Below are 115,343 nucleotides of genomic sequence, written 5' to 3' on the forward strand. Positions count from 1 at the left end.
CACTACCAAACCCATGGGAAGCGGAACCGGTCTCGGACTTGCCATGGTATACAGCATCGTCACGCAGCACGGTGGACTCATCGACGTCCGGTCGGAACCGGGAAGTGGAACGGAAATAAAAGTTTACTTCCCTCTTCTCGAAGATGAAGCACATCCACAGATTTTTGAACCGGGGACACCTCCCGCCGACATACCCAGGGGCAACGGTCTGATCATGGTCGTCGATGATGAAGAAGCCCTCCGGTCCATTGCCGTGGAAATACTGGAGGGGATCGGGTATCGGGTCATTACGGCCGAAAACGGCCTAAAGGCCATGGAAATATTCCAGGTTCGACACACCGAAATCGACGCCCTCGTGCTGGACATGTCCATGCCGGGCATGTCGGGCCTTGAACTCTATAAAAACATCCGTCTCATCAATCCCTCCATCAGGGTGATTCTCACTTCGGGATACATGCACGATGAACGGGTGCGCAAAGCCATGGATCTGGGTGCCCTGGGATTTATCGCCAAGCCGTACTCTATACGACACTTCGCTGAAAAAGTACGCGAGCTTCTCTTCCTGTCAGGAAAATAATTATTCATTATGTAATTGACAAACATAGTGCCGGCGGCATATCCAGTCCCTGTCTCATTATGAGTAAGACTGTTATCACAATAAAACCCATCCTGGAGAACGCGATGTCAAAATTTGAGTCTGTAACTATAATAAAAAAGGCAAATATCTATTTTGACGGCAACGTAACGAGCCGCTCTGTTGAATTTAGCGACGGTTCAAAAATAACCCTGGGCATCATGCTGAAGGGAGAATACACTTTCAATACCGGAGTACCGGAGTTAATGGAAATCCAGTCGGGAAGCGCCCGGTATAAGCTGAAAGACGACAAGGCATGGACTTCCGTCACGGAGGGCGGTTCCTTTTCCGTGCCGGAGAATTCATCCTTTACCATTATTGCCGACACCGTTGTAGATTACTGCTGCTATTTTCTGGAAAAATAATTACACGACCCGGTAAAGAGTCCCAATTACAATAATTAATGAAACGCCGATGAAAATCGTAACTAAAATTATTGAGAAACTCGAGAAAAAGGCCATGCCCGGCATAGGAGCCGCCTTCCCGTCAGTCATTCAAACGAGAAAATCATCCGATTCCACGGTAAAACTGCTCCTTGAACTGGCCGACGGCTGCCGGATCGAGGCGGTTATCATAACCTTTCATCGCCGGCACACGGTCTGCCTTTCAACCCAGGTTGGCTGCGCCATGGGCTGCCGGTTCTGCCGGACGGGGAGACTGGGCCTCACGAGAAGCCTCACCGCCGCGGAGATTGTCGCCCAGTACCTGACCTGCTACCAGTGGATCATCAACGACAAACAAATCCGGCATATCCCCAAGCCCAACATTGTCCTCATGGGTGAAGGTGAGCCCCTGCATAATTTTGACAATATCAGGAAATCCCTGGAAATTTTTCTCTCCCGTGACGGTATATGCCTGGGGCCCCGCCAGATCACCCTGTCCACCGTGGGGTACCTGCCCGGTCTCACAAGAATAGCTGAGCTGCCATCGATAAATATCGCCCTCTCTCTTCATTCGGCCATACCGTCGAAACGGGAAGAACTAATACCCCTGGAGAAGACCAGCGGGCTCGGAGACATCATCCCGATCCTGCAGGCAATCCCCCTGAAAAATAATCAGTATATTAATTTTGAATACCTCCTCATCGCCGGCTTCAACAACTTCACCGAAGATGCCGAGGCCCTCCATGAACTTACCGGCCGGTTCAAAGCCATAGTGAATATCATCCCCTATAATACCATCGACGGACTCGACTGGCGTTCTCCCCTTGATGAGGAGATAAACGCCTTCAGGGACATGCTGGTGGACCGGGACATCCGGACCATGGTGAGAGTTTCAAAAGGACGCGACATTGAGGCTGCCTGCGGTCAGCTTAAAGGATCGATTATATAAGGGCACCTCCATGAATTATGTTTTATAGGCGCCCGTAAGGCCATTTAAAACGAAAGAAACAATTGTATCTCTCCCGGAACAGCTGTTATTCTATATCGGCACAGATCAGGCAGACGTCATCATCAAAGTTTTCCCCGCCGGTATGGATCACCAGCTTTTCATATAGGCCCTGGATGAAGGCATCGCACTTCAGGTGCCTGAGATCCAGTATAATGTCATGCGAAACATTACTGAACATACGAGAGCGGTCCCTGTCCGGCGAAGCTTCCATAAGCCCATCGGTGTACAAAAGCAGCTTGGATCCCGGCGGCAGAAACTCGCGGGCATTACGGTAGGAATTCTTCATTTCCTGAATCTCTGTATCGGTGAAAATGGCCAGGGGGACGCTGCCGGCCCCGGAAAGATTTTTAATCTCTCCATCACAGATAAGAAGCGGATAGACATGCCCGGCATTTGAATAGCTGATTGTCCTTTCGCTCATGTTATAAACACAGTAAAAGGCCGTCACATAATTGCCGCCGGTCTGGTTTATGAGCGAATTATTCAGGCTGAGCAATAGCTGTGCCGGATCGTCCTTATGTTTGCCCGACTTGAGGATGATGCTCTTTATCATGGATGTAATGAGAGCAGCGGAAGCGCCATGCCCGGAAACATCACTGATAAAAATGCCCACCTTTTCATGTTCCCTGAACTGGATAAAATCAAAGAAATCCCCACCCACGGGCTCCATGGGCTTAAAAAGAGAAGCGATAAAATCGAAGGGAGCAGACCCCGGTATGAGCTCCTGCTGTATATTCCTGGCCATCTGCAGGTCATTTTCCATAATCTCATTACGCATAACAAGCTGTTGTCGTTCTCTCTGCAGTTCCTTCTGCTCCTCCATTATGAGAAGGCGCTGAAGAAAATCCCTCCTGGCATAGGTCTCAATATGATAACAGACGAACATGCCGATGATATTGGCCGAAATAAAGAAAAAGTTGTTATTGATAAAACCCTTGAGCAGATCATCCGAGGAAAGCATGTCCTGAAAAACAATGGCCGAAATCTCATACCCGGCGACAATAAACCAGCAGGAAAGTGTGGCAAAAACGAAACGGAGCCGCACAAAAGTATAGCTCCACATGATAACCAGCATGAGACCTGCATAATAATAAAGCCCGCTTTCAATATTCCGCGCGATTGCTATCATGGTTATGATACCGACTCCCATGACGATGGAAGAGGCGCTCAACGCGTACTGGATTGTCTTCTGGAATAAGGGAACATAGGTCATACTCAAAACAACGAGCAGAACGGGGATTACCACGACAAACCTGATGAACCAGATGGTGTTTTTAGTCTGCGGAGCTATAACCACATCGAGAATACCAAAGACGGCATAGAGTGCCAGGGCCAGGAGCAGGGCTATTCTCATGGTCTTGAGCGAGCCGAGATAATAATCCTGAAGAAAGGCTTCTTCAATGCCATGCGAGAAGCGAAGCCTGCTTCTTTCCAGGTTGAGTAAAATGATCTCCCTTGTTGATTTTGACATGGTCATCTTCCCGAGACGATAATAATTTTTACTATTGCCTGCAGTATACCATAAAGACCGGCCATATCAAGATTTTTTTTACAGACAGAAGCACTGCTTAAATTTGAAAAAACTGCCGTGAAAGCACTTGACACATTGCCTGTTAAGATGTCTTTACTGGTATATATTTCATTTTTTCAGCTTTCCGCAGCCTGAAAATCATCCATAGATGACCGGGGCTTTCTTAAGATCGGATCGGATGAGCATTTTATCAAAGCAACAAGGAGAGTGTCATGGCAAGAAGCACAAAACACGCAGCTCTTATCTGCTCCATAGCAACAGTATTAACACTTGCGGGCATAGCGGCCGGGATCTATTTTAAAATGCCTGTTATCGTCATAGCGGGTCTGCTCCCGGCAGTTGTCTATGAGGCATACCGCACCGAAGGCGTTTCAACCATATGGGCATCATGGGGAATGCTCATCGTTCTTGTCATCGAAGCGGTGTTTATAATTAAAAAGATAAACATAAATATAGCTGATCTTGCATCAAAATACATACCGGGTCTTCCCGCCCTGGACATTAAACTGGGTGCACCAGTAGTCATGGCCTGGTTTTGCTATATACTCATACGACGGACCGCAGGGATCTACACAAAATGGCTTGCCGTGGTAATCCTGATCGGCGCCCTGGGACTCTTCTATGCACTCGACCCGTCGCTCTTCAATAAATTCGCCGGGGAAGGATTGCGGGAAGGCCTAAACAGAATTCCCGTTAAATAAGGGCCAATAGTGCACTGCAGAGATCAGAGCACTCCACAAATGCCAAAACAGTGATTATCAATGCGGACCGGCGTTGCTCGCATGCGGCAACTTCGTCTTTCGCTCAAACAACTCCTTTCTGAAGGGGACTTTTCGTTTATTCAGCTTCAATTGGAAATTTTTCCAGGATAAACAGCAATTCAATTTGATCCAAATATTAGTTGAAAAAATATCCGTCTTTTTATTTAATGTATGCAAAGTGCATATCTGTTGCAAAAACTCTCATTCTTACTTTACCATACTGTTACCATTTTCCTGGAAGACAAAACGCCCTCCAGAAATAAAATCATGGGACATTCTAAAAGTTCGGCCCTTGATTTTTAATTAATTACATGCAGAAAAACATACTCTCTGCATCTGGTAATGAGAAAAGAGCCTAAATAAACAAAAAGAGAGGAACTTCACCTATGGAGAAAATCGTTCTAATTATTGACGGCAGGGAGGTAACCGGCACAAAGGGACAGACAATAATCGAAGTCGCCCGTGAAAACGGCATCACCATCCCTTCGCTATGTTATCATCCGAGAATAAGTAAAACCGGCGCCTGCCGGATATGCATGGTCAAGATCAATGACCAGATGCTGAAAACCGCCTGTACTGAACCGGCGGGAAACGGCATGAAAGTAGAGACCATGGACCCGGAAGTCATGGAAATCAGGAAGGGCATCCTGGAACTGCTCATGGCCGAGGGAGACCACAACTGCCTCTACTGCGAAGCAAACGGTGAATGCGAACTGCAGTCCCTCTGCTTCCAGTACGACGTTGAACAACCGGCGTATGCATTCCCTAAAAACGAGCGTGGAAAAGACTTTATTTCCAGCAAGGGGCTGAAACGAAATGAAGACCGCTGCGTCCTCTGTGGCCGCTGCGTAAAAGCCTGCTCCGAGATCCAGCTGAACAGAGTATGGGATTTCGCAGGCCGCGGCTCCGGCGCTCATCTCACCTCGGATCTCTTCGCCAAGCTGGGCGATTCGTCCTGCGTGCAGTGTGGCACCTGTGTACAGCTCTGCCCCACGGGAGCACTTTCCTTTCAGACCGTTCTGGGAAAAGGCCAGTCCTGGGAACTCAAAAAAGAATCGAGCATCTGCATCTACTGCGGCGTAGGCTGCAAGATAGATTTTTATACCAACAAAGAAGGCCAACTGGTCAAAGCAATGGGCAACATGGAAGGTCCCAACGAAGGACATCTGTGTGTGAAGGGCCGCTTCGGCTTCGACTTCGTCCAGAGCGATAAACGCCTTACAAAACCGCTCATCAGGAAAAACGGCAACCTGGAAGAGGCATCATGGGACGAGGCCCTGGATCTCGTTGCATCGAAGCTGGGACAAATCAAACAGTCTAACGGTCCCGATTCGATCATGTCCTTCTCTTCAGCCAAGTGTTCCAACGAAGAAAATTATCTCATGCAGAAATTCATGCGCGCGGTGATCGGCACCAACAATGTCGACCACTGCGCCCGACTCTGACACAGTTCAACTGTCGCCGGTCTGGCGGCAACACTGGGTTCAGGCGCAATGACCAACTCGATCAGGGAGATCCCTCTTTCCGGGGCATTTCTGGTCATAGGGTCAAACACGACGGAAAATCATCCCGTCATCGGATCAATGATAAAGCGTGAAGTTATAAATAAAGGGAAGAAACTCGTAGTGGCTGATCCCCGCAGGATTGAATTGGCGAAATATGCCGATGTATTCCTGCAGATAAAACCGGGGACTAACATCGCCGTTCTGAATGGACTTATGCATGTCATCCTCAGGGACGGTCTCGCAGACATGGAATATGTCAAGACACGCTGTGAGGGTTTCGATGAACTGGAAAAAACGCTTCAGAAATACACGCCGGAACACGTGGCGAAGATCTGCGGCATAGACGACCCTTTAAAAATAGTTCAAGCGGCACACATCCTGAGTGAAACCAAACCCATGGCCCTCTACTACTGCATGGGAGTAACGCAGTTTAAATCCGGCGTTAACGGGGTCAAGAGCTGCGCGAATCTGCAGATGCTTCTGGGCAACCTGGGAGTTGCCGGCGGCGGTGTGAATCCCCTGCGGGGACAGAACAACGTACAGGGAGCCTGCGATATGGGGGCCCTCAACGCCGTATATCCGGCCTATCAGCCAGTTGCAAGCGAAGACAACAAGGAAAAATTCAAGAAAGCATGGCAGACGGCCCTTGACCTTTCGGTCAAACCGGGCCTTACCATAGTGGAGTCCCTCAATGCGGCCATCGCAGGCACAGTGAAGGCTCTTTATGTCCTGGGAGAAAACCCCGTCATGTCCGACCCGAATCAGCACCATGTCATCGAGGCCCTGGAAAAACTGGATTTCCTGGTAGTGCAGGATATCGTCCTGACCGAAACGGCGAAGTATGCCCACGTGGTACTTCCCGGCCTGGCTTTCCTGGAAAAGGAAGGTACCGTTAGCAACACGGAGCGCCGCGTGCAGATAATGCACCGCGTGGTTAAGCCTGCCGGCGACAGCAGGGATGACTGGTGGATTCTCACCGAACTGGCGAACCGCATGGGTGCCTCATGGAAATACGACAAGGCCGAGGATATTTTCGGGGAAATAAAAAAAGTAACTCCCTCATATGCGGGATTGACCTACGCCCGGCTCGAAAAAGAACTTCTCCAGTGGCCCTGCCCCACGGAAGGTCATCCCGGGACCCAGTTTCTCCACAAGGACAAATTCTCCCGTGGACTCGGCCTCCTCTCGGCCATTGAGTACACAGCTCCGGCAGAGGAAGTTGATCCCGAGTATCCCGTCATCCTCACGACAGGACGTTTGCTCGAACATTTCCACACCGGAACCATGAGCCGCAACAGCCGCATCCTTCATGAACTGGTGAGTGAAAACTTTGTTGAGATGAACAAAAATGATGCCAGCAATTTCAACGTCAAAGACGGGGAAATCGTATCCGTATCGACGCGCCGGGGCAGCATCCGCATCAAGGCGAAGATAACGGAAAGGCCCATGCCCAACGTGGTGTTTATACCCTTCCACTTCTACGAAGCGGCGGCGAACAAGCTTACCATTGATGCTCTGGATCCCACATGCAAGATCCCCGAGTACAAGGTCTGTGCATGCAAGATTGAAAAGGTCAACGCGTAGGGGGAGATAAAAAAATGAAAATAGATACCATCAATAAAACAATAGAAAAGTACGGCAATGACCGTGAACACACCATGCTCATACTTCGCGAATTGGAAACAAAATCAGGGGCCAATGTCCTTGACACCCAGACGCTCCGCCACGTGGCCGAGGCCATGAACCTTCCGGAGAGCGCCATGGCAGGTTTCGTTGAATTCTATACCATGTTCAAGACAAAGCCCCGGGCCAAATTCGTCATCCGCGTATGCAAATCTGGTCCGTGCCATGTCATGGGAAGTAAGACAATTTTCGACGCCGTTACCAAAAAGCTGGGCATCGGTATCGGGGAAGCGACAAAGGACGGTCTCTTCTACCTGGAAAAATGCGAGTGTCTGGGCGTCTGTTCCGTGGCCCCTGCCATGATGATCAACTACGACATTCACGGCAATCTGACACCCAAGCGCATCGGTCAGATTCTCGATTCATACAAAAAGAAAAAGCCCTCCCTCAGTGAAGACTGCGGCCCCGAAGTTGAAGGCAAGGCCTGCGTCATCAACGAGAAAAAGCAGACGAAACGCCTGCTGGAAGGAGTGGGAGTCGTCGATCCCCTGAAGATCGACAGTTACATCAAGGAAGGCGGCTACAGTCCCCTGAAAAAAGCCCTGGGTATGTCCCGCGACGAAATAATCGCCGTGATGAAGGACTCGGGACTGCGGGGACGCGGCGGGGCCGGATTTCCCGCCGGTATGAAATGGTCCTTTGTCACTAAGGGTGCCATGCAGAAATATGTCATCTGTAACGCCGATGAAGGCGAACCGGGAACCTTCAAGGACCGCATTCTCATGGAGGAAAATCCCCAGCTTCTCATCGAGGGTATGGCAATCTGCGGATACGCCATCGACGCCTCAATAGGCTACATCTACATACGCGGTGAATACCGCCGCTCCATCGAACGACTGCAAAAGGCCATCGACCAGGCCCGCAACAAAGGCCTGCTGGGCAAAAACATTAACGGCTCCGGTTTTAACTATGATGTATTCATCAAGGAAGGCGGCGGGGCTTATGTATGCGGCGAGGAGACATCGCTCATCAACTCCATGGAGGGCTTGAGGGGATATCCCCGATTCAAACCTCCCTTCCCGGGCGGTGCCGGTTTCAACATGCTCCCCTCCAATGTCAACAACGTGGAAACACTCATGAGCGTGCCCATGATCATCGACAAGGGCGCGGCGTGGTACAAGTCCGTTGGCACCGTGAACTGCAGCGGCACCAAGCTTTACTGTCTCTCGGGTAAACTGAACCGTACGGGCCTCGTGGAACTTCCCATGGGCACAACCCTGAAGGAAATCATCGACGTGTACGGCAAGGGACTCAAGGGCGGCAAGAAGTTCAAGTTCGCCCAGTTGGGAGGCTCGGCCGCCGGCGTTCTGGGCAAAGACCTTTTGAACCTGCCCCTGGACATCGATCAGCCCATCAAGCAGGGCGTCACCCTGGGTTCCGGCGTGGTGCTGGTTTGCGACGAGGACACCTGCTCCGTAGATTTTCTTTTGCAGATACTAAGCTTCTTCGAGCATGAGTCCTGCGGCCAGTGCGTTCCCTGCCGCGTGGGCACGGCGCACCTGCATCACCTGGTGAAGAAGTTCGCATCACGCACAGCGGAACCGGCCGACATCGATCTGATGATCGAAAAAGCCACTCTTATGAAAAAGGCGTCGCTGTGCGCCCTGGGTCAGTCGCCCATTATGCCCATTGTAACGACGCTCAAGTACTTCAGGAAGGAATTCGAGAAGCACTGCGACCCGTCATACAAATGCAAGGCATGTGACGCATCGCTGAAGACCTACTATACCGGGTCTGCACATTAAGCGGCATAATCGTGGATACATATCCGGCTCTATGCCGGTTTATGATAGTTATTAAAAATGATTTCCATAAAACAAAAACTTTTCTGGAGGAAGTATGACTAATCAGAATTTAGAGTCAAAAAGATGGTTTATCGCCATCGCTGCTGTTGTAATACAGCTGTGTCTCGGGACCGTGTATGCATGGTCAGTTTTTAAAATTCCCCTGATGAACATGCATGGCTGGGACGGGAAAACTGTTCAGTTGACATTCATGATTCTCATGGGAATCATCGGTTGTGCAGCTGCTTTCGGCGGTACACTCGTTGATAAAAAGGGACCCCGTTTTGTAGCCTCCATCGGTGGTATACTCTTTGGTCTAGGCACCCTGGTAGCAGGATATGCCGACCAGACGGGAAGTATTGTTCTCTTGTATCTCGGTTTCGGCGTTATAGCCGCTCTCGGCAATGGTTTCGGTTATGTAACTCCTATTGCGACACTGATCCGCTGGTTCCCCGACAAAAGAGGCCTCGTTACCGGTCTTGCCGTTATGGGTTTCGGCGCCGGCGCTTTCTTTATGGGTAAAATAGCTCCTGCCATGATCGCCACTTATAAGCAGGTTGACGCTTCCGGCAAAGTTATCTCTTCCGGTGTTGCCATGACCTGGTACATTTGGGGTGTAATTTTCCTCATACTCGTTACCGGTGCTGCCCAGTTCTTCAAAAATCCTCCCCAGGGATGGCTGCCTGCCGGGTTTACACCGGCTGCAACTACCGTTTCCGCCGCTGATTCATTTATGTTCGGCGAAGCAGTGAAGAAGCCCCAGTGGTGGATGCTCTGGGCAATGCTCTGCCTCAATGTTTCCGCCGGTCTCGGCCTTATCTCCCAGCACTCACCGCTGGCCCAAAACATTTACAAAATTTCATTCCCGGACATTACTGATACTGCGGTAATTGCAGCTGCCGGTGGCGCCGTTGTTGCCTATGCCGCTATTTTCAACGGTCTTGGACGCCTTTTCTGGGCAAAAATTTCTGATAACATCGGACGTAAAATGGTCTTCTTGATCATGTTCGCCACCCAGGCTATAATGTATCTTCTCGTAGCCAAGGGTTTCGTGGCAAGTTACTGGCTCTTCATCGTGGTATCGTGCTATCTGCTGGCATGTTACGGCGGGGGCTTCGCAACGATGCCTGCTTTCGCGGCTGACTCCTTCGGTCCGGCTTATATCGGCAAGGTATATGGTTTCATGCTCACCGCATGGAGCGCAGCCGGTCTTATCGGCCCCTATGTTTTTGAGGTTTTCAAACCCCAGGCGCTGTTTATCGCAGCCGGCCTTCTTACGCTGGGCTTTTTTATCGCCCTGGCTTACAAACCGCCGAAGGGTAAAAACGCATAATTCATCCTTAAGCAGAAATACACAAACAAAAGAGGAAGGATCCGTCCTTCCTCTTTTTACCTGATGAAACTCCGAGTATCAGTTTTTAAAATATCATCAAGGTGGGGTAGAACCGCATGGAAAATAATAATCTGAAAAACATCATTGAAAATGCAATAAAAAGGGAAGAGGAAGCCTTCGCTTTTTACACAAAGCTCCAGGGCATCGTCACCGACACCACGGCAAAGGACGCGCTCAATTTTCTCGCCGAAGAGGAAAAAAAGCATAAGGAATTCCTTGTGGCCTACCGTGATGGAAAGACCTCGGGCAGCAGTCTGCGCATGAACGACGTGATCGATTACAAGATCGCCCAACACGTGGAAGCACCCGAGACAGGCGGCAAAATGGACACCAAGGATGTATATCTTGCAGCGGCACACCGGGAAATGAGCTCCTACACCTTTTACAAAGAACTGTCAGGTATGCAGCCCGCCGGCGAGGTAAAGGATATGCTGCTCCGTATGGCCAACGAGGAGATGAAACACAAGGAAAAAGTGGAATATCTCTACGCCAATACGGCTTTCCCACAGACTCAGGGAGGTTGAAAATTCATCGGGGTTGGCCCGGCTGCAATAACAGAGTATGCGGATTTCTTAAAATCTCTTAACGACCTGCATCCCCATTGCCAGCGTTTCGTCTTCACGCATGACAGCCAGGGGTTCCAGAGTGACGCCCTCTTCAACGACACTGCCGTTCCAGATCCGGTCGCGGAGAAGCACGGCATGTACAATCTCAACGGTTTTCACTACAGCAAGGGCACTGATAAATGCGGCAGCCCTCCCCTTGTTGATACTTCCCTTCACGTATCGCCCTGATCCGGTATCGTAACGTTCGGCAGGAGAGAATTCATACAGAACGCCGTACATGAGAAGGCTGTCGAGGTGAAAATAGAGATACCCCCAGGCCCGGTATCCCCGGTAGAAATGGCCACCGCCGCCCGTAACAAGGGCCAGGTATCCCGCCACAACGGGGCTCCCCATGAGAGAAACTGTCTCGCGGTACTCCGAAGCCAGCGAAAGATATCGCTGAGCGAAAGCATCAACGAAGAGCCCGCCGCCGCCGGCGACAAGCATGTACCAGGCAAAATGGTTCATGGTCATGACCGATCTGCTCACATCACGGTTATCCCGGTAATATTTTTCCGGCCGATTTATGAATCCCATGATTTCAAGAGATATATAGGGCGCCGCATTGAGGGCCCAGAGAGAAAGACCCGGCCAGTCGCCGTCCCAGTAATAACCCAGAATGGGCGCAGCCGCAGGCATAGAGGCGCTGCACAGTGGTGTTAAAAGCATAATAAACAGTTGTTCCTCCAGGGAGGGCGTGCGCAGAACAATCTCCTTTTTGCGTCCGTAATAATAGGTTTCGAGGAATTCTCCCTTGTGAGCCATCCTAGCCAAAATGAAATCGCCGGCCCGGGGTTCTGCATAATCCTTGGCCGTTATACTGCCCCGATCAAGAGTGACCGAGCCCGTCCTGATATAATGGCGAAGAAATGAATCTCCATCTATATATCGATAAACCTCGTATTTCCCATCATACCGCATTCCATCGGCCATGGCAGCAGTATTGCCGCTTATGCTCAACGATACGGGATATCGGTACCTTGAGAGTAAACCGGCAAGAAACCGTCCCACGTGCTCTTCGGTAATATAGCTGTACTCCCGCGTCCCCTGGGAGCTGTTCATGGGAATATCCGCCGTGTATGAATGGACCGCTCTTCCCTGGAAAGGAACGTCCATACCGTAGGCCGTGAGCGTCACAACAATCGATTCCCCCCTGTCATCGAGAGATCCCCGCACAATGCACTGTATTCCCGAATCAGCAGCGAAGCGGAGGATACAGGACTCTTCAAGACAGTTGAATTTTTTCAGCTCACTTTCCAGGAGAGGCGAATTCACCAGGGAAAATTCCTCAACGGAATTGAGGATATTGACCAGGTGGTTTTTCACCATAAGGCCCATTCCCAGGGACCGGGGGCTGTTGCTTTCGATCCCTGTAATTCCCGCCAGGGGCTTCTCTGCCCTGGCCTGCCAGGCAAAAAGAACGACAATACAACATGCTATAAATAATTTTTTCTTGCCCATATGCTTTTTTGCCGGAATTTTCCTTTTTAATCCATATGCCCGATGCCGTCACTGAAAACAGCAGGTTCAGGGCCAGCCCATAAGAAATATTTTCTATTCATTCATACGTCAAGTGTAATATGATGGATTATCCTTAATATTCCCCAAGTATAGACCTTAGAATAGTCTTATCTATTTTTACAATTTTTTTAAAATATTTTGATTTTGAATATAAATGACTGTAAATTACATATACATTTACAAAAAATCAGGTGAGGGGAGGGGTGGAACCATGAAGCATGCACCGAGGGAACATCAGAGGATATATCTCACCTTTTATCTTCGCGTCTTTGAAGACGATGAATTTATTGGATTTCTCATCGACATCTCCAAAGACGGTTTGATGATTATGTCTGAGGGCCCCCTGCAGACAAACAAATTTTATAAACTTAAAATGAAACTGCCCTCAACCCTGGACTGGAAAGATGGAAAGGACCGGGATCGGGTTATTGAATTCATAGCTCAGTGCCGCTGGACCAGACATGATGAAGTTGACAAGGAATTTTATCTTTCCGGATTTGAATTTACGGAACTTCATGAGGACGACAACAGGATCATTCATATACTCATAGAAGAATTTCGATTAAAGTAACTCGTTCCGGAGGAAAGGAGGCATATCATGAACAAAACCATGAAAATTCTTGTCGCTCTTCAATTCACCGAGAGCCCCGATGAAATCCTGGATCGGGCCCTTTCCGTGGCAAAAAAGTACGAGGCTGAAATCTATACCATCCATGTCATTGAGGAAATGCCCCGAATTTCTTTCTACTCCGATGCTTACAAGCTCTGGGAGGAATTCCGCGACCATGCCGTCAAGGAAACCCTGAAAGAGATGACATCCTACATCGGCAAATTATCAGACCAATTTAAAAAAATAGAGCCTATTATAGTAGTGGGAAGCGCTTGCGATAAAATACTGGAAACGGCTGAAAAAATCGGGGCCGATCTCATCATCATCGGTCATCATGTGAGAAAGGGTGTATTTACCCACATGATCCATAATAACATAGCGGAGAAAATAATCAGGAACGCCGAAATCCCCGTTCTAACCTTTAATATCAGAGAGTGAGAATCAGCGGCTTTTTCCCATAAGGAGAATAATCACTTTCCATGCAAGAAGGAATATTATAATATTCATAACAGCCAGGAACATCAGACCGATAAAATACATCCTTTGACGCCGTGTAAGCCTGCGGACAACCATACTCCTCATAAACGACGCTTTTCAATTAATTTTTTAACGAAAATTTCTTCCCTCTCCATTTCTTCGAGACGATCGCTGATGAATTTCTTTGTCTGTTCATACCGTGGGATAAAAACCTTTTCCAGGGCATTAACACGGCGCTGCACCTTCTTCAGTTCATTGGAAAGGATGTATATCGTTTTTGTCAGCATGGCATACTTAACCATGACCTTAACCACTCTTTCACCGGCAATTTTTATCATGTCATATGATGCAGCGGTCGCCAGAAGAGACTGAGGGAGGCCGGCCTCACCGGATTCAATGTTTAATCGCGGCAACCGCATTCCCATGAACCGCACTGTATCCATGGTGAGACTATACCTCTTTTTTTCCCACGGGGCTTCCAGGGCCAAAACGGGCGACCCCATGTCAACGGCAGCTGTCCTGTAAAGTTTATAAAATTCATCGAGAATCCTTTTAAATTCCTTTTCCGTCTCCTTTATCATCCTCACATATTTGATGATTTCAATGACGAGTATCTCTCTTTTCTGGTCCAGCAGTTCGAATCCCTCATATGCGAAGGACAGGTCAGCCTTAACCTTTCTGAGGTTTGTCTTGGTAGGGGGGATGTCCGCTCCGGCCATATATCAAACTTCCGTACTTTTTTTTCCTTCGGGGATATAATACTGCTGGATATCTTCGCGTGAAATTCTATAGAGTTCCTCCTCGGGAAGTTCCGACAGCATTTCCCATCCCAGGTTCAGTGTTTCTTCGATTGACCGGTTTTCATATGCACTCTGACTCAGAAAACGATCCTCAAATTCTTTACCGAACCTGAGATATATCTTGTCAAGTGACGATAGTTCCTCCTCACCCACTATGGATGCCAGGGACCTGATCCTCTTTACTTTCGCATAACAGGCAAACAACTGAGCAGCAACTCCCTTGTGGTCTTTCCTGGTCCTGCCCTCACCAATTCCGTCCTTCATAAGCCGCGAGAGGGACGGTAGTCCTGCAATAGGAGGATACACGCCACGATTGAACAGCTCCCGCTCAAGGACAATCTGTCCCTCGGTGATATATCCCGTCAGGTCGGGAACCGGATGGGATATATCATCGCTGGGCATGGTAAGGATAGGTATCTGCGTGATGGATCCCCGGCTTCCCTTTATCCTGCCCGCCCTTTCATAAATCGACGCCAGGTCGCTGTACAGGTATCCCGGGTATCCCTTCCGGGACGGAACCTCGCCGCGGGAACTGGAAAGCTCCCGAAGCGACTCGCAGTAATTGGTCATGTCCGTGAGAATCACCAGCACATGCATGTTATGCTCAAAGGCCAGGTATTCGGCAAGGGTAAGAGCCGCCCGTGGCGTAATCAGGCGTTCGATGGACGGCGAATTGGCCAGGCTGAGAAATATGGCCGAAGTGCCCAATACACCGCTCTCTTCAAGAGAGTCTATAAAGAAGCTCGCCACATCAAACTTCACTCCCATGGCTGCAAAAATGACGGTAAATTCCTGTTCCGCCGTCAGGATTTTCGACTGCCGGGCAATCTGTGCGGCGATATGGTTATGCGGCATGCCGCTTCCTGAGAAAATGGGAAGCTTCTGTCCCCTGATAAGAGTATTCATTCCATCTATTGCCGATATACCGGTCTGGATGAAGTCGCGCGGATATTCCCGACTGCACGGATTGATGGGGAGGCCGTTAATATCCATTGATGCGTCGGACACCACCTGCGGGGCACCGTCCATGGGCCGTCCCAGACCGTCGAAAACCCTTCCCAGCATGTCGCGATGGACCGGCATCTCCATGGGCTTTCCGAGAAAGGTCGTACGCGTTCCCTCCCTGCTGAGTCCCGTAGTCCCCTCGAAAACCTGGACAACAGCGCTTCTTTCACCGACTTCAACGGTCTGCCCTATCCTCATTTCACCGCCATGAGACCGTATCTCCACCAGATCGCCGAACCCGACACCGGTTACGCCTTCTACAACGACCAATGGTCCGCTGATTTCATTCAGGTTCATATATTCGCATTCGTTCATATCGAGCCCCTCTCCATGACTGCCCTACCTGACGCCTCGCAGTGAAACAAGCTGCGATTCAAGAAGTTTCTCAAATACTTCCAGCCTTTCCAGTTCATCATTGCCGATCTCCGACTTCAGCCTGCTGATCTCAGGCACTGAATCAAGGAACAGCAGGCTATGAAGATCGGTACCGCCGGCAAGCGCTTCCTTTCCTTCCCGGTAAAAGCGGACAATAATACCGAGAAGCCTGATCTGTTTTTCCGGACTGCAGTACATATCCTTGGGATCGAAGGAGTTCTGCTGCAGGAAACCGTTTTTGATGATCTCGGCGCAAAATAGAATGAAGCGATCTTCCAGGGGAAGGGCGTCGGGGCCTACGAGCTTGACTATTTGCTGAAGACGGTCTTCCTCCAGGAGAATATTCAACGCCTCCTTTCGCACATCAAGCCATTCTCCATGCTTCTCCCGCCACCATTTCTCTATTTCATCGATGTATTCGGTATAGCTGTCTGTCCAGCTTATTGACGGGTAGTGTCTTGCGTCGGCCAGGACCTTGTCCAGGGCCCAGAAGCACCGCACAAACCTCGTCGTGTGCTGCGTAACCGGTTCTGAAAAATCACCGCCCGGCGGAGAAACGGCACCTATGATACTGATACTGCCCTCACGGTTATTCAGTGTTTCCACATACCCGGCCCTCTCATAGAATTCGGCCAGCCTGGTGGCCAGGTAAGGCGGGAATCCTTCCTCGGCGGGCATATCACCCAGACGGCTGGCCAGCTCACGCAGAGCCTCGGCCCACCGCGATGTGGAATCGGCCATAACAGCCACACTGTAACCCATATCACGATAATATTCCGCTATAGTCACACCGGTATATATGCTCACCTCCCGGGCAGCTACAGGCATGTTGGACGTATTGGCAATCATGACCGTTCTTTCCATAAGGGGACGTCCGCTCCGTGGATCAACCAACCCCGGAAACTCGTTGAGCACATCGGTCATTTCATTGCCCCGCTCTCCGCATCCTATATAAACGATTACATCGGCATCACACCACTTTGCCAGGGCATGCTGTGTCATGGTTTTTCCTGTTCCGAAACCTCCCGGTATGGCCGCCGTGCCGCCCTTAGCTATGGGGAAAAAAGTATCGATGATACGCTGCCCCGTTATAAGGGGCATACCCGATCTTTTCTTTTCAAGAAACGGCCTCTGCTGCCGCACCGGCCAATAATGGGCCAGTTTACCCGCAACGGCTCCCTCTGACGTGGCGACACGGTATATCTCATCCTCGATGGTATATTCACCCGATGGAACAATTGTTTCAATTACTCCCGAGATTCCCGGCGGAACCATGACGCGATGCAGTATACACGGCGATTCCTGTATCTCACCCACTACGGTTCCCGGCTTTACCGCGTCTCCTTTCTTCGCCAGGACTTTGAGCGGCCATTTCTTTTCCGTGTCAAGAGGTGAAACTTTAATCCCCTTCCTGATATATGCGCCGCACCTTTCCTCTATACCTACCAGCGGCCTCTGTATGCCGTCATATATATTGGAAATAAGACCCGGTCCCAGAAGAACTGAAAGAGGACGTCCCGAGGATAGGACGGTATCTCCGGGCCGCAGACCCGTATTATCTTCATAGACCTGTACAATGGTAACTTCATCGTGAAGACGGATAACCTCTCCCACCAGTCTGGACGGACCCACCTCGGCTATATCCAGCATGCTGACACCGCGCATACCCACGGCCTTTACAATGGGGCCATTCACATTGGTAATTGTGCCTGATAATACCGGATCATTCATCGTTGCTTCCTCTCAGTTTTTCTCATCATGGCAGCTTTTTTTTAATTGTTTCCGAAGGGCGATAAGACCCCATATTCTTCAAGAACCGTATAGACGGCCCGTCTCAACCGATCCCTGTGCCGGTAAACAATACGGTCAATGCTCCCATTGTAAAGCATGCCTGATTCCTCGTGAAATATTTCGACACCCCCCATGGTTATACTCTCATCAACAGCGACTTCGCACTTTCCGGCCTTCGATCCCGCATATTTTTTAACCTTCTCTATCATGTCCCTGTCCGCGGGACCTATCTTTACGAGCAACATAGCGCTACCTGTCATCTCGATAGCCTCATCAATATGACGAAATATAAAATCCGGATATTCGGGATTAAGACGCAATTTCTTCGCGGCATCACGGATCATAGTTTCTATAAAGGATTCGATAATGGACAACCTGAGCTTTTTCTTTTCAATAACGGTCCTGTTTATAATTTTTGATTTTTCAAATTCTATTTCCCCGTCAGTCTGGTCATTCTCTTTCTTCCTGAATTCTTCCATTTCCCTTTCGTTATCGTTTTTGATTTTATCCATTTCCTCCGTGGTGAACCGATGTATCTCTTCAATTTTCCTGTTCACCTCCTGCTTCAATGAAGTCAGTATCCCCGCGGGGTCGCTTTGTGATGTTTCGTGTGCCTTTCTCTCATCATTCATGTCAGGTTATATCCTTGCTCCGAAAGCTCTCTGTTAAATAGCCACACCCAGGGCCTCGGTTATATATCCCAGCAGGGATTTCTCAAATCCCCGGGCATCGTCAATGCCGGGGATCTGTATAACAACGGGGCGGCTGCGGAGAAGATTCAACTCGCCGATAAAAGCCTCTATATCCTCAACGCAGTCCCGCGTTACCACGACCACTGCCGGATCCTCTGACTGCATCAAGGTCTCCAGTACATCCCGGGCCGTTTCCCGTGCTGCCACACGGCCGTCTATTCCGGCAATACGAAAGGCATTTACGGTGTGGACATCCCCCATAATATAAATACTTTCCATAGAATCCCTATATCTTGTTCAGGATCATGATGGCGATGATGAGCCCGTATATGGCTATCCCTTCGGCCATGCCCAGAAACACCAGGGCCCGGCCTCCCACTTCCGGCTTTTCACTCATGGCCCCCATGGCAGCCGAACCTATCTTTGCCAGCGCATAGGCGCTGGTCATGCACGACAGGCCGACGGCCCCCATGGCCGCAAAGGTCATGGCAGCCCGGTCATAACTTTGCGCCGTCTTCAAACCTTCGTTAACCGCATCGGCGGCATAAATGTTTCCCTGGATACAGATAATCATCACTAAAAAGGCCGCCATGAGAAACAAAAACCGGATCACTTTCCTTTTCATGCCCATCATCATCCCTCCCGTAACATACATAATGTTATTTCCTCAGGGAAAACGGCTCAAAGGGCGTTCCATCTCCCTGGAAAAACCTGCTGAAGAATTCATAGTATTCCAGCCTCATGGACTGTATGCCGCATACCAGGCCTTCAAGCAGGATGATAAAAATGTTGCCGAAGATAAGAACCAGGTACACACCCGGCCCCGACATCTCCGGGTTTATTATTCCCGCCAGCGTGTATATGGCGATGCTCAATCCCGCATGGCTCAGGGCAAAGGCCCCGGCCCTGACAAAGGAAATTGTATTGCTTAAAAAACCGGAGAACATTTCGATTAATTCCACTGCCGTCTCGACAATATATTCGAAGACCCCGTGGGGAAAAAGCCTGTCATGCACCTGAAACGGGTACAGTATGATATTTCTCATGATGAAAATTCCCACGGGGAAGCCAAGCCACAAAGCCAGCTCTTCCCGTGTCGGCAGTATTCCCTCGCGGACGAAACGAACGGCAATAAAAACCAGCATGAGGTAAACGATAAGCCCCGGGAGCCCCTTCGTATCCAGCAGGGACCGGTCCCACCTGCCGGCAATAATGCCGTTTATGATATTCATAAGCACCGCCACGGTGATCAGCAGGGCGCCCATGACAATTGTGGCGAGAAAGAGCTCCATCATGTGCTCCATGGGATGAAACCACAGAGCCTGGATGATATGCTCGTTACTGAAAAAACTCCCGTAGAGAAAACCGAAAATTGTCGCTGAAATGCCGCAGGCGATGAGAATTCCGCCTCCATCGACCAGTGCCGGACGCCGTTCCATTCTCTTTCCGCCGATATAGCGCAAAATAAATCCTGCAATTACAAGCACAAGTCCCTGGCCGGCATCGCCAAACATGACGCCGAACATAAGCACGAAAGAAAAGGCTGTCAGCGGCGTCGGATCCGCCTCGTCATTGCCGGGCATACCCAGGTTTTTCACAAGAAGCTCGAAAGGCCTGAACAAAAAATTATTTCTCAGGTTCACCGGTGCCTGGCGCCGGAATATCCATCTTTCTTTTTTTGATGAGACGTGGAGAAAATAACTATCTCCGCATATTTCATGCAGCACCTTTTCCAATCCCGGCACATCATCATGGTCAGCCCAGCCCGAGACGACAAGAACCTCTTCGGAAACGAGATGTTTTTCCCGGGCTCCCCTTATTTTCAATAGAACGGTATAACTCCCATAAATTTCCGTCATGGAGGGAATCCATGCCTCGAGGAAAAGCCGAAAACGTTCTTCCACCCGCGCACTCCTTTTATCCAGGTCCTCCCTTCTTTTATCAAGTCGCCGTATCTCATTCTGCAGTTTTTCACCGCCGGTCAGCATATCACTCCGGTCCCTGAATCCGTAGCGTGACAGTATGCCCATGACGTGCTCCCTGTATTTCTCCAAAGTCACACATACCGTGTAGGGACCGGCGCTCACCAGGTACGAACCAGCGCACTCACGCAGATCATCGGCATTCACCATCCTGTCCGTTTCACCCCAGATGACGGTACATAGTTTCATGGACTTTAGCCCTTCAATGTCAATATCCAACTTCAGTAATTTCAACAGATCATTTTTTTTCTCATCAATTTCACTTATGGCGCCGTCAATCCTTGATTTAAGGGATTCATACTTTTCTTTCTTTACCTGTACGTCATTGATAAACCGAACATCGTCATCGAGTCGGCGGGAAAAAAGTTTTTCCTCATTCTGAAGGAACAATTCATAATCAAATTCCTCCAGCGTTTCTGGATCATATTCTTCAAGAAATTTCCCGGCCGAAACAAATGCATACATACTATCCTTTTCGCCATCCGTATCCGGTTTTCTTTTTAGCACTGCACGTTCATCGTCGACTTCGCTGAAATGGACATACTCGCGATTTCCCAGTTCATATATCAGCCCGTTATAATGCTTCTTAGTTATAACAAGGCTTATTTTACGTATGTCCGATTTTACAAACATCACACCCCGCAAATTATCCTTTTCCGCAGTTCATCGCGGGGATAGTTGAATCGAATTCCCTCCATGACGGCGAAAATATTTTTGATCTGAAAATGCAGAAGGATGAGATAGCAGATAACGGGATTGACCGAATGATACTGGCGATAGAAAAATTTCCCGACCCTCGACCACAAAACATATTCCAGTTCACGCTCAAACAGGGAAAGATCGCTTCCCGCTTCACCATCAGCAGCCGGTAATGACCGTTTCAGAATACCCTCCATGATCTTTTCCCATTTCTTCACCTGTTCCTCAGCAATGCCGAACCCTCCAGCAGGCTCCAGAAATTTCCTCATATATTCACCACTAGCCCCATCATTCATGTCATAATACCTCTTCAGGCGTTCTCTCCATGTTATTCGTATATATGCCGCGGCACCGGCACAGATGGTGAAAATGTCTCCACGAAGCGTAGATGGAATTCGCCCCGGCACAAGAAAAATATATCTGAGAAGAAACCGGTCAGCATCCATCAGCGCATCTGCAGGGGAGAGATCATCACGGGAAGACACAATGGAAGCCAGGTAGGATGTATGCGTCAATGTACGCATCACTTCCATCGTTATTTCCTGGTTCAAAACATCCCTTTCAAGGCTCTGGTGCGGCGATATGTCATACCATTGCCGTATATGGACATCCTGACCGGCAGCCCCGGTCAGGGCAAGTTTCAGATTCCGTATTTCGTAGCATCTCAGGAAGGATAATAAGAGCTCCTGGTAAAAACGGCTGGCGCCATAGAGATCGACAACAACACGGATCTGCTGCCTGAATACATACTCCTTTGCTTTCAGAAAATCATCATGCAGCATCCCGGGAGGGATGCCCGGCGCCGCCCCCTGCACGTTTCCTGTCCCCAGCATCTCGGCGTAATCTTTTTCCGAGAGCAGGTATCCGTGCAGCGCGTATACTTTTGCATGAACATAATCCCTGTCAGCAAAGCATCCCATGGGGGCTCCTGTATTTAAATTTTAAGCAGTAAATCCACTATAACATCCTCAACCTTTCTGCATAATTCATGATTTCCGCCAAGTTTCTCCCCTTCAGCCCTTACGGCATCAAGCGAGTGAGCCGAACTTTCTTTTACTTCCCGTATCGCTCTGTTTTTTCTTGCTATATTTTCCTCCCTTATTTTTGCCTGGAGTGCATGTCGATTTCCCTGCTCTGCGAGTCTGAAATCATCAAGATTTTTCCTCGCCGCACCGCGGGCCTCATCAATAGCCATTGACGACTCCTGCTCCACATCAAGAATATGTTTGATAGTCTCATCCATGATGATTTACGCATTTATAGGTACACATGTCGTTCATCATTTACTTGTTATAAAATGAATTCTCAAAGAAAATCGTCTCCGCTTGTGCCGGATCAATGGTGCCAAATTCTTTCAGCTTTTCGTGCATGGCCTCGATATATCCCCTGATAGTATAGTATTCGGCCCTGTCGAAGAAGAGAATAATCCGGTCATTCAGCTCCCGCATCTGATGAAGCTGAAAGGCCGAATCAAAGGCGCTTTCATGTACGACAAAAACCCACAGTGTTCTCCGCAATACGACGGAGGCCCGGTGCACCTCGCAGAGCGGTATGCCCATCCTGAACAGCTCCTTGCCCTGGTCCGCGTAGCTCCTGCCTATTTCCTCCTTGGTAGTATCGTAGCTTATCCACTGGCCCATGTTCTTCAATATCATCTTGGCCTTGTTCTCCACAAACTTCGTGTTATGCTCCGTATACGATGATGTGGTAGGATCAGCCAGGAGGCCCTTTATCCATCGTTTAACTATGAGATCGGCATGCTTCTCAACCAGTTCAACCAGCTTGTCGGAAATCAAATGTAACATTGTGTACCTCCATGATATAAAATAGAAATTCACCCCGCAGATAATCGTCACGATACGAAGCAACGAATATTTACAGGCATGCACGTATATTTTTTTTATATAAAAAGTTACACGTGCATATTCAGTTTAACAAATCTACCGGCATCAGTCAAAATATTTGGAATATTTTATCAATTTTCCTAAAGTGACGGATACCTGCTGACACCGGGATAGGCCGATACCTGCGCACGGGGCGCCCTGACAATATCTTTGATCCGCATAAGCTGGGTCTTGGTGTTTCTTTCATTCTCTTCTAGTTTCATAGTGATATAGCGTATAGTCTCTTCAATATTTGGAATTAAAATATACTCCAGTGCATTTACCCGTCTCTTGGTCTTTTCAATTTCATTGGCCACCATCATTGCCTGCTTTTCCCTGCCGGCAAGTACCACCAGGCTCTGGGCTGCGTCCCTGAACAGGGAAAGCGAATAATCCAGGCCCTGGGAAGTCTGTACAAAGCCGTAGCCTCCCGTACTCTGCCGGTCAAGACCCAGGGTAAATTCTGGGACACGGAGATTGAGCCGCGGCACCAGGGTAATTTCAAGATCACTGCTGCCGCCCGATGACATCAAAGCAGAAGCCACAGCCTCGGGGAAAGTCACATACCCGGCAAAGGTCATAAAATTACCGGCCTGGGCAAGTTTTGCGTCCACAAGCGCCCTGGACTGCCACATTTCACGGGCAAGTTTCAGCACTATCCGAATAAGCTCATCCAGTTTGTCCTTTAGAAGTTTGTGACCCCTGCGGGCCAGCACCAGTTTTTTCCTGAGCTTCAGTAGCTCCATGCGCGTAGGGCTGACATCAAGAATCATTCTCCCTCCCGAGAAAGAGGTCCATGAGTTTCAGATTAATACGCTTCAGTTCCTGTCGCGGGAAAACCTTCAGGAGGGACCATCCAAGATCAAGTGTCTCTACAATGGACCGGTTGGCGTAATATCCCTGGGAAACATACAGTTTTTCGAATTCCCCGGCAAAGCTGTAATATATTTTATCAATCTCTGAAAGCGCCGATTCACCGAGAATGACGGCTAGTTCCTGCATCTCCTTACCCCGGGCATAAGCGGCAAACAGCTGATTGGAGAGATCGGCATGATCCTCCCTGGTCTTGCCCTCGCCGATTCCCTTGTCCTTGAGGCGCGAAAGGGAAGGCAGCACATCAACGGGAGGATCAATGTTTTTCCGATACAGACTCCGTGAAAGGATTATCTGTCCTTCGGTTATGTATCCTGTCAGGTCCGGTATGGGATGGGTCTTGTCGTCCTCGGGCATGGTTAGTATGGGAATCATGGTGATGGATCCCTTTCTCCCCTTTATCCTGCAGGAACGTTCATAAATAGTGGAGAGGTCCGTATATAAATATCCGGGATAGCCCCGGCGCCCCGGCACCTCCTTCCGGGCAGAGGCAATCTCCCGCAACGACTCACAGTAGTTTGTAAAATCGGTAAGTATGACCAGTACGTGCATATCCATTTCAAATGCCAGGTATTCGGCCGCCGTAAGGGCGACACGCGGCGTAGCAATCCGCTCAATGGCCGGATCATCGGCAAGATTAATATAGAGCACCGATCTCTCCAGGGCTCCCGATTCCACGAACTCACGCATAAAGAAATCCGACTCCTCGTAGGTAATCCCCATGGCCCCGAATACGACGGCAAAGCTCTCCTCTTTCCCCAGCACCGAGGCCTGCCGAGCGATCTGCGCCGCCAGTTTGTTATGCGGCAAACCAGATCCCGAGAATAGGGGGAGCTTCTGACCGCGCACCAGCGGGTTGAGCCCGTCTATGGAGGATATGCCGGTTTGTATGAATTCATTGGGATAATCCCTGGCGAAGGGATTTATAGGCGCTCCATTTATATCCAGCATTTTTTCCGGCAGAATATCGGGTCCGTCATCAATGGTCCTCCCCATGCCATTGAATATTCTCCCCAGCATGTCGGGAGAAACGGCAAGCTCAACGCCCCGGCCCTGAAAACTGATTCCCGTTTCCGGCACATCGATGCCGCTCGTCCCTTCAAAGACCTGCACGAGGGCCGTGTCATATTCCAGTTCAATGACCTTGCCCCGGCGTTTTTCTCCCGTGGGGAGTATAATCTCCACCAGTTCCTCGTTTTTAACACGCCTCACATCATCGACGAGGATAAGGGGACCGACGATATTCTTGATCGTTTTATATTCCCTTCTCATGACGCACCCTCCCGGTTTCCGGCCAGGCGTTCCCCTATCTCTACATCGATAAGCTCCTTGATATCCTGTATTTTTTCCGTGTCTCCGTCGGGAATGAACTTGGCCCTGGCGATGTCCTGTTCAACATCCATCCGGTCGAAAAGCGTATAAGCATGGCCTTCATCAACGATGGCCTTTCTGAGGCGGTCGCGGTAATACAGGATAAGATCCAGCATGAAAAACTGTTTTTTCAGGCTTGTATAGGTATCGCTGTCATCGAAGGCGTTCTGGTGCAGAAAATCCTGCCGTATGATCCTGGCAATTTTCATGACGAGGCGATCGGGCGAACTGAGAGCCTCAATGCCGACAAGTCGCACAATCTCCTCAAGCTCCGATTCCTGTTCGAGCAGCATGATGGTCTGCCGTTTCAGAACGGGGAACTCCGGGCTGACGCGCTCCGCCATGAAGGCTTCCATCTCGTTATCGTAAAGAGAATAGGACCTGAGCCAGCTGATGGCGGGAAAGTGCCGCTGGAATGCCAGCTTGTCCTCCAGGCTCCAGAAGACCTTTACCACGCGCAGCGTGGCCTGCACAACCGGGTCCGAGAGATCACCCCCTGCCGGCGATACGGCTCCTACAACAGAAAGGGCTCCCTCCCGCCCGTCGCTTCCCAGGCACTGGACACGGCCCGCCCGTTCATAAAAGGCCGCAACCTTTGACGCCAGGTAAGCGGGATACCCTTCTTCACCGGGCATTTCCTCCATCCTTCCGGAAATCTCCCTCATGGCCTCGGCCCACCGTGATGTTGAATCGGCCATGAGCGCCACGGAATATCCCATATCCCTGAAGTATTCAGCTATGGTGATCCCGGTGTAGACCGACGCCTCCCGGGCGGCCACGGGCATATTGGATGTATTGGCGATAAGCACCGTGCGTTTCATGAGCGGATACCCCGTCCGCGGATCTTTGAGCTCTGGAAACTCCTGGAGCACATCGGTCATCTCGTTTCCCCTCTCGCCGCAGCCCACATAGACGACTATGTCGGCATCGGCCCATTTGGCCAGCTGGTGCTGGACGACGGTCTTTCCCGATCCGAAGGGACCGGGAATGCAGGCCGTACCGCCCTTGGCCACGGGGTACAGGGTATCGATAACGCGCTGTCCCGTTGTGAGCATTTCTCCCGGCGGTATTTTTTTGACAATGGGCCGTCCCATCCTGACGGGCCAGACCTGCAGCATGGGCACTTCCTTTATGCCCGAGACAGTCTTTATGCGCGCCACCGGTTCCGTGATAGTGTAGTCCCCTTCAGTTATGGATTCTATGGTCCCCCCGATACCGCAGGGTACCATTATTTTATGCACCACAATTTCCGTTTCCTGGACCGTTCCCAGTATATCGCCTCCAACGACCTCCCTGCCGGGGGAAACCTCTGGCGTGAAATGCCATTTCCGCTCCCTGTCCAGGGCAGGAACATCAATACCCCGGGCGATAAAATCGCCCCACTTCTCCCGTATTTTATCCAGGGGCCGCTGGATACCGTCAAAAATGGACTCCATGAGCCCCGGCGCCAGTTCCACTGAAAGGGGCATGTCGGTCCTCTCTATTTCTTCGCGGGTTCCCACACCGGCAGTTTCCTCATAGACCTGGATCGACGCCGTATCTTCTTTAAGCTCGATTATCTCTCCCACAAGCCTTTTAGCGCCCACGCGCACCACATCATACATCCTGGCGCCCGACATGTTCTGCGCCACCACCAGCGGACCGGAGATCTTTGTTATCATTCCTTTTTTCACGATTTTGTTATCCCCTCTATTTCAAAACCAATAGCCTTTCTCACGGCACTGCCCAGCCGCTCCATCATGAAATTAGATTTTCCCTTTCTTCCTGGAATCGCAGAAATGGCAGGCAGGGGACGTGCCGCATATTCCGACAGGATATCTTCCATGCCCGTCAGGAGATCATCGCTGACAAAGATGATCGCATATCCCTCACCGGCAAAGCGCCGTACGGCATCCCGGGCCTCGTTCAGATCCTCCGTGCTCACAATAACGGCACCAATGGACAGGAAGGGCAGAACATCTTTCCCCGGTCCCACGGCAGCCATCTTTCCCGCTTCTTTCTTCATCATCCCCTCACCATGGTCTCGGGAAGCCGCATCTCAATCCATTCCACTCCCAGCCCGGACCGTATAGCGCTCAGCAGTATACCTATCACCCGAAGCTCCAGCTCCACAGCCCAGGCATGGGTGAATACCGGTTCTGCACCCCAGACGAGGTATTGCGCCGCCCTGAGATAATCCGTCAGGGTATTGTCACATTCCCTTTCAACGGCAAAGGGATTCTGCCGGGCCTGGGAGACCGCGTGACCAATGCGCACAAGGTCATATCGTTCAGCTGTTTCCCTCAGTTCATCCAGTACGTCACCGCGGGCAGAACGAAATATGTAAGGATCGATATTTCCGCCATCGATAAAGAGAACCTCATTGAGTCCATCATGGTCACGCATATCACCGGCACGTGCGAATATTTTTATATTGGCCATATCAATTGAAAGGAGAATAAATTTATGGATAAAACTGCTCCCGGTTTTCAGGCTCCTCTGAATAAGGTCATGGAACAGTGAAGCGTCAAGACACAGGTCAATGGTTATGAGCATCTTTGTCCGGTACCAGGACTCAACAGCGGCCGTAACGGCATGCTCCATTGCAGGAGGAAGCAGATGAAACTGCTCACTTATAAAGATTTCCTTCATGATCTCTACGGGAATTATTCCATGTGATACGAACAGCGAATCATCGGGTATATCAAGAAGGGATTTTTTCAACATGACCCTCATATTATGGTAATCATATCCAATACGAAGAAGGGCATTAAAATTCTCATCACGGACAAAGTTCTCTACAAGATTAAAGAGTCGGCTCCGCCGCCACTCCATGAGTCTGTCCAGATCAAGGCCCTCGCCGAAGCCGAAATAATCGGCATAGACAGTTTCCTTCAATATTTCGACACAGGCATCGTCACCTGAAGTTTCCATGAGACGCCGCACGAGGGACTCGGTCAGGAGCCGTGTTTCCATCGCCCTTATGAGGCCCGTCAGAAAAATGTGCCGCCGGTCACCTGTCCATAACGACATCTTTCACCATCCTTTATGAAAACAGCATAGAAATGATATCAATCTGATAGCGGTCAGCCATGACCTGCACTGCTGCATCCACCGTGGCGTTGAATTCCCTTTTACCCTCCCGGAGATACAGGCCGCCGCCGGTCTCCCTGTTTTCCCGGGAAAGTGTTATTTCAGAGACTTTGCTGATGACCGCCCCGGCCTCGCTGTTCAGCCTTTCCAGGACATCCTGAGTAAATAATACTTCATCGTCCGATGAAACGATGATCTCCTCCCGTCCCGTCTGCACGCCTTTAATCACAACGCGTTCCATGAATCGCCTATATGTCTCACGGTTATCCTTCAACTCCCGTGCCAGGTCCATGAGCACTTCACCGATAACAGCACGTTTTTGCCGGAGCGCCATTTTCTTCAGCTCCAGATTATGAATGGACCGCACCCGGTTATATTCAGCGCGGTACAGTGCATCGAGTTTTTCCTGTGCCTGAGCTGCCTGGTTGTCATACTCCTGCTGCAATGCATCACGGCGCTCCACGACAGCGGTCTCACCGCCGCGTGCTATCTCCCGCGCTTTCTCACGGGCTTCAGTAACAATTTTTTCCGATAGGCTGTTCATTTTACCGCTCCGTCCTCTTTGTCCTCCCTTGTTGAGTTGGTGCCGATAACCGCTTACCGGTCGCGAGCTCCCCTCAGGACAGCTTTATGCCGTTCAGAAGAAAAAAAGTCGTTAAAAGGCCCAGAACCGCATAGGTCTCCACCATGGCTGCGAATATGACCCCCTTCATAGCCTGCTCGGGGTGCTTGGCCACGAGGTGAACACCGGCCGTACAGACGCGTCCCTGATGAACTGCCGACACGAGACCTGCCAGAGCCACGGGCATGCAGGCCAACAGTATCTGCCATCCCTGCCAGAGAGTCGGCATCATGGGCTGTGTCCCCAGCAGACCCAGTTTTATGATGACCAGAAAACCGGCTATAAAGCCGTAGAACCCCTGTGTCCCGGGAAGTACTACCAGAAGGAACAGGCTCCCGAATTTTTCCGGGTCCTCCCTGAGAACCCCTGCCGCTGCCTGCGCAGGCAGGCCTATGCCCACGGCGGAACCTATGCCCGCCACGAGGGCCGCCATTGCCGCTCCTGCAATGGCAATGGCCAGACCGATTTGACCTTCCATGCCTTTCTCCTTTATTCAATTATTTTCACATATTTATCTGTATAGGCCAGGGGAGTAAAAGCCTTCCCTCCCCCGGTGAAAAATTTCGAAAAAAATTCAACGTACTGAAGGCGCAGCGTATGGACAAAACCTCCCAGCAAGTTGATCGCCATATTAAAGAGATGCCCCAGGATAAGTATAAGGGCCGCCATAACATAGCCGAGTACCGGTATACCCGTCATCATGAAGGCAATAGTGTTGATAGCCATACCGATACCGGCCGTGACCATGCCCAGCGCCATGAGGCGGATGTAGGACAGTATATCACCCAGGTATGAAAAAACACCGCTCAGGACAAGGAGCTTCAGGAACCCAATGAAGAAACGGAAAAACATTTTTTCCTCATCCCTGCCGCCGAAGAAGAAGACCACCAGGGCCATGATTCCGGCGGCAATCCCCGCCGGCCTCACCAGTCCACTGTCAAAGAGAGGCCGGTCACCGGGCACCAGGGCCATCTGCACACAGAGATCCGAGGCGAAAAGAATTGTCACGAGAGATGAAACTATTACCAGCCAGGAGAGATTATCCGCCACGGCGTCAAGCCAGAGACCCTGACGGATATTGGAGTAAATTCCCATGACCAGGCCCGTGAGTACCTGGACCAGGCCAAGAAAAAGGACAAGCCTGAAAAACACCATGGGCTCCAGCATGGGATCAAACCAGGTAAACCGGTCACGGAAAGCAGTAAGGGCCGGTGCATTAATAAAGGGGTTCGTGCTCCTGAAAAGATCACCAAATATGCCCCCCGTGAGAAGTCCCAGTACTATGGTGGCAAGTCCTCCCCACAGGGCGATCCAGAGGATATCCCCCTGACCGCGGGTTTTCTTCAATGCCCACAGCGCCGCCAGTGACAGGATAAGCCCGTATCCCGCATCGGTAAGACAGAGGCCGAAAAAAATAACAAAGAAAAACGACGTCATGGCGCTGGGATCAAGGGAAGAATATGCAGGATAATTGTAAAGCCGCGTGATAAGCTGAAAGGGTGAAAAAAGCTTCATATTTTCAAAACAAACCGGCGGTGATTCACCCTTCCCCGGTTCCGTTTCCTCGAAGTTTACTGAATCGAATTCCCGCACCAGCATGGTCAGGCGCGGGAGATCATCAGTTCGTATCCATCCGGCCAGAACAAAGGCATTAGCCGTGGTAAGCCAGTATCGAAAAACGGAACCGCGCCTTTCCAGATTGCTGTAATGCTCGATAACGGCCAGGAGATTATCATAATCCTTCACCATTTCTCCGGCTTCCCCGGCCAGGGACTTCAGCTCCTTTTCAATTGCGTCAATACGCAGCATGTTTTCATGATATTTTTCCCGCGGTGACATGCCCAGGCCAGCCGTATCCAGCTCCTGAAATTCCCACTGCCGGAGGAGACTGCGGCACGACGAAAGATTTTCCACAAGACAGGCCGTAACAATGGCTGCTGCTTCATCCTCCTCATACAGCGATTCATAATCCATGATATCCGCGCTGGCCAGGTCCGGGATATAGGTACTTTTCAGGGTGCCCGTTATAATCACGGCACGCCCGCCCTCTCCCGGTGTAAAAACAGGCAGGCTGACATGCCGCCAAATTCCCAGACGTTCATTCTCCTGCGCCAGCTCTTCCTGTTCTCCCTTCAGCGCCTGCATTTTCTTTTTAATGTCCAGGACTCGCTCCTTCAGGGCCGTGGCGTCAAAGGAATCTATAAAATTATAAAATCTGTCGGTGCCCATAAGACGAGGCATGGTAAATAATTTTTTGAGAAAGGACTCTTCAGGCCTGAAGCGCTCAAGAAATTCTTTCACTTCTTCAAGCTCCCGGAAGCGCTCGGGGTTCAGGTCTCCAAGGAAGGATTTTTTTACTTCATCCCGGGTCTCCCCGGGGGGTTCTTCGGAAATATCGGTGAGATGCAATAACGAGGCGAGCTGAAGTTTCCTCATAAAGGCTTCAAACTGGGAAAGATGTCCGGCGATTAAAACCCTGGTCATCCTGCTAATGGCCATAGACACTCCTATTCCATTATTTTATTCAGCAGAAACGCCACAACCTCGTCCTTTTTCTTCATTCCTCTTTGACGAATTTTTTCAATTTCCTCCCGCGTTTCCCGTTCCTTCAGTTCACCGTCACGGGCGGCATCCAGGGCAGCCCTGTTCCTGGTTTCCTGCTTTCGTTTCTCACTTTCCGCCTGAAGCATTTTTATTCTATTTTCATATTCTTCTTCAAGACGTTCCAACTGTTTCTCCACTTCCCTGGTCGCCTCGTTGATGATATCAGCGGCATGTTTTTCAGCCTCTTTTATGTCGGTTATGAGTTTATTGGTCATGATAGTTTTATATCCATATATTCATATGAAATTGACCACACTGGCAAAGACCCGTACTCTATTAATACCAGTATGCCGGGGCAGAGTCAAATTTTTTGAATTTTTTAACAAAAAAATCCTTCACATGGCATAAAAAACTGAAAAGCAGTTGTGATAATCGCGGGATTTATATACATCATCTAAGGATCTGTTTTGTCCCAGCAGTCAATGAATGCATCTTCACTACAGGAGCACGGCAATGATGGCAATTTCGGCAAATGAAAAAAATATTAAAAATATCCTGGCCTTCACCGATGAAATTGTGCAAAGATTTCCCGGACGGATCACCGGATCGGAACCGACACAGAAGGCCGGGGCCCGCATAAAAGAAGTCCTTTCCTCCTTTTGCGACAGAACCCTCAGTGAAAAATTCATCAACAGGCCCGACGGATTTCTCCGCTTCATTAAATATGTGTCGGTCTTTTACCTCGCGGGAGCCCTTATTCTTTTCATGAGACCTGAACTGGTTCATGTCACAACCCTCCTGCTTATCCTCTCGGCAGCAATGTTCCTCTCGCAGTTCGTCCTGTACCTGGGATGGTTCGATTTCCTGGCACCGGAAAAAAAAGGGAAAAATATCTACGGCATTATCGAACCCTCGGGAGAGGTAAAACAACAGATCATCATCTCGGGCCACTACGACGCGCCCTATGTTTTTACCTGGCTCTCCCGGGCCCGGTCGCTCCTGTACGTACCGGTCATCGTCTCGGGAGTCATTGTCATCATAGCGTCCCTGGCCGGCACCATGGCCTTGAGCATCATGAGTCTCACGGGCAATGCTGCTCCCGGTTTCGCTCCTGCCGTGCAGTGGTTCATGATAGGAGGCATTCCCTTAATCGCGCCCCTGTTCTGGTTCACAACGGGGAGGATATCTCCGGGAGCCGGTGACAACATGGTGGCCGTTGCCATAGCAACTGAAGCGGGGAAAATATTCCGCGAGGCGGGAAAAAAGGTGCGTCCCCTTAAACACACGCGCCTGGTCATCATGGCCTTTGATGCCGAAGAAGCGGGACTCAAGGGTGCCCACGCCTGGTGCCGCTCCCACCGGGAAGAACTTCTTTCCCTGAAGACCTTTAATCTCAATATCGACAGCATCTACAACCTGCGGCACCTGGCTTTTTTCACCCGGGACATCAACAGCATTGTCCCCCTTTCAAAGAAAATGGCCCTCCAGTGCCGCGACATCGCCGGGAGTCTCGGATACAAGGCCATTGCGCTTCCCCTTCCCGTGGGAGGCGGCGCCACGGACGCCGGGGAATTTGGCCGCATCGGCGTTGAGGCCACCAATATCATCGCCATGGACCTTAATGCAATACGGAAAGATTTGGCCTATCACACGGAACGGGACACAGTTGAAACCATTGAACCCGAAGCGGTAAAGGCCGTGCTCGATATTTCCCTGCAGTATATCATGCAAAAGGACGAGGAAATATCCATAAAGAATTAAGAGCACCGTCGGCCCCGGCGTACAAACTTTATCTTCGCAGAAACCAGGAGTCGCCACCCCTGGAAGACAGGCCGCCCCCGGCGAAAACATCTATGATTTTAATTTACTGATTTTCGCCACCCCCGAAGGGGGTTAAAAAGGCGAACTAATCCATCATATTCTTTAATAACTTACCCTCTGAAAAATTCAGGGTAGTTAGAGCTGTTTGAATGAATCGGCGAAGAACGATTTTTATTGAATATTTAATTCATCCGCCGGGGGCCGTAACATTTAAATTAATCTCTCCTTCCACATGAAATAGTGTAGACAGGGAAACAGGGGAATGATATTCCTTTGCTTATGTTGTTAATAAGCGAGGTCACGCCATGATAGCCTATCAACTGACAGTTCCTGCCGACAATGCTCCGGGAAGGCTCGCCGGTGTTACGGGCGTCCTGAACAGGGAAAAAATCAATATTCGTGCTATAACCATATCATCCTTCGGAGAGCGGGGATTTTTCAATATCCTCGTCGATGACCCGAAGGGAGCGCAGAAAGCCCTTTCGAAAGAAGGCCTTTCCGTTGAGTTGAAGGAAGTCATCGCCGTCCTTATTGAGGATAAACCGGGAGGACTGGACCGGCTCGTACAGTTCCTGGCGGCAGAAAAAATCAACGTAGAAAATGCCTACGGCTTCGTTCTCGAGAGCCGCCAGAAGGCCGTTTTTGTCATCCAGGTAGACCAGATCGAAAAAGCCCTGAAAATGCTGGAAAAAGAAAAATTCAAGACGCTGAGCGCCGAAGCCCTGGCTGCCATAGAGCCCTTCCATTATATGAAGTACTGATCCGCGAACTCAAAAAGAAATGTTACTACGGAGACCGGGCTGGGAATATGTTAGTATTCGCCGCATCGAGGATATTAGATAAGCGACTTAATAACATTTTCGTATATAACAAGTTGAGCGCAATTGACATGGATGATAAAAATATTATTTTAACATTTATTAATTACTAAAATGGAAATTCTAATACGAAACGCCATAAACAACGATCTTCAGGAAATTATTGATATATTGAATCAGGCTATAAGAACCCGCAAATTAGTCGGCTTTACTAAGGAATTTAATGTTGAAGAAAGAGAAGAATGGTTTTTAGATCATTCACAGGATAATTATCCTATACTCATTGCTGAATGTAACAATAAAATTCTTGGTTGGATCAGTATCAGTCCTTATAGAAAAGGCCGGGAGGCTTTAGATAAAACCGTTGAAGTAAGCTGTTTTATTCATACTGATTACCAGAGACAGGGAATAGGAAATAAATTATTATCAGAAATACTGAAAATTTCAAAAAATTCAGGGAAGACAAATATAATTGCCATACTATTTAACACAAATATTGGAAGCTCGCTATTATTGGAAAAACATAAATTTGAAATATGGGGTGTTTTACCGGAAGTAGCTGAACTGGATGGCGTAAAATTCAATCATGTTTATTATGGAAAGAAATTATTCTAAAGAAGCACCAATTTCGCCCAGACAAGTATAGCCGCAAGACATTAGCCTGCCCGTTACTTCACGAACCCCGGTAAGAACAAAGCGATCTGCGGAAAGGGGATGAGCAGCAGCGTCCCGATTACCAGGGCGATAAGCAGAGGAATTACACCTTTGAAGATAACATCCAGCGGCACATCTCGCGCCACGCCGCTCACCACGTAAACATTGACGCCCACGGGGGGCGTTATGACACCAATCTGCGTCACCAGCACGATGACCACGCCGAACCAGATGGGATCAAAGCCGAACTTTATAACCACGGGGTAGAAGATAGGCACTGTCAGCATGATAAGAGCCAGGGCATCGATGAAGCAGCCGCCGATAAGATATACCAGTATAATGAACATCATGATAACCGCCGCCGGCAGGCTGAATCCTGAAATCCAGTTGGCGATATCAAAGGGAATGCGTGACACGGCAAGAAAATGGCCGAAGATCGTGGCACCGGCCACAATCACCAGGATCATGCAGGTAATCCTGGTCGTTTCAAAAAGCGAGGTGATAAACCCCTTCCATGAAAGGTTTTTCCGCACAACCGCCACGAGTATAGTCCCGAAGGCCCCGACGCCTCCTGCCTCGGTGGGGGTGAATACTCCGGTGAAAAGTCCTCCCATTACCAGGACAAAAATCGCCAGGGTCTCTGAAACACCCCTGAGGGCGATAAGCTTTTCCTTCACCGTTGTTTTGGGTCCCCGGGGCCCCAGCTCCGGCTTCAGCGTGGTCCAGACGAGTATGGTGATGACAAAAAACAGGGTCAACATGATACCGGGGATGATCCCCGCCATAAAAAGCTTGCCGATGGATTGTTCCGTAAGTATTCCATAAACGATAAATATGACGCTGGGAGGAATGAGTATGCCCAGGCTCCCGCCGGCGGCCACTACACCCGTGGCAAGTCCCGGCTTGTAATTATAGCGCTTCATTTCCGGCAGCGTTGCCGCGGCCATGGTTGCCGCCGTGGCGTTGGTTGAACCGCAGATGGCGGAAAAAAATGCGCAGGCGCCCACCGTGGCAATGGCAAGACCCCCGGGGAGATGACCGATGTTCTTATAGGCCGCGTCAAAAAGCCGTGTACTTATTCCCGCGTGAAAGGCCACCTGTCCCATGAGAACGAAAAGCGGGATGACCGTAAGGTCATAAGACCCGAAAGCGTTGAACATGTCCTTGGCAATCAGGTTCAGCGCTGCATCGGGCGAGACTATGGCGCCGAAGCCAAAAGCACCGATTATGGCCATGAGAAAACCGATGGGCATCCTTATAAACATCAGGACGATGAGAGCTATTATTCCGACTATACCGATGACAGTGGGACTCATTCTATATCAACTCCCCGCATGGACTGCATGCTCTCAGCTATAAGGACCAGGCACAGGAGAAGGCATCCCGCTGACACTCCCATGACAAAGGGATACGTCGGTATCTGCAGAGTCAGCGACACTTCACCGGTATCCCTCAGATTCATGGCGTAAAGCATGCTCTGCCACGCAGCCACGGCGAAAAATACCGTGGCTATCAGATTGTTCACAGTATTGACCGTCATTTTTATCTTCTCGGGAAATTTCTGCATGATAAAGTCAACGGAGATATGGCCCTTTTCAATGGAGGTGTATCCCAGGGAAAAAGAAATGGTCAGGGCGCCCAGGAGTCCCACTACATCATAGGTTCCCGGTATGGGGCACCTGAAAAGGCGGAGTATGACATCGATAACTGTGATGACCATCATAAGGGCGATCGACAGGGCCGATATCCAGTTCGCCCGGTCGGCTACAAAGAATATTATTTTCGTTAAACGTATCATTATTTTATAGAGTGCTGATATCCACCGCTCCCTTTCCGGGTCGCGGCGGATGGCTGCTGCCGTATTTATTTGCTGCGTTCAGCGATAAGTTTTTTAAGCTCCTTCACTGCCTTGCCGCCGTCAATGCCCTTTTTCTTCGTTTCAGCAACATAATTGTTGAGCACGGACTCCACGGCCTTTACCCAGCGGGCACTTTCCTCTTTTGTCAATTCAACAATGGTATTTTTCAGTTCCAGGGTGTATTTTCTTCCCTCAACATCCACATCATCCCAAGTCTTTCCATGGACCGTGACCCACTCGTCACTCACATCCGTAAATATACTTTTTACATTTTCAGGCAGGGATTCCCACTTGGTTTTGTTCATGACAACGAACATGGAGGTGGTATAGCCTATCTCCTTGCAGTCCGCCGTATATTTTATCACCTCGCCCTGGCGCCATCCCTTCAGGGTCTCGATGGGAGCGAAGGTCCCTTCAACAACGCCCTTCTGAAGCGCTTCATAGGTGGAACCCTGGGACATGGCCACGGGAATTCCCTTCAGGGCCTCAACCACTTTCGCGCTCAGCCCCGTGGAACGTATCTTCAGACCCTTTATATCTTCCAGTTTCGTCACTTTTTTCTTCGTGTGTAGAAGCCCGGGCCCGTGAGCATGCAGGTACAGGACTTTTACATCCCTGAGTTCTTCGGGTTTCATCCTTTTATAAAAATCATTGACTGCCTTAGTGGCAACCATGCCGCTGGGATATCCCAGGGGAAGGTCTGCCGTTTCCATAATGGGAAATCTGCCGCGCGTATAGGCAAAGCAGGACATGCCCAGATCTGAAATGCCATTGACAACACCGTCATAAACCTCGTTTGCCTTGGTCAGGGTGCCGCCGGGAAAAATGTTGATCTTGACAGATCCGTTCGTTCTTTTTTCAATTTCCTTTGCCCAGGAAACAGCGGCCTTGCACTGTTCATGGGTCGGCGGAAAAAATATGCTGTAGGACAGCTCTATTACATCACCTTTGCCGGATTTTCCGCATGACGCGGAAAGCATAACGGCTAATGAAACACTCAGAACCACCAAACACAGTTTCTTCATATCGGGATACTCCTGTTTAAATTATATGTCGTTGGGATGGATAAAAGAATGCCCTCCCCGAATCTCCGGGGAGACCTTTGATTATATTTGAACATAACCCCCGATTTTAGAAAGAAAAGCAAGTAAAATTAGCTCCGGCACCTGAAAATGTAAGAGAACCCGTTAAATTGTGTTATAGATACTCCTCTGCAGTCGAAGTCTTTTCGCACATCCCTTCCGGCGATGAGCCCCGTCGCCTGACACCAGGAGTCCCTTTTATACCCTGTTCAGAAACAGAAGAGCGTAACCCGCGGCAATAAGAAAGCAGACTATCCAGACAATGAACTCCTCAAAGGAATAACCGAAAAATATGATGCCCGTAACCAGCCGTATCAGATAAAATCCGGAAATGAGAATGAAGAAAGAACCGGCATGCCGAACTGCCGCATTGCTCCTGGCCAGAAGAAAACTCATGACGGAAAAATAGAGCAATATGAAAATGATGAGGATATTGGCGATCTGCACGATGCCCCGGTTATCTTTTGACAACTGTGCAAACTCCGTCTGCCAGTTAAATATCTTCCAGAAAAACATATGAAAGACGGCCAGCGCCCCATTGATGATGCAGCCCGTATACAATATGCCCTGTTTCATATTCGCCCCCTTTATTCTCCCGCGACCACGGCAACCATCCGTACGGGATGGCCGCATTTAACCACCACGGGCAGATAAAAACAAGAACATTTCGGGCATGGAAGGCCACATGATACCGATGGAAGAAAAAAAATAGTTGCATCTAATAAGCTAATGGCGTATCTACAGTACTAGCCGGACGACAGAAACGTCATATGCATACATTTTCTCATTTTTCCCCGGGAAGGGTCCGCATAATCCCGGTTATGCCGAACATTTACCAATTAAACTGGAGCATCCGCCCTTGAGTGAATTTGACAGCCTGTTCGATGACGATGAGAAGGAGAGTCATGATTTTGACAGCTTCTTTCAGGAAGAACCGCTGGAAACCGATGATTCCGGTCTTCTCAAGGATTTGCATGATCTCATCGATTTTGACGAGACCGGTTCCACCGAAAAAGAAAAACAGACAACCATCCCCGGGACTCCCGAAGATAAAAAGCCCGCTCCGAAGCCCGTCGAAAAAAAAGAGGAGAAACCTCCTCTCTGGTGGCTTGCTGTCAATGATGAATTCGCGGCACTGGATAAAACATACCATGAATCCATGGCACAATATTATCGTACCATTGTCAGGAAGGACGACCTGGCCATGATCAGGAGAATCCATAAAATTCCCGACAACTGGAAAGACTTTGGAGGAATCAATGATGCCTCCCTGAACCTCTCGGAGTACGATAAACGACGGCTTTCCGACATGAAAAATTACAAGGCCTGGGAACTCAAAATGGAAAGCATGAATCTGCATTTCATCTCCACGGCGGAAAATGTACTCCTGGAGTGCCTGTCCCACCGGCCCGTACCCTTCGAGGAGATCGATGAGGCCCGGGACTCCATAAACCAGCTCATCATGGAGGTTGAACGCAATCCCGACAATTTCAAATACCTCTTCCTCAGCCTTGCCAAGCGGGCCATCAGCGACTTCTACTACCTCATGAACAGCACCATGCGTTTTTATCAGAAGAGCCAGTTTGATTTCCGCCGCGACACGGCGATAGTACTGCAAAACTGGGTGACCATGATGAACACCCATAAAAACCTCTATGGAAATATCGAGACCATCAAAACACTGAAGAAATCCATTGACCCCTATTTCAAGGAGAGTTCCACTCCCACGGGTTATAAAATGGATGATGTTCGTGTGCGAAAATACCTGGAGAGTATTGAGAAGGACGCCGGCTTTATAACCTCGCTGCTTAGAGGGATGAACCTGTCACGGAACCTGCTCATTAAAATGCGCAACGACTACCGCTTCCTCCTGTTCTACTACAATGGAAAAGACGGCAAGCTCTATCGGTATAATTACGTCATCATGAATTTTGAGGAGAAGTTGAAAAACGGTATCATAACGAAGGAGATATTCAACGGATTTAAGGACATCCGGGACGCCTTCATGGAACTCAAGAATTATATCGAAAGCATGGGGCTGATAAAATTCGGAACGGGAGAGTTCACGTATTTAACCATCCTGGAATTCACCTACAAGAGCGCCAAGTTTTTCGAGGCCTTTCTCCTGAGAAAGGGGCAGTACGAGAAGCTCTCGGACCTGCGGAGCGACGTACTGTACTATGTGGAAAAAGAGATGGAACTCCATTCAAAAAAGAAACGGGGATGACAGTGACCCGTCACGAATGTTTTCTCAGCACCGTCCCCTGAAAAGTCGCTATAAGCAAATCGTTTTTTTTCACATCCATCCGATAAATGCCGGTTCGTTTTGTCGTATGGATGCGTATCGCTTCGGCGCTGATGGTGTCGCCCACTGCGACGGCGCGCATAAAGGAGCCGCTCACGTCCAGGGCAAAGGACGGGCTGTGGTCGCTGTTGGATGCCGCGGAAAAGGCCACGTCGGCCAGTGAAAAGATGAGCCCGCCGTGGGGAACGCCGAGAAAATTCAGCATCTGTCCGGTCACGGTGAGGGAACAACGGGCGTATCCTTCGCGCACCTCTTCCACAAGAATTCCGAGAAGTTTCGCATAGGGGTCTTCCCTTACCATATCACGCAGTTTATCCATTGATTCCTCCCGAAATAATTCATGCAAGACTTTAAAAAATGATTATGACCAGTCATGGATCGTCCAGCCTCGTCGTGCGGCCAGGGTACGGAGCTTTCTGTCGGGCCTTACGCAGCGCGGATGGGCCACAACCTCCATGACATGCGAATCGGCATAGGAATCGCCATAGTAGTACGATGATGACAGGTCATGGCCCTTTTGTGAACAGAATTCCCGTGCTCTTTTCAGTTTCTCCCTGCCGTGGCAGTAGGGCCGGCTGAGGCGCCCCGTCAGTTCGCCGCCCTGCACTTCCAGTTCCGTGCAGAGCATATCGGACATGCCCAGATATTTCACGACCCTGTCGCAAATATAGTTCGTCGAGGCCGACAGCATCACGGTCATGCCGCCCCGCTTGTGATGCTCTCCGATCTCCTCCACTGCCTCACGCCGGATGCGCTGCTTGATATAGTCCCGGAAAAGATCATCGTTGTGGCGCAGCGTCTCCTCAAGAGAGGCGCCGGTGAATCGCCGGGCCAGGATTTCCATGGCGCCATTGGCATCAATCAGGCGAAGCTTGTAGAGGAGCATGGCGTAGATGAAGCGCACCCTATCCCGGGCGTGGATCAGCTTCCGGTCTTTCATGTACCGCACAAAAAGCAGACCGCTCGAGGTGTCCAGGATCGTGCCGTCCAGGTCGAAGAAGGCGATGTAGGTTCCTTTTTTGTCATGCATGAATCAATATCCCTTACAAGAAAATATCCTGCAAGGGTTAATAATTTCAGAATTTTATTCAACCATAATTTATAATATAAATTCCGGTCCTTTCCTGATAATTACAATAAAAGACCTTGATTTCTCTGAGTACCCATTCTATACTTATACTGACAATGCCAATTGTGCGTATATACTCTTAACAGGAGATGATGGACAGTTTATGAAAAGAAAAACAACAGCCTTCCTAACCATTTTTCTGTCACTTTTTATCGCTGCAAACAGCGCTTTCGCCCAGGGAGCAAAAACAACGATCCCGGACCAGGAAGCAAAGGAACGCCTCGCCTATATTCAGACAGCCCTCCACAACGGGCAGACCTCATCCAATATCTGGTACTGGACATGGATCGGTGTATACAGCACCGTGGCAATCACCCAGTATTCCCTTTTCTTCGCCACTGATGCCATTGATCCCGACAATAAAGATCACTGGAAACAGGACCAGATGGCCGGCGCCATAACATCGACCCTCGGCGTTATCGGACTGGCAATCGACCCCATGGTCCCGGCCTATGCCCTGGGACGCTTCAAAGATATGCCCGAGGGTACTCCCGAAGAACGCCTGCTGAAGCTGAAAGAAGCGGAAATCTGGCTGAAAAAAAGCTCACAGCGCGAACTCGACGGCCGGTCATGGCTTTCCCACACGCTTAATTTCGCCGTTAACCTGGCGGCGGGACTCACAATCTGGCTCGCCTTTGACCGGTCTGTTGTGGACGGCCTTATTACCTTCCTCCCGGGAATGGCCGTAGGGGAGCTGCAGATATGGACACAGCCCACGGGCGCCATTAACGACTATGATAAATACAAGAAAAGATTTATGACGGGATACGTACCGAAGCGCGATGACGATGTGAACTGGTTCTTCGCCGCTTATCCCGGCGGTATGATAGCAGGACTGCGTTTCTGACAGCGCAGTCCCGAATCCGTAGAGTTGGAATTTAAACCCTGAAATATTCCACGGCCTTCCAGAGTACCGTGGCATTGCCCTGCAATGAATCGGCGGTTGAAGACAGTTCCTCCGCCGATGCCGCATTGCTCTGCGTTACGCCATTAAGCTGGTTCATGCCCTCGCTGATCTGTTCTACGCCCAGGTCCTGTTCATGCGAGGCCAGGGATATATCATGGATCAGGTCAGCAGTCTTCTGAATCTTCGGTCTGATATCACCTATAAGTTGACCGGCTTTATCGGAAATTTTCTGACTTTCAACCAGCAAAGCAGTGATTTCCTGCGATGCATTCTGGCTTCTTTCCGCCAGAGTACGTACTTCTCCGGCCACCACGGCAAAGCCCTTCCCGTGTTCCCCGGCCCTGGCAGCCTCGATGGCGGCATTCAAAGCCAGCATGTTTGTCTGATATGCAATATCCTCAATAAATTTTATTTTTCCATTTATCTGCTTCATGGATTCCACCGTTCTCATGACGGAAACGCCCACCTCTTCGGATTGTTTGGCCGTTTCCTGGGCAAGGTTGTTTGTATCATTCGATTTATTGGAGTTTCCCGTAATACTGGCCGCCATTTCCTCAAGGCTCGAGGATATTTCCTCCAGGCTTGAAGCCTGCTCATTGGCCGAGGATGCCAATTCCGATGCTGCGTCATTTATCGAGGAACTGCTCATGCTTACCGCCTCCGAGGCCTCTTTGACATTCCTTATCACATCACGAAGTTTCCTGATGAGGCTGTTGGCATCGTAACAAATGGTCCCGATCTCACTCGAGGAAATCATGGGAACTCCCTCTATCAGAAAATTTCCCTGCTCCATTTCCTTCAAAGCCAGTGACAGGACTGTAGTGCTTACCTTAATATTTTTTGTCATAAGATAAAGCAGCGAGAGTATAATGAGCAGCGAGAAAAGAAGAATAAAGGAAACATGGAGAGCCATATTTTCCAGAACAATAATTTTTGAATTCACAAGATAAAGCAAATACCCGAAGATAACAATCGGAACAAGAGCAACGGAAAGACTGAGGAGAAGAATACGCACATTCAGAGGAAGGCTCTGATACTGACCGGGAACAAGTACCGCATCGCGAATGCTCTCTTCGGAAAGAAGACCGCCCAAATTGTTTTCACAATTGAAATAAGAAATAGTAACATTAATAAATCCCATTAGGGGAACAATCAGCAGAAGGGGTACCAGATTTTGCAGGGAAAAACCCGCCTGAAAGTATACCAGAGTGGGTATGACAAGTATTGAGAGGGTCCAGTTTAAGATTAAAATCTTCGCGAAGGATAATGGAAAATTAAGTATTTCGCTTTTAACAAGGCCTCTGTCATAATTCTCATCATAAAAATGGGCGACCATTCGCGACAGGAGACGACGCGACCTGACGGTCTCACAGATAATGGCAAAAATAATAAAACCACTTACATCGACAAGAAAATAGAAAAGCTGGGTTGATGTAAATCCTCCCGTAAAATAGACAAAATAAACAGCCAGTGGGACTGCCAGTAAATATGAATATAAATCAGTTGTCATTACCGTTGATTTATATAGTTTCCCTGTTGTTATCATTCTATCTGCCTCCTTTCTGTTTAGAAATTTATGCAAGCCCTGCTACACTATTTGATATGCACGTATAAAGCACCTTTTAAACACATAAGAGAATTTTACTTGTTTATCTACAAAATATCAATAACAATAATATCATCATCTTTTTAATAGGCCAGCACGGGCCCAAGCCATTTTTCCACGACGGCAGCATCCATGCCTTTACGAAGGGCATAATCCTCGAGCTGCCGGCCCGTTATCTTCCCCACACTGAAATACTTCGCTTCAGGATGGGCCATATAGTAGCCGCATACCGAGGCAGCGGGAACCATCATCATGCTTTCCGTGAGAGACAGTCCCGCTTCATTACCGGCATCGAGAAGCCGGAATATGATTTCCTTGTCGGTATGGTCCGGGCAGGGCGGATATCCCGGAGCGGGGCGGATGCCCCGGTATTTCACCCGAAGTATTTCATCCATGGAGATATTTTCATCCTGTGCATAGCCCCACCACTCCCGGCGCACAACCAGGTGCATATACTCGGCGAATGCCTCGGCCAGTCGGTCAGCCAGTATTTTCGCCATGATGGCGCCAAAATCGTCCTTTTCACGGTTGAACCGCTCCACCATATCATCGAGGCCATGACCGGCCGTAACGACGAACAGACCCAGGTAATCCCTTATCCCCGATTCAACGGGTGCCAGGTAATCTGCCAGGGAGAGATAATAAGGCGTGTTCTGTTTTCGTTTCTGCTGGCGAAGCATGGGGAAGGAGTCCAGGACGCTGCGCCGTGATTCGTCGGCATAAACGTCGATGGTGTCTCCCCTGCTTGCGGCCGGGAAAAAACCCGCGACACCCCGGGCCTTCAAAAGTCCTCCACGGACTATTTCATCAAGCATGGCCCGGGCGTCCCGGATCAGCTTCGTCGCCTCCTCTCCCTTCACCGGATCATGCATCACATCGGGCCAGGCCCCGTCCATTTCCCAGGCTATGAGAAAATAACGCCAGTCGATATATTCTATAAGTGTTTCCAGGGGGACTTCGTCCATGACCCGTACGCCCGTAAAGGAAGGCACGGGCGGATCATAGTTTTTCCAGTCAAGCCGCAGCCGCTTTTCCCGCACCTCGTCCAGGTCGAGGTAAAGCACCGCGTCCCCGGCAGCGCCTTTTCGTTCCCGTTCTCTCCCGTGCTTTAAGTCGTTTTCTTTTATAAAGGATATTTTTTTATCCTCGTTCAGAAGCGCGGCAGTCACAGTCACGGCCAGGCTGGCGTCCCTGACATGGACCACGGGACCGCGGTAGCGCGGCGCTATCTTCACGGCCGTATGAAGGGCCGATGTTGTGGCGCCGCCGATGAGCAGGGGAACGGTGAAGCCTTCCTCTTCCATTCGCGACGCCACCTGGGCCATTTCATCAAGCGATGGCGTGATGAGCCCGCTCAGTCCGATCATATCCACGTTGTGCTCCCGGGCGGCCCGGGTAATATCAGCCGCGGGAACCATGGTGCCCAGATCAATGATCTCATAATTATTGCACTGCAGAACCACGCCCACGATATTTTTACCGATGTCATGGACATCACCTTTTACCGTGGCCATGAGAATTCGTCCCCGTGCCGACACATCTCCCTGCTGCTCCTTCTCCCTTTCTATATGTGGCATAAGTCCCGTCACGGCCATTTTCATGACCCTGGCGCTTTTTACCACCTGGGGCAGAAACATTTTACCGGAGCCGAAAAGATCCCCCACGATATCCATGCCGTCCATGAGCGGGCCTTCGATAACATCCAGGGCTCGGTCCTTTCCAAGCCGGCACTCCTCCGTATCGCTTTCGATATGCCGGGTTATGCCCTTCACCAGGGCATGGACAAGCCGCTGTTCCACGGGCCAGGTCCGCCATTCCTCGCGGACAGCCGTGCTTTCCTGTGCGGCGCTCATGGTTCCGGCGGCCTCGGTCAGTTTCTCCGTGGCATCATCACCGCGGTCAAAGAGAACATTTTCGATACGAGTGCGCATATCACGGGGAATATCATCATAGACCGGCAGCGCGCCGGCATTGACTATCCCCATATCCATGCCGGCCCGGATGGCATGATAGAGGAACACGGAATGGATAGCCTCACGGACCGCGTTGTTTCCCCGGAAGGAAAAAGAAATATTGCTCACACCCCCGCTCACCAGGCTCAGGGGAAGCGTCTTCTTGATAATACCGACCGTTTCTATGAAATCCATACCATAACTGCGATGCTCGACTATTCCTGTGGCTACGGCGAATATATTGGGATCGAATATGATATCCACGGGATCGAACCCTGCCTTTTCCGTGAGAAGTTCGTAGCTGCGGCGGCAGATCTGTATTTTCCGCTCCAGCGTGTCGGCCTGTCCCTTTTCATCAAAGGCCATGACGATCACAGCCGCCCCGTACTTCATTACGGAGCGGGCCTGGCGCAGAAAGGCATCCTCACCTTCCTTCAGGCTGATGGAATTGACCACGCCCTTTCCCTGCAGGCACTGCAGACCCGCCTCCAGCACCTCCCAGCGCGATGAATCAATCATAAAGGGGATCTTCGCCACGTCGGGCTCGGCTGCCAGAAGGTTCAGGAAGGTTACCATCTCCATTTTTGCGTCCAGCATGGCGTCATCCATGTTGATGTCCAGCATCTGCGCCCCGCCAGCCACCTGTTCGCGCGCCGTTTCCACGGCCTCGGCGTATTGTTTCTCCTGGATGAGGCGGAGAAATTTCCGCGATCCCGCCACATTGCACCGCTCCCCGACGTTGACAAAGAGGCTGTCGCTTTTAATAAGCAGGGGCTCCAGGCCGCTCAGCATGGTATACCGGGGTCTCTCCCTGCGCTTCAAGGGGGGGCACGAACCCAGGGCCTTCACAATGGCCCGGATGTGCTCCGGCGTGGTGCCGCAGCATCCGCCCACGATGTTGACGAACCCTTTGGAAACGAATGTCTCCAGGACCGCTGCCATGTTCTCCGGCGTATCATCATACGCTCCCAGTTCATTGGGAAGCCCGGCATTGGGATGAATGCTGATGAAGGTGCTGCTGAACCGGGCCAGTTCCCCGGCGAAGCGGATCATTTTATCGGCACCGAAGGCGCAGTTGAGACCCACACTGAGGGGTCTGGCGTGGGCCACGGAAATCCAGAAGGCCTCCACGGTCTGTCCCGACAGAATTCTGCCGCTCTCATCGGTCACGGTGCCGCTTATCATGATGGGCAGTTCCTTATCCTTCTCCTCAAAAAGACTCCTGAGAGCGTAAATGGCCGCCTTGGCATTAAGCGTGTCGAATATCGTCTCGATGAGAAAAAGATCGGCGCCGCCGTCCATGAGTCCCCGGGCCGCCTCACGGTAAGCGGCAGCCAGTTCCATGAAGGACAAGGTTCGGAATCCCGGATTGTTCACATCGGGAGACATGGAGAGGGACCTGTTCGTCGGGCCCAGGACACCGGCTGCGAATCGGGGTTTATCCTCACTGCTGAATCGTTCCGCCGCTTCCCGGGCCAGTTCGGCACCGCGCCTGTTCAGTTCATAGGTCAGCCCCTCAGTGCCGTAATCGGCCTGGGACACGGCCGTGCTGTTGAAGGTATTGGTCTCCACGATATCGGCACCGGCTTCGAGGTACTGGCAGTGTATGGTGGAGATGATATCGGGCCGGGTCAGGTTCAGTATATCATTGTTTCCTTTCAGTGGCAGTTTATGCCGGGCAAAACGATCCCCGCGGAAATCTTCCTCGGAGAGAATGTGCATCTGGATCATGGTCCCCATGGCCCCATCGAGAAATAAAATGCGTTTCTCCAGAAGAGCTTCTATCGGCCATCGTTCGCCTTGAGTCATAGGTTATGCGCTCCCTCATAAATTTGCGCCGCAAATGCCCCTATCGGGCAGTATCTCTCACGTGCAGATACCGTAATGATAGCACAGCCTCTTTTTATTTGCCAGATTAATTTGTGAAGCTCTATCTTTCCCTCTAATAAAGTATATTTGCATATCGATAATAATTATAGTAGAGTACATTTTTAATAAAATATTTGCTAAACATTTTCATTATTTATTTATTTTTTTTGCAATAATGCTGATTGACATAATTGGACACTAGTGTATAATTCCGTACAGACGGTTTAAATTTAATCTCACTAAGGGGAGAGGGAAAACAATGAACAGGAAACTCATGATTTTATCACTTCTATGCATCCTGTGTCTTCCGGCAGCGGAAACTTTCGCCATGAGCAGCATTGAGGCTCCGGGACAGGCGCTCACGGGATACGGGTCAAGCGCGAATTACATCTGCTCGAGCTACAAGGAATACCGCGTGGGCGACTGGTATGATCCATGGAGCGGAGACTGGTGCTGGTATTATGTGCCGGAGAAACTGAAAAACGGGACATCAGCCCCCGTGGCAATCATTCTTCACGGGATGATGCTCATGTCACCGGATATTTATAAAGACCAGATCGCCCACCTGTGCAAACAGGGATACATCGTACTGTTCCCGCAGATCAACAAGGGCGGACTGGCTGGTCTTGCCACGGACAATGACCAGAACCTCATGATGCATCGCGCCATCGATTCGGTCAATACGGCTCTTGATGCCCTGGGAACAAAGGCCGACCAGGACAACCTGGTCCTTTACGGTCATTCCCTGGGAGGACTCATTGCCATGTGCTGGGCCGCCAATGAAGGGACTGCCATAGCGCCTCCCGTGAAAAGCATGGTGCTCGTGGAGCCCTGCATCTACTCAGCCATTCCGGCCTTCGTCGATGTGTTCGTCACCATCACGGAACTGGATTTCATCACGAAAGCGCAAGCCGCAACCTGCCCCGTCATCATGATCACCGGCGAGGATGATTCTATCGCTCCTCCCTCCACGGCCATTGAGGCCTATGATGCCCTGAGCAATGTATCGTCCAAGGCGCTGTACCAGGTGTATTCCGACCGTTACGGCGATGAGGAGCTCATTGCCGATCACATGGCGCCCATCTGCGATGACGGCTGGATGCCCTCATGGGCCATGGACATGCTGGGCGGCGACGGTGAAGTGGACACCCTGGATTACCGTGTTTTCTGGACTGCCATGGATGCGGCCTTTGATTCTGTCGTAAATATTGATTTTGACATGGGAGCCTGGAGCGACGGGACCCCGGTACTGGATGTGGAAAAACTTCGTCCCTGACGCCCGCCAGTTCACACTAAAAAATTCTTACAAAAATAAAGCCAAATAAAGCGGCTGTATCATGATTTATCATAATGATATAGCCGCTTTTTATTTGTGCCTGTTTTGAAAAGCCGACAACTTATTTTTGCAGTGCATGAAAATAATAGTTGCATTCAAACAATCACGTCATTAATCTTTTCATTCGCAGATAGTAACAGCATTAATAAGAGAGGTCGTCATGGCAGATTTATCCACCACCTATATGGGACTGGAGCTGAAAAACCCCCTGGTTGTTTCCAGCTGCGGTCTCACCGGGTCCCTTGAAACAATAAAAGAAATCGACCGTGCCGGAGCCGGGGCTGTCGTCCTCAAATCCCTCTTCGAGGAAGAGATCTCGGGCGAGATAAACTCCCTTTCCTCGTCGGAGAAGGGGACCGGGTACGGCGTCGAGGCCGATGATTACCTCCGATATTACGTAAAACAGAATGCCGTGGATAATTACCTGACCCTGATCCGTGAGGCGAAAAAAAACATTTCCATCCCGGTCATCGCCAGCATCAACTGCAGCACGGCAAAGGGATGGACTTCCTTCGCGAAAAAGATAGAACAGGCCGGTGCCGATGCCCTGGAAATAAACATGTTCATCCTCCCCTCGGACCCCAAAGAGAAAAGTACTGATATTGAAAAAATTTATTACCAGGTGGCGCGCGACCTGAAAAAAATCGTAAATATCCCCATAGCCATGAAGATCAGCCCCTATTTTACCGGTCTCACCAACATGATAACGGGGCTTTCCGAAACAGACCTGGGCGCCATTGTTCTCTTCAACCGCTTCTTCAGCCCCGACATAGACCTGAAAACCATGGAGATAGTATCGGCGGGAGTCTACAGCAATCCCGGTGATATAGCCCTCCCACTGCGATGGATCGGCATCACGGCAGGAAAGGTAAAGTGCGACCTGGCGGCCTCAACAGGCGTCCATGACGGGCCTGACGCCGTGAAGGTCATCCTGGCCGGAGCCCGCGTCGCCTACGCGGCATCAACGTTGTACATCAACGGCATACAGCATATCCCCGTCATGCTCGGCCAGATCAATGACTGGATGGACAGCAACAATTACCAGTCCATTGACAAGTTCCGCGGCGCCCTGAAACGGCGCGATTCCGCCGCAACACGGCGTTTTGAACGGGCCCAGTTCATGAAATATTTTTCCAGTCATGAACAAAAGTGACCATGTTTTCCGCTACGGCACTCGTTTAAAAATAATTTCATGTTTCTTCCCTTCTTCTATCTGGCGGGAAGAGAAATTGATGATCCTGTATTCCCCCTTCAGGTACATATCAACCTGGTCATCGTAATATGCGCTACCGCTGTTTCCCGAGTTGCCTGATGGGAGAACGGCAAAACTGCGTTCCATGTTTCCATAATCGATCAGTCGCCGCGTTGATGGCACGCTGGTGACCTTATAATCATGATTGCCGAACTTCCCGCCGAAACGGTTGACGGTCCGGAAGGCGCCGGGAGCCTCGTATGGTCCCAGATTAAAAATAATATTCAATGGCTTTTTAATTCCCAGGGGATGGGCAAATTCAATAGTGTGCAGCCGTCCCCACCTCCAGTCATTGGGATCTGAGCCCATTTTTTCCACTCCCTCCGCCACGGCATCGCTGAATGCCCTCGTTATCACATCCCGGCGCGTCTCCCTGATGCCCGTGTTCCGGTCATCCCACAGCCGCGACTCTTCGTCCTTTATGAACACCTTGTAAAAATTCCAGTGTTCACTCAGGCTGGCATATTGTTTAAGCAGATCCTCTCCCAGTTCGTCACGCAGCGCCAGGCTCGTTATGTGATAGTTATTCATGTGGAATATCGCCGCGCCCGGCGAGTCAATGGTATTGATTCCATTCCACGACTTTAAAATCGAAAAGGCCTCCCTTTCGGTTCCCGACATTCCCGCAAAGGGTTTCCCATCACCCTCAAGTATTCGCGATATTTCCTTTACGATGGACTGAGCCGACTGTGATTTCATGTCGGTCTGAATCTTCTGCAGTTCTTCCAGCGACCATTTTTCCTTTGATCGAAGCAGTTCGATAATCCGGGCCGCCCTGTCCGTGGGAACCCAGTAAGCAGCGATTTTTTTCATGGGTCCCAGAGGTTTTACCGTGGACATATTATTTGCCGTAACAATAATGCCGCTTGCGGGATTCTTCATACGGGGGTTTAACCGAAAAGGAAGATAACCGATGATGTCATCCCTTCCTGAACTCCCGTCGAGAATGCTCATGGTATTGACATGATCACGATACATCGGCAATTTCCCCACTGCCCACCAGGCGATATTCCCTTTACTGTCGGCGTAAGAGACATTGAAGCCCGGATTCGCTATCATCGCAATTGCCTTTTCAAAAGACTCCATGTCGTTGGCCACGGACATTGCATAGGCCGCATCCAGTACGGGGTTCTCATTCTGCAGGTGAACCCACTGCATGGAAACAGGCTTGTCTTTATATCCTTTGATAAAGTCCGAAACAATGGGCCCGTGGGGTGTGACAGCGACTTCATATTCGATGCTGTCACCGCCCTTAACCGCGATAGTCTCCCGGTAGCGCTTTAACCGGGTCCATGACCCCTTGTACATGACGAGATCCCTGTTTTTCTCATTGATAGTCTCATAGTAGAGATCGCAGTCATCGTTCTCAAACATGGTGACAGTCCATCCCCGGTATTTATTATGGCCCAGCATGGGGAAGGGGACCAGGGCGATATGATAACCGTAGTTGCCATAATCACCATAGGATATATGCGCTTCATACCATATTCCCGGATTGGAAAGTCCCACATGGGGATCATTGCCCAGGATGGCTTTTCCCGAAGCGGAACGTGACGGCGCTATCACCCAGGAATTGCTGCCGTCCAGTGGTTCGCTAAGCCGAAATGCCTTCCGGAGTTGAATGATAAGATCATTTTCCTTTATGAAATCGCCGTTTCCATCTGCTTTTTTTTGATCCCCGGCGATATTATTTCCCCCTTCATCGGAACAGGAAATGCTATCACCCTTATTATAGTCTATAGAGGTTTCCATTATAGTTACGGGCTTCTGCCGTGAGTAGCCCGGGAAAAGCTCGTCCATATCAATATCTGGCACCTTTTCTTTGATCATACCATAGACTGAATCATTCTCCAGGCCGTGAACAAAATTGAAAGCCATATATCCCAGCATGACAACGGAGTCCACCCTGGTAAACGCCGCAGGTTTAAACCCGAGAAGAGTAAATTCCACCGGCAGGTCCTGCGTTTCAACGAAATAATTGATGCCCGACAGAAAGGCGTCGGTGAGTTTCAGTGCTTCAGGATTGATCCGCCCGGGGTCAGCCAGGTATTCCTCGGCTTTACGTCTCAGCATCAGGGTACGGAACCGCTTATCAACATCGATAAGTTTCGGCCCGAGGATCTCAGCGAGCTCGCCCCTGGCAAGCCGGCGCTGCAGCTCCATCTGGAAAAGCCTGTCCTGGGCGACGGCAAAACCATAAGCGAAGTAGGCATCTTCTCCGTTATCGGCCGTAATATGCGGTACTCCCCATGAATCCCGCACAATCCTTGCTTCATGGTGAATGGCACTTACAACATATGACCCGTCGTAATCGGGACTTTTAGAAACAAGGAACACCTTCACGGAGACAGCAATTATCACCACAACAACAATTATCAATATGCCAGTTATTTTCAACCATTTCATAGGCTCACCCCTCCTCATCGCACTACGTTTACTCAACCGCAGCCAGCCGGCGGTTGGCTGCCGCCATCTCAGGATTTCCTGAGACAGACATCTGCTCGTTGCAGATCCTGTTTATGGCATCTTAAATCCTCTTACATAAAACTGGAAAATGCAAATCATTTTTATTATACCTGCGATGTGTCCCGCACCAGTATTCCATTATTCCGGTATTAATAAATATTTATTGTGTTGCAACTTTTCAATACCTGTGACATCTATGTTTTATATAAACTTCAAAAATTCAGGTTTTTTATCAACAATACCATGAAAAAGATTATTCTCTTTATTGTCATTCTGGCCGCTCTTCCCCTCCATGCCGCCACTGTCTATATCGCTCCCCAGATTGAACTGGGCGCCGGCCTGGGCGATTTTTATGAAGATTATGAACTCAATCCAGGACTGGGTCCGGGTCTCCTCCTGGGAGTCGGTGTGACCAGCCAGGTCTCCTTTGAGGGCGAAGTACAATTTATTTACTGGTTCGCCGATGAGCCCGGCTACCTTGACATCACCTATTATGAAATTCCTTTCTACCTGGGAGTCAATTTCCGCCTGAACGATACCGTTGGTATCACGGGAGGAATGGGCGGCGTGTATCAGTACTATAGAACTGAGGTAGACTTAGGTTTTGTCTCACCCCATACCGACAGATCCGAAACGAATTTTTCCTTCTTCGCGGGACTTGATATATGTCTCAACAGGATTATATTCCGGCCGAAATTCGTCTGGATCGATAGCGGCATTGACACCTACTCCCTTCAGCTCGCCGTGGGCTATAAAATAGGGATGTAGACGGGCCCGCTGTCCTTAATTGTTACGACATGTTCACAAAAGCTGCATACACCCAATATCACCGCACCATACGAGGAGGATAGTAATGCGCATCATTGCACTGTTCATATCAATCTCTTTCATGATCCTATTTGCCGTACATGACACCATCGGGACACCCCGTCCGTCATCGTCACACGATTCGGCTCCCATCCTGGTCTGCGGAGCCGGTCACGGCGGGCTCCTGGCCGCTGCACGGCTTGCCGCGGCCGGTCATCATGTCATACTCTTTGAAAAGAAAGAAGAATCCCGCCTCGGGTGGGACTGGCATGACAATTTTCTCGCCCGCTCCTTTCACGATGCCGGGCTGAAAGACCCGGAGTGGAATGATTTCATCCGTGTAAACGATTTTACTTTCATAAGCCCAGACGGGAATTACCGCATAACAACTGAAATACCGCTACAGAACCGTGAGATTGCCATGGATCGGAAAACACTGATAGGCATGCTCGTGCGCCATGCCCGGGAATCGGGAGTTGATATCCGCTGGAAGAGCGAGGTCTCGGGACCTGTTATCGAAGACGGCATCGTAACGGGCGTCATCGTGAATGGCATAAAACAGTACGGCAGCCTGGTGATCGATTCCGCCGGAATCGACAGCCCCGTGCGAAGGGGACTGCCTCCTTCCTATGAAATAACGCGTGAAATCGGCCGCGGGGAACGTATCAACGTCTACCGGGCCTATTACAGCCTGAACAAAGCCGTCCCGTACGATGAACGGGAATATCGCGTATACCTGGGAATAAACGGAATGCGGGGCATTGCTTGGGTTCGCACTATCGACGGGGCCTGCGATGTTCTCATCGGCTCCATTGATCCCCTCGATACCGCAACCATGGAAACCATCATGGGGAAGATCAGGACAGAAAACAGGCAGGTGGACGACACCCTCATCCGCGGCGGTTCTTTTGCATCCATCCCCCTCCGGCGCCCCCTTGATCTTTTCGTAGGACACAATTACGCAGCCATCGGAGACGCCGCGGCCATGACCGTACCGGTGATAGGTTCCGGTATTGAAAACTCCTTCAAAGCGGCCGTCTTCCTCTCCGAAACGGTTCTCAGTCTCGGCAAGCCCGGTTCCGGGAGCGGAATTGCTTATCACCGCCAGGATCTCTGGGATTACCAGTACCGTTTTTACCGCGACCGTGGAGCTCGGCTTTGCGGACTTGACAGGGTAAAATATTTCCTCCTCACGGCACCCTGGGATGACCTGAATGACCTGTTCCGGAAAGGGCTGCTCCAGGCCTCCGATCTCGAAAAGCCCCTTCTGGGAGAAAGTATTGAAATATCAACGGGCAGTATGATACTCCGCTTCTTCAAAGGTTGGTACCGGCCCGACCTGCTGCTTCCCATGAAAAGCATGCTCGATGATTCCCGGGAAATTATGGAATGTGCCCTTGCCATACCGCCCCGCTGGGATGAGAAAAAAATCACGCGTTGGCGGAAAGAATTAAATCATCCTTTTACCACATACAGCACAGCTCTCAAGGGCAAAACCCCCTGATCCCATCCCAAAAATACGAACCGCGATGGATTAATCATATTTTTAAAAAATATTGATTAATCCATTGACAGATTGAATCATATCGTGGTTTTCATCCATTCCGGCTTCAAATCCGGTATTGACATAAATCACAATGAATAATAGAATACTATTCATATATTAAAGAGAGGAAGATACAATCATGACAGAAAATTCAGCATTTACCCTTTACAGCGGGGCCCACAGGGGAGCCGAATGCGAGTTCGGGGAACAGGCGGAAAAATGGGGAATCAAAGAAGTAAACTTTTCCTTTGAGGGCCACCAGGTGGAGCGCAACAGCGGCATCGTTGTTCTCACCGAGGAGGAGCTTTCCCGTGGTGATGTAAGCATGGAAATCGTATCAAAACGCCTGGGACGGCGCTATCATCACGTGGATAAAATCCGCAGGGTCATACAGTCCATCTTTCACATGGTAAACAACGGGATTTATGTCTTTGCCATTGGATGGATACAGCCCGACGATACCGTTAAAGGCGGCACCGGCTGGGGCGTGGAACTTGCCAAGCTCTTCAACCGCCCCTTGAGCGTTTTCGACCAGGACAAGAAAAAGTGGTACACATGGAAAGACAACAGCTGGATCGATGATATGCCCGTCATCAGCGAAAAAACCTTCGTGGGAACCGGAACGCGGAACCTGACCGACGAGGGCAAGACCGCCATCCAGGACCTGTTTAAAAGATCCTTCGGCCCGGCGAAGTAGCCCCGTCTCTTCATACCGGTCCCGATTCCGATGCATGTATACCCGGTCTGAATCGGGACTATTCAAAAATCAATTCACCGAAGGATTCATAGCGGTGGAAATCAGGTTTTTCCGTCTTGACCGGGTTCCACGACAGGTAATGAGGCTCCGGTGTATCATCGCCGCATTTATAAAAATTGCCCCTGGCCCGCAATCCACCGAAGGAATGCAGGCCATCATGGACAAAAATGTCCACGGGAATAGCAAGTGCCAGCTCCCAGAAAAAATCACCGTTTCGCTCCTCAAGCGGGCCCGGTCCCAGGGAGGAACGTGTTTCTATTGACCGCAGAATCACCGGATCAATATCGGAGCGGTCACCCCGCCCCGATCCATACGACACGTGGGGCACGCCCGTGCAGTTGAATTCCAGGTTATAATAGAAACCGTCGGAGCATGGTGAAAAAAAGAATTCCACGCAGCTGTCGCGGTGCACCGGGCCGTTGATCCCCGTAATACTTGAAAGAAGATGTTTTTCCCTTACATAATATTTCAGCCATATCCGGTCTCCCCCGTGTCCAATCCTGAAGGTTACCTGCGGCGTCGTTGAAAATTCGGGCCAGTTCAGGGTATCGACGCCGCACAATACAGTTTGCTCCTCGAGAAAAACATGAATGGCATCAATTCCCGAAGCGGTTTCACCGGTTTTAATCAATGGTATGTGCAGCTGCTTCATTTCGTATATACTCGCATTTCAGGAAATCACAATAAAAAATAATTTTCTTCCCTGCAAGTGATTAATTGACAAAACCGGTATAATCTGTAATTAGTGGAGGAGGATAGATCTCATGACGCTGGGACAGTACATCGCCCGGGTATGTATAGATCATGCCGGAGAAATCGACATCATCTGCGAGGAGAATAAAGCATGAGCATTGACAGAATCATCATACTTTTCTTTATAGCATTCCTGGTTTTTATTGCCCTTTTTTACCGCAGGGCCATTCTCTCGCGCCTCCCGGGACTTTCCGGAGAAGCGATCCTGGGCGAAGAGGACGAAGTCGCCGTATATGAAACGGGCGGTCCCCGCACTATGTGCTACAACAGGTGCCGTGTCCGCCTCACCGATTCTCGCATCATCATCGCTCAGAAGATGCTCTTCCCCCGTAATGCCTTTCATCTCCGCTACGTCATATCATATCGCGTTGCCGAGGCAAGGACGGACCTTCTGACGGTCCTGAAAAAGGGTTACTATGACATAGAGGTACCGGCTTCCCTCGTCAGCCTTTCCGAAAAGGGAGCGGGCATATCGGTGAACCTTCCCATTTCACCTTCGAATAATCGCATGATAGAGTTTGATATTCAGCGATCCGGTGAATTTCTCCGCATATTCACGCCATCAAGTTAGCGCGTTGTCATATTTCTGTAACGACCGGATATAAGCACGACAACCAGGGGGATAGAAGATGAAAACTGAAACGATAATGTGGCTTTTCCCCGTTTTTTTTATGCTCCATGAATTCGAGGAGATTATTTTCCTGCCGGGATGGCTGAAACAGAACATTGATGAAATGGCCGGGAAATATCCCCGCCCCCTGGGCAGACTTCGGCCTCATTTTGAAGCCATGTCATCGGCTGGTTTCGCCCTGGCCGTGGCCGAAGAATTCATCATACTCTCAGTGCTGACATTTATTTCCGTTGAGTATGCCTTTCACTCGCTCTTTGCGGCGCTCCTTCTTGCATACCTGCTGCATGTAATTATCCACTGTATCCAGTCGCTGGCCATACGCCGATATGTTCCGGCCGTGGCCACGGGAATCCTGAGCGGCTTTTACGCCGTTTATGCCCTGCACCGCCTGAATGTCTTCTCCTCCCCGGACCTGGTGTTCATCATTACAATCACTCCCGCCATCCTTGCATTAATGACAGCGAACCTGCTGATCATGCACAGGGTCATGGCACGTTTTGAAAAATGGAAACGGGCTGGAGGAATAAGGGACTAAAACTTATCGTAGCGGATCATTTCCGGTTCCACTCCCAGGCTTGAAAGCATGGCCACCACGGCATCGATCATGACGGGCGGGCCGCAGAGATAGTATTCAATGTCTTCGGGAGTCGGGTGGTTGTTCAGGTACTTCTCATATATGACCTGGTGGATAAATCCCGTGTAGCCCTTCCACTGCGATTCCGGCGAAACTTCGGAGAGAGCGACGTTGAACGAAAAATTCCTGAATTTTTTTTCAATTGCTTCAAATTCGTCGTCATAAAAAATCTCCCGCTCAGATCGGGCTCCGTACCAGAAGCTCACCTTTCTCTTCGTCTTCAGCGTATGGAACAGGTGGAATATGTGGGAGCGCATGGGCGCCATGCCGGCGCCGCCGCCTATATACATCATTTCCCGGTCCGTATCCTGCATGAAAAACTCCCCGTAGGGGCCCGATATGGTCACGGCGTCGCCGGGCTTTCTGCTGAAGATAAAGGACGACATCAGGCCGGGAGAGACGTTCCTGAACCGCCTTTTTTCCCGGTCCCAGGGGGGGGTTGCGATACGCACGTTCAGTTTTATAATATTCCCCTCGGCCGGATGGTTTGCCATGGAATAGGCCCGCGATATGGGCTCGCCGATCCTCGTCTTTAACGAAAAAAGGTCCATATCCTCCCATTCATCGCGATATTCATCCTCTACTGCTATGTCCTTCGAAAAATCCACGGAACAGGCCGGGGCCTCAATCTGTATATATCCCCCTGATTGGAATTCCAGCCGCTCACCCTCGGGAAGCTGCACCACGAACTCCTTGATATAGGTGGCAACGTTCCTGTTGGAGACGACCCGGCATTCCCATTTCTGGATGGAAAAGACCTCCTCGGGTATGCGGATACGCATGTTTTCCTTCACCTTCACCTGGCAGGCGAGCCGGTATCCCTCCTTGGCCATTTTCCTGTTTATATGCGTGGTCTCCGTGGGAAGGAGGTCACCCCCACCTTCCTCGACGCGGCACTTGCACACACCGCAGGTTCCGCCGCCGCCGCAGGCCGAGGGGAGCAGGATTCCCTGCCCCGAAAGGGTGTTCAGCAGGGTCTTGCCCGATTCAACGGTGAGTGCCTTGGCCTCGTCATTATTGACAATGATCTTTACCGCTTCCCTGTTCACCAGGGTATACTCGGCCCCCACTATCACAAAAGTGAGGAAGAGTATCACGGCAACCGATATGCCCAGCGTTGTCAGTATCATTATCATGGATGACCTCTACAGTTGTATCCCCGAAAAGATCATGAATGCCATGGCCATGAGGCCCGTGATGATCATGGTGATTCCCAATCCCCGCAGGGCATGGGGTACATTGGAATACCTGATTTTCTTCCGTATTGCCGCCATGAGAACAATGGCAAGAAACCATCCCATCCCTGATGCCGCCCCGAATACCGTTGTTTCGGCAAGACTGTATTTCCTCTCCACCATGAAAAGGGCTACACCCAGAATGGCGCAGTTAACGGTGATGAGGGGAAGAAATATACCCAGGGAACTGTACAGGGCCGGGGAGAATTTCTCAATGATCATTTCCAGCACCTGAACTATGGCGGCGATAACGGCAATAAAAAAGATATAGGTCATGAAGCTCAGGTCCACATCCTTCAGGATGGGATTGATCCACACCAGGGCTCCTTTCCGCAGAATGTATTCATTAAGAAGCCAGTTCGCCGGCGCTGTAATGGTTAGAACAAAAATAACTGCCACCCCCAGACCCACGGAGGTCGATATTTTTTTCGAGAGGGCCAGGAAGGAACACATGCCCAGGAAATAGGCCAACAGGATGTTATTGACGAAAATCGAGTTTATGGCGAGGTTAATGAGTTCCATGTCCGTTCCTGTCACTCCTCACGGTGTCCCGTTATTGATCGCTGTATCCATATGAAAAATCCCAGTATTATGAAAGCCCCCGGCGCCAGGACCATGAGGCCGTTGTTCACATAACCGGCATTATAAGCGAACTGGGGAATGACCTTAAATCCCAGGATATTCCCCGATCCCAGAAGTTCCCGGAAAAATCCCACAACAGCGATGACAAAGGCGTATCCCAGGCCGTTTCCCAAACCGTCGAGGATGGATGGCCATACCCGGTTGCCCATGGCAAAGGCCTCGAGCCTTCCCATGACAATGCAGTTGGTAATGATAAGACCCACGAATATGGACAACTGCTTGGACACCTCGTAGGCATAGGCCTTGAGTATCTGGTCCACCAGGATAACCATGACCGCAACGACTGTCATCTCTACGATGATACGGACCTTCCCGGGAATGAAGTTTCGGATCATGGAAACAACCATATTGGAAAGAGCCACGACAGTGATAACGGCCAGGCCCATGACAAGAGACGGCTTGAGCTGCGAGGTCACGGCCAGGGAAGAGCATATTCCCAGCACCTGCACGGTGATGGGATTATTTTCGTTCAAAGGCTGAATCAGGACCTTCCTGTTTTTTCCTGAAAAAAGAGGTTCCTTTTCCATGGATATCATGGGACCATTCTCCTTCGGATTGTTTTAAAATATGGTTCATAGATAAGAAGATTTTTTCTGATCAGCTTCGTTACGCCGTTCCCTGTCAGGGTGGCCCCGCTTATACCGTCCACTTTATGAACCGCTCCTGGCATTGACTCGTTCACCTTCCCCTTTACGACACTGACCGATACCAGTTCACCCTTTTCATCGAGTATCTTTTTCCCGATAAAACTTTTCTGAAACCATTCCTTTTCTATTTCCGCACCAAGACCGGGTGTCTCACCGTGCTTGTAAAAGGTTATTCCCGTGATGGTATTGAGATCGCTTTGCAGGGCAAGGTAACCGTATAAGGTTGACCACAGGCCTTTCCCCACAATGGGGATGCAGTACGAAATATATTCATTGCTGTTAGCTTCCTTTCTTCTCAAAAATATCGGAAACAGGCGCTGCTCCTCGGGCTTGTCCATTTCCGCCTCGATACTGATGCGTTCCGGAATTTGTTCCCCTTTCACGATCTCGCCCCGGGAGTTTATAACCAAACTCACGATATGGTCCCGATAGCATGCAGTTATATCGCAGCAGAGCTTTTCCGAAAGCGGTCCCCGGCGGCAATCCTCCATTCCCTGCGGCATGAGCCCCACGGCAGCAACGATGTTCCGCTTCATGTCCGCTTCCATGTTGAGCATCTGACGGTCTCTGAGAGACTGTGACGCCACGGACAGAATGAGGGCGGCAGCCACGGCGATAACGGTGATAAAACCGAAGGTGTAGGCATTACTCTGTCGCACGTCGACGCCTCCTTCTCACATTGAACCACACGACGATATTGTCGATAAGCGGCGCGAAGGCGTTCATGAACAGTATGGCCAGCATCATGCCCTCGGGATAGGCCGGGTTGAGCACCCTGACGAGAATGGCCAGCACTCCGATAAAAAATCCGTAAAATATTTTCCCAATATCCGTCGCAGCCGAACTGACAGGGTCCGTGGCCATGAACACGGCGCCGAAAGCAAAGCCGCCCATGACAAGATGATAATGGGGCGGCAGGGCCATAACACTGCCGGGTGATGGTGCAACGGCGTTAAAGACCAGAGCCATAACGGTACCTCCGGCGAAAACCGATATCATGGTGCGCCAGCTGGCAACGCCGTTCAGCAGGAGAAAAGCGGCGCCCATGAGAATGGCCATGGTGGACGTCTCCCCCACGCTTCCGGGAATGAGCCCGAGGAACATGGTCCAGAAGGTGTACCCTTTCTGCGCCAGGACATCAACAATGGGAAGCGGTCCCTGCACCGCAGCTACGGCCAGGGGTGTTGCCGCCGTATAGGTATCCACCATGTTCTGTCCGAAGGCGGTCCAGACACCGTCACCGGAAATTGATGCCGGATAGGCGAAAAAGAGAAAAGCCCTGGCTACCAGGGCCGGGTTGAATACATTCATGCCCGTGCCGCCGAAAAGTTCCTTCCCAACAACCACACCGAAGGAAACGGCAATAGCAAGCTGCCACCAGGGTATGGCGGGCGGAACGATGAGCGGCAGAAGAAATCCCGTTACCAGGAATCCCTCGTTTATTTCATGCTTACGCACAACAGCAAAGAGAATCTCCCAGAATCCGCCCACGGCATAGACGACTATGAAGAGAGGAACCACCAGGAAAGCCCCCCTGGTCATGCATTCAAAAAATCCCGGATAACGGCCCATGGAGGCGAAATGCTGGTACCCGGCGTTAAACATGCCGAAGGCCATGGCAGGGAGTCCCGCGTATATCACGGAAATCATGAGGCGCTTGATGTCATAATAGTCGCGGATATGAGCCCCTTTCTCCGTTCGTTTGGGACCGACGAAGGTTATGGTCACCACCATTTCAAAAATGGGATAGAACAGTTCCAGCTTTCCTCCCCTGGTGAAATGCGGCTCGATTTTTTTCATTAACCTGTCTATCATTACTAACCCTCGCGCTCAATCAGGTCAAGGCCGCGGCGCAGCAGTTCCTGGAAATCATTTTTCGAAGGATCAACGTACTCGCAGAGGGCAAAATCCTCCTCTATCACCTCGTAAATACCCAGCCCCTCCATTTCCTCGATATCTTCGGCAAGTATGCTTTTCAGGAGAAATACGGGATAAATATCCATGGGAAGAACCTTTTCATATATTCCCGTGACGATGAAGGCCCGCTTGCTGCCGTTGAGCGACGCCTTCTGTTCAAATCTCACCCGGGGCAGCAGCCTGCTGAGATAGTAGGACAGGAAGGTCCGTGAAAAGCTCATCTTCTGGGCTCCCAGGGTAGTCCACCCGAGAAGTTCATAATGCGCCGGTTCGGGGATTACGGTTATCATGTTATCATAAAATGAAATGAATCCGTCATAGGAAACCTTCTTCCCCGTAAAGACATCGCCGGAGATAAACCGAACATCTTCATCATAAAAATACTCCACAAAACTGCTCAGCTGGGCACCGCGGATGGTGCGGAAATACTTCCTGTTCTGGGCCGGGGAGCCTGCCACGGTCACGATCGTTTCCGGCGACAGCTTTCCCTCCATGAACAGCCGCCCGATACACATGACGGCCTGCACTGAGCAGGTCCATACGATATCATGCCTGCCCCTGATGGGTGCTATATGATGGATGTGGACGCCCACATTGCCGGCGGGATGGGGACCGGATATATGATGCAGTTCAACGCCCTCGGCTGCGGTAAAAGCTCTTGACAGGTTCCCGTGACGGGCGTCAACGGCGAGATGTACTTTTCCGTCCGTGAGGCGCGACAGTATATCAACGCCCTTCTGAAAACATTCCTCGTTGCCGTGAACAATGAGATTCCAGTCCGGTGATATGGGAGCCGTATTCATGGCGGAAATGAATATATCCCGGGGAGTGACACGCGGATCGGCTATCTTTCCGAAGGGCCGCTGAATGATGAGAGGGAAAAGGCCCGACCTGAGGAGAACGGGGATTATATCCCCGCGGTTCATGGAGGAAATGCTTTTCCGGGGAATTTTAATATTTTCCCGCTGCTGTTTCCCGTCGGTCTCGATGACGATTTCCTGTATAACGCGCCGTTCGCCCCGGACAATATCCACGACCCTGCCGCTGGCCGGAGATGTAAAGAGAATATCGTCATTATTCTTGTCCTTATAGAGAGCCGTACCCACTTTAACCCTGTCACCCGTTTCTACAAGAAGACGTGGCTTCAGACCGGTAAAATCCGTGGGTTTGCACGCCACTTTCTCAGGGAACGGGGCATTCTCAAAGGCCTTGAAGGTCTCGCCCTCAAGGCGCAGATAATATCCTTTTTTTAACTTTATCTCAGCCATTATGGTCACATGGTATATGCAATTTCATTCAGCTGTATCCCGTCATTTTTCTTTAAGTGTACATCGACCCTGATCAATCCGTCCACATGAGGAACAAACCTGGCCTGTCGGGCCTTCCCGTTCCATTCCACACGATGGCGCATTGAGATCATTGCCTTTAATAAGCTTTTTCAACACCAGCGAAAGCATGAAAAAAAGCAAAATAATGAAAACCAGTATAAAGGTGATCCATGTCATTTCGATATTGCCTGGAAAGATATTTTATTAATTAACTATATTCTAAATAATTTAAAAGTCAAATATAATATTCCCCCCTCCAGTTTATTAATTTAAAAAAGTATAGCGCATGTGCAGAGATTAATCAAATAAAATTTTTCATCGCAATTCGCGCGGATTTAAAAGCGCCATTTAACTCATTTCATACACGCTTATTAATGAGGAGAACAAAGGGGTATTCAGGATTCGTTTGAATAGACTATATTGCCGTTGCAGATTGTATATTCTACAGAACCATACATCTCCATACCGAGAAAGGGGGTATTTTTACAGTGTGAGAGGAGAAAATCTTCATCCACGAGAACCTTCTTGTCGGGATTGATGATTGTAATATCGGCAGCCATGCCTTTCTTCAGTTCGCCGCGCTGCAGATTCAGTATGCGTGACGGGTTGATTGTCACTTTTTCAAAGGCTTCTATATATGAAAAACCGTTTTCCTTCACCAGAACGGTGATGATGAGGGGAACAGCCGTTTCAAGGCCCACGATGCCAAAGGGCGCATATTCCATTTCCTGCATCTTTTCGTTCTCCGAGTGAGGCGCATGATCCGTGGCTATGACATCGATAATGCCCTCCTTGAGCCCCTTGATTATGGCCTTCCGGTCCTCCTCGCCCCTGAGAGGGGGATTCATCTTGGCCATGGCCATATGACGCGCCACGACACTGTCGGTAAGGGAAAAGTAATGGGGAGCCGTTTCGCAGGTAACATTGATTCCCGACTTCTTCGCCCATTCAATTATGGCCACGGTTCCCCCCGAAGAGATATGGCACACATGGAGCCGGCCCTTGGCCAGTCGCGTGAGCAGCAGGTCCCGTGCCACCATGATTTCTTCCGATTCCCGGGGAATCCCCTTGAGGCCCAGGAGCGTGGAATTGACACCTTCATTCATGGTACCTTTATCTGCCAGTTCCAGGTCCTCGGAATGGGCCAGGAGAGGCACATTGAACATGCGCGAATATTCCAGCGCCCTGCGCATGACGATGGAACGCACCACGGGACGGCCGTCATCACTGAAGGCCACGGCACCGGCGCTGATGAGCTCGCCCATTTCAGAAAGCTCTTCCCCCCCGGAACCCCTGGTGATGGTGGCCACGGGGAACACATTGATGGGGCCCTTCTCCGCCTCGAACTTGATAAACCGGACCAGGGCCTGGTTGTCTATGACAGGATTGGTGTTGGGCATGGTACAGACGGAGGTAAATCCGCCTTTAGCCGCGACGTGCGATCCCCCGATGATGGTTTCCACATCTTCGCGTCCCGGTTCCCTGAAGTGGACATGAATATCGATAAGTCCCGGCAGCACGAGACATCCCTTTGCATCAATGACACCGGCATCATCGCTCACATCGATCTGCGGGGCTATTTCGGCAATCATATCATCGGATATGAGAATATCGAGCTTCGCATCGGTTCGTGACGCGGGATCTATAACTCTTCCGTTTTTGATGACAATTTTCATTTTGCCTCGCTCATCTCTTCCAGGGGTGCTCCGCCTGCCAGGAGATAGAAAATAGCCATACGCACGGCCACACCATTGGTTACCTGTTCGTTCATGATCAGGTTCGGGCTTTCCGCCACGTCATTGCTCATCTCCACACCGCGATTCATGGGCCCTGGATGCATGATGATTATATCCTGTTTGCAGCGCTCCAGGCGCTTTGCATTGAGGGCGAACTGCCGGTGATATTCCCTGATGGAGGGGAAAAAGGCGCTCTGTTGTCGTTCACGCTGTATGCGCAGCATATTTATAACGTCCAGTTCGGGCAGTATCTCGTCAAGATTGTAGGATATGTCCACGCCGTAAACTTTGAAGTCGTCGGGCACCAGGGTCGGGGGACCGCAGAGGATCACGTCCGCGCCGAGCCGTTTAAAAACCTCGATATCGGAGCGGGCCACCCTTGAATGCTGTATATCTCCCACGATACCGATACGCAGTCCTTCCAGGGTGCCCCTCTTCTCCAGGATGGAATAGGCATCAAGAAGGGCCTGCGTCGGATGGGCATGGAAACCGTCACCGGCATTGATGACCGAAGCCTCAATATTTTGAGATAAAAAATGCGGCGCAAGGGCCGCTCCGTGTCTCATAACAATGTAATCCGCCTTCATGGCTTCCAGTGTATGGACAGTATCTATAAGGGATTCCCCCTTGACAACACTGGACGTGGAGACCGTCACGTTGATAAGATCGGCCGAGAGCCGTTTCGCCGCAAGATCGAAACTGAGCCTGGTCCGGGTGGACGGTTCATAAAAGAGGGTACATACCGTTTTCCCGCGCAGTACGGGCACACTCTTCACGGAACGGGTGAACACTTCCTTGAAAAATTTTGCATTTTTACAGATTAAATTAATTTCTTCCGTGGTGAGCGACTGAATGTCCAGAAGGTCTTTTCGTTTTAGCGAGTTCATATCAAAATTAATTTTTATTGAAAGATGGTAAAATTGTCAAACTAAAATTTCTCTGCATTATACTTAAATGCCATATTTTTTCCTGCGACAACGGTTATCAGGGTTTATAAAGGGCTTACAGGGTATTATAGATGAGATGTATACCTATTATGAGCAGGGCAAAGATGAATATTTCCTTCAGCCTGCTGTCGTCGATGACGGATGAGAGTATTCGCCCAAACTGCCCTCCAATGATAGCACCGACCCAGCAAAGAATCAGTATGGTGATCATTTCTGCGGTAAATGCATGTTCCGTAAAGGTCAAATGAAACACGGAGCCCATGAACGCAATGGAAAAATTCAAAAAAAGGGCCGTGCCCACGGCATAATTCATGGGGATCTTCAGTTTGCTTCTCATGACAGGTATAAGGAAATCACTGATGCCGATGGAGAGAAACCCCGAGAGTATGCCGAAAAAAAGGCCCTGAATTCTGAACCACCACGGGGCCTTTATGCTGCGATCCTCTTCAAGACTGGCGTCGTACTTTTCAGTCTGAAAAACGAAAAATATGGAAACGGCGATCGTGGTGATACCCAGCATTCCCTTCACGATGCCGGGATTGGCAACGCGTTGATTGAAAAATGCTCCCAGGAGGACTCCGGCTGCAATGGGCAAACCCATGCCTGCAAGAAGACGCCAGTAGACCGTCCTATGGCGGATGTTCCAGAAAGTGGCTGAACCCATCCCAACGACCTGGATGAGAAAAGAAAACATGATGGCCTTGGCTGGATCAAAACCCCTGACAAGTATAAAGTACGGGGCCCAGAGGAGCCCTCCTCCGATGCCTATGAGAGAGGCCACCGTAGCTATGGTCATACCCAGCGGTATGAGCATCCAGTTATCTAATATGGCATTCAAATTATTTCCTGTTCCTTTACCGGTCCGTGTTTTTCCTCTAACAGCAAGACCGTATTACTCATCGATATTGTTACGAAGACTCTCTATGGTATAGAGCACAAAGGTGTCTTTCAGCAATTCGAGCTGTTTAACATCACGTGTGAGCTTGTCAATATTCATTTTTATCGTCGACAACCTGATGGGCCGCTCCGCCAGGGCCCCCTGGAAAGTTTCCAGGTTGTCCTGCAGATCAAAAACAACGCGCTCGAGCTGAGCCACAACCTCCTGGAGGTTTATGGACAGGTCATTGATGAGATTCCCCAGTATCGCTATCTCATCTTCTGTTTTTATATCTATCCGTATACTCAGATCCCCTTCGGCCATCTTTCCGGCCTGATCGATCATATACTGCATCGGCGAGGCTATCTGCCATACAAACATGAAAAGCACGACGGCGGAAACCAGTATCAGTATGAGAATCATGACGATAAACTTGCTCGCCAGGCTGTCCAGGGCCGTGTATATGTGCTCAACGGGACGTTTCCCCTCTTTGATCAGCATCACTTCCTTCGTGACTTTGTCCCTGTATCGATCGCTTTTAATTTCCCAGAGAAATTCTCCCGCCACAAAGACATTGGCGATGGCAATCAGCAGGAAATAGAAAATCATCCTTTTCCGAAGGCTTGTTTTTTTCGGCCTGTTCATCCCGGCAAGAATCATTTTAATCTTTTTCAGCATCTTCCTTTATCCTTCCGGCCCGGCATTCCAGGGAGCACAATGGTTCCCTGCAGTATTCAACCCAACAGCCATTTTATACCCGTATATATATAGAAAACAGCAATGACAGAAAGAGCCAGGGCAAAGATCACTTTAATCAGCCTGTCGGGCAGAAAACGGGACACATAGACCCCTATCTGGGCGCCGATCAGGGTCCCGGTCCCGGTAAAAATCCAGAGATCCCACAGAATCAGCCCGGCGTGAAGATTCAGAATTGTTATTACCCAGTCGGCTGTCGCCTCCACCAGGATTGCCGTGGCATTGGCCCGTTTTGTCTTGATATTGAGACCCCTTTCAAGCACGGGCTGCGCCAGCTCGCAGATGCCGCTTCCCGTTGTGGCTGAAAAAAGCCCTCCTATGGGAGGTATCCACATGAACCCGTATATGTCTTCGATGGGGATATTCTGTTTCTGCCCGAAATACCGCCGCAGGGCATTATAAAGCTGCATGGAGGCCAGGCCCAGAATAACGAATCCCAGGACGAGCTTTATCAGGTCCGCCTGAACAATAAGCAATATATGATTCCCCAGTACCACGCCGGGAATGGTGAGCATGATCATGGTAAAACCGATGGGAAGTTCCACCATCCTGTACCAGAGATAACGCAGCGCACCGCTCGTCATGCCGATCGTTTCCGTGGCTATACCCGTGGCTACTGAATTCTGAATAGGGATTTTCAGCACCAGGTTGTAGATGGGCTGAAAGAGAACGCCTCCGGAAAAACCCGATGAATTGGCGAGTATGGCAATCACAATGGAGACGGGAAACATATACCAGTATTCAAAACTCATGTTGTTCCTCTTTTATTCACTGCCCGGACTTCGCGGTTTTTTCATAATTCTCAATGGCCTCACGGATTTCATCCTGGGAAATTTCCGATTTAATTTTATAAGTCTTGTACATATTGACGAAGGTCTCCAGCGATGAAAGATCATATGTCATCATTTCCAGGAGTACCACGATATCCTGGGCATTCTTCAGCATCCCCCTGAATTCCGAAACGCGCATCTTTTTCATTTCGATGATCTCATCGCTTTTCTCCTCGGGGATAAGGTCGCTGAGAAGATGCATGGCCGCCCCGACCTTTTCCTTATGGCGGCGGATATCCCGTTTCACCTGGTTGATCATATCCAGGAGCTTTTCATTCATCTCATTTATCAGAGTGCCTATCTGCCCGATTTCGTCATCGGATTTCACGGGAACGCGCACTGTCAGGTCCCCTTCGGCGAGCCGCTTTGTGGCCTCCACCATGCCGTCCATGGGCGAAACAATATCCTTGGCAAACATGAAAAATGCGGCGACGATGCACCCGCTCACAACAAGGAGGAGCAATATCATCCTGTCGCGGAAATTATGTATGGGTTTAAACACGGCATCCTCGGAAAAGGCACTTCGTATCCTCTGCAGATCGGCCGACGGCACTTTCCTCTCGATACTTTTCATCAAATTATTGGTTATCTCCATCTTCATGACGGGAGAGCTCATTTCAAGTACAATCTCGGCGCTCACTGAAATGGAAACGATGGCGATGAGAAGAAAATACAGCAGGAGTTTCTTCTTCAAACGGGACATTTCATTCTTAAATTTCAGCATCACCAGTCCTCTCGAAAAATTCTCCCATGATCCCGATCATATTCATTTTACGGCCCTGCCTTCCGTGACATTCACCGTGTCCGTGAGATCGATCTGCATGTATCTGCCGCTTTTAAAGGCACCACTGTTAACCACCAGGCAGCCTCCCAATTCCGCCGTACCCCGTGCTTCATGAATATGCCCGCACAGGCAGAGCCGTATGTCGTGATCAAGAATGAAGTCCCTGAGCACCTGGCTGCCTCCGCGGAGACCAAGAAAAGTCCTGTCCCGTGTTTTTCGCGGCGGTGTATGAGAAACAAGGACCTTTATGCCGGCCGTATCAACGAAACGGTATCCCTGTTCAAGAATGTCGTGGATCTGCTCGTCGCTGTATTCACAGGGCGTATGCATGGGCGTTGAATTTGATCCCCCCAAACCGAAAAAACCCGTAGAACCGCTTTGTTTCCCCATTCCATGCACGGAATATCCCCGCTCCTGCAGAAGGTCCTGGATATCCTCTCCATCCCAGTTGCCGTGAACGGCGATTATATTCCTGTTTTCTTTTTCGATCCTTTCCAGAATTTCTTCGGCCCCCCGACGCGCGCCTGCATGCGATATATCCCCGGCCAGGACGATCATATCGGCTCCCTGCAGAACAGGTCCCATTGAATCCAGAAAAGCGTGGTTGCCGTGAATATCGCTCATGAGAATAATTTTCATTGTTAACCTTCACCGTACGGATGTTCCCCTCTACTATATCCTGCCGAATTGATATTGCAACAAAAAAATATGGGGGTATTGATGACATTTTCTTCTTGCAATCATACAGTGGGCTGTCAAATATGCAAATGTTTTATGGGCACCTCTAAAAATTTGGTTTATGCATTAATAAAATGAAAAACCTTATTTTCCAAATAATTGTGCCCGCAAGGGAACCTCCATATAATTATTTATTGAAGTTCCCTTATGTATATTTTCCACCTGAACAGGAAGAATATTCTTTTCCACAACGCGATGTAACACTGTTCACCACAGGGATAAAAACAATATGTATATAGATACACACGCACATTTTGACCTTGTACTGGAGGACCCGGGGATCGACGAGGAAACTCTGCTGAAAAATATGGAGAGCCATGGGGTCATGCACGCCGTTCAGGTTTCCATAGAACCGGCAGGGCTTCAATGGTCCCGGGAATTCGCCGAGAGAAACCGGCACAGTGGCGTTCTATTCACTGCAGGGATTCATCCATCCACAAGAGCCGATGACGACGATTGCAAAATACTGTCCGCCTTTGTAAAGGACTGCGATGTTCCGGAAACCAGGGAGCTGCTTTTCGGAATCGGCGAATGCGGACTCGATTATTACCGCATGAGGCAGCCCCGGGAGATGCAGATCCGATCCTTCGAGTTTCAGCTATCGCTGGCTGAGAAACACGGCCTCCCCGTCATTGTTCATTCCCGCGAGGCCTGGAAGGAAACCATTGATATACTGCGCAGCCACAAACCGGCTCAAGGCATAATGCACTGTTTTCCCGGCGATGTGGCCATGGCGCGCGAGGCTCTTGACCTGGGGTTTTATCTATCATTCGCCGGTAATGTCACGTATAAAAAAGCCGAGGCGCTGCACGCCTCGGCCGCCTTTGTCCCTCACGACAGGCTTCTTATTGAAACCGATGCGCCCTTCCTCACCCCGGTCCCGCTTCGCGGCCGGCAGAACAGGACGGAATACATAATCAATACTTATACGTTTATCGCGGATCTGAGAAAATGTCCTGTTGCAGAGATACAAAAGGCCGTATTTGGCAATTTCATTAGACTGCGCGGAGAAAAGGCTGCATAAAACTATGGAAAGAATAATGCGCTTATCCGGCTTGCAGAATAAAATAAATGGATAAATCAGACATATGGAACCGGGAATATTTACATCGGATTATCTGGTCATTGGAAGCGGCATAGCCGGGCTCACTTTCGCCATCAAGGCATCGCAGACCGGGACAGTGCATGTAGTCACCAAGAAAAAAGATTTTGAGTCCAGTACCAACTACGCACAGGGAGGAATTGCCTCGGTGCTGTCGCCGGAAGATTCCTTTGCCCGTCATATTGAAGACACGCTTCTTGCCGGGGCCGGCCTCTGCGATACCGAGGCTGTGGAAATACTGGTCCGTGAAGGACCCAACGCCATACGCGAGCTTCTGAGCTGGGGGACGGAATTCACCTTTGTCAGTGACACTAACGGCGAAATAGTCCTCGACCTGGGCAAGGAAGGCGGGCATTCCATCAACCGCATCGTCCATGCCGCGGACCTGACTGGAAAGGTTATAGAGCAGGCTCTGCTACAGAAAGTATCGGAGATAAAGAATATAATCCTTTTTGAAAATCATACAGCCGTGGATCTTCTCACGGAACACCAGCTGAAGTCAGATCCCGGCGATAACATTCACTGCTACGGCGCCTACATACTGGATAACGCTACGGGACAGGTAAACATTTTCAGCGCCCGTGTGACTCTCCTGGCATCGGGAGGTGTCGGCCAGATATATCCCCATACAACCAATCCCGACATCGCCACGGGTGATGGAATCGCCATGGCATACCGCGCCGGAGCCATCGTGGCCGACATGGAATTCATACAGTTTCATCCCACGTCCCTGTACACGGAAAAAAAATCCACGGACCCGGTTTTCCTCATCAGCGAGGCTGTACGGGGAGAGGGAGCTATCCTCCTCAATTCCCGCGGCGATCATATAATGGGAAAAGTGCATCCGCTGAAGGACCTTGCTCCCCGTGACATCGTGGCCAGGGCCATTGACCGCGAATTGAAACACCTGGGCGACACCCATGTCTTCCTCGATATTACGTCCAAAAGCCGCGCCTTTCTCCAGAACCGCTTCCCGCAGATATTCATGCGCTGCCTCGATGAGGGCATCGATATTTCCCGGGAGCCCATACCCGTTGTGCCTGCCGCTCATTATCTCTGCGGCGGCATCGTTTCCGACAAGCACGGAAAGACAAACATCGAGTACCTGTATGTTTCTGGCGAGTCGGCCTGCACGGGCGTTCACGGTGCCAACAGGCTTGCCAGCAACAGCCTGCTGGAAGGAGTCGTTTATTCCATCCGCGCCTTCGAGCACGCCTCTCGTTTCATACAGGAAACAAAAGAAAAAACAGCCATTCCACAGTTTCCCCCCTGGAACAAGGAAGGCACCTTTGACCTGAATGAATGGATTCTCGTTCAGCATAACATGGAAAATGTAAAAAATCTCATGTGGGATTATGTGGGAATAGTCCGCTCCGACATGAGGCTCGAGAGCGCGTACAAGAGAATACTCATGCTGGCCGAGGAAATTCACGAAGTGTATAAAAAAAGCACCCTGTCATCACGCATGCTGGAACTCAGAAACCTGGCCACCGTGGCCAAGCTCATCATAAAAAGCGCACTTACCCGCAAAGACAGCATCGGACTCCATTACAATTCAGATCATCCCGGGACCGGGCCTGACAAGGTCAATGTGGTACTCCGCTCCGATCATGAACCGACACTGATAAAACTGAGGCACTGAGCATGTTACGGGGAATTTCCATACGCAGGCTGGAGATCAGGGACCTTTCCGGTATTGCCGGGCTGCGGAATCTCGTGTGTGAAGGCGGCATGGCCGGGCAATTCCTCTGGAACGTGGAACATATCGCTTCCCTGCTGACAACGGACATGAGTCTTTCTTTCGTAGCCCTGCAGGGAAAAAAGCTCATAGGCTTTCTCATTGCCTCAGCTGAAAATAATTACGACTCTCCTTCGGTAGGCATTGCCTGCCTCGCCGTTGCCCCCGGCCTAAATGGAAGGGGAATAGAGGAAAAACTGCTGGACGGCCTGAAAAATGAGATGATACACAGGCATATTTACAGTGCCGGCGTGGAGCTGCCAGAAGATAATATTGATATGATAGCCATTTTTAATAAATATGGATATACGGCTGAAAACCGACATATCAGGATGCGCTATCAAGTGCATGAAATACGAGAGGAACGCAAGTGAAAAAAAAATCATCATCGCCCATCAACCTTGAAGAACTGGTTTCATCAACGGGGAAGGAAGTGCCGCCATCGGGCATACGCGAGTTCTTTGATATTGTGTATAAAATGCCTGACTGCATCTCACTTGGCGTGGGCGAGCCCGACTTTGACACTCCATGGCGCATATCGGACAGCGGCATTTATTCCATAAAAGACGGATATACCCATTATACGCCGAACCGCGGCCTTCCGGAACTGAGGAAACTTGTCGTGGAATATATTAAAAAAAATATCGGCACCGGTTATGATCCCGATCAGGAAACCATCATCACCATGGGCGTAAGCCAGGGCCTGGACCTGGCCCTGAGGAGCATCATAAATCCCGGCGACGAGATAATCATTTTTGAACCCTGTTATGTTTCTTACGGCGCCAATATCAGCATGCTTCATGGCGTTCCTGTTGTCGTACCCACGTATTTTCACGAGAATTTCCGTATCAGCGTGGACAGGCTTCGCGAGGCCATCACGCCCAGGACAAAGGCCATCCTGCTGAATTACCCTTCCAATCCCACGGGCGTTTCCCTGGACAAAAAAACCCTTGAGAACATCGCCGGTCTGGCCATGGAGCACAACCTCCTGGTTCTTTCCGATGAAATATACTCGGCCATTACTTTCGGTTCCCGCCATGTATCCATAACATCCCTTCCCGGCATGAAGGAGCGTACCATCTACCTGAACGGTTTTTCCAAATCCCATGCCATGACGGGCTGGCGACTGGGATTCGTATGTGCACCGGAATACATAATAAGCATAATGCTGAAAATTCACCAGTACATCGCCCTGTGCGCCTCCTCCATTGCCCAGTACGCGGCGATTGAGGCCATGGAGCACGGCGAAAAAGACGTACTGCGCATGAGAGGCGAATACATCAAGCGAAGAAATTTCATCGTCAACCGCTTCAACGAGGCGGGCCTGCCCTGTCTCATGCCCGACGGAGCCTTTTACGTATTCCCCGATATTTCCTCCACGGGTCTTACCTCGAAAGAATTCGCCCTGAAGCTGCTTAACAGTAAAAAAGTGGCGGTGGTTCCGGGAAACGCCTTCGGCAAAGCGGGAGAAAAATACATCCGCTGTTCCTACGCCACATCGATGGAAAACATCAGGACCGCGCTTCAGCGTATTGAAGAATTCGTAAAGGAACGGTCATGGGAATCATAATAGACGGGCTGAACCTCATATATAAATTTCCCGAGCTGGAATCTCTCATGTACGTGAACAGGCTCAACGATGCCCGGAAGGGCCTCATCGACATTCTCAAACAATATCACCGAATTAAACCCGTGGAGATACGGGTGGTTTTTGACGGAAAAAGGAACCAGGGCGACACGACGCTTCAGGAAAAACTGGGCCCGATAAAAGTCTATTATTCCCACGATTATACGGCCGATCATCTCATAAAGGAATTCATCAAACAGGATAAAAATCCCCGCATGACCACGGTGGTGACATCGGACAAGGAAATTATTTCATATGTTAACCGTTTTAAGGCCGTAGTCGTCAGGAGCGAGGAGTTTTCATCCCATGTAACGAAGACCATCGAGGAAGAAGGAAGACCCATTGTTCCAGAAAAGGAAGTGGACCCCGTACTGTCACAGGAGGAGATTTCCTTCTGGGAAAAAATGTTCAGGAAAAAAAATGGGTAAAAGGCTTTTATAGGGGCAGGCGGGGATTTTTACCTGCCGAGATTGTTTGCCAGAAATTCCATACCGTCGGGAAGTATCTTTTTCCAGAACCGCCAGTCATGAACACCATAGTGTACTTCCTTGTACACTACAGAGTATTTGCCTTTCTGTTTCTGGAGCTGCTTCAGTTTCATTGCCAGGAGCATGGATTGTTCCTTGGGCACTATATAATCCTTGGCACCATGGGCCAGGAAAACAGGGATATCTTCCAGGTTAACGGCAAGCTTCATGATATTGTCATCATTCTCCCAGCGATCCTTGAATTCTTTGTAATCTCCATAGACCGAAGCCGTAAGTCTGTCCCTGGTCATGGAAAGAGGGTCGTAATCACCGGAAAAACCTGCAGCGGCGCCGAATATATCGGGATGCTTCGAGGCCATGAGGAGTGCCCCCCGCGCCCCGGTACTGTTTCCCATTATGCCCGTTAGCTTTTTATTCGTGGCAAGAGCAAAAGTATTGCGCAGAAAATTGACAAGGACCTCCGACACATATTCCCCGCCGGGCATGGCGCCCCATTTCACCTTCGTTTCAGGATAAAAAGCCGACTCATACAGGGTCGCTCCCATGTTGGGACAGACAAGTATAAAATTATATTCATCGGCCAGCTTCTCAATGGCAGTATTCGTTTCCCAATCTCTCATTGCTCCCTTGTAGCCATGCAGAACGATGAGAGTCCGGAGCCTTTCCCCCTTTTTGTATGCGCGGGGAAAATAAATCTGCAGTGATCCGGTATAGTCTTTTCCGCCATACGTGTATGGAACCTTGAGGTCCCTCATCCATTTCCCCGAATGTATGTCGCCTGTGTAGGTAAACTTACCGGTTGTCCCGGAACATTCCAGCAGGAGACCCGCCATCAGTACAAATATGCCCCATTTGTTGCTCATAATACTCCACCGTAATTGATTGCCGGCTCGCGCCTCTTCAGCAAAATCCACGTTATACTATATAACCGGGTGAATTATTGCAAGGAATTTATTGTTTTTTCCACAGCTCATTATGAAGGATGACACCACTGAGGTGCGGAGCACGTGGAGATTGTATTTACAAGGAAACTTTTTTAGATGTACCCCTCTTCCTTCAGGCTCAGAAATGATGTATTAGTGAGAATCACGTGGTCCAGGAGCGGTATCCCTATTATTTTCCCTGCCTCGGCAATCCTCTCCGTCGCCGCTATATCCTCCTTCGATGGGGCCGTTACACCCGAGGGATGGTTGTGACAGATAATCACCGCTGATCCGCCCTCCCTGATGGCATCACGGAAAACCTCCCGTGGATGAACAATAGCCTCGGAAATCGTCCCTATGGATACGACCGTCTTCCGCAACACGCGGTTCTTATTATTCAGTATGAGCACCCGGAATTCCTCCTTCAGGAGCCCCGCCACTTCGGGGAGAAGCAGTTTCCACACGGCCTCGGGCGATGAAACATGAGTCATGGATGCATTCTCCAGGATAGCCCTTTTCCCCAGCTCAAAAGCGCAGTGAATCCTTATTGCCTTCCGGAGACCGATTCCGCACTCCCGAGCCAGCTCACGGATCCCTGCCCTGGAAATACCCGTAAGACCTCCCAGTGACTTGAGAACGGCCGATGAAACCTCAAAGACATCGGCTCCTGCGTTCCCGTTTCCGATGATTACGGCAAGAATATCCATGTCGGAAAGATTTTTCACATCCTCACCGGCGATACAGCGCTGCACCGGCATTACAAAATTATCATGATATTTCGCTTTTTTTATTTTTATCTGCACTATTTTAGTCTTCTCCATCATTATTTTATTGATTGTAATTTTTCCCCCTATATATAATTAACGAAGACGACACTGGTAATATGCAAAGAAAAGACCGATTTTTATAAAGGAATTATTGATGGTAAAAGCTTTCCCCTTCATTCTTTCCCTGGCTATCCTTGCCGCAACAGCAATGCCGGGACAGTTTGCATGGACTCAGACAGCGGAGACAAGGGAGGAGGCGTATCTCCTGCATAAGGCCCGCTGCGATTACAACGGAGCCCTTGATATACTGGGTGACTGGTCCGTGCAGGAAAAAAATGCCGATATTCTTGAACTGAACCTGTTCAGAATAATGGAACTGGCGAAGTATCCCGAACAGTTTGATACGGTGATGTCCATACTTGACAGGATTTCTGAAAATCCTCTTATGGGGAATACTCTTTTCCTGCAGGAGCGGCTTCTCCTGTGCAGACAGGATATTCTTCTCAGGAAGGGGAATATCCGGGAAGCACGGCGAATACGGGACAGCCTGGGATACCTGGACTTTAACCTCCTGGGCCCCTTCCCGGCGCGAAACAGTGACGAATTTGACAAAGATTATATTGATGAAAAATCATATGTTCCCTCCATGGAGATAAAGGGCAAAACGGATCTTATTTCATGGTTCGGAGCAGTGCCCGATCTTTCCGGCGCCATCAACATCGGTGAATTGTGTCCCGACTCAGGGGACAGTTATTTCTATCTCCGCCGGGAAGTGAACATCACAAAAACAGGTCTGTACGATATAGTGCTGGGAAAATCCGGTTTCTGTGATATTAAGATAGACGGCATGACCATCTATTCCAGCCGGGAAAAACATGGATTCTCCCGGGACCAGTACGTCATAACGGTTTTTCTTCGCGAGGGAAGCCACCGACTGATAATTAAAACAGGTGATTCTCGCGACGGCATAGTTGTTTCATGCCGGCTAAGAAAAAGATCCGACAACCCGCAGGAAACAGATCCCGGTGACGCATCCAGCCGGAGATGGACCTATTTCCCGGCGCTGCGTGAAGCCCTGAACAAAGACGACAAGAGATCGCTGTTCACTGCCGCCTATCTTTATTACCTGACGGGTCTGAATCCCGACGGGGTTTCAGTTACGGCTGAATATGCATCACGCATATCGGCGGGAAGCCTCTTATACCAGGCTGCTTCATACTATCGGGGCATGGCCGAATCAGTGCCCGATGAAAAAGAAAAATACCTGCGAATTGCACGGTCCGGCGACGGAGACAACCTGGAGGCCCTGAGCGAAATAACCGCCATGAAGATACGGCATCATTTTTTTTACGAAGCATGGCCCCTTATAGAAGAACTGGAACGCCATGGCAGGTCCATGTATTCCGTCATGGCGTTAAAAACGGATTTCTTTCTTGAAAAAAAATGGCACCGTGATGCCCTGAAAACGGCCGATCTGATTCAGAATACGGCATACTCATCGCAGTCTCACTTATACAGGGCACGGATTTATATGGATCAGGATAATTATCGTGATGCCGCTGCCAGCCTGGAAATATTACTATCCCTCGATCGCGGCAACCGCACCTATCAGCGCCTGCTCATAGGTGCTTACAACGGGATGTCCGATATGCTTGCAATAGTCAGGACGGCATCGGCCTGGACGGCCTTGCACCCCAATGATATGGATATGTTTATCATTCTTTCAAAGGCCGTTAAAACAACCCAGGGAGACCAGGCCGCCCTTCCCTATCTTACTGCGGCGCTGAAACGTTCTCCCTATAACAAGAACATCCTTCACCAGCTAGGCCTTGTCTATCATGCCATGAACAAAAGGAACACCGCGCTTTATTATCTCCGCCTCTCGGCCGCCCATGACCCCGACAATCACGCCCTGAAGCAGTATATCGCCCTGCTCGCCGGCGAGGAGGACCATCTCCTCCCCTACCGATGGACCGGAGACATCAATGAACTGGAAAACCGCTCTCTGCATTACGCCGACGAAAAGGCCGTGTACCTCCTCAGTGAAACCATGATCCGTGTTCAGCACGATGGTTCTTTTGAAAAGAATGAACGCCGTATCATCAAAATACTCAATGACGAGGCCATTGATTCTTTCAGGAATCAGTATATCATCTATGAACCGGAAACGGAAGCTGTCGGGCAGGTAAAATGTACGGTCACGAACGGTCCCAACAGCATTGAGATGTCGGAGCGATACGGCAAATCCCTGTCGGACCCTGAGAGCAGGCTCTATTACAACCTGGAAGCTATCATTCTGCCCGTAACCAATCTGCGCCGGGGGAGCGTTATCGACTTCAGCTATACAATCAAAAACAGGGGCGGCAGGGAATACAAAAATTATTTTGGTGAAAAAATAACCATCGGGAGTCAGTACCGGATTCTTCAGATGAATGTCACCCTCAGCCACCCCGGGGATAAAGACATTTACCTCCACACCGGATCGATTGACCGTACAAAGATACTCACCCACAGACAGGGAAGCCATATAATATTTCACACGACCCTTTCAGATATCGCGCCCTATAAAAGGGAAACGGCCATGCCTAACGAATCACAGATCCTTCCCGTTCTTTATTTCACATCACAGCCTTCCTGGAACACGCTCACGGAATTCTACCGGTCCCTCCTGAAAAATAAATCCATTGTCAGCGATGAAATGAAAAATGCTTTAAAAAAAATAATCAGGCCGGAAGACTCTCCGGTGGAAAAGACGCGTAAAATTTTTAACCATGTGACCGATGAGATACGGTATGTGGGGTTTGAACTGGGCCTTGGCGGGATACAACCGCGTTCCACGGATCAGACCTATCACTCCCGAATGGGAGACTGCAAGGACGTATCCCTGCTCCTTGCCGCCATGCTCAGGCAAGCGGGAGTCCCCGCTCATATCGCGTTGGTCCGGACCAGGGACCGGGGTACGGCAAATCTGGACGTTCCTTTTCTCGGTGAATTTAACCATGCGCTCTGCTATGTAGATATTGAGGGCGGATTCTTTCTGGATGGAACGGTCGACAACACGGGCTACCGTGAACTCCCGTCGGACGACCGGCATGTCTCAGGCCTTGTCATATTTGATACGGGATACCGTTTCATCGATACGGGGAGCAGTATCTATGAAAATACTATCGATACGGTAACCAATTCCGTTACCATAAATAGCGACGGGAGCGTCATGCTTGAACGGGAACTGGAAAAGAAGGGGGCTTCGGCTTCCTCGGCACGGCAGTCCCTTAAAAACAGGGATGAAAAACTTAAATCGCTGAATGAATACTGGAATGACCACTTTCCGGGCGCCCGTGTCTCCTCACTGGACATACAGGGGATGGACCGTGATGAACCGGTTCTCTACCGGTATAAGGTGGCAATCCCGTCCCTGATGCATATTGAAAACGATGAAATCATCTTCAGGCCCTTCCTGGTTGCCTCGTCCTATTACAGCAACTATGCAATGATAAAAACGAGGCAGCACCCCCTTGTCTTCTCCGATAAATGGGAAACGCTGGAGAACCTGACCTATGTCCTGCCGCCCGACTACTCGGTTAATTATCTGCCGGAATCCGAATCCTTCAATCACGAAAAGTTCACGGCAACCTACCGGTATTCCCTGTCAGATAAAAAAATCGTTATTCAGGCCAGGATATGCGTCAAAACCCGCAGCATCGGGCAAGAGGAGTATGAGGCATTCCGCAACTTCACCCGATTCATTGACCGAAAAGAGATGGAGCGGATAGTTCTGGAAAAAAAACCATGACTAGGCCTCATCGATAGAGCAGATAGAATTCCTTCAGATAGCTGTCCGCGATCTTCCGGTTATCGATCATGACAACATTCTCGTCATTCCGCCTGCTGGCGTTCCGCGAGAAATTATAGGAGCCGGTTATAACCCGGCAGCCGTCAATTACAATGACCTTGTGATGCATGGCATACCTGTTTCGGTCGGTTTTTACGGGCAGGCCCTCGAGTTTCATCTTGGTATACTCTGAATACTTTGAGCGTGTATCTCTCTTTTCAAACAGCCCGTAAACGGGAACACCCTCTTTAAATTTTTTAATCATGGCCTCGCCAATGCCTTCACTGGTGAAGGAAAAGGCCATGAAATGAATGCTCGCTTCTGCCTTCTCTATTCTTTTTATAATGATTCGTTCAATATCATCCTCAGGTGAGAAGTAGGCATTAATATGAGAGTCATCGATCTTTACATAGTATTTTTTCTGGAAAAAGGGGAAGGCCATAAATTCCTTGCGGTTGCCGAAAATTCCCGAATCATGCATTTCACTGAATTCCTTCAGAAAAATATCGGCAAGCTCCGATGATGCGATGCAGATGGCATTGTTGTTATTCTTCCGGGATCCGTTGTCCGTTATATTGTACGAGCCGGTCCAGACGGTATTTCCGTCAATCACGGCGAACTTGTTATGCATGAACCCCCTGCGGTTATCCGTAACGGGGTGGATGCCGTTCTTCCGCAGACGCGCCACCTCTTTCGTATCTGCGTTGTCTCTTTCTGTTACCAGGCGTACATCCACTCCCCTGCGTGCGGCATCGATCAACGCCCGGGATATCTTTTCCGAATCGATATCGTAAAAGGCTCCGCAAAAGGAACTCCGGGCCTCCGCTATCAGACGAACCAGGGCCTCCTCGGGATTGAGCCGACCTACTGCGGTTCTTCCCGGTGTGGTAAAATAAACGGACCACCAGCTCCGTGTTTCAGCGGATGAGAGGGATAAAAACAGGGAGAGGACAAAACATATGGTAAAAAAACGCTTCATCATAGCTGTATCACCGGGTTTATTATGGGCAGGTCCGTAATCAAACCTTTTTCTTTTCCTGCACCGAGCCCTTTTCCTGTAGTTCCTGCCTTTTATCCATGATGATATTCTCATACTCGGTATACAGAAGCTGTTCCTCCCGGTTCGGGTAAATCGATTTGACTTTGCTGACCAGGGTTCTGAAGGGAGCAAGTTTTTTTAGATTGACCTGTGATTCGATCATTGTCCTGATCTCCTGGTCATTTCTCTGCAGAAGGTGAAGGTAGAATTCAAAGGCATTCCGAAGCTCTATGAGCATGGCGCGGTTCCGGTTTCCCTGTGAATCATCGGGTTCCTCGATATAGGAGTCTATAAAATTGACGATATATTCCGCATCCAGGGCAGTAAGATCAAAATCCAGGAGCAGCTGATTGACCTTTGAAAGATCCATGGCCCGCAGATGTATCCTGGCAAGAAAAACCGGGTTGGTAGACATCATGTTAATATTTACATCCTTTTCTGCTTCAGGCTCTTCCTGTTCATCAGGGCCGGGTTTTTCCTTCACTATGTGGATGATGTTTTCCGCCTTGTAACGGCTCCGTATGATGATAATATCATTTTCCGTTATAGATTCATCCACTATGACATAATCAGGTTTCATCTTTATATCTATTTCGCGTATCATCGTAGCTATATCCCGTATAATCTTTATACGGACGGGAATGGCATCGATGGTGAAATTTTTTTCGATGAAAATATATTTAATGCTGCGCTCATTAAGATCGGTGTACGGCAGGATCATGGTCCCTTTACGGATTTTCAGTATGTGGTAATCCCGGGTATAATCCTCATTTATATAGAATTTTTTTCCGACGAAAAAAATGAGAGGAATTTCACACACGGGGCTGGTGCTTTCCGGATTCACATAGACGGATTTCCCCCTGTTGTCAAAGGCAATGAATTGCCATTTCTTGAACATTATCTTGATGATGTAGCCGCCCGGCGTCTTTTCCTCGATAAAATCCATGTTAGTAGTTCCTGAAAAATAGCTCTGCTGAAAACAGACTTGCTGCGTCTGATAAAACTTCATGACCAAAACGGTTTCAGCTGTTTTCTGCGGCGAAGATAGCCCTCTTTCTGTATCGTTCCAGTTCCTTTTTATATTGATTTGACAGGTCCGTTATCTCGCTGAATTGACGGATAGTAAAAAAGGCTTTGATGAGCTGTTTCAACACCACATCATCTTTGAGTAGTGTCATCTGCTTCTGGGAACCGTTGAATATTTCATCGGCGTTGGAATAAAGGGAGCGGATGATTTCTTCAGCCGTTCCCGTAAGCTTGTTGATGGGCCGCCCGGTGCGGAAATGAATGTTTTTGATTACCAGGGCGATGAGATTCAGAATTTTTCGCTTTTTATCAGCCCGCATATCCTCGTTTATTTTTTCGAATGCGCTTACTATTGTCTGATTTTTATTCTTGATTTTCGCCACGAGGTCGGTCTTCACATCGTGGGGAAGTTTGCCGAACACGGGGGGGTGATTGGAATAAAAGGCCTTGAGATATTCCTTTGACAGCATGATCAATCCGGCAAGCGAATCATTCACTGTCCCGCCTTCAATGGCGCTCCGCAGGTTTTCAATATCCACCTTAAGGAGTGAATCAGCATTTTCGAAAACGCCGGGCATGTCTAGATTTTCCAGAAAGAGCAGGAAATTTTTGCTGTCAGAGGCATCACGCTTGAAAAAATAATTGATCAGCAAATGCCTGAAAAGTTCCGTGGCGTTTCCCGCCAGATCGGACTCCTCTTCAAGATGAATAATCTGATCGATCAGGTTAAAATATGTTTCTTCTTTTAGAATGGGCATAATTGGATCACGCTTGTATTAATATATTCAACATCTTGTTTAAATCAAGAAAATAATCACCAGGCTCGCGCGTTCACGTCAACCGTAAGGTCATTGTGTTCCCCGCGGCTGAAATAGTGAAACGCAAGACCGGCAACCATGGCAGCATTATCGGTACAGAGTTTCGGTGAGGCGATGATTATTTTCTCCCTGCCCTTTTTTCCCTCGTCCAGGAGCTGCCTGAGCCTGCCATTTGCCGCCACGCCCCCGGCCACAACGATATCATTAATCCTGTATTTCCGGGCCGCAGCAAAGACCCGGCGGACCAGAACCTCCAGAGCCCTTTCCTGAAAACTATAGACTATCTCGGCCTTTTCCGCTCCCGGATTTTCCCTGATATAATTGACCACGGCGGTCTTAATCCCGCTGTAGGAAAAACGCATATCGCCGGGATCGGTGAGAATCTTAGGAAAAAGAACCTCGCGCCGTACCGCCTTTACCGCAAGCTTTTCTATGACCGGACCTCCCGGATATTCCAGTCCGAGATGCTTGGCCACCTTGTCAAAGGCCTCACCCACGGCGTCATCAACGGTTTTTCCGATAATCTCCATAGCTCCGATCCCCGTGACCCGATACAGGGCTGTGTTTCCCCCGGAAATCAGCAGTCCTATGTAGGGGAAGGTGAGTCCATTCCCTTCAAGAAAGGGAGCATAGAGATGGGCCTCCAGGTGATTCACCGCGATGAGGGGAATTTTCATGGCAAAGGCAATAGCCTTGGCCGACTGCAGGCCGATGAGCAGAGAGCCGACAAGCCCCGGCCTGCTGGTCGCCGCCACATAGGACAGATCATTAAAGGAGATACCTGCGTCATCCAGTGCGCTTTCTATGAGACCATTGATCACCTCAAGGTGCGAGCGGGAAGCGATTTCGGGCACAACGCCGAAATATTCTTTATGGAGGTCGATCTGACTGAATATATGATTGGCCAGAACCCGGCTCCCGTTTATTACAATGGCCGCCGCCGTTTCATCGCAGGAACTCTCAAGTCCCAGCCCTATGACGTCACCGTGCATATTTGTTACTGTACCTTTCCGGTTATTACTTCCATGGCCCTGACGAGCTGATTGTCGAATTCCAGGTCGTAGAGCGGTCGTTTTTTTAACTCATAAATCTTGTTCTTCAGCATGAGGTGGGCCGTTTTCTCCGACAGGACCACATCATGCTTCTTCAGAAAAAGTTCAAACTGCTTTTTCGTTTCGGCATTGTATTCCATCTTTACCGGAATAAATTTTTCCATAAGCTTGAGTTTCGTTACCTGGTTAATGCCCTTCTTGTCATCCTTGTCCAGTTCCTCGGATTTCACCTCAAAGTCAGGATTGATGCCCTTGTTGTGTATCAATTCTCCCGAGGGAGTGTAATATTTTGCGATGGTTATGGCCACGCCGATATTGTCGTCCAGGTTATATGATTTCTGGACCGATCCTTTGCCGAAGGTCTTCTCACCCACAAGCTTTCCTCTCTTATTGTCGCGCATGGCCCCGGCAAAAATTTCCGATGCTGAAGCGCTCCCCTTGTTGACAAGCACCACTATATCTTCGACTGAAACAGGATTATTTTCCGACTTGAAAATCCGTTCATTTTCACTGCCCTTTCTGCCCCGGGTGGAAACAACAACTTTCCCTTTTTCGAGGAAAAGATCGGAAATGCTCACAGCCGCGGTGAGCAGCCCTCCTGGATTGTAGCGCAAATCGATGATCAGTTTTTCAGCCTTTTTAGCTTCAAGGTTTTTAAGGGCATCGGTGACATCCTGCGACGTTTCAGATCCGAAATTTTTTATCTTAATATATCCGATGGAAGTATTTTCAATCATCGCATATTCAACGCTCTGTATTTTAATCGGGGCGCGCTCAATATCAATATCCAGAAGTTCATCAAATCCTTCCCTCTCGATGGAAAGCTGCACCTTTGTCCTGGGAAGCCCTTTTATCATCTTCACAATTTCGGAAAGCTTTTTGCCCTTGATGGGCGTGCTGTCAACTTTTTTGATAACATCACCGGCCTTGATACCAGAACGCATGGCGGGAGAATCATCAATGGGTGAAATCACCACGATTTCATTGTCCCTGACCGTTATTTCGATGCCCACACCAACAAATTTTCCCGTTGTCATTTCCTTCAGTTCTTCATATCCCTTCTCGTCAAGAAAGCGGGAAAAGGGATCACCAAGGGCGCCTATCATGCCCCGTATGGCGCCGAAAAAAAGCTCCTTGTTATCCACATCCTCTACATATTCGGTTCTCAATATCTGGTAAACCCGATGAAAGTAATCCAGATACCGATGAGCCGGTTCTTCCGCCGACGCGAGAAAAGAAACATTTATTCCAATGAACAACCCGACAAGAAATGCCAGGGTCAGGAAGTGAATATTTCGCTCTTTAATTTTTTTTAACATGATGATCTCCTGTCATTACAATGCGGAGGCAGTATACCTCAATTACACGTTTTCGGCTCCGCGGGCATTGATGTGTAAAATGAATTTTACACATCATGGACTGATGATTGTCAATGAAATAATTGTCAATCTTCCGAATACATCGGTATTTTTCTTGACTCAGAACGTCTGAGTTCAAATCATTCAAATTCTCTTATACTATCTATTTGGAGTAATGCAATGCCGCGAATCCGACTTGATGAACAATCCTGTTATGAATTTACCCATGAGATGGACGTACGGGCCTCTGATATCAACATGGGAGGACACCTGGGTCACACCGAACTTATCAATTACATTCACGAGGCCAGGGCCCTCATGTTCGAAACATTCAATGTTCATGAAAGAGACCTGGGCGACGGTTGTACCGGCATTGTTATAGGTGATCTGGCCGTCAACTACCGGTCCGAAGTTTTCTGGGGCGATAAACTTATTATCAACAGCTCCATCGGTGAAATAAGCGGAAAAAGCTTCAGGATATTTCATCGCATAACCTGCCGGGGAGCCCTGGTCGCCCTGGTGGAGACCGGCATAATCGCTTTCTCTGTTACCGAAAGAAAAGCGCTTCCCCTGCCCGCCGTCTTTCTCGAAAAACTTCACACCCTGAGTGCCTGTGTATGAGCCTTCCCTGCAGGCATATCCTGGTCATAGCCGACATCGAAGGATCCTCGGGTTGCCGTGACTACGAAGCCTCGTCCTTCAGGACCATGAGCTGGGCACGCGCCTGCCGAGACATGACCCTGGATGTGAAAGCCGTAACCGGCGCCCTCCTGGCCGCCGGAGCGGAAAGCGTCATGGTGAAAGACTTTCACCGTACGGGATACAATATATTCCCTGAATTGCTCGATGAACGGGTCCGCCTTGTATCGGGATACCGTAACGGTCCTGTGCCCGGCATCGGCGATCCCGGCAACGCCGAAGTCGTTGTGATGATCGGCATGCATGCCCCATCCGGGTCAGACGGCTTCCTGGCCCACACCATGACCTCCCGGATCGCGCGGCTTCTGGTAAATGGAAGCCTGCTTTCAGAAGCACAGGTCTTCGCCGCATCACTGTCCCCTCACGGCATCCGGCCCGTCTTTTTTTCAGGGTGCCCCGTAGCATGCCGGTATGCCCGGGAAGCCATCCCCCGGCTTGAAACTTACGAGATCGACAAATCGGCCGGTTCCGTTTCGCCGGATGTTGAATCCTGGAGAAAGGGCCTTGCCGAAGCAGCGGTCCATTCATTGCGAAACATATCGTCGGAACCCTACGTAATGAAAGGTCCCTTTGAAGTTGAGATGACCATGCGCGACGGCAGTGCAGCGGCTGAAAAACTCGCCCGCCGATGGAATTTCACCTGCAAAGACGACACCATCCATTTCAGGGCAGAAGACTTTCATTCCCTTTATTACAGTCTTATCCGCATATGCTACCTGACCCCCCTGGTGGAAAAATTACTTCCCCATGGCCTGGGGCTGTATAACCTCTATGGCTACCTGGGCCTGCGATGGGCCCGCAAACACGGTTCATTGCGATAAACATAAACTCTTTTGTCTGCGCCTTTAATAATGCAGGGTGCAACGATCCTCACCATATAGCATCGCCCTGATATTTGATTTATTCAAAGAATTGATATTGCCGATAGTGTAAGTGACGTGTTACTATACTGAATCTGTAAATTTTTTTCATCTGCCAGTTGGAGTGATAAATATGATAAACCGCATCTATGCTTATTTCCTTGCCGCCTATTCCACCGATGATTTTTCGCTCCGACAGAAAGCCGCCATGCTTTTTTCGCTCTGCGGATTCATCTTCATAGCAGCCCTGGCCATGCTTTTCGGCAATGTGCTCCTGGCCGGAAACACCGACCCGGTCCTCCTCTCCGCCATGACCGTGGGCACAACCGTCATCATGGGTACGCTCATTCTCATCAAGAAAGGTTTTTATACTATTTCAGCCCATACAGTCCTGGTACTCCTTCCCGGCATGATCTGGGCCGTTCTTTTCTTTGATTCCAATCCCGATGTAATAAACCGGATAGACACCATATCCCTGATCTTCGGCGTCATGGCCCTCATGCCCCTTATCGTCGAAAGGAAAGGGATTCTCATTCACGGCAGCATTAATATCCTGCTGTTTTATACTTTCATTGCCCTGTCTCCGGCGATCGCTTCACTCCCGGAAAACACACGGAAGGATTATATCGCCGACAACACAGTCACCTTCTTTTTTATAGCCGGTGTATCCGTTCTCATTCATATTCTCCACAACAGGGCTCTGCAGCGAAGCGACCGGCTGTGCGAGGAGCAGAAGGAAAAGACCGATGACATCCAGCGGATCGTCGGTGTGTGCCAGGAGGTCTGCTCACGCCTCACGGGCTCCGTAGGAGACATGATCTCATCGTCGCACAGCTTCACCGAATCATCCCAGACCCAGGCCTCATCCACGGAAGAAATAACGGCCAGCATGGAGGAGATTTCCGCCGTGACGGACAACATATACGAACTGGTCCTCTCACAGAACAGCGAACTCCGCCAGGCCACGGCAAAAATCGAAGAGGTCTATAAAACCGTTGTCAGGGAAACGGAGGAAGCACGGGCGATTATTGCCATCAGAGACAGGCTCAACAGGGAAGCGGAGACTACCAGAAACAATGTTGGTGATGTCATCGGGTTGCTGGACCGGACAATCAGGCAGTTCGACGAGGTCAAAGGCGTTGTATCCATCATCAATGAAATCTCGGACCAGATAAACCTGCTTTCCCTGAACGCAGCCATTGAAGCAGCGCGTGCCGGCGAAGCCGGCCAGGGATTCGCCGTTGTTGCCAGCGAAGTGGGAAAGCTGGCCGACACAACGGGAAGAAACGTCAAGGTCATCAGCGGCATGATAACGGGCAGCTCCCAGGAACTGACGAAATCATTTGACGCCCTGCAGTCCTTCGTCAAAGTCCTGGATGCCATGATCCAGTACATTATCGAACTCGGCACCTCCATCGACAGAATTGTTGCCCTGTCGCAGGAAGACAAAAATCTCAACGATGAAATCATGAAGAACACCGATTCGGTCATCAATCTTTCCGAATCGGTTAGGTCCGCCGTGGAAGAACAGAAAATCGGCATCGATGAGATTGTGAAAACCCTTTCAGTGATAAACGCCGCCACGCAGGAGATCGCGGCTCACTCCCAGAAGCTGGTGAACACCTCGGACCAGGTGGAAATGGTAAGCGGTGAGCTTAAAAAGAATATCATGATGACCCAGTAGATACAGGGCATACCCTGTATCTGCCGAAAATACTTTTCTTATTTTGACTTGAAGGAATATACGCCATCCCATGTCTTTGACGGCGGTTTCTTCATATACTCCTCGCAGCGTTTGACATAGGTAAGACTGGGTCCGTCATCCTTCACTATCCTCAGGGCTTCCTTGAAAGACATTCTGGCCCTCTTCCATTGACGGTCGCCGAAAAATTCCAGTCCTTCATAGTAATGCTTCAGCATGTCGTACATATATGGCGGCAGGTCCCCTTTTTTCCCCAGCAGCTCGTATATGAGAATCGGTTCTGTTTTACCCACAACGCGTATAATATCAAGCTTTCTGCCTTCTATGCTGTCCTTTGCCGCTTCATAGGTTGCCTGGCTCACCATGGCGTTGGTAAGATAGAACTTGTTTGCCCCTTCGAGGCGCGAGGCCAGGTTAACCGAATCGCCCATGGCCGTATAATCCATGCGGGTGCGTGATCCCATATTGCCCACGACAGCGCGCCCCGTGTTCATTCCCATACGCACCTTCAGTTCGTCCCTCCCTTCGCTCCTCCACTGCTCCTGCATTTCCCGGAGACGCTTCTTCTGCTCAATAGAGGCCATGCAGGCCCGCAGGGCATGATCTTCAAAGGGATGGGGCGCTCCGAAAAAGGCCATGACTGCGTCGCCCTCGTATTTATCTATGGTGCCTCCCCATTTGAGTATGATATCGGTCATCTCGGAAAGATATTCGTTGAGCAGGCTTACCAGCTCCGGCGGCGTCAGTTTTTCCGACAACGTGGAAAACTTCGCCACATCGGAAAAGAAAATTGTTATTTCCCGCTCTTCACCTCCCAACTCCAGCGATTCGGGATGCTCGATGATCTGGTCGATGACGCCCGGCGCGAGATACCGGGCAAAGGCATTCTTGATAAATTTCTTCTGATTCTCCTCGCGCATGAACTTCATGGATGTAATGGCCGCCGAGGGAAGTACCAGGGCCAGGTTGATGCCCACCTGATCGGACCATACGTTGAAATAGACAAAAATCAGGACCAATGCCGCGTTTATCACCACCATGGAAAGCACTATGGTGATAACCGATGTCCGGGCACTCTGCCTCTGGATGGTGAATCCCATAAGGAGGGCGAAAATAAGCATGATGATATAATTCACCCATACCGGGGATTTCCGTATGAATTTCCTCTGCAGAATCGTATTGATAGTATTATGATAGGCCCCTACCATGGCGTATTCATTCCACGTGGGAGTCTGACCTATATCGATGGTGCCCGTGGCCGTGAGACCCGTGATAGTGATGTTGTCCCTCAGTTTCTCCACCCTGAGAACGAGCTCGATGGCCTGCAGTTCATTCTGCCAGTGCGCCAGATCGCTTTTAAGCTGTTTTTCATTTTTGGGCTTTTCTTTCAGCGCTTCCTGAATTCTTTTTATTTCATCCCGTATGGGATCGGCCAGAGAGTTTTTTATTTTCAGGTTTGCTTTGCGGAGTTCTTCGGTTTTTACATACAGGGCCTTCCTTTTTACTGCATCCTTCTCTTTACTATAGAGCGCGATATTTTTTTCAATTACCCCGTTATTCCGGCTTAGTTCCAGTCCCGTTTCGGGACCGCCCTGTTCGTCAAAAAAATTGTATACCCCTTCCACAAAGGTATTGTATTCCATCAGCGCATAATAGGGTAATATGCGGAAGGATTTTTCCCGGGGGCCCGGTCCGGCCCAGTTCACATAGATCATACCCTTTTTGTTGATGGGAATTCTCATATCACCCGTTTCATGGGTTACGGGGTTGAAGGCGTTTTTCAGCATAAGATATTTCCCCGGCTCTACCACTACGTTTTTTATATCGACACCGCAGGTATTCAAGAGCATGACCATAGCCAGGTTGAAGTAGAGCCGTCCCTTGAAAAGCTGTACGAGGCGAACCTTCCGCACGGCGCCGTCAATATCCGTATCGCGGTTGACAAAACCGAAGGCGTGGGCCGTTTCAATGAGTTCCGGAATCGGATAGGAAATGCTCTGTGTTTTAAGGTCCTCCAGGGTCCGATACTTCTCAATATTCTTTGCCGGAACCGCTACTGACGACCTCTCCTGAAATATCTTCAGCGCCTTCTGAAACCGTTCCGTGGACTGGGCCCTTCTCACATTCTCCACGACGGGTTCAGGGCCCAGGTTGTAAGAGAGAATGACCTTCCCCATCTCACGAATCCCGTCGGCAAAGATCCGGTCATTGTTCATGATGGCGTTTTTCACTTCTTCAGCATCGAGCTTCTTTCCCTCGACGGCCTCGCTCTCGATCCTGTCATAATGATCGCTCAGGACCTCCAGGGGCGAACTGTTGGGGAACATTATATCAAGGGCGGCAAAGGAAACACCCGCCTCTTTCATGACACGGAGCCCCTCGCCATAGAGACGCCGGGGCCAGGGGAACTGTCCCAGGGTATCGGTACTGTTGTCATCGATATCGATAAAAGAGAGCTTGTCCCATTCATTGATGGAGGGCTTGATGGAAAAACTGAGGTCGTAGAGGTTCAAATCGAAGCGCTCATAGGCATCGGAAAAACTGACGCCAAAGACAAAAAGAAATGAAATGAGGGCGATAATGACACCGGAGATTTTATTCTCCTCGATGAAGTGACCTGCATAATCGAGATATTTTTTTATCATGACAATCCCCTGGTGGATGGTATGTGCGGTATGATTAAATGCCCCCGGAAGGAGGCAGCCCCCGGCGAATGAATTCATTTTTTATATTTACCGACAGCCGCCACCCCCATAGGGGGTTTCAGATAGAATCCGGTCATACTACCTTTAAAGTCCCCCTCTGGGGGATTTAGGGGGCCCTTTTCGGTCTTCTGTGCTCTCTCCCTAGAAACTGATATTCATCCCCGCCATGGTGAAATGATTGGGTTGTTGTGAAGAATAATATGCATTACCGGGAATAAACAGACCGTAATTGGCGAAAAAGGAAATATCGGAAAAAATCTTCCAGCGCAGCGACAGGTCGATACCATGTCCAACCAATAATTCTTCTTCAGTGGTTTCTCCACCGCTTATTACACCATCCTTCTTGTCCTTCATATACAGGGAATACTTGGCTATCAGAGTTGTCCTTTTCAGGCGAAGATTATCAAGCATCTCCGTTGGTGACAGGGAGAATCCGCCCCTGAGCACGTGCAGGTTGCCCGGCGTAGGACGAAGGCCATACCCGGCCAGGAATGTTCCAAAAGTAACAAATCCCGTATCATTGCCGAGTGCGCCGGCAGTGGGGCCTGTATAGTTATCCCGATCGCTGTCGCCGGAACCGTAGGCATACTGAACCATGACAACGGGACTGGTCGTTTCCTTGATCTGCCAGTTCAGATTGAACAGGGCTGCCATGGCGCGGATTTTCTTTTCCTGCGATAAGGCGGTATAACTCGTACCGGTTTCGTAGATGAACTCACTGTTATAACTCAAATTCCAGGGCAGAGCGCCTTCGAGGCCGCCGCCCCAGTACTGGGACTGGTACCGCGTCCTGGTTCCCGCAGCCTCATCGGCGAAATCCATCTGGGCCAGGCTGATCGCATAGATCTTCTGATTATAAAGGATATAGGACAGGGAACCGCCGACAAAGAGACGTTTCGCCCCGTCGGCCACATCCTGGGAGCTGATGTTATAGGGATTATTGTCTTTTAAAAGAAGGCCCGTATATGATGTCAGGATTTTCGCCCTGATATAGCGGGTATAGACATCCACTTCGGCTCCATCGCCGCGGCCGTTAAGGACCAGGCCGCTTCCCAGGAGAAAATACTTGCGGCCCAGGGTCACCTCGATTTTCTTGTCGAGAAACTGGGCATTGATAAAGGCCGCATCGACATCGACCAGGTGATCCGTCGTATTACCGTTATCAACGGCACTGAATGTATACTTGCCCCGTACGTACAGGTAGCTGTTATTCCAGAGATAGGAACGCATCCAGAGACGGAGCGAATTTATGGAAGATGAGTATGAGGTACCGGCCCCCTGATACTGGTTGATAAAAACCGGCGTAACCCATCCGCCGTACTGGATACCCTTGTTCAAAAAGTTATTGCCTTCCCTTACGGCAGTCATATCCTCGTCGGGCCTGAATTCGGGGAAATACGAATCCTGCCCTGCCGTGTCCTTCGCCATTACCTGGGAGGATGACAGAAGAATGCCTATAATTGCTATAAAAAAATACTTTCTCACTGCTCACCTCCGCTCCGGTCACCAACCCGTCGCATTATTTCAATAAGTTCCTCGCCGCTCACCCTGTCCCACTCGCTGCCGTCCACTATCATTATTTCAGCGGCCACACAGGCCCTGAAGGCGTAACGCTCGGTCCCGAAAAGGTCATACCACAGGGAATCATCGAGCTTCAGATAACGGGCAGCCATACGGGCCACAACCCCTTTCCTGAGCGGGGCATTCTCGTTTATATCATACCCCGTTGCTACACCGGCCTTCTTCAGCACGTTCAGGTCCTGTCGGAACCCCGCGGAATTTCTGTCGAGGGTGACGACAAAAAGCTTCACGGCATCACCGAAGGTGGCCGTCTTTTTATCCGCCAGGTCATTGATGAAGGCCAGGGAACCCATGTCCTGGGCAAGCAGAGTGCTGCCGGTACAGATTATGCACAAGAGCAACAGACGTATTTTCATAGTATTCTCCTTAGTATGTTCACAAGACAGTTGCAGCGCTCAAGACGCACCGTCGCCCCATGCTACATCAGTTAATCTTATGGGAAATCTATTCTCACATTGACTTTGGCGTTACCCAGGTTATCAACTATGGAAGTATCGCCGCCCTCGGCTGAATCGCTGCCGAAATACTGCATCCCGTCCCTTTCATCACTGGAAATATTGGGGTCATAGACCTGTGTTGTTGGGTCAGTCACGAGTGAACCGCTTTCAGAATCATTCCCTTCCTGATCATAGGAAAGGTCTCCGGAAATATTGCTGGTCTGGCCATTGTTGGGGTCCACATCGAAGTTGCCCTGGGGCGCCCGGAAGGTCGTGCCGTAAAGACTCGTTGTGGCGTCCTCGATGGTTCCCCGGACGGAACTGGTGGCCACGGGAGTGGCTATTTTAAACACGGTCTTGACACGCTCTCCCCTGGCTACCTGGGCACGAACGCTGCCCCGGCGAAGGGCTATCTTCGTGTTGTTGACGCCTTTATTCACGGAATTTTCATAGATTTTCAGCATGGAAAGGGGCCTGATGGTCAGAGTATTGTTATTGAGCTTCAGGACCACGGTGGATTTGACACCGGTGCTGACTTTTGTGCCCTCTTTCAACTCCATGTTGGCCTTCAGTGGCGACCATCTACGGCCTTCAGAAAAAGCGGCCGTGCCTTTTACCGATACTACGGTTATACGGGCAAAGGCCTCGCTGAAGCTGAAAAGGCATATAGCCGTTATAACTATTGTTAAAAACTGATATTTTTTCATACGCATCTCCTGATTAAACACTTTTGCGGTGTTCCGCGCGAAACAATTGTCTTCTTAATATACAATATCTATTATTAAAAGACAACGCGGAACCTGCCCTATGCCTGTAGTACCTTACTGAACCGGAAAATAGGTAAAATAACTCGTCATTTTTATGGACATAAAAGGGAAAAAATCTATTTCTACTTTTTGAGAATATGGTATCACCGCATACATAATTTCAAGGTTTTTTTTATTTTACCGGTTAATTTTCTATAATAAAATAAAACACATTCCCTCGGCGAGAATATGTATTCAATAATGGCATTTCCCTTCATATACCCGTATTGAATTCACATAATTTACTCTCTATTTGTATTGACTTTTGACAAAAAAAGGAAAATTTTGTATTTTAGATGCAATAATCAAAGCAGACCGGGGAGACGAATGAAAAAAACAGGATTGTTATTATGCATAAGCCTCGTTATGGGCCTTATATCAGGCTGTTCCACGAACAATGAGGCCATTATCGTCATCAATACGGGCCAGGAACCCACGGGCCGGGCAGCCGTAGTTCCGTCCAATGTCACGTCCATAACCGTGACCGTATCGGCGTCGGATATAGGCTCCCTGACGCAGACCTTTTCGGCGGGCCAGGCCGTCATTTACATGACCGCGCCCATTGGCTCCAACCGAACCATTACTGTAGCCGCCAATATAAACCCGGAAGATCCCGGGGCCCTGCTCTCCTACCGTGGAAGCACTATCGCGAACCTGTCACCCGGTGAAAACAATATTACGGTGAATATGGGCCCGGGGGATACAAAACTGATGATACCGGAACCTGATCCATACATAACCCGCCGCCTTCGGCAAATCAATGATTTCTCCAGCACAACATGGGCACAATTAACTGCCACAGATTTTACCAATTCAACAGTGGGCACTTTCTACCCATGGGATATCGATTTCGATCGGCAGGGCCGAATCTATATTGCCAATAATGTCTATTATGATTACAGCCAGGTCATCCGTATTGATAATTTTAACGCCCTTAATGATACGGTAATTGTACCTTCTGCCTTGATGGAAGCGGCAGATACAAAGGCAATCGCTATCGACCGGATAAACAACATTCTCTACCACAGCACCGGGTCCACCAGTATTTACCGCGTGGACCTTAACGGAACATTACCCAGTCTGGGTACGCTGATATCCGTAACAGCCATGCTGAGTCAGATACTTGCCATGGCCGTGGACGATGCGGGCATGCTCTACATCGCCGGCATGACGGCCGCTACACCGATTTCTCCTTTGCCGGGAAGTACCTATGTGATTATTAAAATCAATCCGGCCAATCCTGCGGTTCTCATGGCATACTACGCTACGGGTCTTGATTTCGCTCTTCTAACTGTTTCAGCCGGCACCAAGTACTTTGCTGATATAGTTATATTTGACCAGTATATCTATGTTACCAACCAGGCCGGTGTGTCAAACAATAAGATTCTTAAACTGAACAAGTCTCTGGAACTGGTGGCGTCCTATGGACAGCCCTTTGACGGAACACTTCCCGATAACGACCAGGGACAGTTCTGGGGACCTCACCATTTCGCCGCAATCCGCAGCGACGGCATCTATATATTAGACGAAAATTTTTACAGTGGCAGTTCCTACGACAGGATAGTCCGAATAGACGACATGGACGGTTCAGGCTGGCAGGTCTTTGATAGCGCTTCCATAGGGCTGACTTTTAACATGTATTACGCCTGCTGATACATGAACATCGTCTTTTACACTTCAGGACGCACCGGCACGGGACGCCTCATCCGCGGTCTGTGCGTGGCCACCGCTCTGAAACGAAAAGGCATTGACTGCACGTTTACGATCATTTCCGGATCTCCCTTCAGTCATCTGGCCGGGACAGTAGGTGTGCGCCATGTAGAGATTCCCCTGGAGGACGGGACAAGGCTCTCCCGTGAAAACTTTCACCGGTCCGCGCTCTTCTCCACGCTCTGTTCCCTGGAGCCCCATATCATCCTTGTAGACCTGAACTGGTTTGCCCTGCACCACATGATCCGGGAACTGCCGGGTAAAAAAATATTTCTCTCCCGCCAGGTGGCGGACCGCTTTTTCACTCTTGCCGCAAAGGATGAAACCCTGGCCTTCAATCCAGCGCAGTATGACCGGATCTTCGCCATCGAGCCCTTTGCAAGTGCCGTTCCCATGGAACGCCTCAACCCCTTCATTCTGCGAAATCATGATGAAATCTTCACAAGAGAAGAAGCCATGGAAAAACTGGGCCTGAATGCCGGGGATCGCCACTGCCTGATCAGCCACAACGGGGAACCGGGAGAGTTCCGTCAGCTCCAAAAAGATTTTTCATATTTGAAAGATGCGGGATATGTGCCGGCTTACAGCACGAGTTACGACGACGGAATTTTTCCCATTGTGGATTATTTTAACGCCTTTGATCTCATAGTCTGCGGCGGAGGGTATCATGCTTTCTGGGAAGCGGTGTACTTTGAAAAAGAATTCATACCAATACCCATGCCACGACTTCATGAAAACCAGCATCAGCGCATCGAATTATGCAAAGATTATCATTTCACGGAAAACGGCGCGGACGAGCTGGCCGACATCATCATGGCCCTTTAATACAAGCCCGTCCCCGTCCCCTCTCAGTGAAAAATCCGGTATGCGATATCCGACAGCCTCAGAAGCAGGTTATAGGCCGAATGATCGGTCACGGTATGACTCCCGTCTTCCACATTCTTGATATACCGGTGCATACTCTTCAATTCCTCCCGGTCAATCCAGAAGGCGCCGCAGGAGGGACAGTAATCCATGATTATATCGGAATAGTCGAGAAAGTTAATCTTTTTCATGATGACATTTCTGCAGTCCAGGCAGGTAAGGGCCGGCTGCCGGTCTTCGTGGGGGGCGTCATCAATGGAGCACGATTCCACATCGCCGCCGCTCTCTTTCAGCATCTGGTTGAGCTGGTGCTGGTGCACCCACATGCCGTTGCACGACCGGCAGATGAGAATATTCTCACCCTCTACTTTTTCATGAACCATGACATCGTTGCATCGCGGACAATCCATACGGTCCTCTCCTTGTTTAAATCCTCATGTCTCCCGCCGTACCTGTGCCGGGATTAGTCTCATTATCCGGTTAAAAAGCAAAAAGTCAAGTCAAAGAGAGAATCCGTCAGAGAATATTTTCTCCGGGTATACTCATTTTTTACTTGAATCTGTCGCGTACACCCCGTTTATAGACTGAGGAATATGTCACCGCACATAGACAGTTATTCAATTTTATATATCACAGCACACTGCCAAACAAAAGGGGTACACAATGCTTGAAGACAGAGACGCCGTTATAATCAGCGCCGTACGTACACCGCTGGGATCATTCATGGGAGGCCTTTCAGAAACAGGGGCCACGGACCTGGGCGCCATGGTCATTGAAGAGGCCATAAAAAGAGCGGGAATCGCCAGGGACAATATTCAGGAGGTAATGATGGGCCAGGTTCTTCCCCTGGGGTACGGACAGAACCCGGCGCGGCAGGCGGCCATGAAGGCCGGGATTCCCATGGACGCGGGCTGCGTAACCATGAACAAGGTCTGCGGCTCGGGCCTCATGACCATTATGATGGCCTCGGAACTGATAAAATCGGGATACACTGATATTGCCGTGGCAGGCGGCATGGAAAACATGAGCCTGGCACCTTTCTATATACCCAAGGCGCGCAAGGGAACCCGCATGGGAAACGCGGAAATCAAAGATCACATGGTCAATGACGGGCTCTGGGACGTGGTGAACGATTTCCACATGGGCATCAGCAACGACCTGATCTCGGTGAACTGGAAGGTGAGCCGCGAGGACCAGGACCGCTTCGCAGCCGAAAGCTACGCCCGCACCATGAAATCCATCGAAACGGGCCGCTTCAGGGACGAGATCATGCCCGTGCCCATGAAGGACCGCAAGGGAAACCCCTTTTATTTCGATACGGACGAATGCCCGCGGCACACCAGCTACGAGGACCTGGCAAAAATGAAACCGGCTTTCCAGAAGGAGGGCTTTGCCACGGCCGGCAACAGCTCCATCATCAGCGACGGGGCCTCGGCCGTGATCATCATGAGCTACGCAAAGGCGAAGGAAATGGGCCTGAAACCCCTGGTAAAGGTTGTGGCATCGGCCGCAGCCGGCATCGAACTCAAATATGTTCTCATGGCTCCCATCAATTCCATACCGAAAGCATGTAAAAAGGCCGGCATTGCCATAAAAGATATCGGCCTCCATGAGATAAATGAGGCATTTTCCGGCTCATCCACGGCGGTAAACCGCGTTCTGGAACTGGACCCGGCAAAGGTGAACGTGAACGGCGGCGGCGTTGCCCTGGGTCATCCCATCGGCGCTTCGGGTTCCCGGGTTCTCACCACGCTCATATACGAGATGAAACGCAGCGGAACGGCCCTGGGCCAGGCATCACTCTGTCTCGGCGGGGCCGAGGCCGTTACCATGATCGTGGAAAATGTGTGATATGATAAAGGGTCATGAACATGCACCGGCACGATAAAGACAGTCCCATCGATGCCATGGGGAAAATTCTCCAAGGTATCGCGCCCGGGGCCGAAAACCGGACCGGCGATACGTATATCAATGCCATCCGCAACGAGTTCATGACCTTCGACGGAACCATCACCGTGCCGCGAATTCCCGTGAAGGAGCTGGATATGGCCACGTCCCTGGACCTGGTGCGTGACCTGGTTCCCTTCATCCCGGAATTTCTCCGCGACCACACCGTGCTGGAAAAACGCAATCCACCGGCAGAGCAGCATCACATTCATCTTGTACGAAAACTCCGCGGCAAAGTCATGGACTTCACCCATATCTTCAAACTCGATTTCAAGTTCGGCGGCGATACCTCCACAATCATCGAACGGGGCACCTCGGACTGGTATCCCTCGTATACCACGGGCCGCATCTATTACAAATCGCGTCTCATCCCGGAGAACAGCGTACACCGCCATGAAAGCACTGCTCTCATCCGCCCCATACGCATTCGTGACGCCAACGAGGTGGAATCGGACCAGTTTTTCCACACCTTCGCCATTTTCGAGGACCTGAACGAACGGGAACTGACCAGGGAATTGCTGGGAAAAATAGACGGCGAGATCTTCCCCGTCTCCCCGGAGATCTACCCCTTCATTGTATATGACTATTTCTCGGCCTGCCTGAACATTCTCTATCCCGACGGAGCTGCATTAACCGAAGCAGTACGGATATACGAGCCCCTGTTTATCTATATTTACAGCCGGTTCCGGAACATCAGGGGTCTCATTAACATGAACTCCGTCATGGATCAATTCAGCGAAGAACTTACCACGGACGGCCAGGACCTGGCCATGACCGATGCATTCCGCGAACAACTGAAAAATTACTTCAGCCGCTTCAGCATATCGCGCGACGACGACATGATGGTTCGGGGATGGTGGAAGTTTGGTATTGCCCCCTAAATCCCCCGGAGGGGGACTTTGAGAAAAAAATTTCCCGATAAAAAAGGTTGTGGTGATATGAAAAACAAAATTTCTTCAGGCATTATTATCGCCCTCATGCTCCTGTTCACAATAGGCTGTTCCCGTGAGCTTGCTGTGAAAAGTGCCGCGCTCGGTTCCAACTTGTCTCCTGACGGAACTATCAGCGATAATAGCCTCGTGTTCACATTCAAAAAGCCCGATCCGGGAGCAGCGACGCGCGATCTCTTCAACTTCATCTACTTCGAAGGCGACACGGTCTGCTTCAGCTTTAAACTTACCCGAAAAGTCAATGAGAAGGATGTGGATATACAATTCATCGAACCGTCAACGGGGTCCGGTTTTAAAGCCGAACGCATCGATTTCATAGACGATAACGTGTCGGGATTTTCACTCCTGGGCAGCCTGCTGGAACAGTTTTACCGCGACCGCCTCACGCAGCCCCTGCCGGAGAAGGCCTTCTGCTGCGACACGATTCCTTTTTCTGTTCGGCTTGTTCTTCACGGGGAAAAGGGTGATGTCATTCATGAGAAGAAGGGGAGTTTCGAGATACGGTACCGCGACTGACTCATTCCGCAAACCGGACTCAATCCCCGTCAGTCGCGCCATCGTGAATATATTTACATAACAGCCGGTTGACGGTCACGGCTCCACATCGATAATATCCTTTAAGCTCGTTGATTTTTCCATGATGGAACCGGTAAATTCCAGTATTTTCTGATTCGCCTGGGCTATCTCCTGGGCTATCTCCGAGAGGCGGAAAACCGTTTTTATATTTTCTTCCATGGACGTGTTCTGTTCTTGCGTGGCATCGGCGATATCCCGGGACATGGTTTCCATAACGTCGGCCTGTTTCACCACTTCGTTTATGGCATCACCCTGGCCGGTGAGCACTGTCTTGGTCTCTTCAATAAGCACGTTTATATCCTCAATACTCCTGAAAATAACGGCTATAGAATCTTTCGTCTTATTGACAATGCTCATTCCCTCCTGAATGTCATGGATAATGCTTTTTATTTTAGAGGATATTTCCTTGGAATTATCTGAAGTGGCCGTGGCCAGTTTACCTATCTCGTCGGCCACCACGGCGAAACCACGTCCGTGCTCTCCGGCCCTGGCTGCCTCAATGGCGGCGTTCAGAGAAAGGAGGTTTATGCGGTCCGTTATATCATCGATCATGACCATGATGTCGTCAATAGCCTTGCCGCCACGATCGATAAGCTCCATTCGCTCGATCATCCTGGACAGGTCAGAGCCTGTTTCCTTTGCCGTGTCAGTAATCACCGCAACGCCTTCAAGCACCTTGAAACTCACCCTGGCCACGTTTTTCTGTGACCCCGTGAGCACATTGGTAAACTCCCGCGTCTTCTGCCCTTCATCTTTCTGTACCACGGTTGCGTCATGGATGCGCTCATTGGATGAGGTCAACTCCTCAAAGGCCGCGGACATCTCCTCGCTCGTGGCTGCCTGCTCCGTAGACAGCACACCGAAATTATTGCCGATCACAGCCAGTTCCCTGCTGATCTCGAATAAATCACGGGAAATACCGGTGATGGTTCCCACGGTTTTTTCAAGGAAATTCGTTCTCTCCCTGGCTACCCGCTCGTTCTTTTCCAGATCAATGTTGAATTTCTGGAGCTCCTTCTTCATCGTGTTAATCTTGTCAGCAAGTCCGAATGAAAAGATTAAAATAACCATGGATGACCCGATCTGTATGGCCCAGTTGGTGATAAACGTCGAGGGTAAAATACCAAATGACTTCAAAACATAGAGGACCGCGCCTACGACGAGAGCAGAAAAGGCGACGATACAAAAACGGGCCTCACGGGATCTTCTTAAGAAAAGAACGACCCCGATTATGGCGAGAAAAACGGCGCCGATCCCTGAACCGGCTGTCGAAAGCTTGATGCTCAGGGCATAGTTGCCGGTAAAAGATACCAGGCTGACAAGAAAAATCGGAAGCAGAATGCCGTAAATAATGAAACGATGCACTATGGGTCTTAATTTTTTTGTTTCAATATAGCGCACGATAAACAGGCCAGCGGTGACGATACAGTTGAGCATGAAAAACGGAAGGCAGTTATTGGCCCACCAGACCGATTGGGGCCACAGGTACTGGAAGGCAAAACCGTTCAGCGTTGACTGGAAAAGGATGAAGGTGATGATAAAAAGCGAATAAAAGATATAGGTGCTTTCCCTCACGGAGATGAAAAGGAAAAGATTATAAAGGGCCATAACCAGCATGAGGCCGAAATATATCCAGAATACGGGAAACTCTATATTCATACGCTTGATATAACTTCTTGCAGACCACAGGACAGGAACAAAATTCAGGGAACTGGCGGTCTGAAAACGAATATAATAGGTGTGTAAACCCTGGCCGGCGTTGAGGAGAAAAACGAAATTCCGGTCCACGATATCCCGCTCAATGAAGGGCCGGCGATCGCCGGTTTTCAGTACAGTAAAGGTTCCATCCTCAGCCGGGGCATACAGTTCGATATAGTCTATCATGGGATAATTGATCTCAAAATAGCATCCCTGGGAAGACCTCTGCCGGTTGTCCACGGTAAAGGAAAACCAATAGACCGGCGGATTAAAGCCGAAATTAAAACCGTCACCCGATGATTCCAGCCAGTCCTGTTTTTTTTCGGCCACATCCCTTATGGAAAAAGAACCCTCCCTGTCCGTAAGATACCGCATATTCCTGCCGATACGATACGACTCCAGGTCATCGGTGATTACAATGGGTTCAGCTGCAAAAAGAGGGGCCGAGACAAGAATCATCATTATGCATGCCTGTATGATATAACAGCGTCGCATATCTATTTCTCCTTAAATCCGGTCTTTCCGTTCCTGATGTTTCCCGCGTTCGAATCTATGCCATATCATTCTGTCATAATCCTGTTATGCGGACAAATTTCTAATTGAACTGACGTGTCAGTTTTACCGATGATCCGGAACTGTCAACTTCTATTCAGAATATTGAACGCGGTTCTTTCCAATGAATACCTGCTCGGTCAATTTTCCCTCCCGGAATGATCAAGAGGTGTGCTATGCACACTACCGCAAACCGATGTTCGGCAGAGCGGAGATTTTTATGGAGCAATGCTATTTTAAATCTTCTTCGAAAAAAAATCGGCATTTTCCGAAACAAAAATTTCTGCGTTGGGATTCTCTTTTATTCTCCCGATTTTTGCGGTGATATAATAGGGTGTCAATGCATGGGGCAGATCATCCCACTGGTTCATGAGATGGGTAAGGTCGGAAATATCGCCTTTACCTGTTGTTATAGGCCGTACAGTCATTTCTTTCGGTCTCTTTTGGGATCGGGGATAGTATCACACCGGAATATGATATGCGAAAGAATCGTTCCGGTCAAGAGATATTTCTCTTCATCATGTAGGCCTTTTCCCATGAAAAACACCGACAAAGCTGAAACACTTTTTTTCCTTGCCTTTCTGCCCGATTCCGGTAATCCTTTCTCCAAAAAGGACCTCGATCAGCGGTTCCCATCATTCACACACAAGGAGCACAACAATGCCTGATACCACCCTCACGGGGAAAAAAGCCCCGCGGCAGGAGGAAACCTGTCCCGATGCAAATGAGAGAAAAATCATAAGGCCCGAGTTCAGGGGATCCGCTTCTGAATACTTCAGGATATGGATAGTAAACTCCGGACTCTCCATCATCACCCTGGGGATATATTCTCCCTGGGCAAAGGTCAGGAACAGGCAGTACCTCTACGGAAATACCGTTCTTGATTCATCGGCCTTTCAGTATACGGCCAATCCCCTGAATATTCTGAAAGGAAGAATAATCGCCGCTTCCATTTTCGGCCTCTTTGCCCTGAGCAACAGGTTTTTCCCTGAATTCGCCCCGCTGCTTTTCCTCGCCGTGTGGCCCCTGGTCCCCTGGTTCGTGGTGAAGGCACTGCGCTTCAAGTCACGATACACAGTATATAGAAACATACCTTTTCAATTTGCCGGTTCGGTAAAGGAGGCCTACAAGTACTGGTTCTGGATGTATTTTCTCATGCCTCTGACCATGGGCCTTATCATACCCTATCTTGAATACCGGCAGAAAAAATACATCATTAATGAAAACAGATACGGCAAAACCCCCTTTGTTTTTTCAGGCAAATGGGAACCCTTTCTGGTCTATTACATACTGGGCGGGCTTATTTCTTTCGGCCTCATGTTTTTGGCGGGCGCTCTCATGGCCGGATCATATTTTGCGATAATGGCTCTGACCGGAACGGCCCTGCCGAATACAACGGACGACACGGCCTTTTTAATACCCCTTATGACCCTCATATACACCCTGTATATTATGGCCATTTTGTTTTTTATGTCCTACAAGAACACCTCGGTCTTTAATTATATCGCAAACAATACCTCGCTTGGATCCCTATCCTTTACCAGTTCCCTCAAGGTGAAGAAAATTTTCCTGATATATCTAGGCAATTTATTTGCCGTTCTTTTATCCCTAGGGCTCCTCTATCCCTGGGCCCTGGTGAGGCTCCTGAGATATCGCATAGACAACATCTATCTTGAAACAGACTCGGACCTTGATTCCTTCGCGGCCGCTGAGGACCAGAAAATTTCAGCAACGGGGGAAGAAATAGGGGAGGTATTTGACTTTGACCTCAGTATATAAGATTCCCGCCAATTATTTCCAGCCGGGACGGTCTGTTAAACTCGAGGCGGAAATAAGAATTGAAACAAACATGATAACCATTGTCCTGCCCGACAACAGTGTCCAGAAGTATCTCCTGGACACCGTTACGTTCAGCGACCGGGTAGGCAACACGCCCTGCACCATAAGGCTCCCTGACGGGGGCCTCGTGGAAATATTCGACAACGAGGCCCTGGACAGCCTGCTGGGGATACTGCCCGTGAAAACAAGGGGCCGGTTTGTCCACCTTGTCGAAGAAAAATGGCCTTACATGCTGGCGAGCCTTGCGGCAATCGCCGCCAGCATGTTCCTCATCTTATGGTTCGGCGTTCCACTCCTGTCAAAAACGATCGCGGAGAAAACCCCGCGTCGCGTCTCGGAGATGATGACGGATAAAATAATGGCAATCTTCGACAACAGGCTCCTGGCCCCGTCCGGTTTAACAAAAAAAACACAGGCCCGGTACACCCGTTACTTCAGAAAGATGACATCGCGGCTCGATGAAAATGATAAATTTCACTACAGGCTCCTTTTCAGAGAAGGCAACGCCATAGGGGCCAATGCCCTGGCCATGCCCGACGGGAGGATAATCATCACCGACGAGCTTGTCAGACTCATATCCAATGAACATGAATTTGCCGGGGTGATGGCCCATGAAGCGGGCCATGTTGTGCATCATCACGGTCTCAGGATGGCTTTGCAGGGCTCCATGGCCGCCATTGTGATGATATTCCTCACGGGCGACATGCTCTCCTCGTCATCAATTATCGCGGCCATGCCGGGGATACTGGTGGAAAGGGGATATTCCCGTGACTTCGAAAGGGAGGCTGACCTTTTTGCCCTGCGGTACATGAAAAATAACGGCATTCAGCCAAAACACCTGGCTTCGCTGCTGCTGAAGATTGAAAAGCAGCAGAATATGTCCGACAACTCGAGCATCCTTTCAACACATCCGCCCACTTCGGAGAGGATTCAGTTGTTGAAATAAGAGGGTTGCGGCAGGTAGCTCCCTGCCGGGGAGGGTGTCCCGAAGTTGCCTCCGGGAGGTTCTGGCCTTTATCAAAGGCCGTGGAGGATGTCCCGGTGTGGCCGGGACTGGCCGTGTTAGGGGGTGGTTGCACGACCACCCCCTAACGACCCCCGCGTGGTCGCTGGCCGCGACGGGCTGGGACTTTTTGTAACAGAATATTTTCTCAGTGAAGGCTGCGGACGCATCCTGCTTGTCCTCGCCTACAGCCTCATGCGCTCACCCGTCCATGGGTTCGCTTTCTGCTGTGTTTGTTCATGCCTGGAATTTCATTTAAACTTTAAACCTTGAACTGGATTTTGCACTGTCCTGTCAGGCTCACGCGCTGCTGTTTACTTCTTGCCGGAATCCACACCCTCAGTCGCCAGACTTCCTTCCTCTTATCCACACCGCCGTAATCCACGTCCTTCACATTCACAGCCCGGCGGGTGATCTCTTCCATGCACTCTCCGAAATAGTCCAGGAAGGAGGCAATAACGATTGCAGAGTCCTTTGACCGGCCTACCATGCGGTAGTAGGAAAGTAGTATTGAATCACGAAAAACCTGTCGCCTTATATTCAAGGCAAGTTGCAGTGATATTCAGTACAGAGTTTTGAGAGATTTTGATCGAAGGTAAATACACGGTATTTGCGGGAAAGAGCCGAGACGAGGATATTGACATCAACCCATCCGATACCTCTGCTGTTGACCTGCTCTTCACGAATAAATTGATAGACCGTCTCTTCATCCGTCACCGGAATCTTCTCAAGAACACCAAGCAGCTCTTCAGCCTTTACAGTAAGGCCGCCCAGGAGCAGTTCCCCGTACACGTAGGGATGCAGGAGGCACTGATTTTCCACAATCAGGTCCTTCAGGGGAAGGGCCTTTTTTTCACCCTTAAAAAAAGAGACCCACACATTGGTATCGATAATGATCACGAGGGTCGTCGCCTACCCGGTGCCATTATGTTTTTATCACTGCCAAAAAGATTGGCCAGTTCCCTTCTCTGATGAGATGCTATGATTTCTTTCAGACCGGTTTCGATTGCCTCGGTTTTTGTTCTCGCGCCGCAAATTTTCATGGCCTCGTCGAGAAGTTCATCATTGATATTTATGGTTGTTTTCATATGTATAATATATACATATTGATACATACGGTCAAGAATATTTTTGATTGCCCTGGCACCAGGGCGCGGTGGGGTTGTGGCCTTGATCAAAGGCCGGTGAGGGGTCCCGGCGTGGCCGGGACTGGCCCCCGGTTCAATAGTTCCTGAAAACTCTTTCCTATATATTGCAAACATATCGGCCGGATTGGAATGATCAACTGCGGGACGGTTTTTTAACCTTTACGAATCCATTTTCACCATATTTGATTTTTTGTTCATCGAAGGTCAGCAGGGTCGCATCGAGGACTCGCGCGGTTGCCACTATCATTCTATCGGCAGGATCACCATGAAAATCCCCCGGTAATACCGTACTCTCATAAGCAACTTCCGGCGACAGGGGATGAATACTGATGCCTGGAGCGGCGGTTACATTCCTGATCCAATCCAGTGTATTCTCTGATAAGGAAATACGTTCTTTTGAAACAAGCATGGCAATTTCCCACATGCAGATAGCGGGAATTATGATCGAATGATCCTTGAGTGCCTTATTAATATACGACAGAAAACCTGATTTTCTGATTCTTTCATCACCATTGACCAGCCATATTAAAACATGCGTATCCAGCACAATCATTTTTCGGCATCCCAGGTTTCAGGTATTGGTTTTGTTATATCATCATGAATCGTTACGGTATCTTTCATGTAGCCGAAAATTGTGTGCCCGGGCTTCGATGAGTATGGAATCAGTTTAGCAACGGGTTTCCCGTGTTTTGTAATAACAACTTCTTCGTGATACATGTTTACACGATCCATTATTCTTAAACATTTTGCTTTAAATTCAGCAGCTGATATCTGCATAACGATTTCACCAAGTGGTCATATTTATATAGTCATAATAACGTATAAACGTTTAAACGTCAACATATTCTATATATTTTAACCGTTTAATCCGGTGTGGCGGTGTTGACAAGGAGTCCCCTGCCGTGTAATGCACCTTCGGTGGGATTCTGGCCTTTATCAAAGGCCGGGTGAGGGTGTCCCGGTGTGGCCGGGACTGGAACACGAGGAAGGGGCAGCGCCGCCCCCTCCTCGACCTCCCCGGCGGTCGCTGGCCGCGACGGGCTTGGACTTTTTGTAGCAGAATATTTTCTCAGTTTTCCTTATCAGTAATAGTCAACCCATTCATGTCGGCCAGGAACAATTTCCACAGTTACTCCAGCCCCGTTGATTTCGAAAACCCTTTTTCAGGTTATCTTCTTGACAAATACCGGCATGCTGACTACGTTAAAGCTGAATAAAAACTAATGGAAAAATAAATGCTCTACCGCAGAAAAATACTGCTGTCCCTTCTTGAATTATTCGGAAATAATATTTCCAAACTGGAAGCCCATAAATATCTTTTTCTATTCTCAAACCTGAATAAAAATATTCTCTATGAATTTATTCCTCACAAATATGGATGCTATTCCTATACACTTGCCAGTGATATAAGAGCTCTTGAAAAACAGGCTCTCGTTGCACTGCATGATGATAAAATATATAAAACTTGTTCTCAGGAATTCCTCGAGTGTATCGATATCGAAGACGCTAAAAATCTTGGGGACGTTTTCCGGCAAGCCTCGGCGTTTGGGAATTTTGAAAACATGATGCGGCATGTCTACACAACCGCTCCTTTTTATGCCATAAACAGCATTGTTAAAGAAAAATATTTGAATAAAAATGAAATTGAATTCGTATATACAATGAGACCGGTCATTAGCACAACATCGCTGGCCACTATAGGATACGAAGGCATCAGCATTGAATCATATATCAATAAACTCATAAAAAACGATATCCGCTGTCTCGTGGATGTTCGCAGGAATCCTCACAGCATGAAATTCGGTTTTTCCGGCAGCAGGCTTAAAAGTATATGTGAAGAAACGGGAATAGCCTATGTATCCATAAGAGAGCTAGGCATAGACGCCGATAAAAGAAAAAAACTGGAAACGCAAGAAGATTATGAGAACCTGTTCCGGAATTATACACATGAAATTCTTGAGCACACGGATGCAGCACAGAAACGTGTACTGGAACTTCTGGAAAATTACGGGAGGATCGCCCTTACCTGTTTTGAAAAAGACATTAATTCATGCCACAGAAAAGTTCTGTCGGAATATCTTCAAAAAAAATATAAGCCTGTGGGACATATAGACCACCTGTAACGATATGCCGCGAGAAAAAGTATTAATAACCGTAAAAACATACCCCGTATATTCCAGAAGCTATGATGAACTGGTCTGTACCGCCGGTTTCAGGGAAGATGGAAGCTTCATCAGAATATATCCCATGCCCTTCCGAAAGCTTGAATATGACAGCAGGTTCAAAAAGTTTCAGTGGATAGAACTTGACCTGGTGAGGAACACCTCTGATTTCCGGCCTGAAAGTTATCGGCCCGGGGATATTGATAAAATTAAAACTCTGGAGTTTATCGATACCGACAAAGGAACGTGGGAAAGGCGGAAGGAACTATGCCTATCCAGAGTATATGAAGATATGACTTTGTTGATCAGTGAGGCTAAAGACAGGAACACTTGCACCTCACTGGCCGTGTTTAAACCGACAGAAATAACCGGTTTTGATATAGAGGAAGCGGGTCGGGAATGGAAAAGGGAGGAAGAGATATTGATCAGCCGTGATCAGCTGGAACTTTTTCCCGGGAAAAGAGATTTGGAAATTGTAAAAAAACTGCCTTATAACTTTTACTACAGGTTTACCGACAAAAACGGCAAAGAAAGCCGCATGATGGTGTCCGACTGGGAAGCGGGCAGTCTTTACTGGAATTGCCTGGAAAAACATAAGGACGAACAAAAAGCCTGCCTTGATGTTCAGAATAAATATATTCAGAATTTTGGGGACCGGGATATATATTTTTTTCTGGGAACAACAAAAGAATTTCATTTTACTTCAAAAAATCCCTTCATTATTATCGGGGTTTTTTATCCTAAGGCTGATGAACAGGGTAGGTTGTTTTAAAAATATTCCTCCATTGCAAATGTGGATTGCTACATGAAGCTAGACAAATTGAATTTTTAAATCTTATTAATTTTTTTAAATTCAGATAAAAGTTCTGGTCCCAAATATTTTAATATTTTTCTTTCGTCTTCATTCTGATTGGATAAATTTTCCAAAAATGAAACTGAGATTAATTCTTGAATTTCTTCTCCTCCATTTTTAAAAGTTTGCTCAATATACTCAAATATCTGTTGCACATTTTCCTGAGATGAATTCTTATAATTTGCAACACACCATTTAGCTATTTCACCTAAAAAAACATGAGGGAGAATTTCATCATAATCTTCAATATGTTCTTTTAAAATTGGTTTTAAGTATAAAAACTTATCAACAAAGTTATTTACGAATTCTTGACTTGGATATAACATTATTTGACTCCTAAAGCATTTTTTAAATCGTCTAATAGACTTTGCGCAGCTAGACGATCTTGATAAGATGCATTTGGAATTTTATTAAGCCATTTTTCTAATGCTCTGGAATACTCTTGACCTTTTGTTATATGAAATCGCCCAGATGTAGACTGTCCTGTTAATAATTCATTGCGGATAGCATCCGCCGTTGTTCCTGTCCCTATACGATTTGGATTTGCAACACCTTTATATAAATCATTAACTATATTCTGCAACTTTGGATCACTTATAGTAGGTTTAGAAAGATTTCCACCCCCCTTCACCCCTTGTTCAGCAACTCCTCCCCCTCGCCACAACTGGCTGGCATACCCGTAAATGGCAACACCGACCATCTGTGCTACATAAAGACCCGCGTATACCGCGACGAAAGTTCCGGCAAGGCTATAGGTCGTTTCGCATAAACCGGTAAGTGCGCAGCCTGCGAAAAGTCCGTATTCCCCGGCGCCCCAGGCCTCTCCTGCTCCCCGGTAATAGTCCTGACCCAGATCACCGTTAAAGCTGCTCATGTTCAGCAAAGCCATACCGGAAGCATCAAAGGATGTTCCCGCTGCGGCCTCGTAGGTGGTGGAATACGTTGCGCCGGCCGACTCGTCTAAGCCCGGATTTGAAAAACTGCCCGAGGTTTCAACGCCGGAAGAGCCGGAGAAGTTGTTGGCGCCATAGTTGTCAAAGGAGGGGGAGGTGTAGGCCCACGTGTCATAGGTTCCTCCATAAGAAGCTCCTCCATCGCTGTAATAGGTGCCTCCTCCTGAATTTCCTCCCCCACTGTTGTCCAGACCGAAAAATAAACTTACCCACGATTCCGAGGAACTCCCGGTGCGGTCCATATTGCTTACCGGGTTTCCGTGCACATACATGTACCGGTTCCATCCCTGGGTTGTAGCGGCCCCGTCTATTATGGTGTCGGGAGTAAGGAATCGTCCCAGAGACGGATCATAGTAGCGTGAGTTATAGTAAATAAAGCAACACCTTTTTACTCTGCCTGGAACATTAAAAATGTTGACATGCATATTTAGCTGATATACATCTATTATGGACGGAATATCTGGAATAATTCATTATGGATTTAAAAAAACAGGTTGGTTACTGGCATAGAGGGTCGTTATCAGATATTGATACAGCCGGTATTCTTATTGAAAAGAATAAATATCCGGAAGGGATGTTTTTCTGTCATCTGGCTATTGAAAAAATACTGAAAGCAGTATATGTAAAAACACAATCTGAATTTGCGCCAAAAAGTCATAACCTTTTTATGCTCAGCGAAAAAGCGGGAATTGATCTGAAAGATGATATAGAATATTTTTTTGGTATACTGATGATGTATCAGACACAGGGACGTTATCCCGAACCTTCACCTGTCGTGCATTCTAAAACGCAGATATTTCAATTTCTAGACAAAACAAAAGAGGTGCGGGCATGGTTAGAGAAGATGCTGTAAGAATCGCCCGGCAATATATTGCATTGTTGTCCGATCATGGTTTAAATATTACCAGGGCCATCCTGTTCGGCAGTTTCGCCAGAGGGGATTTTAATGATGGCAGCGACATCGACCTGTTATTGGTTTCACCTGCATTTGACACGGACAAAGACAGCTATTATGGATTGCTGTGGAAGCTGACAAAAATCAGCGACTACAAAATCGAACCGGTGCCTGTTGGAGAAGAATTATTCAACAGGGACTCAGGATTTCCCATCGTTGAAATAGCAAAACATGAAGGTTATGAATTGAAGATAGCCTGAGCCCCCTCCGGGGGCGGCGACTGAAGGTTAATGCACATCACGCATTTATTCGCCGGGGGCCGGCCGGGAACCGGTTAATATTCGACTCCCCTACTCCTTCCCCTCAAACAATCCCGGAACGCTCTCCTGCAGCTCTTTCAGCATCCCGTACATCACTGCGGCATCCACGGCGTATATGTCGCCGTCGTATTCCAGGAGGGCCAGGCCCTTTGCCGAACCCTTCAGGCCGTAGTTAAAAGGTACTCGTATCTCCTTCCCGTCGGGGTTTGCCACGGACAGGCCCGTTTTGGTTTCCAGGACCGCGGCGCCCGTGACGATTTCTATGTCGATCAGGTTCTTCAGACTCATAATCGTTTCCGGTTTTCCGTCGGCAATACGACGGCGCGCCAGGCTCCAGGAACCCGAGGTGCCTGACACATAGTAAACGAACCGGTCATCCATGTACACCTTCGACGAGGCCGCTGACACATTCTTCACGATAGGGGCGTTTTTCTCAAGATCAATGACGCTGAGATTATAGGAACCGGCCGCTCCCAGGATCAGGCACAGTCGGGAACCGACGAAGAGCATCCTTCCGGCGAAATATTTTTCATAGGGCGGACTGAAGGAGTCGCCGGTCAGAGGATCATTCGTTCCCGCGACCGGATCGTGGGTAAACATTTTTTTATTCCGGAGAAAATACACCAGCCCGCCATGCACGCCTGCGGCCGTGATCTCTTCCTTCCCTTCGCCGCCGGTAATCGAGGCGGTTTCACTGCCGCCCCTGTCATAGATACGGCAGTTCAGGCCGTCGCATAAAACAAGATTATCCTCATCCATGGACCTGATACGGTCCATGTCGGCGCTTTCCAGGGTTATGGAGACCTCGCGCGGATAGAGTATTTTCAGTTTATTATCCTTCCGCAAGAAGAGAAGACCGTTCTCGCAGTATGTGCCCTTTCCGTTCAGGCGCTCCCGCGATACGGCCCGTATCAGGTTTTTTTCCATATCCGCCAGGGCGCTCTTTTCACCGGAGCGGTAGCGCTCCACGGCTTTGCTGTATTTTTCACCGGCATTGTTGCCGCAGGTAATTAAAAGGAGCACGGCAAACATGACCGCGGCGACCACGGGTCGGCGGTTCCGAATCATTCTTTTTTTCATTGATTACTTCCTCATCCTTTTGCGCATCTGAATTTTTTCGATGGCCTTGCTCACGTACTCAGCGTCGTAGAGGTCGATGAGTTTCGACGACGAAGCCGTTTTCGCCCGCAGGCTGAAGCGTCCCGTGGTGACGAAAATGCCGCTTTTGCACTTCTCCGTCGCTATGCGCTTCTGAAACTCGTTGATCTGTCCCTCAGTTATTTCCCGCGTGGTGCGGTTGAAGGCGATCATGAGGGGCGGGTCATTGATGCGTTTTATGTTGTAGGCCTTGTACTGGTACTCGTTGGACGATATGCGTTCCTTTGAAACAATGTTGTAATTGAGGCTCGATATTATTTCGACGATGAGGGGCTGCAGGTCCTCCATAGACGCCGTGAACATTCCCATGAGATGATCATCGGACAGCACGTTGCGGTACGACTCCAGCTTCATTTTGACGCTGCGGTAGCCGGGATTGTCCGTGGCTATCTTTTCCCAGTGATGCATGGCCTCCTTGATGAGGTTCTCGGCCTCGTAGCACTCGGCCAGGAGATACCGGTAGGCATAGGCCTCGTCGGTCTTCTCCTTGAGAAAGTTGAGGCCCTGCTCCAGAAACTCCACGGCCAGGTCGTACTTCTGCTGCTCGTTGTACATCTCGCCGATGAGGTGCAGGCTTTTCACCAGGAACCGCCGGTCCTTCCTGGCCTGTTCGAGCATGGCGATGGCGTTGGAGAAATCTTTTTTCATGCTGTATATGGAGCCCAGGTAAAAACGGGCCTCGTCATGGTCGCCGGGCACATCCAGGGATTTCAGAAGAAAGGGCTCGGCCTTATCGTACTCACCGGTATGAAAACACGATACGCCCAGGGGGAGATAGCAGTCCTTGCGCTGCGGCTCCAGGGCCACTACCCGGGAGAGATGCTCCGTTACTTTTTTATAATTTTTCTGCCGGAAAAGGGCATGACCGATACGGTAGTTCGCCTGGAGATCATCGGGATTGAAGGTGAGGATGATCCGGTATTCCTCGATTTCCTTCTGGTAATTTTTCGTGTCGCTGTACATCTGTGCCAGGTGATAATGAATTTCCAGTTCATTGATGAATTTATTGAAATCGGGAAGAGCCAGAATGTTGTTTAATTCCGATATGGCCAGAAGATACTGGTTCTGCCGCATGAGAAGCTTGGCGCGGATGTATATGGCCGGGACATAATCCTTCTTCTTGTCCAGGATCGTTTTCACGATGGAGCTGGCTTTGCTGAAATCACCCTCTTCTATCAGTTCCTCGGCCCTGCGGATTTTAGACGGCAGTTGAAAGGACCGGTAGAACAGTATGAAAACGGCGACGATAATGATAAAAGCAATGATAAGGATGTATTTCATCAAAATTTTAACGAGCCTGAGTTTATTTTATTCGGAACATCTCTTACAGCAACAAAAAGGTATAAACCGCATTATGTCGTTAAAAATAGGACATTGTTATCTTTCACGTCAAGAAATTATCACATATTAGAGGCTAAAAAATTGCTTGAAATATCAATAATATACCGGAACGATGCCTTTTTAAAAAAATTGTAGTACTTTCCTTAAATTTTATACATATATATTCATGTTTATATATTTATGGTTTGCCTATATCCTGGAAATTGATCCACCTTTTAAATCCGAACTATGTGTCTCCGTGGTGCCTTCTTTTAACAGACTTCACCACCCGCTCGCTGTGGCTCGCTGGAGACACTGAGATCACAGAGGGTTGTTTCAATTTATAAGATCTGGCTGCCGACAGTAAATAGTGCCATTATTGTTTTAATATATTTTCTCAATTGCTTTCTCCGTGCACTCCGTGCCTCTGTGGTGTTCTTTGTCAAAGACGCAGAACATGATTTCAATACAGACATTTTAACATGAGCGAAATGAAAGAAAAAACCATAAGTATCTATGATACCACCCTGCGTGACGGGGCCCAGACCCTGGGCATAAGCTTCTCCCTCCAGGACAAGCTGCGCATAAGCCGCGCCCTGGACAGGCTGAA

General features: G+C 49.5%; 110 protein-coding genes and 1 pseudogene (2 of these 111 only partly in view). 43 read left to right on the forward strand and 68 right to left on the reverse strand.

What is annotated here, in order from left to right:
* From CVV44_11375 to CVV44_11385, 3 genes are all read left to right on the forward strand, one after another.
* Positions 1-577, forward strand: the 3' portion of a protein-coding gene (locus CVV44_11375; GenBank protein PKL38478.1) for a hypothetical protein. 2,207 nt of this gene lie to the left of the window's left edge; the window shows 577 of its 2,784 coding nt (coding positions 2,208-2,784); its start codon lies off the left edge, out of view; it ends in the stop codon at positions 575-577.
* A gap of 104 nt (positions 578-681) precedes the next feature.
* Complete coding sequence (locus CVV44_11380) at positions 682-999, forward strand: hypothetical protein (GenBank protein ID PKL38479.1); 318 nt, start codon at positions 682-684, stop codon at positions 997-999.
* Between the two features lie 49 nt (positions 1,000-1,048).
* Positions 1,049-1,966: a 23S rRNA (adenine(2503)-C(2))-methyltransferase RlmN gene (locus tag CVV44_11385; GenBank protein ID PKL38480.1), complete on the forward strand. Its 918-nt coding sequence runs from the start codon at positions 1,049-1,051 to the stop codon at positions 1,964-1,966.
* An 85-nt stretch (positions 1,967-2,051) separates the two neighbouring features.
* Here CVV44_11385 and CVV44_11390 read toward each other — a convergent pair whose 3' ends face one another.
* Positions 2,052-3,503 (reverse strand): hypothetical protein, encoded by a 1,452-nt coding sequence (locus CVV44_11390; protein ID PKL38481.1) that lies wholly within the window; start codon positions 3,501-3,503, stop codon positions 2,052-2,054.
* Positions 3,504-3,769: 266 nt separating this feature from the next.
* On the opposite strand from CVV44_11390, the gene CVV44_11395 reads away from it, so the two are divergent.
* The 5 genes from CVV44_11395 (at position 3,770) to CVV44_11415 (ending at position 11,207) form a co-directional block, all read left to right on the forward strand.
* Positions 3,770-4,258, forward strand: coding sequence for a hypothetical protein (locus CVV44_11395; GenBank protein PKL38482.1), 489 nt, complete (start codon positions 3,770-3,772; stop codon positions 4,256-4,258).
* 446 nt (positions 4,259-4,704) lie between these two features.
* Positions 4,705-7,407, forward strand: a complete 2,703-nt coding sequence (locus CVV44_11400; protein ID PKL38483.1) for a formate dehydrogenase subunit alpha — start codon at positions 4,705-4,707, stop codon at positions 7,405-7,407.
* Between the two features lie 14 nt (positions 7,408-7,421).
* The gene (locus tag CVV44_11405) at positions 7,422-9,251 is read left to right on the forward strand and encodes an NADH-quinone oxidoreductase subunit NuoF (protein PKL38484.1); all 1,830 of its coding nucleotides are present in this window, start codon (positions 7,422-7,424) and stop codon (positions 9,249-9,251) included.
* 94 nt (positions 9,252-9,345) lie between these two features.
* Positions 9,346-10,623 (forward strand): oxalate:formate antiporter, encoded by a 1,278-nt coding sequence (locus tag CVV44_11410; GenBank protein PKL38485.1) that lies wholly within the window; start codon positions 9,346-9,348, stop codon positions 10,621-10,623.
* Positions 10,624-10,739: 116 nt separating this feature from the next.
* Positions 10,740-11,207 carry a hypothetical protein gene (locus tag CVV44_11415; protein PKL38486.1) on the forward strand — a complete coding sequence of 156 codons (468 nt, stop codon included), beginning with the start codon at positions 10,740-10,742 and terminating at the stop codon, positions 11,205-11,207.
* A 48-nt stretch (positions 11,208-11,255) separates the two neighbouring features.
* Here CVV44_11415 and CVV44_11420 read toward each other — a convergent pair whose 3' ends face one another.
* Entirely contained in the window at positions 11,256-12,749 is a 1,494-nt protein-coding gene (locus tag CVV44_11420; GenBank protein PKL38487.1) for a hypothetical protein, read from the reverse strand.
* Positions 12,750-12,963: 214 nt separating this feature from the next.
* On the opposite strand from CVV44_11420, the gene CVV44_11425 reads away from it, so the two are divergent.
* Positions 12,964-13,380: a hypothetical protein gene (locus CVV44_11425; GenBank protein PKL38488.1), complete on the forward strand. Its 417-nt coding sequence runs from the start codon at positions 12,964-12,966 to the stop codon at positions 13,378-13,380.
* Positions 13,381-13,407: 27 nt separating this feature from the next.
* A complete protein-coding gene (locus tag CVV44_11430; protein ID PKL38489.1) occupies positions 13,408-13,857 on the forward strand; it encodes a hypothetical protein in 450 nt (149 codons plus the stop codon).
* Positions 13,858-13,997: 140 nt separating this feature from the next.
* Here the strand turns inward: CVV44_11430 and CVV44_11435 are convergent, their stop codons facing one another.
* From CVV44_11435 to CVV44_11525, 19 genes are all read right to left on the reverse strand, one after another.
* Positions 13,998-14,615: a hypothetical protein gene (locus tag CVV44_11435; protein ID PKL38490.1), complete on the reverse strand. Its 618-nt coding sequence runs from the start codon at positions 14,613-14,615 to the stop codon at positions 13,998-14,000.
* 3 nt (positions 14,616-14,618) lie between these two features.
* On the reverse strand, positions 14,619-16,016 hold the full coding sequence (locus tag CVV44_11440; protein ID PKL38491.1) for a V-type ATP synthase subunit B: 1,398 nt from the start codon (positions 16,014-16,016) through the stop codon (positions 14,619-14,621).
* A gap of 24 nt (positions 16,017-16,040) precedes the next feature.
* The gene (locus CVV44_11445; protein PKL38492.1) at positions 16,041-17,807 is read right to left on the reverse strand and encodes a V-type ATP synthase subunit A; all 1,767 of its coding nucleotides are present in this window, start codon (positions 17,805-17,807) and stop codon (positions 16,041-16,043) included.
* A gap of 41 nt (positions 17,808-17,848) precedes the next feature.
* Positions 17,849-18,499, reverse strand: a complete 651-nt coding sequence (locus CVV44_11450) for a hypothetical protein (protein PKL38493.1) — start codon at positions 18,497-18,499, stop codon at positions 17,849-17,851.
* Between the two features lie 33 nt (positions 18,500-18,532).
* The gene (locus tag CVV44_11455; GenBank protein ID PKL38494.1) at positions 18,533-18,838 is read right to left on the reverse strand and encodes a hypothetical protein; all 306 of its coding nucleotides are present in this window, start codon (positions 18,836-18,838) and stop codon (positions 18,533-18,535) included.
* Positions 18,839-18,845: 7 nt separating this feature from the next.
* Positions 18,846-19,133, reverse strand: coding sequence for a hypothetical protein (locus CVV44_11460; GenBank protein ID PKL38612.1), 288 nt, complete (start codon positions 19,131-19,133; stop codon positions 18,846-18,848).
* 85 nt (positions 19,134-19,218) lie between these two features.
* Positions 19,219-21,174 (reverse strand): hypothetical protein, encoded by a 1,956-nt coding sequence (locus CVV44_11465; GenBank protein PKL38495.1) that lies wholly within the window; start codon positions 21,172-21,174, stop codon positions 19,219-19,221.
* Complete coding sequence (locus CVV44_11470) at positions 21,174-22,160, reverse strand: hypothetical protein (protein PKL38496.1); 987 nt, start codon at positions 22,158-22,160, stop codon at positions 21,174-21,176. The genes CVV44_11465 and CVV44_11470 overlap by 1 nt, the downstream gene beginning before the upstream one ends.
* 14 nt (positions 22,161-22,174) lie before the next feature.
* Positions 22,175-22,435 (reverse strand): hypothetical protein, encoded by a 261-nt coding sequence (locus CVV44_11475; protein ID PKL38497.1) that lies wholly within the window; start codon positions 22,433-22,435, stop codon positions 22,175-22,177.
* 88 nt (positions 22,436-22,523) lie between these two features.
* Positions 22,524-23,045 (reverse strand): hypothetical protein, encoded by a 522-nt coding sequence (locus CVV44_11480; protein ID PKL38498.1) that lies wholly within the window; start codon positions 23,043-23,045, stop codon positions 22,524-22,526.
* 179 nt (positions 23,046-23,224) lie between these two features.
* A complete protein-coding gene (locus CVV44_11485) occupies positions 23,225-23,896 on the reverse strand; it encodes a V-type ATP synthase subunit D (GenBank protein ID PKL38499.1) in 672 nt (223 codons plus the stop codon).
* Positions 23,886-25,268, reverse strand: a complete 1,383-nt coding sequence (locus tag CVV44_11490) for a V-type ATP synthase subunit B (protein PKL38500.1) — start codon at positions 25,266-25,268, stop codon at positions 23,886-23,888. The genes CVV44_11485 and CVV44_11490 overlap by 11 nt, the downstream gene beginning before the upstream one ends.
* Positions 25,265-27,040: a V-type ATP synthase subunit A gene (locus CVV44_11495; GenBank protein ID PKL38501.1), complete on the reverse strand. Its 1,776-nt coding sequence runs from the start codon at positions 27,038-27,040 to the stop codon at positions 25,265-25,267. The genes CVV44_11490 and CVV44_11495 overlap by 4 nt, the downstream gene beginning before the upstream one ends.
* Positions 27,037-27,375 carry a hypothetical protein gene (locus CVV44_11500; GenBank protein PKL38502.1) on the reverse strand — a complete coding sequence of 113 codons (339 nt, stop codon included), beginning with the start codon at positions 27,373-27,375 and terminating at the stop codon, positions 27,037-27,039. The genes CVV44_11495 and CVV44_11500 overlap by 4 nt, the downstream gene beginning before the upstream one ends.
* Entirely contained in the window at positions 27,372-28,379 is a 1,008-nt protein-coding gene (locus CVV44_11505; GenBank protein ID PKL38503.1) for a hypothetical protein, read from the reverse strand. Before CVV44_11505 ends, CVV44_11500 begins: the two co-directional genes overlap by 4 nt.
* A 13-nt stretch (positions 28,380-28,392) precedes the next feature.
* Positions 28,393-28,983, reverse strand: coding sequence for a hypothetical protein (locus CVV44_11510; GenBank protein PKL38504.1), 591 nt, complete (start codon positions 28,981-28,983; stop codon positions 28,393-28,395).
* Between the two features lie 73 nt (positions 28,984-29,056).
* Positions 29,057-29,539 (reverse strand): permease, encoded by a 483-nt coding sequence (locus CVV44_11515; GenBank protein PKL38505.1) that lies wholly within the window; start codon positions 29,537-29,539, stop codon positions 29,057-29,059.
* 11 nt (positions 29,540-29,550) lie between these two features.
* Positions 29,551-31,560 carry a hypothetical protein gene (locus CVV44_11520; protein ID PKL38506.1) on the reverse strand — a complete coding sequence of 670 codons (2,010 nt, stop codon included), beginning with the start codon at positions 31,558-31,560 and terminating at the stop codon, positions 29,551-29,553.
* Between the two features lie 8 nt (positions 31,561-31,568).
* Positions 31,569-31,880, reverse strand: a complete 312-nt coding sequence (locus CVV44_11525; GenBank protein ID PKL38507.1) for a hypothetical protein — start codon at positions 31,878-31,880, stop codon at positions 31,569-31,571.
* Positions 31,881-32,091: 211 nt separating this feature from the next.
* On the opposite strand from CVV44_11525, the gene CVV44_11530 reads away from it, so the two are divergent.
* From CVV44_11530 to CVV44_11540, 3 genes are all read left to right on the forward strand, one after another.
* Positions 32,092-33,366: a hypothetical protein gene (locus CVV44_11530; protein PKL38508.1), complete on the forward strand. Its 1,275-nt coding sequence runs from the start codon at positions 32,092-32,094 to the stop codon at positions 33,364-33,366.
* Between the two features lie 365 nt (positions 33,367-33,731).
* The gene (locus tag CVV44_11535) at positions 33,732-34,187 is read left to right on the forward strand and encodes a hypothetical protein (GenBank protein ID PKL38509.1); all 456 of its coding nucleotides are present in this window, start codon (positions 33,732-33,734) and stop codon (positions 34,185-34,187) included.
* A gap of 171 nt (positions 34,188-34,358) precedes the next feature.
* Positions 34,359-34,859 carry an N-acetyltransferase gene (locus CVV44_11540; GenBank protein PKL38510.1) on the forward strand — a complete coding sequence of 167 codons (501 nt, stop codon included), beginning with the start codon at positions 34,359-34,361 and terminating at the stop codon, positions 34,857-34,859.
* A gap of 53 nt (positions 34,860-34,912) precedes the next feature.
* Here the strand turns inward: CVV44_11540 and CVV44_11545 are convergent, their stop codons facing one another.
* The 4 genes from CVV44_11545 to CVV44_11560 all read right to left on the reverse strand — a co-directional run bounded on the left by CVV44_11545 (position 34,913) and on the right by CVV44_11560 (position 38,414).
* Positions 34,913-36,214: a C4-dicarboxylate ABC transporter permease gene (locus tag CVV44_11545; GenBank protein PKL38511.1), complete on the reverse strand. Its 1,302-nt coding sequence runs from the start codon at positions 36,212-36,214 to the stop codon at positions 34,913-34,915.
* Positions 36,211-36,696, reverse strand: a complete 486-nt coding sequence (locus CVV44_11550) for a TRAP transporter small permease (GenBank protein ID PKL38512.1) — start codon at positions 36,694-36,696, stop codon at positions 36,211-36,213. The genes CVV44_11545 and CVV44_11550 overlap by 4 nt, the downstream gene beginning before the upstream one ends.
* 65 nt (positions 36,697-36,761) lie before the next feature.
* Positions 36,762-37,781: a C4-dicarboxylate ABC transporter substrate-binding protein gene (locus CVV44_11555; protein ID PKL38513.1), complete on the reverse strand. Its 1,020-nt coding sequence runs from the start codon at positions 37,779-37,781 to the stop codon at positions 36,762-36,764.
* Between the two features lie 255 nt (positions 37,782-38,036).
* On the reverse strand, positions 38,037-38,414 hold the full coding sequence (locus CVV44_11560) for a hypothetical protein (protein ID PKL38514.1): 378 nt from the start codon (positions 38,412-38,414) through the stop codon (positions 38,037-38,039).
* Positions 38,415-38,697: 283 nt separating this feature from the next.
* On the opposite strand from CVV44_11560, the gene CVV44_11565 reads away from it, so the two are divergent.
* The gene (locus CVV44_11565) at positions 38,698-40,065 is read left to right on the forward strand and encodes a hypothetical protein (protein ID PKL38515.1); all 1,368 of its coding nucleotides are present in this window, start codon (positions 38,698-38,700) and stop codon (positions 40,063-40,065) included.
* 10 nt (positions 40,066-40,075) lie between these two features.
* On the opposite strand, the gene CVV44_11570 is transcribed toward CVV44_11565, so the two are convergent.
* Entirely contained in the window at positions 40,076-40,462 is a 387-nt protein-coding gene (locus CVV44_11570; GenBank protein PKL38516.1) for a phenylacetic acid degradation protein PaaI, read from the reverse strand.
* A gap of 42 nt (positions 40,463-40,504) precedes the next feature.
* Complete coding sequence (locus CVV44_11575) at positions 40,505-41,173, reverse strand: HAD-IB family hydrolase (GenBank protein PKL38517.1); 669 nt, start codon at positions 41,171-41,173, stop codon at positions 40,505-40,507.
* On the opposite strand from CVV44_11575, the gene CVV44_11580 reads away from it, so the two are divergent.
* Positions 41,172-42,119, forward strand: a complete 948-nt coding sequence (locus CVV44_11580) for a hypothetical protein (protein ID PKL38518.1) — start codon at positions 41,172-41,174, stop codon at positions 42,117-42,119. The two genes, CVV44_11575 and CVV44_11580, sit on opposite strands and share 2 nt — an antisense overlap.
* A 31-nt stretch (positions 42,120-42,150) precedes the next feature.
* Here the strand turns inward: CVV44_11580 and CVV44_11585 are convergent, their stop codons facing one another.
* Positions 42,151-43,725 (reverse strand): hypothetical protein, encoded by a 1,575-nt coding sequence (locus CVV44_11585; protein ID PKL38519.1) that lies wholly within the window; start codon positions 43,723-43,725, stop codon positions 42,151-42,153.
* A 143-nt stretch (positions 43,726-43,868) separates the two neighbouring features.
* The gene (locus CVV44_11590; GenBank protein ID PKL38520.1) at positions 43,869-47,546 is read right to left on the reverse strand and encodes a methionine synthase; all 3,678 of its coding nucleotides are present in this window, start codon (positions 47,544-47,546) and stop codon (positions 43,869-43,871) included.
* A gap of 319 nt (positions 47,547-47,865) precedes the next feature.
* Here CVV44_11590 and CVV44_11595 point away from each other — a divergent pair, with 319 nt between their 5' ends.
* Both CVV44_11595 and CVV44_11600 read left to right on the forward strand, forming a co-directional pair.
* Entirely contained in the window at positions 47,866-48,882 is a 1,017-nt protein-coding gene (locus tag CVV44_11595; protein ID PKL38521.1) for a hypothetical protein, read from the forward strand.
* 220 nt (positions 48,883-49,102) lie between these two features.
* Positions 49,103-50,095, forward strand: coding sequence for a diguanylate cyclase (locus tag CVV44_11600; protein PKL38522.1), 993 nt, complete (start codon positions 49,103-49,105; stop codon positions 50,093-50,095).
* A gap of 12 nt (positions 50,096-50,107) precedes the next feature.
* On the opposite strand, the gene CVV44_11605 is transcribed toward CVV44_11600, so the two are convergent.
* Positions 50,108-52,618, reverse strand: coding sequence for a penicillin acylase (locus tag CVV44_11605; protein PKL38523.1), 2,511 nt, complete (start codon positions 52,616-52,618; stop codon positions 50,108-50,110).
* Positions 52,619-52,828: 210 nt separating this feature from the next.
* On the opposite strand from CVV44_11605, the gene CVV44_11610 reads away from it, so the two are divergent.
* The 3 genes from CVV44_11610 (at position 52,829) to CVV44_11620 (ending at position 55,710) form a co-directional block, all read left to right on the forward strand.
* Positions 52,829-53,428 (forward strand): hypothetical protein, encoded by a 600-nt coding sequence (locus tag CVV44_11610; protein PKL38524.1) that lies wholly within the window; start codon positions 52,829-52,831, stop codon positions 53,426-53,428.
* Between the two features lie 85 nt (positions 53,429-53,513).
* Positions 53,514-54,971, forward strand: a complete 1,458-nt coding sequence (locus CVV44_11615) for a hypothetical protein (protein ID PKL38525.1) — start codon at positions 53,514-53,516, stop codon at positions 54,969-54,971.
* Between the two features lie 178 nt (positions 54,972-55,149).
* Positions 55,150-55,710 (forward strand): hypothetical protein, encoded by a 561-nt coding sequence (locus tag CVV44_11620; GenBank protein PKL38526.1) that lies wholly within the window; start codon positions 55,150-55,152, stop codon positions 55,708-55,710.
* A gap of 58 nt (positions 55,711-55,768) precedes the next feature.
* Here CVV44_11620 and CVV44_11625 read toward each other — a convergent pair whose 3' ends face one another.
* Positions 55,769-56,422 (reverse strand): hypothetical protein, encoded by a 654-nt coding sequence (locus CVV44_11625; protein PKL38527.1) that lies wholly within the window; start codon positions 56,420-56,422, stop codon positions 55,769-55,771.
* 192 nt (positions 56,423-56,614) lie between these two features.
* Between CVV44_11625 and CVV44_11630 the strand changes: the two genes are divergently transcribed.
* Together CVV44_11630 and CVV44_11635 are read left to right on the forward strand one after the other, a co-directional pair.
* Entirely contained in the window at positions 56,615-57,094 is a 480-nt protein-coding gene (locus CVV44_11630) for a hypothetical protein (GenBank protein ID PKL38528.1), read from the forward strand.
* Positions 57,095-57,152: 58 nt separating this feature from the next.
* A complete protein-coding gene (locus tag CVV44_11635) occupies positions 57,153-57,689 on the forward strand; it encodes an HXXEE domain-containing protein (protein ID PKL38529.1) in 537 nt (178 codons plus the stop codon).
* Here the strand turns inward: CVV44_11635 and CVV44_11640 are convergent.
* From CVV44_11640 to CVV44_11700, 13 genes are all read right to left on the reverse strand, one after another.
* Positions 57,686-58,918, reverse strand: coding sequence for an NADH:ubiquinone reductase (Na(+)-transporting) subunit F (locus CVV44_11640; GenBank protein ID PKL38613.1), 1,233 nt, complete (start codon positions 58,916-58,918; stop codon positions 57,686-57,688). The two genes, CVV44_11635 and CVV44_11640, sit on opposite strands and share 4 nt — an antisense overlap.
* Positions 58,919-58,933: 15 nt before the next feature.
* Positions 58,934-59,545, reverse strand: a complete 612-nt coding sequence (gene nqrE, locus CVV44_11645) for an NADH:ubiquinone reductase (Na(+)-transporting) subunit E (protein ID PKL38530.1) — start codon at positions 59,543-59,545, stop codon at positions 58,934-58,936.
* Positions 59,546-59,556: 11 nt separating this feature from the next.
* Positions 59,557-60,198 carry an NADH:ubiquinone reductase (Na(+)-transporting) subunit D gene (locus CVV44_11650; GenBank protein ID PKL38614.1) on the reverse strand — a complete coding sequence of 214 codons (642 nt, stop codon included), beginning with the start codon at positions 60,196-60,198 and terminating at the stop codon, positions 59,557-59,559.
* Positions 60,198-60,971, reverse strand: coding sequence for an NADH:ubiquinone reductase (Na(+)-transporting) subunit C (nqrC, locus tag CVV44_11655; protein ID PKL38531.1), 774 nt, complete (start codon positions 60,969-60,971; stop codon positions 60,198-60,200). The genes CVV44_11650 and nqrC overlap by 1 nt, the downstream gene beginning before the upstream one ends.
* Positions 60,958-62,127, reverse strand: coding sequence for an NADH:ubiquinone reductase (Na(+)-transporting) subunit B (locus CVV44_11660; GenBank protein ID PKL38532.1), 1,170 nt, complete (start codon positions 62,125-62,127; stop codon positions 60,958-60,960). Before CVV44_11660 ends, nqrC begins: the two co-directional genes overlap by 14 nt.
* 2 nt (positions 62,128-62,129) lie before the next feature.
* Positions 62,130-63,500, reverse strand: coding sequence for an NADH:ubiquinone reductase (Na(+)-transporting) subunit A (locus CVV44_11665; GenBank protein PKL38615.1), 1,371 nt, complete (start codon positions 63,498-63,500; stop codon positions 62,130-62,132).
* A gap of 452 nt (positions 63,501-63,952) precedes the next feature.
* A complete protein-coding gene (locus CVV44_11670) occupies positions 63,953-65,233 on the reverse strand; it encodes a dihydroorotase (protein PKL38533.1) in 1,281 nt (426 codons plus the stop codon).
* The gene (locus tag CVV44_11675; GenBank protein PKL38534.1) at positions 65,230-66,180 is read right to left on the reverse strand and encodes an aspartate carbamoyltransferase; all 951 of its coding nucleotides are present in this window, start codon (positions 66,178-66,180) and stop codon (positions 65,230-65,232) included. The genes CVV44_11670 and CVV44_11675 overlap by 4 nt, the downstream gene beginning before the upstream one ends.
* A gap of 115 nt (positions 66,181-66,295) precedes the next feature.
* On the reverse strand, positions 66,296-67,054 hold the full coding sequence (locus CVV44_11680) for a hypothetical protein (GenBank protein ID PKL38535.1): 759 nt from the start codon (positions 67,052-67,054) through the stop codon (positions 66,296-66,298).
* Between the two features lie 78 nt (positions 67,055-67,132).
* A complete protein-coding gene (locus CVV44_11685) occupies positions 67,133-67,795 on the reverse strand; it encodes a hypothetical protein (protein ID PKL38536.1) in 663 nt (220 codons plus the stop codon).
* 56 nt (positions 67,796-67,851) lie between these two features.
* Positions 67,852-68,625, reverse strand: a complete 774-nt coding sequence (locus CVV44_11690; protein PKL38537.1) for a hypothetical protein — start codon at positions 68,623-68,625, stop codon at positions 67,852-67,854.
* A 16-nt stretch (positions 68,626-68,641) separates the two neighbouring features.
* On the reverse strand, positions 68,642-69,427 hold the full coding sequence (locus CVV44_11695; GenBank protein ID PKL38538.1) for a hypothetical protein: 786 nt from the start codon (positions 69,425-69,427) through the stop codon (positions 68,642-68,644).
* Positions 69,428-69,469: 42 nt separating this feature from the next.
* Positions 69,470-70,126 (reverse strand): YfcE family phosphodiesterase, encoded by a 657-nt coding sequence (locus CVV44_11700; protein PKL38539.1) that lies wholly within the window; start codon positions 70,124-70,126, stop codon positions 69,470-69,472.
* 328 nt (positions 70,127-70,454) lie between these two features.
* Here CVV44_11700 and CVV44_11705 point away from each other — a divergent pair, with 328 nt between their 5' ends.
* The 5 genes from CVV44_11705 (at position 70,455) to CVV44_11725 (ending at position 75,120) form a co-directional block, all read left to right on the forward strand.
* Positions 70,455-71,249 carry a DNAase gene (locus CVV44_11705; protein PKL38540.1) on the forward strand — a complete coding sequence of 265 codons (795 nt, stop codon included), beginning with the start codon at positions 70,455-70,457 and terminating at the stop codon, positions 71,247-71,249.
* 64 nt (positions 71,250-71,313) lie between these two features.
* Positions 71,314-72,969: an L-aspartate oxidase gene (locus CVV44_11710; GenBank protein PKL38541.1), complete on the forward strand. Its 1,656-nt coding sequence runs from the start codon at positions 71,314-71,316 to the stop codon at positions 72,967-72,969.
* Positions 72,970-72,971: 2 nt separating this feature from the next.
* A complete protein-coding gene (locus tag CVV44_11715; GenBank protein PKL38542.1) occupies positions 72,972-73,439 on the forward strand; it encodes a hypothetical protein in 468 nt (155 codons plus the stop codon).
* 104 nt (positions 73,440-73,543) lie between these two features.
* Positions 73,544-74,635: an aromatic amino acid aminotransferase gene (locus CVV44_11720; GenBank protein ID PKL38616.1), complete on the forward strand. Its 1,092-nt coding sequence runs from the start codon at positions 73,544-73,546 to the stop codon at positions 74,633-74,635.
* Positions 74,623-75,120: an RNA-binding protein gene (locus CVV44_11725; protein ID PKL38543.1), complete on the forward strand. Its 498-nt coding sequence runs from the start codon at positions 74,623-74,625 to the stop codon at positions 75,118-75,120. The genes CVV44_11720 and CVV44_11725 overlap by 13 nt, the downstream gene beginning before the upstream one ends.
* Before the next feature lie 29 nt (positions 75,121-75,149).
* Here CVV44_11725 and CVV44_11730 read toward each other — a convergent pair whose 3' ends face one another.
* Positions 75,150-76,043 (reverse strand): hypothetical protein, encoded by an 894-nt coding sequence (locus tag CVV44_11730; protein ID PKL38544.1) that lies wholly within the window; start codon positions 76,041-76,043, stop codon positions 75,150-75,152.
* Positions 76,044-76,216: 173 nt separating this feature from the next.
* Positions 76,217-76,927, reverse strand: a complete 711-nt coding sequence (locus CVV44_11735) for a hypothetical protein (protein ID PKL38545.1) — start codon at positions 76,925-76,927, stop codon at positions 76,217-76,219.
* A gap of 97 nt (positions 76,928-77,024) precedes the next feature.
* Here CVV44_11735 and CVV44_11740 point away from each other — a divergent pair, with 97 nt between their 5' ends.
* Entirely contained in the window at positions 77,025-80,663 is a 3,639-nt protein-coding gene (locus tag CVV44_11740; GenBank protein ID PKL38546.1) for a hypothetical protein, read from the forward strand.
* A 7-nt stretch (positions 80,664-80,670) separates the two neighbouring features.
* Here CVV44_11740 and CVV44_11745 read toward each other — a convergent pair whose 3' ends face one another.
* The 5 genes from CVV44_11745 to CVV44_11765 form a co-directional block, all read right to left on the reverse strand.
* Entirely contained in the window at positions 80,671-81,795 is a 1,125-nt protein-coding gene (locus CVV44_11745; protein PKL38547.1) for a phospholipase, read from the reverse strand.
* Positions 81,722-82,687, reverse strand: a complete 966-nt coding sequence (locus CVV44_11750) for a hypothetical protein (GenBank protein ID PKL38548.1) — start codon at positions 82,685-82,687, stop codon at positions 81,722-81,724. Before CVV44_11750 ends, CVV44_11745 begins: the two co-directional genes overlap by 74 nt.
* A gap of 76 nt (positions 82,688-82,763) precedes the next feature.
* Positions 82,764-83,525, reverse strand: coding sequence for a hypothetical protein (locus tag CVV44_11755; protein ID PKL38549.1), 762 nt, complete (start codon positions 83,523-83,525; stop codon positions 82,764-82,766).
* Between the two features lie 56 nt (positions 83,526-83,581).
* On the reverse strand, positions 83,582-84,577 hold the full coding sequence (gene tsaD, locus CVV44_11760; protein PKL38550.1) for a tRNA (adenosine(37)-N6)-threonylcarbamoyltransferase complex transferase subunit TsaD: 996 nt from the start codon (positions 84,575-84,577) through the stop codon (positions 83,582-83,584).
* 5 nt (positions 84,578-84,582) lie between these two features.
* The gene (locus CVV44_11765) at positions 84,583-85,956 is read right to left on the reverse strand and encodes a peptidase S41 (protein ID PKL38551.1); all 1,374 of its coding nucleotides are present in this window, start codon (positions 85,954-85,956) and stop codon (positions 84,583-84,585) included.
* 219 nt (positions 85,957-86,175) lie between these two features.
* Between CVV44_11765 and CVV44_11770 the strand changes: the two genes are divergently transcribed.
* From CVV44_11770 to CVV44_11780, 3 genes are all read left to right on the forward strand, one after another.
* Complete coding sequence (locus CVV44_11770) at positions 86,176-86,616, forward strand: hypothetical protein (protein PKL38552.1); 441 nt, start codon at positions 86,176-86,178, stop codon at positions 86,614-86,616.
* Positions 86,613-87,515 carry a hypothetical protein gene (locus CVV44_11775; GenBank protein ID PKL38553.1) on the forward strand — a complete coding sequence of 301 codons (903 nt, stop codon included), beginning with the start codon at positions 86,613-86,615 and terminating at the stop codon, positions 87,513-87,515. The genes CVV44_11770 and CVV44_11775 overlap by 4 nt, the downstream gene beginning before the upstream one ends.
* Positions 87,516-87,687: 172 nt before the next feature.
* On the forward strand, positions 87,688-89,238 hold the full coding sequence (locus CVV44_11780; protein ID PKL38554.1) for a hypothetical protein: 1,551 nt from the start codon (positions 87,688-87,690) through the stop codon (positions 89,236-89,238).
* A 38-nt stretch (positions 89,239-89,276) separates the two neighbouring features.
* On the opposite strand, the gene CVV44_11785 is transcribed toward CVV44_11780, so the two are convergent.
* The 4 genes from CVV44_11785 to CVV44_11800 all read right to left on the reverse strand — a co-directional run bounded on the left by CVV44_11785 (position 89,277) and on the right by CVV44_11800 (position 94,692).
* Positions 89,277-91,979, reverse strand: coding sequence for a hypothetical protein (locus tag CVV44_11785; protein ID PKL38555.1), 2,703 nt, complete (start codon positions 91,977-91,979; stop codon positions 89,277-89,279).
* Positions 91,980-92,102: 123 nt separating this feature from the next.
* Positions 92,103-93,446, reverse strand: a complete 1,344-nt coding sequence (locus tag CVV44_11790) for a hypothetical protein (GenBank protein PKL38556.1) — start codon at positions 93,444-93,446, stop codon at positions 92,103-92,105.
* Complete coding sequence (locus CVV44_11795; protein ID PKL38557.1) at positions 93,443-93,898, reverse strand: hypothetical protein; 456 nt, start codon at positions 93,896-93,898, stop codon at positions 93,443-93,445. The genes CVV44_11790 and CVV44_11795 overlap by 4 nt, the downstream gene beginning before the upstream one ends.
* 77 nt (positions 93,899-93,975) lie before the next feature.
* Positions 93,976-94,692 carry a hypothetical protein gene (locus tag CVV44_11800; GenBank protein PKL38558.1) on the reverse strand — a complete coding sequence of 239 codons (717 nt, stop codon included), beginning with the start codon at positions 94,690-94,692 and terminating at the stop codon, positions 93,976-93,978.
* 420 nt (positions 94,693-95,112) lie between these two features.
* Between CVV44_11800 and CVV44_11805 the strand changes: the two genes are divergently transcribed.
* Both CVV44_11805 and CVV44_11810 read left to right on the forward strand, forming a co-directional pair.
* The gene (locus CVV44_11805; protein ID PKL38559.1) at positions 95,113-96,438 is read left to right on the forward strand and encodes a hypothetical protein; all 1,326 of its coding nucleotides are present in this window, start codon (positions 95,113-95,115) and stop codon (positions 96,436-96,438) included.
* 3 nt (positions 96,439-96,441) lie between these two features.
* A complete protein-coding gene (locus CVV44_11810) occupies positions 96,442-97,320 on the forward strand; it encodes a hypothetical protein (GenBank protein PKL38560.1) in 879 nt (292 codons plus the stop codon).
* A 23-nt stretch (positions 97,321-97,343) separates the two neighbouring features.
* Here CVV44_11810 and CVV44_11815 read toward each other — a convergent pair whose 3' ends face one another.
* Positions 97,344-97,769 (reverse strand): hypothetical protein, encoded by a 426-nt coding sequence (locus CVV44_11815; GenBank protein PKL38561.1) that lies wholly within the window; start codon positions 97,767-97,769, stop codon positions 97,344-97,346.
* Between the two features lie 253 nt (positions 97,770-98,022).
* On the opposite strand from CVV44_11815, the gene CVV44_11820 reads away from it, so the two are divergent.
* Genes CVV44_11820 through CVV44_11830 form a run of 3 tightly spaced genes read left to right on the forward strand, consistent with a single transcriptional unit; the run spans position 98,023 to position 100,772 of the window.
* Positions 98,023-99,210, forward strand: a complete 1,188-nt coding sequence (locus tag CVV44_11820; protein PKL38562.1) for an acetyl-CoA C-acyltransferase — start codon at positions 98,023-98,025, stop codon at positions 99,208-99,210.
* A 20-nt stretch (positions 99,211-99,230) separates the two neighbouring features.
* On the forward strand, positions 99,231-100,187 hold the full coding sequence (locus tag CVV44_11825) for a hypothetical protein (protein PKL38563.1): 957 nt from the start codon (positions 99,231-99,233) through the stop codon (positions 100,185-100,187).
* Between the two features lie 18 nt (positions 100,188-100,205).
* The gene (locus CVV44_11830; GenBank protein PKL38564.1) at positions 100,206-100,772 is read left to right on the forward strand and encodes a hypothetical protein; all 567 of its coding nucleotides are present in this window, start codon (positions 100,206-100,208) and stop codon (positions 100,770-100,772) included.
* Between the two features lie 75 nt (positions 100,773-100,847).
* Here CVV44_11830 and CVV44_11835 read toward each other — a convergent pair whose 3' ends face one another.
* Positions 100,848-103,025 (reverse strand): hypothetical protein, encoded by a 2,178-nt coding sequence (locus tag CVV44_11835; protein PKL38565.1) that lies wholly within the window; start codon positions 103,023-103,025, stop codon positions 100,848-100,850.
* Positions 103,026-103,318: 293 nt separating this feature from the next.
* On the reverse strand, positions 103,319-103,510 hold the full coding sequence (locus tag CVV44_11840) for a hypothetical protein (protein PKL38566.1): 192 nt from the start codon (positions 103,508-103,510) through the stop codon (positions 103,319-103,321).
* Between the two features lie 232 nt (positions 103,511-103,742).
* Here CVV44_11840 and CVV44_11845 point away from each other — a divergent pair, with 232 nt between their 5' ends.
* The gene (locus tag CVV44_11845) at positions 103,743-104,861 is read left to right on the forward strand and encodes a hypothetical protein (protein PKL38567.1); all 1,119 of its coding nucleotides are present in this window, start codon (positions 103,743-103,745) and stop codon (positions 104,859-104,861) included.
* A complete protein-coding gene (locus CVV44_11850; GenBank protein PKL38568.1) occupies positions 104,845-105,867 on the forward strand; it encodes a hypothetical protein in 1,023 nt (340 codons plus the stop codon). The genes CVV44_11845 and CVV44_11850 overlap by 17 nt, the downstream gene beginning before the upstream one ends.
* A 319-nt stretch (positions 105,868-106,186) precedes the next feature.
* On the opposite strand, the gene CVV44_11855 is transcribed toward CVV44_11850, so the two are convergent.
* The 5 genes from CVV44_11855 to CVV44_11875 all read right to left on the reverse strand — a co-directional run bounded on the left by CVV44_11855 (position 106,187) and on the right by CVV44_11875 (position 107,849).
* Positions 106,187-106,414 (reverse strand): hypothetical protein, encoded by a 228-nt coding sequence (locus tag CVV44_11855; protein ID PKL38569.1) that lies wholly within the window; start codon positions 106,412-106,414, stop codon positions 106,187-106,189.
* 50 nt (positions 106,415-106,464) lie between these two features.
* Positions 106,465-106,824, reverse strand: coding sequence for a hypothetical protein (locus tag CVV44_11860; GenBank protein ID PKL38570.1), 360 nt, complete (start codon positions 106,822-106,824; stop codon positions 106,465-106,467).
* The gene (locus CVV44_11865) at positions 106,821-107,012 is read right to left on the reverse strand and encodes a DUF2191 domain-containing protein (GenBank protein ID PKL38617.1); all 192 of its coding nucleotides are present in this window, start codon (positions 107,010-107,012) and stop codon (positions 106,821-106,823) included. The genes CVV44_11860 and CVV44_11865 overlap by 4 nt, the downstream gene beginning before the upstream one ends.
* A 193-nt stretch (positions 107,013-107,205) precedes the next feature.
* Entirely contained in the window at positions 107,206-107,625 is a 420-nt protein-coding gene (locus CVV44_11870; protein PKL38571.1) for a PIN domain nuclease, read from the reverse strand.
* Positions 107,622-107,849, reverse strand: a complete 228-nt coding sequence (locus CVV44_11875; GenBank protein PKL38572.1) for a type II toxin-antitoxin system prevent-host-death family antitoxin — start codon at positions 107,847-107,849, stop codon at positions 107,622-107,624. Before CVV44_11875 ends, CVV44_11870 begins: the two co-directional genes overlap by 4 nt.
* A gap of 458 nt (positions 107,850-108,307) precedes the next feature.
* Here CVV44_11875 and CVV44_11880 point away from each other — a divergent pair, with 458 nt between their 5' ends.
* A complete protein-coding gene (locus CVV44_11880) occupies positions 108,308-109,195 on the forward strand; it encodes a hypothetical protein (protein ID PKL38573.1) in 888 nt (295 codons plus the stop codon).
* Positions 109,196-109,199: 4 nt separating this feature from the next.
* Positions 109,200-110,006 (forward strand): hypothetical protein, encoded by an 807-nt coding sequence (locus tag CVV44_11885; protein ID PKL38574.1) that lies wholly within the window; start codon positions 109,200-109,202, stop codon positions 110,004-110,006.
* Between the two features lie 56 nt (positions 110,007-110,062).
* Here the strand turns inward: CVV44_11885 and CVV44_11890 are convergent, their stop codons facing one another.
* From CVV44_11890 to CVV44_11900, 3 genes and pseudogenes are all read right to left on the reverse strand, one after another.
* Positions 110,063-110,413 (reverse strand): hypothetical protein, encoded by a 351-nt coding sequence (locus tag CVV44_11890; protein PKL38575.1) that lies wholly within the window; start codon positions 110,411-110,413, stop codon positions 110,063-110,065.
* Positions 110,413-110,718, reverse strand: coding sequence for a type IV secretion protein Rhs (locus tag CVV44_11895; protein ID PKL38618.1), 306 nt, complete (start codon positions 110,716-110,718; stop codon positions 110,413-110,415). Before CVV44_11895 ends, CVV44_11890 begins: the two co-directional genes overlap by 1 nt.
* 570 nt (positions 110,719-111,288) lie before the next feature.
* Positions 111,289-111,465, reverse strand: a pseudogene (locus tag CVV44_11900) (hypothetical protein).
* 50 nt (positions 111,466-111,515) lie between these two features.
* Between CVV44_11900 and CVV44_11905 the strand changes: the two are divergent.
* Complete coding sequence (locus CVV44_11905; protein PKL38576.1) at positions 111,516-111,893, forward strand: DNA-binding protein; 378 nt, start codon at positions 111,516-111,518, stop codon at positions 111,891-111,893.
* Positions 111,872-112,195: a nucleotidyltransferase domain-containing protein gene (locus CVV44_11910; GenBank protein PKL38577.1), complete on the forward strand. Its 324-nt coding sequence runs from the start codon at positions 111,872-111,874 to the stop codon at positions 112,193-112,195. The genes CVV44_11905 and CVV44_11910 overlap by 22 nt, the downstream gene beginning before the upstream one ends.
* Positions 112,196-112,285: 90 nt before the next feature.
* Here the strand turns inward: CVV44_11910 and CVV44_11915 are convergent, their stop codons facing one another.
* Positions 112,286-113,335 carry a hypothetical protein gene (locus CVV44_11915; GenBank protein PKL38578.1) on the reverse strand — a complete coding sequence of 350 codons (1,050 nt, stop codon included), beginning with the start codon at positions 113,333-113,335 and terminating at the stop codon, positions 112,286-112,288.
* A gap of 3 nt (positions 113,336-113,338) precedes the next feature.
* Positions 113,339-114,694 (reverse strand): hypothetical protein, encoded by a 1,356-nt coding sequence (locus tag CVV44_11920; protein PKL38579.1) that lies wholly within the window; start codon positions 114,692-114,694, stop codon positions 113,339-113,341.
* A 530-nt stretch (positions 114,695-115,224) separates the two neighbouring features.
* Between CVV44_11920 and CVV44_11925 the strand changes: the two genes are divergently transcribed.
* Positions 115,225-115,343 carry the 5' portion of a citramalate synthase gene (locus CVV44_11925; protein PKL38580.1) on the forward strand. Its footprint extends 1,474 nt past the window's final position, so the window shows 119 of its 1,593 coding nt (coding positions 1-119); the start codon lies at positions 115,225-115,227; its stop codon lies off the right edge, out of view.

This window comes from Spirochaetae bacterium HGW-Spirochaetae-1 (genome assembly GCA_002839375.1).
Taxonomy (GTDB): domain Bacteria; phylum Spirochaetota; class UBA4802; order UBA4802; family UBA5550; genus PGXY01.

Excerpts from the sequence above, each read along its gene's own strand:
- CVV44_11585 (PKL38519.1), bottom strand. The coding sequence starts at position 43,725 with ATGATAACAACAGGGAAACTATATAAATCAACGGTAATGACAACTGAT.
- CVV44_11840 (PKL38566.1), bottom strand. The coding sequence starts at position 103,510 with ATGACTGTACGGCCTATAACAACAGGTAAAGGCGATATTTCCGACCTT.
- CVV44_11685 (PKL38536.1), bottom strand. The coding sequence starts at position 67,795 with ATGCTGAAAAAGATTAAAATGATTCTTGCCGGGATGAACAGGCCGAAA.
- CVV44_11880 (PKL38573.1), top strand. The coding sequence starts at position 108,308 with ATGCTCTACCGCAGAAAAATACTGCTGTCCCTTCTTGAATTATTCGGA.
- CVV44_11435 (PKL38490.1), bottom strand. The coding sequence starts at position 14,615 with ATGGCCGGAGCGGACATCCCCCCTACCAAGACAAACCTCAGAAAGGTT.
- CVV44_11550 (PKL38512.1), bottom strand. The coding sequence starts at position 36,696 with ATGATACGTTTAACGAAAATAATATTCTTTGTAGCCGACCGGGCGAAC.
- CVV44_11740 (PKL38546.1), top strand. The coding sequence starts at position 77,025 with ATGGTAAAAGCTTTCCCCTTCATTCTTTCCCTGGCTATCCTTGCCGCA.
- CVV44_11820 (PKL38562.1), top strand. The coding sequence starts at position 98,023 with ATGCTTGAAGACAGAGACGCCGTTATAATCAGCGCCGTACGTACACCG.
- CVV44_11910 (PKL38577.1), top strand. The coding sequence starts at position 111,872 with ATGGTTAGAGAAGATGCTGTAAGAATCGCCCGGCAATATATTGCATTG.
- CVV44_11425 (PKL38488.1), top strand. The coding sequence starts at position 12,964 with ATGACTGTAAATTACATATACATTTACAAAAAATCAGGTGAGGGGAGG.
- CVV44_11720 (PKL38616.1), top strand. The coding sequence starts at position 73,544 with ATGCCTGACTGCATCTCACTTGGCGTGGGCGAGCCCGACTTTGACACT.
- CVV44_11660 (PKL38532.1), bottom strand. The coding sequence starts at position 62,127 with ATGATAGACAGGTTAATGAAAAAAATCGAGCCGCATTTCACCAGGGGA.
- CVV44_11535 (PKL38509.1), top strand. The coding sequence starts at position 33,732 with ATGATAGCCTATCAACTGACAGTTCCTGCCGACAATGCTCCGGGAAGG.
- CVV44_11580 (PKL38518.1), top strand. The coding sequence starts at position 41,172 with ATGAATCAATATCCCTTACAAGAAAATATCCTGCAAGGGTTAATAATT.
- CVV44_11385 (PKL38480.1), top strand. The coding sequence starts at position 1,049 with ATGAAAATCGTAACTAAAATTATTGAGAAACTCGAGAAAAAGGCCATG.
- CVV44_11505 (PKL38503.1), bottom strand. The coding sequence starts at position 28,379 with ATGTCGTTATGGACAGGTGACCGGCGGCACATTTTTCTGACGGGCCTC.
- CVV44_11570 (PKL38516.1), bottom strand. The coding sequence starts at position 40,462 with ATGGATAAACTGCGTGATATGGTAAGGGAAGACCCCTATGCGAAACTT.
- CVV44_11805 (PKL38559.1), top strand. The coding sequence starts at position 95,113 with ATGAAAAAAACAGGATTGTTATTATGCATAAGCCTCGTTATGGGCCTT.
- CVV44_11510 (PKL38504.1), bottom strand. The coding sequence starts at position 28,983 with ATGAACAGCCTATCGGAAAAAATTGTTACTGAAGCCCGTGAGAAAGCG.
- CVV44_11540 (PKL38510.1), top strand. The coding sequence starts at position 34,359 with ATGGAAATTCTAATACGAAACGCCATAAACAACGATCTTCAGGAAATT.
- CVV44_11755 (PKL38549.1), bottom strand. The coding sequence starts at position 83,525 with ATGCCCATTCTAAAAGAAGAAACATATTTTAACCTGATCGATCAGATT.
- CVV44_11490 (PKL38500.1), bottom strand. The coding sequence starts at position 25,268 with ATGAGAAGGGAATATAAAACGATCAAGAATATCGTCGGTCCCCTTATC.
- CVV44_11670 (PKL38533.1), bottom strand. The coding sequence starts at position 65,233 with ATGAAAATTGTCATCAAAAACGGAAGAGTTATAGATCCCGCGTCACGA.
- CVV44_11460 (PKL38612.1), bottom strand. The coding sequence starts at position 19,133 with ATGATTATCTGTATCCAGGGAAACATTTATGCCGCCGATGCGGTTAAC.
- CVV44_11605 (PKL38523.1), bottom strand. The coding sequence starts at position 52,618 with ATGAGGAGGGGTGAGCCTATGAAATGGTTGAAAATAACTGGCATATTG.
- CVV44_11430 (PKL38489.1), top strand. The coding sequence starts at position 13,408 with ATGAACAAAACCATGAAAATTCTTGTCGCTCTTCAATTCACCGAGAGC.
- CVV44_11470 (PKL38496.1), bottom strand. The coding sequence starts at position 22,160 with ATGGGATGCTTTGCTGACAGGGATTATGTTCATGCAAAAGTATACGCG.
- CVV44_11480 (PKL38498.1), bottom strand. The coding sequence starts at position 23,045 with ATGTTACATTTGATTTCCGACAAGCTGGTTGAACTGGTTGAGAAGCAT.
- CVV44_11625 (PKL38527.1), bottom strand. The coding sequence starts at position 56,422 with ATGAAGCAGCTGCACATACCATTGATTAAAACCGGTGAAACCGCTTCG.
- CVV44_11500 (PKL38502.1), bottom strand. The coding sequence starts at position 27,375 with ATGATGAAGAAAGAAGCGGGAAAGATGGCTGCCGTGGGACCGGGGAAA.
- tsaD (PKL38550.1), bottom strand. The coding sequence starts at position 84,577 with ATGCACGGTGACGTCATAGGGCTGGGACTTGAGAGTTCCTGCGATGAA.
- CVV44_11455 (PKL38494.1), bottom strand. The coding sequence starts at position 18,838 with ATGGAAAGTATTTATATTATGGGGGATGTCCACACCGTAAATGCCTTT.
- CVV44_11410 (PKL38485.1), top strand. The coding sequence starts at position 9,346 with ATGACTAATCAGAATTTAGAGTCAAAAAGATGGTTTATCGCCATCGCT.
- CVV44_11725 (PKL38543.1), top strand. The coding sequence starts at position 74,623 with ATGGGAATCATAATAGACGGGCTGAACCTCATATATAAATTTCCCGAG.
- CVV44_11700 (PKL38539.1), bottom strand. The coding sequence starts at position 70,126 with ATGAAAATTATTCTCATGAGCGATATTCACGGCAACCACGCTTTTCTG.
- CVV44_11835 (PKL38565.1), bottom strand. The coding sequence starts at position 103,025 with ATGCGACGCTGTTATATCATACAGGCATGCATAATGATGATTCTTGTC.
- CVV44_11845 (PKL38567.1), top strand. The coding sequence starts at position 103,743 with ATGCCTGATACCACCCTCACGGGGAAAAAAGCCCCGCGGCAGGAGGAA.
- CVV44_11445 (PKL38492.1), bottom strand. The coding sequence starts at position 17,807 with ATGAATGATCCGGTATTATCAGGCACAATTACCAATGTGAATGGCCCC.
- CVV44_11395 (PKL38482.1), top strand. The coding sequence starts at position 3,770 with ATGGCAAGAAGCACAAAACACGCAGCTCTTATCTGCTCCATAGCAACA.
- CVV44_11780 (PKL38554.1), top strand. The coding sequence starts at position 87,688 with ATGATAAACCGCATCTATGCTTATTTCCTTGCCGCCTATTCCACCGAT.
- CVV44_11615 (PKL38525.1), top strand. The coding sequence starts at position 53,514 with ATGCGCATCATTGCACTGTTCATATCAATCTCTTTCATGATCCTATTT.
- CVV44_11530 (PKL38508.1), top strand. The coding sequence starts at position 32,092 with ATGCATCTTCACTACAGGAGCACGGCAATGATGGCAATTTCGGCAAAT.
- CVV44_11680 (PKL38535.1), bottom strand. The coding sequence starts at position 67,054 with ATGCTCATACCGCTGGGTATGACCATAGCTACGGTGGCCTCTCTCATA.
- CVV44_11520 (PKL38506.1), bottom strand. The coding sequence starts at position 31,560 with ATGGCCATTAGCAGGATGACCAGGGTTTTAATCGCCGGACATCTTTCC.
- CVV44_11795 (PKL38557.1), bottom strand. The coding sequence starts at position 93,898 with ATGAAAATACGTCTGTTGCTCTTGTGCATAATCTGTACCGGCAGCACT.
- CVV44_11915 (PKL38578.1), bottom strand. The coding sequence starts at position 113,335 with ATGAAAAAAAGAATGATTCGGAACCGCCGACCCGTGGTCGCCGCGGTC.
- CVV44_11745 (PKL38547.1), bottom strand. The coding sequence starts at position 81,795 with ATGAGAATATCATCATGGATAAAAGGCAGGAACTACAGGAAAAGGGCT.
- CVV44_11640 (PKL38613.1), bottom strand. The coding sequence starts at position 58,918 with ATGATACTGACAACGCTGGGCATATCGGTTGCCGTGATACTCTTCCTC.
- CVV44_11730 (PKL38544.1), bottom strand. The coding sequence starts at position 76,043 with ATGAGCAACAAATGGGGCATATTTGTACTGATGGCGGGTCTCCTGCTG.
- nqrE (PKL38530.1), bottom strand. The coding sequence starts at position 59,545 with ATGGAACTCATTAACCTCGCCATAAACTCGATTTTCGTCAATAACATC.
- CVV44_11630 (PKL38528.1), top strand. The coding sequence starts at position 56,615 with ATGAGCATTGACAGAATCATCATACTTTTCTTTATAGCATTCCTGGTT.
- CVV44_11635 (PKL38529.1), top strand. The coding sequence starts at position 57,153 with ATGAAAACTGAAACGATAATGTGGCTTTTCCCCGTTTTTTTTATGCTC.
- CVV44_11825 (PKL38563.1), top strand. The coding sequence starts at position 99,231 with ATGCACCGGCACGATAAAGACAGTCCCATCGATGCCATGGGGAAAATT.
- CVV44_11855 (PKL38569.1), bottom strand. The coding sequence starts at position 106,414 with ATGGTAGGCCGGTCAAAGGACTCTGCAATCGTTATTGCCTCCTTCCTG.
- CVV44_11590 (PKL38520.1), bottom strand. The coding sequence starts at position 47,546 with ATGACTCAAGGCGAACGATGGCCGATAGAAGCTCTTCTGGAGAAACGC.
- CVV44_11475 (PKL38497.1), bottom strand. The coding sequence starts at position 22,435 with ATGGCTATTGATGAGGCCCGCGGTGCGGCGAGGAAAAATCTTGATGAT.
- CVV44_11440 (PKL38491.1), bottom strand. The coding sequence starts at position 16,016 with ATGAACGAATGCGAATATATGAACCTGAATGAAATCAGCGGACCATTG.
- CVV44_11920 (PKL38579.1), bottom strand. The coding sequence starts at position 114,694 with ATGAAATACATCCTTATCATTGCTTTTATCATTATCGTCGCCGTTTTC.
- CVV44_11380 (PKL38479.1), top strand. The coding sequence starts at position 682 with ATGTCAAAATTTGAGTCTGTAACTATAATAAAAAAGGCAAATATCTAT.
- CVV44_11885 (PKL38574.1), top strand. The coding sequence starts at position 109,200 with ATGCCGCGAGAAAAAGTATTAATAACCGTAAAAACATACCCCGTATAT.
- CVV44_11815 (PKL38561.1), bottom strand. The coding sequence starts at position 97,769 with ATGGATTGTCCGCGATGCAACGATGTCATGGTTCATGAAAAAGTAGAG.
- CVV44_11525 (PKL38507.1), bottom strand. The coding sequence starts at position 31,880 with ATGACCAATAAACTCATAACCGACATAAAAGAGGCTGAAAAACATGCC.
- CVV44_11890 (PKL38575.1), bottom strand. The coding sequence starts at position 110,413 with ATGTTATATCCAAGTCAAGAATTCGTAAATAACTTTGTTGATAAGTTT.
- CVV44_11690 (PKL38537.1), bottom strand. The coding sequence starts at position 68,625 with ATGAGTTTTGAATACTGGTATATGTTTCCCGTCTCCATTGTGATTGCC.
- CVV44_11770 (PKL38552.1), top strand. The coding sequence starts at position 86,176 with ATGCCGCGAATCCGACTTGATGAACAATCCTGTTATGAATTTACCCAT.
- CVV44_11715 (PKL38542.1), top strand. The coding sequence starts at position 72,972 with ATGTTACGGGGAATTTCCATACGCAGGCTGGAGATCAGGGACCTTTCC.
- CVV44_11560 (PKL38514.1), bottom strand. The coding sequence starts at position 38,414 with ATGAAACAGGGCATATTGTATACGGGCTGCATCATCAATGGGGCGCTG.
- CVV44_11595 (PKL38521.1), top strand. The coding sequence starts at position 47,866 with ATGAACAGGAAACTCATGATTTTATCACTTCTATGCATCCTGTGTCTT.
- CVV44_11485 (PKL38499.1), bottom strand. The coding sequence starts at position 23,896 with ATGATTCTTGATGTCAGCCCTACGCGCATGGAGCTACTGAAGCTCAGG.
- CVV44_11735 (PKL38545.1), bottom strand. The coding sequence starts at position 76,927 with ATGATGGAGAAGACTAAAATAGTGCAGATAAAAATAAAAAAAGCGAAA.
- CVV44_11600 (PKL38522.1), top strand. The coding sequence starts at position 49,103 with ATGGCAGATTTATCCACCACCTATATGGGACTGGAGCTGAAAAACCCC.
- CVV44_11695 (PKL38538.1), bottom strand. The coding sequence starts at position 69,427 with ATGCTGAAATTTAAGAATGAAATGTCCCGTTTGAAGAAGAAACTCCTG.
- CVV44_11415 (PKL38486.1), top strand. The coding sequence starts at position 10,740 with ATGGAAAATAATAATCTGAAAAACATCATTGAAAATGCAATAAAAAGG.
- CVV44_11390 (PKL38481.1), bottom strand. The coding sequence starts at position 3,503 with ATGACCATGTCAAAATCAACAAGGGAGATCATTTTACTCAACCTGGAA.
- CVV44_11775 (PKL38553.1), top strand. The coding sequence starts at position 86,613 with ATGAGCCTTCCCTGCAGGCATATCCTGGTCATAGCCGACATCGAAGGA.
- CVV44_11555 (PKL38513.1), bottom strand. The coding sequence starts at position 37,781 with ATGAAGAAACTGTGTTTGGTGGTTCTGAGTGTTTCATTAGCCGTTATG.
- CVV44_11785 (PKL38555.1), bottom strand. The coding sequence starts at position 91,979 with ATGAATTCATTCGCCGGGGGCTGCCTCCTTCCGGGGGCATTTAATCAT.
- CVV44_11515 (PKL38505.1), bottom strand. The coding sequence starts at position 29,539 with ATGGAAGGTCAAATCGGTCTGGCCATTGCCATTGCAGGAGCGGCAATG.
- CVV44_11575 (PKL38517.1), bottom strand. The coding sequence starts at position 41,173 with ATGCATGACAAAAAAGGAACCTACATCGCCTTCTTCGACCTGGACGGC.
- CVV44_11705 (PKL38540.1), top strand. The coding sequence starts at position 70,455 with ATGTATATAGATACACACGCACATTTTGACCTTGTACTGGAGGACCCG.
- CVV44_11545 (PKL38511.1), bottom strand. The coding sequence starts at position 36,214 with ATGAGTCCCACTGTCATCGGTATAGTCGGAATAATAGCTCTCATCGTC.
- CVV44_11905 (PKL38576.1), top strand. The coding sequence starts at position 111,516 with ATGGATTTAAAAAAACAGGTTGGTTACTGGCATAGAGGGTCGTTATCA.
- CVV44_11865 (PKL38617.1), bottom strand. The coding sequence starts at position 107,012 with ATGAAAACAACCATAAATATCAATGATGAACTTCTCGACGAGGCCATG.
- CVV44_11465 (PKL38495.1), bottom strand. The coding sequence starts at position 21,174 with ATGTTTGTAAAATCGGACATACGTAAAATAAGCCTTGTTATAACTAAG.
- CVV44_11405 (PKL38484.1), top strand. The coding sequence starts at position 7,422 with ATGAAAATAGATACCATCAATAAAACAATAGAAAAGTACGGCAATGAC.
- CVV44_11800 (PKL38558.1), bottom strand. The coding sequence starts at position 94,692 with ATGCGTATGAAAAAATATCAGTTTTTAACAATAGTTATAACGGCTATA.
- CVV44_11450 (PKL38493.1), bottom strand. The coding sequence starts at position 18,499 with ATGAATGATGAGAGAAAGGCACACGAAACATCACAAAGCGACCCCGCG.
- CVV44_11420 (PKL38487.1), bottom strand. The coding sequence starts at position 12,749 with ATGGGCAAGAAAAAATTATTTATAGCATGTTGTATTGTCGTTCTTTTT.
- CVV44_11710 (PKL38541.1), top strand. The coding sequence starts at position 71,314 with ATGGAACCGGGAATATTTACATCGGATTATCTGGTCATTGGAAGCGGC.
- CVV44_11875 (PKL38572.1), bottom strand. The coding sequence starts at position 107,849 with ATGCAGATATCAGCTGCTGAATTTAAAGCAAAATGTTTAAGAATAATG.
- CVV44_11675 (PKL38534.1), bottom strand. The coding sequence starts at position 66,180 with ATGAACTCGCTAAAACGAAAAGACCTTCTGGACATTCAGTCGCTCACC.
- CVV44_11765 (PKL38551.1), bottom strand. The coding sequence starts at position 85,956 with ATGTTAAAAAAAATTAAAGAGCGAAATATTCACTTCCTGACCCTGGCA.
- CVV44_11750 (PKL38548.1), bottom strand. The coding sequence starts at position 82,687 with ATGGATTTTATCGAGGAAAAGACGCCGGGCGGCTACATCATCAAGATA.
- CVV44_11870 (PKL38571.1), bottom strand. The coding sequence starts at position 107,625 with ATGATTGTGCTGGATACGCATGTTTTAATATGGCTGGTCAATGGTGAT.
- CVV44_11810 (PKL38560.1), top strand. The coding sequence starts at position 96,442 with ATGAACATCGTCTTTTACACTTCAGGACGCACCGGCACGGGACGCCTC.